General features: G+C 43.7%; 83 protein-coding genes, 1 other RNA gene and 2 pseudogenes (1 of these 86 running past the window's edge). 45 read left to right on the top strand and 41 right to left on the bottom strand.

The genetic code is table 11. The features are described 5' to 3' along the window. From VB073_RS00425 to VB073_RS00410, 4 genes are all read right to left on the bottom strand, one after another. On the bottom strand, positions 1 to 835 hold the 5' portion of the coding sequence (locus VB073_RS00425) for a TolC family protein (protein ID WP_323402158.1). Its footprint begins 575 nt before the window's first position; the window shows 835 of its 1,410 coding nt (coding positions 1-835); it begins with the start codon at positions 833 to 835; its stop codon lies beyond the left edge, outside the window. Continuing rightward, positions 822 to 4,004 carry an efflux RND transporter permease subunit gene (locus tag VB073_RS00420; protein ID WP_323402157.1) on the bottom strand — a complete coding sequence of 1,061 codons (3,183 nt, stop codon included), beginning with the start codon at positions 4,002 to 4,004 and terminating at the stop codon, positions 822 to 824. The genes VB073_RS00425 and VB073_RS00420 overlap by 14 nt, the downstream gene beginning before the upstream one ends. A gap of 1 nt (position 4,005) precedes the next feature. After that, positions 4,006 to 5,154 (bottom strand): efflux RND transporter periplasmic adaptor subunit, encoded by a 1,149-nt coding sequence (locus VB073_RS00415; RefSeq protein ID WP_323402156.1) that lies wholly within the window; start codon positions 5,152 to 5,154, stop codon positions 4,006 to 4,008. Between the two features lie 184 nt (positions 5,155 to 5,338). Beyond that, positions 5,339 to 6,454 carry a DUF6051 family protein gene (locus VB073_RS00410; protein ID WP_323402155.1) on the bottom strand — a complete coding sequence of 372 codons (1,116 nt, stop codon included), beginning with the start codon at positions 6,452 to 6,454 and terminating at the stop codon, positions 5,339 to 5,341. 206 nt (positions 6,455 to 6,660) lie between these two features. Between VB073_RS00410 and VB073_RS00405 the strand changes: the two genes are divergently transcribed. Next, positions 6,661 to 7,515: a LytTR family DNA-binding domain-containing protein gene (locus tag VB073_RS00405; protein WP_323402154.1), complete on the top strand. Its 855-nt coding sequence runs from the start codon at positions 6,661 to 6,663 to the stop codon at positions 7,513 to 7,515. On the opposite strand, the gene VB073_RS00400 is transcribed toward VB073_RS00405, so the two are convergent. Further along, positions 7,503 to 9,707, bottom strand: coding sequence for a GH92 family glycosyl hydrolase (locus VB073_RS00400; RefSeq protein WP_323402153.1), 2,205 nt, complete (start codon positions 9,705 to 9,707; stop codon positions 7,503 to 7,505). The two genes, VB073_RS00405 and VB073_RS00400, sit on opposite strands and share 13 nt — an antisense overlap. A gap of 200 nt (positions 9,708 to 9,907) precedes the next feature. Here VB073_RS00400 and rnpB point away from each other — a divergent pair. The 20 genes from rnpB to VB073_RS00300 all read left to right on the top strand — a co-directional run bounded on the left by rnpB (position 9,908) and on the right by VB073_RS00300 (position 32,904). Next, positions 9,908 to 10,270: RNase P RNA component class A (gene rnpB / locus VB073_RS00395), an RNA gene on the top strand. 15 nt (positions 10,271 to 10,285) lie between these two features. Next, positions 10,286 to 11,845: a YihY/virulence factor BrkB family protein gene (locus VB073_RS00390; protein WP_323402152.1), complete on the top strand. Its 1,560-nt coding sequence runs from the start codon at positions 10,286 to 10,288 to the stop codon at positions 11,843 to 11,845. A gap of 76 nt (positions 11,846 to 11,921) precedes the next feature. After that, on the top strand, positions 11,922 to 12,671 hold the full coding sequence (locus tag VB073_RS00385; protein WP_323402151.1) for an ABC transporter permease: 750 nt from the start codon (positions 11,922 to 11,924) through the stop codon (positions 12,669 to 12,671). A 13-nt stretch (positions 12,672 to 12,684) separates the two neighbouring features. Continuing rightward, a complete protein-coding gene (locus VB073_RS00380) occupies positions 12,685 to 13,449 on the top strand; it encodes an ABC transporter ATP-binding protein (RefSeq protein ID WP_323402150.1) in 765 nt (254 codons plus the stop codon). A 215-nt stretch (positions 13,450 to 13,664) separates the two neighbouring features. After that, complete coding sequence (gene sufC, locus VB073_RS00375; RefSeq protein WP_323402149.1) at positions 13,665 to 14,408, top strand: Fe-S cluster assembly ATPase SufC; 744 nt, start codon at positions 13,665 to 13,667, stop codon at positions 14,406 to 14,408. A 12-nt stretch (positions 14,409 to 14,420) separates the two neighbouring features. Then, a complete protein-coding gene (gene sufD, locus VB073_RS00370; protein WP_323402148.1) occupies positions 14,421 to 15,761 on the top strand; it encodes a Fe-S cluster assembly protein SufD in 1,341 nt (446 codons plus the stop codon). Between the two features lie 203 nt (positions 15,762 to 15,964). Beyond that, positions 15,965 to 17,191, top strand: a complete 1,227-nt coding sequence (locus VB073_RS00365; RefSeq protein ID WP_323402147.1) for a cysteine desulfurase — start codon at positions 15,965 to 15,967, stop codon at positions 17,189 to 17,191. Between the two features lie 90 nt (positions 17,192 to 17,281). Then, positions 17,282 to 17,860, top strand: coding sequence for an RNA polymerase sigma-70 factor (locus tag VB073_RS00360; RefSeq protein WP_323402146.1), 579 nt, complete (start codon positions 17,282 to 17,284; stop codon positions 17,858 to 17,860). Positions 17,861 to 17,999: 139 nt separating this feature from the next. Continuing rightward, the gene (locus VB073_RS00355) at positions 18,000 to 18,983 is read left to right on the top strand and encodes a FecR family protein (protein WP_323402145.1); all 984 of its coding nucleotides are present in this window, start codon (positions 18,000 to 18,002) and stop codon (positions 18,981 to 18,983) included. 572 nt (positions 18,984 to 19,555) lie between these two features. Then, entirely contained in the window at positions 19,556 to 22,084 is a 2,529-nt protein-coding gene (locus tag VB073_RS00350) for an LruC domain-containing protein (protein ID WP_323402144.1), read from the top strand. A 65-nt stretch (positions 22,085 to 22,149) separates the two neighbouring features. Then, the gene (locus tag VB073_RS00345) at positions 22,150 to 22,515 is read left to right on the top strand and encodes a response regulator transcription factor (RefSeq protein WP_323402201.1); all 366 of its coding nucleotides are present in this window, start codon (positions 22,150 to 22,152) and stop codon (positions 22,513 to 22,515) included. Then, complete coding sequence (locus VB073_RS00340) at positions 22,512 to 23,696, top strand: sugar transferase (protein WP_323402143.1); 1,185 nt, start codon at positions 22,512 to 22,514, stop codon at positions 23,694 to 23,696. The genes VB073_RS00345 and VB073_RS00340 overlap by 4 nt, the downstream gene beginning before the upstream one ends. Before the next feature lie 21 nt (positions 23,697 to 23,717). Further along, positions 23,718 to 24,455, top strand: coding sequence for a TolC family protein (locus tag VB073_RS00335; RefSeq protein ID WP_323402142.1), 738 nt, complete (start codon positions 23,718 to 23,720; stop codon positions 24,453 to 24,455). Between the two features lie 5 nt (positions 24,456 to 24,460). Beyond that, positions 24,461 to 26,635, top strand: a complete 2,175-nt coding sequence (locus VB073_RS00330) for a hypothetical protein (RefSeq protein ID WP_323402141.1) — start codon at positions 24,461 to 24,463, stop codon at positions 26,633 to 26,635. A 3-nt stretch (positions 26,636 to 26,638) separates the two neighbouring features. Continuing rightward, complete coding sequence (locus tag VB073_RS00325) at positions 26,639 to 28,078, top strand: O-antigen ligase family protein (RefSeq protein WP_323402140.1); 1,440 nt, start codon at positions 26,639 to 26,641, stop codon at positions 28,076 to 28,078. Next, positions 28,062 to 28,961 carry a glycosyltransferase family 2 protein gene (locus VB073_RS00320; RefSeq protein WP_323402139.1) on the top strand — a complete coding sequence of 300 codons (900 nt, stop codon included), beginning with the start codon at positions 28,062 to 28,064 and terminating at the stop codon, positions 28,959 to 28,961. The genes VB073_RS00325 and VB073_RS00320 overlap by 17 nt, the downstream gene beginning before the upstream one ends. Before the next feature lies 1 nt (position 28,962). Further along, entirely contained in the window at positions 28,963 to 30,123 is a 1,161-nt protein-coding gene (locus VB073_RS00315; RefSeq protein WP_323402138.1) for a glycosyltransferase, read from the top strand. Positions 30,124 to 30,135: 12 nt separating this feature from the next. After that, on the top strand, positions 30,136 to 30,756 hold the full coding sequence (locus VB073_RS00310; RefSeq protein ID WP_323402137.1) for an acyltransferase: 621 nt from the start codon (positions 30,136 to 30,138) through the stop codon (positions 30,754 to 30,756). Beyond that, entirely contained in the window at positions 30,735 to 31,700 is a 966-nt protein-coding gene (locus VB073_RS00305; RefSeq protein WP_323402136.1) for a glycosyltransferase, read from the top strand. Before VB073_RS00310 ends, VB073_RS00305 begins: the two co-directional genes overlap by 22 nt. Positions 31,701 to 31,719: 19 nt before the next feature. Beyond that, positions 31,720 to 32,904 carry a glycosyltransferase family 4 protein gene (locus VB073_RS00300; protein ID WP_323402135.1) on the top strand — a complete coding sequence of 395 codons (1,185 nt, stop codon included), beginning with the start codon at positions 31,720 to 31,722 and terminating at the stop codon, positions 32,902 to 32,904. 2 nt (positions 32,905 to 32,906) lie between these two features. On the opposite strand, the gene VB073_RS00295 is transcribed toward VB073_RS00300, so the two are convergent. Further along, positions 32,907 to 33,746, bottom strand: a complete 840-nt coding sequence (locus tag VB073_RS00295) for an alpha-1,2-fucosyltransferase (RefSeq protein ID WP_323402134.1) — start codon at positions 33,744 to 33,746, stop codon at positions 32,907 to 32,909. 3 nt (positions 33,747 to 33,749) lie between these two features. Next, a complete protein-coding gene (locus VB073_RS00290; protein WP_323402133.1) occupies positions 33,750 to 35,387 on the bottom strand; it encodes a sugar transporter in 1,638 nt (545 codons plus the stop codon). 344 nt (positions 35,388 to 35,731) lie between these two features. Between VB073_RS00290 and VB073_RS17390 the strand changes: the two are divergent. The 8 genes and pseudogenes from VB073_RS17390 to VB073_RS00255 all read left to right on the top strand — a co-directional run. Further along, positions 35,732 to 35,782, top strand: a pseudogene (locus VB073_RS17390) (hypothetical protein); the annotation flags it as partial. 13 nt (positions 35,783 to 35,795) lie between these two features. Then, the gene (locus VB073_RS00285; RefSeq protein ID WP_323402132.1) at positions 35,796 to 36,149 is read left to right on the top strand and encodes a transposase family protein; all 354 of its coding nucleotides are present in this window, start codon (positions 35,796 to 35,798) and stop codon (positions 36,147 to 36,149) included. Positions 36,150 to 36,254: 105 nt separating this feature from the next. Then, positions 36,255 to 37,373 carry a glycosyltransferase family 1 protein gene (locus VB073_RS00280; protein ID WP_323402131.1) on the top strand — a complete coding sequence of 373 codons (1,119 nt, stop codon included), beginning with the start codon at positions 36,255 to 36,257 and terminating at the stop codon, positions 37,371 to 37,373. Positions 37,374 to 37,387: 14 nt separating this feature from the next. Then, positions 37,388 to 38,290: an SP_1767 family glycosyltransferase gene (locus VB073_RS00275; protein ID WP_323402130.1), complete on the top strand. Its 903-nt coding sequence runs from the start codon at positions 37,388 to 37,390 to the stop codon at positions 38,288 to 38,290. Further along, positions 38,287 to 39,441, top strand: a complete 1,155-nt coding sequence (locus VB073_RS00270; protein ID WP_323402129.1) for a glycosyltransferase family 4 protein — start codon at positions 38,287 to 38,289, stop codon at positions 39,439 to 39,441. The genes VB073_RS00275 and VB073_RS00270 overlap by 4 nt, the downstream gene beginning before the upstream one ends. A gap of 137 nt (positions 39,442 to 39,578) precedes the next feature. Continuing rightward, entirely contained in the window at positions 39,579 to 41,030 is a 1,452-nt protein-coding gene (locus VB073_RS00265; protein ID WP_323402128.1) for a hypothetical protein, read from the top strand. Positions 41,031 to 41,044: 14 nt separating this feature from the next. Continuing rightward, a complete protein-coding gene (locus VB073_RS00260; protein WP_323402127.1) occupies positions 41,045 to 41,896 on the top strand; it encodes a glycosyltransferase family 2 protein in 852 nt (283 codons plus the stop codon). A gap of 20 nt (positions 41,897 to 41,916) precedes the next feature. Further along, a complete protein-coding gene (locus VB073_RS00255) occupies positions 41,917 to 43,104 on the top strand; it encodes a glycosyltransferase family 2 protein (RefSeq protein WP_323402126.1) in 1,188 nt (395 codons plus the stop codon). Positions 43,105 to 43,325: 221 nt separating this feature from the next. Here VB073_RS00255 and VB073_RS00250 read toward each other — a convergent pair whose 3' ends face one another. After that, positions 43,326 to 43,712 carry a hypothetical protein gene (locus VB073_RS00250; RefSeq protein WP_323402125.1) on the bottom strand — a complete coding sequence of 129 codons (387 nt, stop codon included), beginning with the start codon at positions 43,710 to 43,712 and terminating at the stop codon, positions 43,326 to 43,328. A 418-nt stretch (positions 43,713 to 44,130) separates the two neighbouring features. Here VB073_RS00250 and VB073_RS00245 point away from each other — a divergent pair, with 418 nt between their 5' ends. Next, positions 44,131 to 46,365: an ATP-binding protein gene (locus tag VB073_RS00245; protein ID WP_323402124.1), complete on the top strand. Its 2,235-nt coding sequence runs from the start codon at positions 44,131 to 44,133 to the stop codon at positions 46,363 to 46,365. An 8-nt stretch (positions 46,366 to 46,373) separates the two neighbouring features. Next, a complete protein-coding gene (locus tag VB073_RS00240) occupies positions 46,374 to 47,468 on the top strand; it encodes an endonuclease/exonuclease/phosphatase family protein (RefSeq protein WP_323402123.1) in 1,095 nt (364 codons plus the stop codon). Here the strand turns inward: VB073_RS00240 and VB073_RS00235 are convergent. Both VB073_RS00235 and VB073_RS00230 read right to left on the bottom strand, forming a co-directional pair. Beyond that, entirely contained in the window at positions 47,437 to 48,564 is a 1,128-nt protein-coding gene (locus VB073_RS00235) for a hybrid sensor histidine kinase/response regulator (protein WP_323402122.1), read from the bottom strand. The genes VB073_RS00240 and VB073_RS00235 overlap by 32 nt on opposite strands. Beyond that, positions 48,545 to 49,528, bottom strand: a complete 984-nt coding sequence (locus VB073_RS00230) for a UDP-glucuronic acid decarboxylase family protein (protein ID WP_323402121.1) — start codon at positions 49,526 to 49,528, stop codon at positions 48,545 to 48,547. The genes VB073_RS00235 and VB073_RS00230 overlap by 20 nt, the downstream gene beginning before the upstream one ends. A gap of 346 nt (positions 49,529 to 49,874) precedes the next feature. On the opposite strand from VB073_RS00230, the gene VB073_RS00225 reads away from it, so the two are divergent. The 8 genes from VB073_RS00225 (at position 49,875) to VB073_RS00190 (ending at position 65,620) form a co-directional block, all read left to right on the top strand. Next, positions 49,875 to 53,300 (top strand): TonB-dependent receptor, encoded by a 3,426-nt coding sequence (locus VB073_RS00225; RefSeq protein ID WP_323402120.1) that lies wholly within the window; start codon positions 49,875 to 49,877, stop codon positions 53,298 to 53,300. A 14-nt stretch (positions 53,301 to 53,314) separates the two neighbouring features. Further along, the gene (locus VB073_RS00220; protein WP_323402119.1) at positions 53,315 to 54,835 is read left to right on the top strand and encodes a RagB/SusD family nutrient uptake outer membrane protein; all 1,521 of its coding nucleotides are present in this window, start codon (positions 53,315 to 53,317) and stop codon (positions 54,833 to 54,835) included. Positions 54,836 to 54,845: 10 nt separating this feature from the next. After that, positions 54,846 to 56,231 (top strand): hypothetical protein, encoded by a 1,386-nt coding sequence (locus VB073_RS00215; RefSeq protein WP_323402118.1) that lies wholly within the window; start codon positions 54,846 to 54,848, stop codon positions 56,229 to 56,231. 110 nt (positions 56,232 to 56,341) lie between these two features. Next, positions 56,342 to 57,853 carry a family 16 glycosylhydrolase gene (locus tag VB073_RS00210; RefSeq protein WP_323402117.1) on the top strand — a complete coding sequence of 504 codons (1,512 nt, stop codon included), beginning with the start codon at positions 56,342 to 56,344 and terminating at the stop codon, positions 57,851 to 57,853. Between the two features lie 81 nt (positions 57,854 to 57,934). Continuing rightward, positions 57,935 to 59,410: a glycoside hydrolase family 30 protein gene (locus VB073_RS00205; RefSeq protein WP_323402200.1), complete on the top strand. Its 1,476-nt coding sequence runs from the start codon at positions 57,935 to 57,937 to the stop codon at positions 59,408 to 59,410. Between the two features lie 18 nt (positions 59,411 to 59,428). Beyond that, a complete protein-coding gene (locus VB073_RS00200) occupies positions 59,429 to 61,774 on the top strand; it encodes a glycoside hydrolase family 3 N-terminal domain-containing protein (protein ID WP_323402116.1) in 2,346 nt (781 codons plus the stop codon). A 273-nt stretch (positions 61,775 to 62,047) separates the two neighbouring features. Next, positions 62,048 to 63,367 (top strand): Gfo/Idh/MocA family protein, encoded by a 1,320-nt coding sequence (locus VB073_RS00195; RefSeq protein ID WP_416349486.1) that lies wholly within the window; start codon positions 62,048 to 62,050, stop codon positions 63,365 to 63,367. 48 nt (positions 63,368 to 63,415) lie between these two features. Continuing rightward, positions 63,416 to 65,620 (top strand): hypothetical protein, encoded by a 2,205-nt coding sequence (locus tag VB073_RS00190; RefSeq protein ID WP_323402114.1) that lies wholly within the window; start codon positions 63,416 to 63,418, stop codon positions 65,618 to 65,620. Here VB073_RS00190 and VB073_RS00185 read toward each other — a convergent pair whose 3' ends face one another. The 20 genes from VB073_RS00185 to VB073_RS00090 form a co-directional block, all read right to left on the bottom strand. Then, the gene (locus tag VB073_RS00185) at positions 65,621 to 67,999 is read right to left on the bottom strand and encodes a GH92 family glycosyl hydrolase (protein WP_323402113.1); all 2,379 of its coding nucleotides are present in this window, start codon (positions 67,997 to 67,999) and stop codon (positions 65,621 to 65,623) included. A 2-nt stretch (positions 68,000 to 68,001) separates the two neighbouring features. Next, on the bottom strand, positions 68,002 to 70,566 hold the full coding sequence (locus VB073_RS00180; RefSeq protein ID WP_323402112.1) for a glycoside hydrolase family 38 C-terminal domain-containing protein: 2,565 nt from the start codon (positions 70,564 to 70,566) through the stop codon (positions 68,002 to 68,004). 29 nt (positions 70,567 to 70,595) lie between these two features. Next, entirely contained in the window at positions 70,596 to 71,981 is a 1,386-nt protein-coding gene (locus VB073_RS00175; RefSeq protein WP_323402111.1) for an SGNH/GDSL hydrolase family protein, read from the bottom strand. A gap of 62 nt (positions 71,982 to 72,043) precedes the next feature. Then, entirely contained in the window at positions 72,044 to 74,689 is a 2,646-nt protein-coding gene (locus tag VB073_RS00170) for a family 78 glycoside hydrolase catalytic domain (RefSeq protein ID WP_416349485.1), read from the bottom strand. Between the two features lie 48 nt (positions 74,690 to 74,737). Further along, a complete protein-coding gene (locus tag VB073_RS00165) occupies positions 74,738 to 79,717 on the bottom strand; it encodes a GH92 family glycosyl hydrolase (RefSeq protein WP_323402110.1) in 4,980 nt (1,659 codons plus the stop codon). After that, positions 79,714 to 82,866, bottom strand: coding sequence for a glycosyl hydrolase family 95 catalytic domain-containing protein (locus tag VB073_RS00160; RefSeq protein WP_323402109.1), 3,153 nt, complete (start codon positions 82,864 to 82,866; stop codon positions 79,714 to 79,716). The genes VB073_RS00165 and VB073_RS00160 overlap by 4 nt, the downstream gene beginning before the upstream one ends. Positions 82,867 to 83,170: 304 nt before the next feature. Beyond that, positions 83,171 to 84,358 carry an acyloxyacyl hydrolase gene (locus tag VB073_RS00155; protein WP_323402198.1) on the bottom strand — a complete coding sequence of 396 codons (1,188 nt, stop codon included), beginning with the start codon at positions 84,356 to 84,358 and terminating at the stop codon, positions 83,171 to 83,173. 104 nt (positions 84,359 to 84,462) lie between these two features. Further along, positions 84,463 to 86,256 carry an arginine--tRNA ligase gene (argS, locus tag VB073_RS00150; protein WP_323402108.1) on the bottom strand — a complete coding sequence of 598 codons (1,794 nt, stop codon included), beginning with the start codon at positions 86,254 to 86,256 and terminating at the stop codon, positions 84,463 to 84,465. Between the two features lie 425 nt (positions 86,257 to 86,681). Next, the gene (gene ccsA, locus VB073_RS00145) at positions 86,682 to 88,652 is read right to left on the bottom strand and encodes a cytochrome c biogenesis protein CcsA (protein ID WP_323402107.1); all 1,971 of its coding nucleotides are present in this window, start codon (positions 88,650 to 88,652) and stop codon (positions 86,682 to 86,684) included. Then, positions 88,639 to 89,757, bottom strand: coding sequence for a Rid family hydrolase (locus tag VB073_RS00140; RefSeq protein ID WP_323402106.1), 1,119 nt, complete (start codon positions 89,755 to 89,757; stop codon positions 88,639 to 88,641). The genes ccsA and VB073_RS00140 overlap by 14 nt, the downstream gene beginning before the upstream one ends. Before the next feature lie 16 nt (positions 89,758 to 89,773). Beyond that, on the bottom strand, positions 89,774 to 90,478 hold the full coding sequence (locus tag VB073_RS00135; RefSeq protein ID WP_323402105.1) for a hypothetical protein: 705 nt from the start codon (positions 90,476 to 90,478) through the stop codon (positions 89,774 to 89,776). A gap of 50 nt (positions 90,479 to 90,528) precedes the next feature. Then, entirely contained in the window at positions 90,529 to 91,737 is a 1,209-nt protein-coding gene (locus VB073_RS00130; RefSeq protein ID WP_323402104.1) for a porin, read from the bottom strand. Positions 91,738 to 91,866: 129 nt separating this feature from the next. Then, positions 91,867 to 93,270, bottom strand: coding sequence for a di-heme oxidoredictase family protein (locus tag VB073_RS00125; RefSeq protein ID WP_416349484.1), 1,404 nt, complete (start codon positions 93,268 to 93,270; stop codon positions 91,867 to 91,869). Between the two features lie 6 nt (positions 93,271 to 93,276). After that, positions 93,277 to 94,398, bottom strand: a complete 1,122-nt coding sequence (locus VB073_RS00120; RefSeq protein ID WP_323402102.1) for an imelysin family protein — start codon at positions 94,396 to 94,398, stop codon at positions 93,277 to 93,279. Between the two features lie 28 nt (positions 94,399 to 94,426). After that, on the bottom strand, positions 94,427 to 95,692 hold the full coding sequence (locus VB073_RS00115; RefSeq protein ID WP_323402101.1) for a hypothetical protein: 1,266 nt from the start codon (positions 95,690 to 95,692) through the stop codon (positions 94,427 to 94,429). Between the two features lie 148 nt (positions 95,693 to 95,840). Next, positions 95,841 to 96,854 carry a HipA domain-containing protein gene (locus tag VB073_RS00110; protein WP_323402100.1) on the bottom strand — a complete coding sequence of 338 codons (1,014 nt, stop codon included), beginning with the start codon at positions 96,852 to 96,854 and terminating at the stop codon, positions 95,841 to 95,843. Continuing rightward, entirely contained in the window at positions 96,851 to 97,180 is a 330-nt protein-coding gene (locus VB073_RS00105) for a HipA N-terminal domain-containing protein (RefSeq protein ID WP_323402099.1), read from the bottom strand. The genes VB073_RS00110 and VB073_RS00105 overlap by 4 nt, the downstream gene beginning before the upstream one ends. An 8-nt stretch (positions 97,181 to 97,188) precedes the next feature. Next, the gene (locus VB073_RS00100) at positions 97,189 to 97,383 is read right to left on the bottom strand and encodes a helix-turn-helix domain-containing protein (protein WP_323402098.1); all 195 of its coding nucleotides are present in this window, start codon (positions 97,381 to 97,383) and stop codon (positions 97,189 to 97,191) included. 580 nt (positions 97,384 to 97,963) lie between these two features. Beyond that, positions 97,964 to 98,728, bottom strand: a complete 765-nt coding sequence (locus VB073_RS00095; protein ID WP_323402097.1) for a tRNA threonylcarbamoyladenosine dehydratase — start codon at positions 98,726 to 98,728, stop codon at positions 97,964 to 97,966. A 12-nt stretch (positions 98,729 to 98,740) separates the two neighbouring features. Further along, positions 98,741 to 98,866 carry a hypothetical protein gene (locus VB073_RS00090; protein ID WP_323402096.1) on the bottom strand — a complete coding sequence of 42 codons (126 nt, stop codon included), beginning with the start codon at positions 98,864 to 98,866 and terminating at the stop codon, positions 98,741 to 98,743. Between the two features lie 258 nt (positions 98,867 to 99,124). Here VB073_RS00090 and VB073_RS00085 point away from each other — a divergent pair, with 258 nt between their 5' ends. The 3 genes from VB073_RS00085 (at position 99,125) to VB073_RS00075 (ending at position 101,422) form a co-directional block, all read left to right on the top strand. After that, on the top strand, positions 99,125 to 99,451 hold the full coding sequence (locus VB073_RS00085) for a hypothetical protein (protein ID WP_323402095.1): 327 nt from the start codon (positions 99,125 to 99,127) through the stop codon (positions 99,449 to 99,451). Continuing rightward, positions 99,448 to 100,908 (top strand): type II toxin-antitoxin system YoeB family toxin, encoded by a 1,461-nt coding sequence (locus VB073_RS00080; protein WP_323402094.1) that lies wholly within the window; start codon positions 99,448 to 99,450, stop codon positions 100,906 to 100,908. Before VB073_RS00085 ends, VB073_RS00080 begins: the two co-directional genes overlap by 4 nt. A gap of 124 nt (positions 100,909 to 101,032) precedes the next feature. Continuing rightward, positions 101,033 to 101,422, top strand: a complete 390-nt coding sequence (locus VB073_RS00075; protein ID WP_323402093.1) for a hypothetical protein — start codon at positions 101,033 to 101,035, stop codon at positions 101,420 to 101,422. 11 nt (positions 101,423 to 101,433) lie between these two features. Here VB073_RS00075 and VB073_RS00070 read toward each other — a convergent pair whose 3' ends face one another. Further along, positions 101,434 to 103,314 carry an ABC-F family ATP-binding cassette domain-containing protein gene (locus VB073_RS00070; RefSeq protein ID WP_323402197.1) on the bottom strand — a complete coding sequence of 627 codons (1,881 nt, stop codon included), beginning with the start codon at positions 103,312 to 103,314 and terminating at the stop codon, positions 101,434 to 101,436. 52 nt (positions 103,315 to 103,366) lie between these two features. After that, positions 103,367 to 105,418 carry a ComEA family DNA-binding protein gene (locus VB073_RS00065; protein WP_323402092.1) on the bottom strand — a complete coding sequence of 684 codons (2,052 nt, stop codon included), beginning with the start codon at positions 105,416 to 105,418 and terminating at the stop codon, positions 103,367 to 103,369. A gap of 646 nt (positions 105,419 to 106,064) precedes the next feature. On the opposite strand from VB073_RS00065, the gene VB073_RS00060 reads away from it, so the two are divergent. The 3 genes from VB073_RS00060 (at position 106,065) to VB073_RS00050 (ending at position 108,646) form a co-directional block, all read left to right on the top strand. Next, positions 106,065 to 106,736, top strand: coding sequence for a TorF family putative porin (locus tag VB073_RS00060; RefSeq protein WP_323402091.1), 672 nt, complete (start codon positions 106,065 to 106,067; stop codon positions 106,734 to 106,736). A 174-nt stretch (positions 106,737 to 106,910) separates the two neighbouring features. Continuing rightward, positions 106,911 to 107,258 carry a P-II family nitrogen regulator gene (locus VB073_RS00055; RefSeq protein ID WP_323402090.1) on the top strand — a complete coding sequence of 116 codons (348 nt, stop codon included), beginning with the start codon at positions 106,911 to 106,913 and terminating at the stop codon, positions 107,256 to 107,258. Positions 107,259 to 107,314: 56 nt separating this feature from the next. Next, positions 107,315 to 108,646, top strand: a complete 1,332-nt coding sequence (locus tag VB073_RS00050) for an ammonium transporter (protein ID WP_323402089.1) — start codon at positions 107,315 to 107,317, stop codon at positions 108,644 to 108,646. 856 nt (positions 108,647 to 109,502) lie between these two features. Here the strand turns inward: VB073_RS00050 and VB073_RS00045 are convergent. From VB073_RS00045 to VB073_RS00005, 9 genes and pseudogenes are all read right to left on the bottom strand, one after another. Further along, complete coding sequence (locus VB073_RS00045; RefSeq protein ID WP_323402088.1) at positions 109,503 to 109,838, bottom strand: hypothetical protein; 336 nt, start codon at positions 109,836 to 109,838, stop codon at positions 109,503 to 109,505. Then, a pseudogene (locus VB073_RS00040) lies at positions 109,835 to 110,092 on the bottom strand (polymorphic toxin type 24 domain-containing protein); the annotation flags it as partial. The gene VB073_RS00045 and the pseudogene VB073_RS00040, both read right to left, overlap by 4 nt. Before the next feature lie 29 nt (positions 110,093 to 110,121). After that, a complete protein-coding gene (locus tag VB073_RS00035) occupies positions 110,122 to 110,841 on the bottom strand; it encodes an RHS repeat-associated core domain-containing protein (protein WP_323402087.1) in 720 nt (239 codons plus the stop codon). After that, positions 110,802 to 110,969: a hypothetical protein gene (locus VB073_RS00030; RefSeq protein WP_323402086.1), complete on the bottom strand. Its 168-nt coding sequence runs from the start codon at positions 110,967 to 110,969 to the stop codon at positions 110,802 to 110,804. Before VB073_RS00030 ends, VB073_RS00035 begins: the two co-directional genes overlap by 40 nt. 101 nt (positions 110,970 to 111,070) lie before the next feature. Then, positions 111,071 to 111,355, bottom strand: a complete 285-nt coding sequence (locus tag VB073_RS00025) for a hypothetical protein (protein ID WP_323402085.1) — start codon at positions 111,353 to 111,355, stop codon at positions 111,071 to 111,073. Between the two features lie 2 nt (positions 111,356 to 111,357). Then, a complete protein-coding gene (locus tag VB073_RS00020; protein WP_323402084.1) occupies positions 111,358 to 111,990 on the bottom strand; it encodes an HNH endonuclease signature motif containing protein in 633 nt (210 codons plus the stop codon). Positions 111,991 to 112,252: 262 nt separating this feature from the next. Continuing rightward, positions 112,253 to 112,348, bottom strand: a complete 96-nt coding sequence (locus VB073_RS00015) for a hypothetical protein (RefSeq protein WP_323402083.1) — start codon at positions 112,346 to 112,348, stop codon at positions 112,253 to 112,255. A gap of 163 nt (positions 112,349 to 112,511) precedes the next feature. Then, positions 112,512 to 113,159 carry a hypothetical protein gene (locus VB073_RS00010; RefSeq protein WP_323402082.1) on the bottom strand — a complete coding sequence of 216 codons (648 nt, stop codon included), beginning with the start codon at positions 113,157 to 113,159 and terminating at the stop codon, positions 112,512 to 112,514. Continuing rightward, a partial coding sequence (locus tag VB073_RS00005) for an RHS repeat-associated core domain-containing protein (protein ID WP_323402081.1) occupies positions 113,144 to 115,343 on the bottom strand: 2,200 nt, incomplete at its 5' end. The genes VB073_RS00005 and VB073_RS00010, both read right to left, overlap by 16 nt.

The following is a 115,343-nucleotide window of genomic DNA, read 5'->3' as shown; positions in this document are numbered from 1 at the left end:
CTGTTTCCAACTTCACGGGGACAGTCTGTGCATTGAATGACGACCGTTCGATGGTCCCCGGTTTGCGTCCAAGCATCACGGAAATTCCGTTTTCCAACTGACGGATGGCACTTTCAAGATCATAAGTGCTCAGTTTTGTCCTTAACATCAAGGCACGGCTTTGTTCTACGGCGGCCTCATTTACATTTTGTATCCACGCTTCCTTTAACGACATCATCGTCTCCACGTTTTTCTCCAGTATCTTGACCGTTTCCGTAGTGATGCGCAGTTGTTCGTCGAGTGCCAGTAAAGAGTAATAAGAAGTGGCGATATTGGCGATGAGAGAACTCTGGATGAGATTCCTGTAAGAATGGCTTTTCAGGAACAGTGCATATTTCGATTTTGATTGCCGGTTGAGTTTTCCCCACAGGTCCAGTTCCCATGATGCGGCAATTCCTAATGTGACGTTGTTTGAGTTATAACCCAATGTTTTATTGGCGTCGCTCCTTGTCGTATTCGTCACCTGTCCTGTGAGTGATACCGTGGGGAAATAGGCTGCACGTGCCATGTTCAGAATTGCTTCAGCCTGACGGATGCCGGTTACCGCCACCTGTAAATCAGCATTGTTCTGTAGACCCTCTTCGATCAATCCAATCAGATATTCGTCCGTAAAATACTCTCTCCAGGGGATATCGGCAATGGTGGTTGTGTCGTCGGAATGACTCTCTCTGTATAGGCCCGACGTATCTATTTCCGGTGTTTGGTATCGGTTCAGCACCTGACAGGAGGATAATCCCAAAAATAGAAAGATGATCCCGGTGAAAATTGGCAGTAATATATTTTTATTTCTGTTCATCGATTGATTTGTTTATAGTGTCATCACTTATGTTCACTATGCCCGATTTTGCGAATTTGTCATGCATTGTCTGGAAGATGATGTAAAGTGAAGGAATAATCAATACCCCCAGTACTGTTCCGATCAACATACCTCCAATAGCGCTGATACCGATGGATCGGTTTCCGATAGAACCGGCTCCGGTAGCGAAAAACAGCGGTGTCAGACCGGCAATGAATGCGAACGAGGTCATCAGGATGGGACGCAAACGGGCGACAGCACCCTTGACGGCAGCCTCCACGATGTTCATACCCTGTTTTCGCCGCTGGATGGCAAATTCCACAATCAGGATGGCGTTTTTAGCCAGCAAACCGATCAGCATGATAAGCGAGATTTGGACGTATATATTGTTTGTAATACCTTGTGTCACGCCGAATAGTTTCAGGAAGATAAATACGCCTGCCAGACCTACCGGGAGCGAGAAGATAACGGCAAGGGGTATGATATAGCTTTCATAAAGGGCACAAAGGAGGAGATAAACGAATATCAAGCATATCAGGAAGATAAGCAATGTCTGGTTACCGCTGCTGACCTCCTCACGGGTCATCCCGGTATATTCGAATCCATATCCTACCGGTAGCTCATCCGTTCCCATCCGGTCGACAAGATTGATCACATCCCCGGTGCTGTATCCTTCACTGAAGTTGGGAATAATAGTTACGTCCATCGAGGTGTACATATTATAGCGGGTATAGGACTGTGGTCCGGAAAAGTCGGTTATTGTCAGATATTCAGTGATAGGTGACATTTCGCCTGACGCCGTCCTTACAAAGAGAGCATTCAGGTTATCCATGTTCTTGCGATATTCCGGTGAAGCCTGTATAATCACACGGTAGGGTTTTCCGTACAACGTGAAGTTGGAGGTGTACATACTACCGATATACATTTGCAAGGTGGATAAGATATCGCTCATTTGTAAGCCCGATTCCTTCACTTTGGCCACATCCACATCGATTTGTTTTTGCGGGAAATTGGGGTTGAACGTAGTATAAGCGGTCAGGATCTGATCCGTAGCCTGTAACTTGCCCAAGAAATCCTGTGTGACATGGAAGAAATCGTAGATATTCCCCCCTGTCCTGTCCTGCATCTTTAACTCTACACCGCTACTCAAGCCAAATCCTCTCAGGGTAGGAGAACTAAAGACCGTAAACGAAGCCCCGATAATAGAACTTGTTTTTTGTGTTAAGACAGTGACGATATCGGACGCGGTTCGCTTGCGTTCTTCCCAGGGCGTCAGCTTGATGATGAGTGTGCCGTAAGGACTGCCCAGACCACTCATAAAGTTGACACCGCTGATACTTGAAATATGTGCCACTTCCGGAATCTCTTTTGCAATTTCATATGCATGATGTACCATCGAGTCGGTCCTCTCCAGCGATGATCCCGGCGGCAGGGTGATCATACAAAGCACCGATCCGCTATCCTCCTGGGGTACAAACCCTGTGGGGGTAGTCTTCATCAATAGGAAAAGCGCCAAACTGAATACCCCGATCATTACTGCGGTTATCCAGCGATGATTTTTCTTCCCCAGGAAATGCAGCGTTTTCTCATACTGATCGGTCAGTTTCTGGAACCACTTGTTGAACCATGCCGTAAAACGCTTGAATATATTTTTCTTTTCTTCTGCCTCTTCCGTGTGGGGTGAGGTAAGCAACAGGGCGCTCAACGAGGGGCTTAATGTAAGTGCGTTGATTGCCGAAATAAAAATGGCGACTGCTAGCGTCAAACCGAATTGTTTGTAAAAGACACCGCTCGTCCCGCCGATAAAGCTGACCGGAATGAATACCGATGCCATCACCAACGTAATGGATATAATGGCCGGGGCTATCTCTTTCAGTGTCAGCAAAGTTGCTTCTTTCGCATTTTTGGCTCCCTTCTCCAATTGCGCATGTACCGCCTCTACCACTACTATGGCGTCGTCCACCACAATACCGATGGCAAGGATAAGGGCGAACAGCGTCAACAGGTTGATGGAAAAGCCCATCATCCATAACACGAAGAAAGTACCTATAATGGCTACCGGGACAGCTATGGCAGGTATCAAAGTAGACCGGAAACTTTGCAGAAAGACAAAGACAACCAGGAATACAAGGATGAAAGCCTCAAAGAAAGTCGAGACGACCTTGGAGATGGAAGCATCCAAAAATTCGCTGGCGTCCGACATATAGACGAACTTAAAGCCCGGAGGGAACGTCTTTGAAGCTTCGTCGAGCGTCGCTTTTATATTATTGATCAGTTCGGTGGCATTGGAGCCAGCGATCTGGCTTACCTGCATCACCACCGAAGGGGTGCCGTCGGTTGCCGACATTACCGCGTAAAACAGGGCACCCAATTCAACATCTGCCACATCACCCAAACGGAGTATGTGCCCGTCCTGGGAGCGGATAATGATATCCTTGAATTCTTCTACCGATTTTAATCTTCCCGTATATTGCAGTGAATATTCAAATGACTGGTCGCTGTTTTGCCCGATTGAACCCGGGGCTGCTTCCACATTCTGGTCGTTTAAGGCTGCCTGCACTTCAGAAGGAGTAAGATTGTAGGAAGCCATAAGGTTAGGATTGAGCCAGATACGCATCGAGTATGTTTTTGCACCCATTACGCTGGCATCTCCCACACCCATCACGCGCTTTACCTGCGGAAGGATATTGATATCGGTATAGTTCTGGATAAACGCCTGGTCGTGATCCGGATTGGTCGACGACAAGGAGATGGTCAACACGTTGCCGCTCTGCTGCTTCGCAACACTCACTCCTGACCGGGTAACTTCCGCCGGAAGAAGGGATGTTGCCTGGCTTACCCTGTTCTGTACCATTACGGCGGCGATATCCTGATTAACCCCCGGCTCAAAATATACGGTGATACTTCCGGAACCACTGTTCGTGGCAGTAGAAGTCATATAGGTCATTCCTTCCACACCGTTGATCTGCTCTTCCAACGGTATGATCACGCTGTTCATCACCACTTCCGCGCTTGCCCCGCTGTAATTGGCCGACACGCGTATGGTGGGAGGGGAAATGTTGGGATATTGTTCTACCGGAAGTGTGACCAGGCCTATTATCCCCAGCACGACTATAAGAATCGAAATGACGGTGGCAAGCACCGGTCTTTCTACAAATATTTTCAGCATATTATTGTTGTTCAATTACTATTTTTCGCGCATTGCCCAATGTGGCTATTCCGTCCACTACAATCCTGTCTCCTCCCGACAAACCTGAGGTTACGGCGTAATGTTTACCATCGGGTAACGGAAGCACCGAGATGATGGTCTGCACGGTGGAATCGTTTTGATTGGCCGCATCTCTGACCACTTTGTAGAGTACCACCTTATCCTGTTGGGAAAAAGTGGCCTTTTGTGGTATGACGAAAACATCATTCAACTCTCTGGGGATAGATATTCTTCCGCTGGCACCGCTTCTCAGCATACCATCCTTATTGGGAAAATTCGCGCGGAGGGTCACCGAACCTGTGCGGGAATTTACAATACCGGAGATGGCTGTTATCTTCCCTTTTTCGGGATAGACGCTGCCATTTGCCAAAAGGAGAGTGGCCTCGGGGATATTGTTTATTTTTTCAGCCTGGGTTTCTCCTTCAAGAGTCTCCAATAATGATGCCAGTGCCTTTTCGTTCAGCGAAAAATAAGCATATGCCGTGTGGGTCTTTGAAATGGTGGTTAATGTGGTTGCATTGGTCACCATATTTCCGCTGCGGTAGGGAATGGAGCCGACTATACCGTCGATCGGGCTGGTAACAGTGGTCCAGCCGGAAGTGGCCCTTGACGCTTTTAACGCTACCTCCGCTTCATTGTGTGCTGCCTCTGCCGCAGTATAGGCATTCTCGTAGGTTTGGAGTTGTACACTGCTGACGATATTCTTTTCGGCAAGAGGACGGATGCGCTCCACATTTAACCGGGCCGTGTTGAGGTTGGCGTTTGCTCTCTCCAACGCTGATTTTGCTGAAGCCAGATCTTGTTCAGACGTAGGGGAATTAATCGAAAACAGTGCCTGCCCCTTTTTTACGACAGTACCCTCTTCGATATAGACCTTGTCGATATATCCATTCACACGGGGTTTAATCTCAGCATCTTCTTCCCCTTTCAATGTAACGGGAAATACCGATTCCAGTACCGCTGTTTGCCGTGTGAGCTCCTGTACGGGATAAACCCGTGCGGGAGGCATGTTACCTTCATTTTTTGATTTGTTTCCACAGGCAGTGGTGAATAGTATTGCCAGAAATGCCGATGAAAGGAGATAGGTGTTTTTTTTAATTTTACAATTCATAAATAAGTAACGATTTCACATCGCATGAAGTGATGAATAACCTAAATTCTAAAAAAGATGAATAGGGGAATAGATCTCCTAATCCCTTTTAGCAGCACAAAAAAAGGTATAATTTTTTGGTTTAGCAAAAAAAATCGACGAATCGCCTATAATATTCGATGAATAATTGGTTTTAATATGTAGGTTACGCCAAAAATTGGGCTGCCTGCGAAAAAACGTTTGTAAATGCGCTGTTCAGAGATCCAATATCCTTTGTATTGTGAGGAAAAGGATTTTCATGTGTATAATCGAACGGGAAATCGAGTAACCGGATAGTCGATTCCGCATTCTTTTCACCCAATGCCTCCAATACGCCGTGATAAGGAATCACCATATCATTGGACAAGGCGATCCCCCTGATCCTTTCTTTGAGACTGCCGAATAGTTTCTCACGTTCGGGCCGGAACCTCTCGGGAGTGATCATCTGAAGGAAAGCATTGAAAGCGTTATCCCGTTCCCATACTGGAGTAGCCTCATATCCAAAATGATGGATGTAATATTGCTGTAGCTTCTCGAAGGCCGGTTTGTCCAGGATGCTTCTGGAAATGCCGAACATCGAACGGAAAATGCTTCCTCCGCAGAACATAAATAGCCTGGAATCCGAATAAAGTCCTTTTTGATTAGCCATTAGTGCGACCTGTGACAGAAAAGCACCGATAGAGTAGGCAAAGATATCAATCTTTGTGGCATCTTTGAAAAGAGGATGGATTCCGTTTTTTATCTCTTCGAACAGTACCGTCAAGTCTGCCCAGGTCTGTCTTCCGGACAGGTAAAACCGTTCTGGGCTTTGGCTGATACGGTCGCTCAGTGCTACGTTGGCGTAACTGATAGTACGATCGTCGGTATATTTTTCTTTGCGGAAATTCAGCAGGTTGACCAGACTGCGGGGATTCGACCATGTCACCGGTGCACGGTTTATATGAAAGGCGATAGGGAAAAGAATGATCGGCTTGCCGGTATGGAGACATAAAAATTCTGCCCAGGGGAGGTATTTATTCCAATTCCGTTCGTTTAACCCATGTAAGAGCAGGATCGCTTCCCCCTGTTTAGATTTACCCGAAGGCGTGAAAACCGGGTATTCAAATGTGAAATTCTCGGATATGTTGCTATCCCTATCTTGTAATGTACCACCCTTCTCATCACCCGAAAGACTGTGGAAACGGAAGAAACGTATGTCAATGTTCGTCTCTTCCAGCCGGCTGTCTATTCCCTGCCTGAAGCTGTTGTTCAGTGCAGTATAGCGTTCGTCGTATTTTGTCATAATGCACTTTTTTCAGCAAAAAAAGAGGCTTTTCATCTTGTTTGCAAATCGAAGGGAAAAGTGCAACGAAAATGGGACGGAATCGCATATATGGGGTGAAATCGTCTATTCAGGGGTGAAAAAAAGAGTGGAAAATCGGATTATTTTGGTTAATCCTCAATAAAAATTTACTTTTGTACCGGATGGAAATTTAAATTCATGGTACGATGGACGAAAAGATTCCTGCATATTTGTATGAAAAGAAAAACAGTATAAAGACGATTGTTTTTACCGCTCTTTTTGCCTTGCTGTTTATCAATCTTTTTCAACCGTTCGGATCCCGTGACTGGTATCCCGATGTATCCGACATCAAGTATTTTGCTTTTTCCAGCCTGATTATCCTGACCGGTATGCTGGTAGTGGTAATCAGCCGGGTGATTCTCACGGCTTACTCTAAAAGGAGAGATATTTTATATTGGCAATATGCTTTGTGGATAGTGTGCGAGATCATAGCGATGGCTATCTTCTACACCCTCTTCGCAAAATTCTTCCCCAAAGACGGGATCGAGAGGGATATCTCCGAAATTTTCCGGCAGAGCCTTATCAATACGGCATTGGTATTGCTTTTACCTTACGCCATCACCTGGCTCTATTTCTCCTGGAAGGAGAAAAGCACGCTTCTGGAGCATATCGAGCAGGAAAAATCTGCCGAAGTCCGTGCCAAAATATTAATCGCCTTCCCCGATGAGAAGGGTGATCTGAAAATATCGGTGATGTTGGAAAATCTGCTCTTTATCGAATCTGCCGATAATTATGCCACCATCTACTACCTGAATAAATCGGGTGTGTCGCAATTCCTTTTACGTAACTCGCTGAAATGGATGGAGGAACATCTTACAAAAGATACTCCTTTAGTCCGTTGTCACCGCTCTTATATCGTCAATATGGACAAGGTGAAGATATTGAAAAAGATAAAAGGGGGTATCGTCCTGGAACTGGATGAGGAGCGTACTCCCGATATCCCTGTCTCCAGGACCTATTACGAATCATTTATGCATAAATTCTCGCATTATTCGATGTGAATGGGGTTTGCAGCCCAATTCTTATTGGGATATTTTCCCATCGTAAACTCAATCAGATCCGCATTGATCAGCTCCTGATGGCCTATCCATGAGTTATTCCATGCTTTACCATCGATTTTCATCGACTGGATGTATTTATTTTCAATGGAATAGTTCCTGCAAGTCAATTTTACTTTCTTATTTCCCAAATCGATGATGGTTGTTTCAAACATCGGACTACCGATAACATATATTGGTGATCCCGGTGTTACAGGGTAGAATCCCATCATGGAAAAGACAACAAAGCCCGACAATCCGCCTCCGTCTTCATCTCCGGGGACACCCATCAAATCGTTCCGGAACCATTGATCGATAAGTGTATGGATCCTTTTCTGCGTTTTCCACGGATGACCGGCATAATTGTACAGGTAGGGAATATGAAGGGATGGCTCGTTGGCCATGGAGAATTGACCGACATTTCCAGTATGATCAGGGATTTGGGAATAAAAATCATACTTCGATTTGCCTAACGAAGTATTATACATATCGTCCAGCGCATTGGAGAAAGCGTCCTCTCCTCCCATCAGTTCGACGAGATCGGGCACATTATGGGGCACATCCCAACGGTAGACCCATCCGTTGTTCTCTGAGTATGCGTTTCTTGCTCCTATCCCTCCGGAATACCTGTAATCGAAAGGGTGTATGAAATTACCACTACTGTCTTTGGGATGGAAGAATTTGGTTTCAGGATTGAATATTTTCCTGTAATTTTTACTACGCGCTAAAAAGTAGTCTGCCTCCTCTTTTTTGTTCAGTGCTTTTGCCAATTGGCCTAGGCACCATTCATCATATACGGTGCCCAAAGTAACCGCTACCGGTTGCCGTCTCTCGAACGAATGTACTTCAGGTACGGTCTCTTCTTCTTCCACACCCAATGCCGGGAAGTATCCTTCCCTTTTATAAAATTGGTCCAATATCCCGGCTTTCTTGGAGGACCAGGGAGCCAGTGTTTTTTCAGTAATTGCTTTCTTGCTTGCGAGATATCCTTTCTCCAAATCGAATCCTTTCAGTCCTTTGACATGGGCGTCAAGAATAGTTGCCACGCCATGGTTGGAATTCATTCTCCTGCTGTCTCCCGTGATTTCGGGGAAGGTAGGCAGCCACATGTTCTCCATCTGCTCCGCCATTCTGATGAAAGAGAGCACCATATCGCTTTCCATCCGGGGTTCTATCAGGATCCGCAATGGGTGAACGGCCCTGTAGGTATCCCATATCCAGTCGTCATTATAAAAGGCACGTCCCTCATCACTATGTACTTTCCCATCGAAAGGGCTAAAATAGTTGCCATCTTCCGATATATTTACCATCCTCTCATAAGTACGGTAGAGCGAGGTGTAGAAGATTACTTTTCTCTCTTCATCACCTGTAACGGACAATTTACTTAACTTTTCATTCCATATATTCCTGCCTGCTTCAGCTATCTGATCCACATTGAACGTTTTTATTTCTCTTCTCAGATTTTTCTCTGCTTGTTCCCGGCTGATCAGGGATATGCCATACCTCACCACCACCTTACTCTTGGCAGGAAACCTGAATGCGATCGTTTTTTCTCTTTCACGTTCAGAGGGTATTACTTCACTTTTCAGTGGCTTGGCATCGGTTTCCAGATAGATATAAATTTTGGTAGGAGAACCCCCCAATTCCTGATAACCGGAGATATTTCCCCCATCTGCGGACAGTTCGCCATTAGAAGAGCTCAGTACCAGATAGAAATCTTTGTCCGCATTGGGTGCTATTTCATAAATTGCCGATTGATGGGAAGGTGCGAAACGCACATGTACATTGGCTTCATCCAGGTCTACCTCGTAATAATAGGGTTTGATGATCTCATTGTCGTAGGTGTAATACTTGTTTGATTTTAAGCTTTCACCTTCGTATTGGATACTTAATCCGAATACCGACCGGCCCCTGTGGCTCGATATCATGACAGGTAACCCCAATATCCTGTTGGAGGTATAGTCGCCTCTTTCGGGATATACCCTTAAGAGACTGTTGGGAAGATGTACCGTCGGATAGGTCGGTACCAGCAGGTGACTGATATTGCCCATATAAGGATTCACATAGTCGACAGGTTGTTTGTGGGTTGACTGGGCAAAAGAGGACAAACCGGCAAGAAGGAGAATGGAAAGCAATAAATATTTTATATTACACATAAAACTTATTTTTATATTGACTAAACCAATAAAAAGGATTCTATCACAAAGGAAAGCAATCTCTTCTGTTTTATCAATAGTATAGAGTGATTTTTTCCGGATACCAGACAAGGAAAATGGAATGATTGTATGATAACCCAGGTGCTAAAAAAACGGCGAATCTATTATTAAATCATTAATTTAGTATTACTTTTGCAGTAGCAGCAGGTCGGTTTGTCGCTACGACATTCTTGTCGTGGAGGAAAGTCCGGGCAACACAGAGCGCCATACTTCCTAACGGGAAGCTGTCTGTGAGGGCAGATAAGCGTAACAGAAAATGACCGCCACGGCCGGAGCCGGGGTAAGGGTGAAAAGGTGAGGTAAGAGCTCACCGGGTGCTGCAGTAATGTGGTGCGCCGTACGCATTATGGGTTGCAAGGCCATGTATATCGGATTTTTAGGGTTGCTCGCCCGATGCCGAGGGGTAGGCCGCTAAAGGTGAGTGGTGACACTTTGCCGTAGATAAATGACAAACATTCCGATTTATCGGAATACAGAACCCGGCTTACAGACCGGCTGCTTTTTTATAAAAAAAGATCATGGCGAGAAAAAGGAAAAGATACGAACCGGAAGAAGAACGGCCCGGGAGGCTTGAGCAGTTAAGGATCAGAATCAAGGATCTGATCCATTTCCTCTCATATGATATCTGGCGCCAAAATCCGGAGACGCTCTCCGGCAAGAAGAATATTCTTTATGATGCCATAAAGACGATCATCCTCACCGTCAGGAATGTGCAGGAACTGGATATTGCGGCTAGCGCCCGTTCACTTACCTATCGAACTCTTCTCTCCATTGTACCGTTAATGGCTATCATCTTTGCCATTGCCCGCGGGTTTGGCATTGAGAATATCATGGAAAGCAGTATCTTCAACTTCATGTTGGGCAACAGGCCCGCCGAAGAGGTTGTGGTTGCCGCTCCGGGTCCCGGATCCGATATTACCCCAACCATCGTTCCGGAAATAAGGAATGTGGATACAATCTACAGGGCGGATGAGACTATAGTAACATCGATGCCTCCTTCTCCTGAAATATCTGCCGAAGAAGTGTCGGCAGAGGGTCGGACACGAGAATTTCTCGACCTTTTATTCGGTATCATCGACAATTCTCTTGAAGAGGCGAAAGGAGGAGGTGTCTTTGCGGGGATAGGTATCCTGCTGTTCCTCTATACTATCCTTGTCCTTTTTAACGATATCGAAGGGAATCTGAATAAGATATGGCAAATCCGCAAAGGAAGAGCTATCGGGCGCAAAATGACCGATTATACGGCCATGGTGCTCTTTATGCCTATATTCTTTATCTTGGTCAATGCGTTGAACATTTTAAGCTATCCGCAAAACGATACGCTTAAGATTATTTATATACTCTATCCCTTTATCCCGCGCTTGCTTGATATTGTACCCTTTGTGGTGATGATACTCCTATTCACGTCGCTTTATAAGTTCCTGCCCAATACAAAAGTGAAGTTCCTGAATGCTTTGATAGCAGGAATTGTTGCAGGAACAGCATTTCAGTTTTTCCAGATGCTCTACCTGAGCGGACAGATGTGGATTACCCGCTATAACGCCATCTATGGTACTTTTGCAGCTATTCCTCTCATGTTATTGTGGATCCAGATGTCATGGTTTATCGTGCTGATCGGCGCAGAGGTCTCCTATGCGGCGCAGAACGTACGAAAGTTCTCATTTGAAAAGGAGACACGAAATATCAGCCGCCGTTACAGGGATTTCTTCACATTGATGATCGCATCGGAAATCGTACAACGTTTTGCAGATGAAAAGCCACCGCTCACAGCAGATCAGGTATCTGTCAGATGTAAGGTGCCCGGACGGCTTACCAATGACATCCTCGATCAGTTGGTTGAATTGAAAATTATTTCGGTGACCCCTTCTGATGTGGATGAGCGTGTACCGGCTTTTCAACCCGCGATTGATATCAACGTGATAACCGTAGGCCGTCTGGTTTCCGAATTGGACAAGCAGGGATCCGAAGACTTCATGATTGATATCGACGGGGATTTCCAGGAGCATTGGGAAGCGTTAATGAATACGCGTGAGGGGTTGCTCAATGGAAACAGCACTCTCCTGCTGAAAGATCTATAAACTGTCTTAACCGGAAGAAAAATAAAATGATTATCTTTGCATGTTATAGCAATATAATACTTTTCCAGTAGACCACATGAGTTTTATCAGTTCCATAGAAAGTGTCGGAGAATATGCACTGTTGTTGAAGAAAGTGCTTACTATCCCGGATAAGATGAGTGAATTCATGAAGGAATTCATGAAAGGTGTCTTCTTCTTAGGTGTGAATTCCATCTGGATCGTGGTAATTATCTCTTTCTTCATAGGAGCCGTTATCGTATTGCAGATCGGGTTGAACATCGATTCGCCGATGTTGCCGCGGTTCACGGTTGGTGCGGTTTCGCGAGAGATCATCCTGCTGGAGTTTTCATCTACCATCATGTGTCTTATCCTGGCCGGTAAGGTTGGCTCTAACATAGCTTCGGAAATAGGTACGATGCGTATTACCGAGCAGATTGACGCGTTGGATATTATGGGTGTCAATTCGGCCAATTATTTGATACTCCCCAAGATTGCATCATTCGTGGCTTTTATGCCGGTATTGGTAGTCTTTAGTATGTTCATGGGCCTGGTAGGCGGTTACATCATCTGTCAGGTGCTGGGAATTCCATCGGTGGATACTTATGTGTATGGTATCCAGGCTTTTTTCAGGGAGTCGCTTATATGGTATTCTATTGTGAAATCGATGATGTTTGGTTTTATTATCGCGTCGGTGGCCGCTTATTTTGGCTATAATGCGAAAGGAGGAGCATTGGAAGTAGGACAGGCCAGCACCAACTCGGTGGTGATCAATAGCGTGTTGATACTGGTATGGGATTTGGTTTTCACACAGTTGGCCCTGGGATAAAAGAAATGCCGTTATGATAGAAGTGAAGAATCTGAGGAAGGAATTTGACGGTGAAGTTGTCCTTGATAATATCAATGCTGCTTTCCAAACCGGGATGGTCAATATGATCATCGGTAAGAGCGGTTCGGGAAAGACTGTCATGTTGAAATGTCTGGTTGGTTTGATCTCACCTACTTCTGGTGAGATACGTTATGACGGGAGAAATTTTATCGGACTAAAATCAAGAGAGTTAAGACGTCTTCGCCGCGATATAGGAATGCTCTTTCAGGGAGCAGCACTCTTTGATTCAAGGACAGTACTTGAGAATGTGATGTTTCCTCTTGATATGTTTTCAAGGAAGAACAAGAGGGAACGTAAAAAACGGGCTGAGTTCTGTCTGGAGAGAGTGGAGTTGTTGGATGCAGCCCACCTTTATCCTTCGGAAATCAGTGGTGGCATGAAGAAGCGTGCGGCCATCGCGAGAGCCATCTCTTTGAATCCGAAATATCTTTTTTGTGACGAGCCTAATTCCGGCCTTGATCCGAAGACCTCGCAACTTATCGATGAGTTGATCTATGACCTGACAAAAGATTTCTCGATGACTACCATCGTGGTCTCACACGATATGAATTCGGTGATCAATATAGGTGATAAAGTGATCTTCATCAATGAAGGAGTCAAGGAGTGGGAGGGGAATAAATCGGAAGTGATGGGCACGGATAATGAAAAACTGAACGATTTTGTCTTTGCTTCCGACCTTTTCAAAAAGATCAAAGAGGCCGAAGAGGAGAAGGGGTAAGAACAATTTCACGGACAACGTTGTTACTGTTCAGTAGTTATTCAGTGGTAATTCGATAGTAATTTGGTAGTTATTGAGTGGTAATTCGGTTGTGATTCAGTTGCATTACGTGCGAAGCACGAATAACAGCGAAGCTGAATAACACGAGTGGAGCGAGTGAATAACAATAGAATAACGTGATCGAAACGAGCAAATAATAATAAACAATATACAATATGTTAAAGATAAAGAACCTGCATGCAGTAGTCGAAGAGCAGGAGATACTGAAAGGGATCGATCTGGAAGTGAATGCCGGAGAAGTACATGCGGTCATGGGACCGAACGGATCCGGGAAGAGCACTCTGGCTTCTGTGTTAGCAGGTAACCCGAAATTTGAAGTTACACGAGGAAGTATTCTCTTTAAAGGGAATGAATTGCTGGAGATGGAACCCGAAGACCGGGCCCGCGAGGGAATATTTTTAAGCTTTCAATATCCGGTGGAGATCCCCGGGGTGAGTATGGTTAATTTCATGCGAGCTGCGGTCAATGAGCAACGAAAATACAGGAATGAGGAACCGATTTCAGCCACTGACTTTTTGAAGTTGATGCGCGATAAACGTGAACTGTTGGGTATAGATAGCCAGTTAGTGAGCCGTTCTGTGAATGAGGGTTTCTCCGGAGGTGAAAAGAAAAAGAACGAGATATTTCAGATGGCGATGCTTAATCCACTGTTATCCATCCTCGATGAAACAGACTCCGGACTGGATATCGATGCACTGAGAGTGGTCGCTGCCGGAGTGAATAAGTTGCAGACCAGAGAGAATGCAACGATCCTTATCACTCACTATCAACGTCTGTTGGAATATATAAGACCCGATTTCGTGCATGTCCTCTATGCCGGTAAAATTATCAAATCGGGTGGACCGGAACTCGCTCTGGAACTCGAAAAGAAAGGATACGACTGGCTGATAAGGCCGTAACCCCTGAATAAAATGATTGAACAACAATATATAGATCTGTTTGAGCAGTATCGCGGTGAACTGGATGTTAATTCCTCGGAAGAAATGAACAGGTACCGTGATGCAGCTTTCGACATATTTAAACAGAAAGGATTTCCTTCTTCCAAGCTGGAAGAATATAAACATTCAAATATCGTACGTGCTTTTGATGCTGACCTGGGGTTGAACCTGCGGAATATTCCCGTTCCGGTCAATCCTTATGATACTTTCAAGTGTGATGTTCCCAACCTTTCTACGCATACCTACTTTCTGATCAATGACAGGTATTACGATAAAGTAGAACAAACGGAGGGATTGCCCGCCGATGTTTTCGTAGGTAGTCTGCAGCAGTTTTCCAAAGAGTATCCTGCTCAGTTCGATGCCAATTACGCCAGGATTGCCGATATGGCTGATAACGGGGTGGTGGCTTATAATACCATGTTCGCCCCGGACGGTTTTGTGGTGTATGTGCCGGAAAATGTGGTGGTAGAAAAACCGTTGCAGTTAATCAATATTTTGCGTGGGGGTGTAGACCTGAACGTAAACAGGCGGATACTGATTATCGCGGAAGAAAATGCGCAGGTGAAGGTGCTGGTCTGTGATCATGCCGTCGACGATGTACATTTTGTAGTGACACAAGTGACCGAAATCTCTGCTGCCGCATCGGCTCAGGTGGATTTCTACGAACTTGAGGAAAATTCGGAGAAGGTGACACGGTTGAGCAACTTCTTCAGTGAGCAAAAGGAGAAATCCAAGGTGATTGCCTGCGGAATCACGCTTCACAACGGATATACACGTAATAACTACCGCTTCCGGCTTTTGGGCGAACATGCCGAGGCCCATGCCGGGGGCTTGGCTATCTGCGATAAAACGCAACATATCGATAACTTTGCTTTTCTCGATCATGCAGTACCCAACTGTACCAGCAATGAGCTCTTTAAGAATGTATTGAAAGATAAGTCAACCGGCGTATTCTGCGGGAAAATATTAGTGGAGAAAGATGCGCAGAAAACCCAGGCATACCAAACCAATCGTAACCTGGTATCGTCGGACAAAGCGCAGATGTTTTCCAAACCGCAGCTTGAAATTTATGCTGATGATGTAAAATGTTCCCATGGTCTTACTACCGGACAACTCGATGAAGATGCCCTGTTCTATATGCGTGCAAGAGGTATCGACAAGGAAGAAGCCCGTCTGTTACTTATGGTGGCATTCACTCGGGACGTGGTGGATATGATTCGTATTCCGGTCTTACAGGATCGGATGGTTTCCCTCATCGACAAGCGTTTCCGTGGACAATTGATGCGTTGTGGAAATTGTGAAGGATGTAAATAATTCGGCTTTGCCGTTATTCAGTGGTTATTCAGCTTCGCTGTTGTTCGCTTCGCGTTATTCAATAGTTATTCATTCACTTCGTTCATGTTATTCGATAGTAACTACCGGACAACAATCGAATAACAACTGAACAACAACCGAATAATTACTGAACAACAATCGAATAACAACCGAATAATTACTGAAATCCAACTGGAACTCAATTGAAAAATCTCGAAATAAGTAAAATACGTGCCGATTTCCCGATACTTTCGCGAGAGGTATACGGGAAACCGTTGGTCTATTTCGATAATGCTGCTACTACACAGAAGCCGCAGTGCGTAATGGATAAGATCAACGAGATGTATACCACTGTGAATGCCAACGTGCACAGGGGAGTACATTTTCTTAGCCAGGCGGCGACCGATGAACATGAAGCTTCACGTAGGAGGGTGCAGGAATTTATCAATGCGGCTTCTCCTAATGAGATCGTTTTTACCCGTGGTGCCACGGAGTCGATCAATTTAGTAGCATCATCGTTCTGTCGGAAATTCTGTAGCGAAGGTGACGAGTTGTTGATCACTGCCATGGAACACCATTCCAATATTGTTCCCTGGCAATTGCAATGCGACTATTGGGGCCTGAAGCTGGTTGTGGTGCCAATCAATATGGAAGGTGAATTGCTCCTGGATGAACTGGAGAAAAAAATTACTTCCCGCACTAAAATGATAGCCGTCGCCCATATCTCGAATGTACTGGGAACGGTCAACCCGATCGATCAAATCGTGGAGATAGCGCATCGACATAATATCCCCGTACTGATCGATGCTGCACAAAGTGTACAACATCGCAAAGTGGATGTGCAAGCAATCGATTGCGATTTTCTGGTTTTCTCCTCGCATAAGGTATATGGCCCGACCGGCGTGGGTGTATTGTATGGTAAGGAAAAATGGCTTGACGCCCTTCCTCCATACCAGGGAGGCGGGGAAATGATCTCTTCGGTCTCATTTCAAAAAACGACTTTCAACAGTCTGCCGTTCAAGTTTGAAGCAGGTACTCCCGATTTTGTGGGAACAGCGGCATTGGCCACTGCAATCGACTATGTCTCTTCTCTCGGATTGGAGAATATCGATCGTTATGAACATGAATTGTTGGTCTATGCTACCGATAAACTGCTCACCGTGCCGGGGTTGCGCATCTTGGGGAATGCAGGAAATAAAAGCAGTGTTATCTCTTTTCTGGTAGACGGTATTCACCCCTACGATATGGGTACCCTGCTCGATAAGATGGGGATCGCCGTACGTACCGGGCACCACTGTGCCGAGCCTCTGATGCGCGAACTGGGTGTGGAGGGTACTGTTCGGGCTTCTTTCGCTTTTTATAATACCGGGGAGGAAATCGATCTCCTGTTGAAAGGTATAAAGCGGATTGTGAAAATGTTTGGGATTTGAGATTTAGGATTTGAGATGTGTGAATGTAACAATTCAACCGTTCAATAATTTGATAAGAAACAGATAATCAAATAATCGTGCATAAATAGTATGCAGAAAGACCTTCGAAGCCAGGAAAGAAACGAAGACCATGCTTTATTTATTCTCTTAAAAAAGAGGGATAAAGAGGCTTTCTCCATGATATACCAGAAATATCATCGGTACCTCTATTCATTGGCACTGAAGTATCTTAAAAGCGTACAAATGGCGGAAGATACCGTACAACATGTATTCGTGAAACTGTGGGAGTCCACCTCGGATATCCAGATAGAGATTAACCTGAAAAATTATCTCTATACGATGACGAAGAACTATATCCTGAATATGATTCGGGATCACAAGGAGGCCGTCTCACTGAACTATGTCAATGCACAAATAGATCTTCCCGCGAATGAGGATATTGTAAGGGAGGTGGAAGAAAAGCAAATGTATGAAATGCTTTATAAATGTATAGAACAACTTCCGCCACAAAAAAAGGAGATCTGTATCCGAAAGCTGAAAACATCTGATAGCAACCAGGAGATAGCCGATAAGATGGGTATATCGGTACATACTGTGAAATCTCACTATCAGGAATCTTTACGGATATTACGATCCTATTTCCAGCAAATAAAAATATTATTATTGTAAAAAGAATGAATTGAACTCATTTCTTTTATCGGGATATGTGTCTATATAGAAAAGTGGGAGAGTGGGAAAGTGATAAAGTGGTAAGGAATGAGTTTTCAAAGTCTTGAATCTTGGTTCTTGACTCTAACGTCTTTATTTAATGCAATTATCGGATAAAAATATTATTCATAGGGTCATTGCCGAATCAGCATCGAAAGAGGAGGCGGCTGAAGTAGTCGATTGGTTCTCTTCTTCGATTGAGGGGCAACAATGCCTGTCTGATCTGCTCGATAAGGATGCTTATCTGATGGAGGGTGAGCCAAATATTGGCAGGTCATTCACTCCATTACAATCCGAAAAACTGTACAGAAAGATCGAGAGGATCATATCCCAAAGTCGGTTTAGGAGGGTTTTACTCAGAGTAGCAACTGTTCTTTTACCGTTACTGCTTATTTCAGGACTGGGCATCTACCTGAACAACCAAACCGATATTTTTTCTGAGACCACCTATTCAGAAGTATATGTTCCTAAAGGTGAAGATGCGCGGCTTTTTTTTCAGGATGGCACCGAAGTATACCTCAATGCCGACACTCGGATCCGTTATCCCAACAGGTTTGGTTTGAAGAAAAGGGAGGTCTATCTCGACGGGGAGGCTTATTTTAATGTGGTCTCCAATTCAAAACGTCCATTTATTGTACATGTACAGCATACCGAAACAGAAGTGGTTGGCACCTCTTTCAATGTGAGGGCCTATGGTAGCAGCAATACTATCGAGATAGTACTGGACAAAGGAAAGACCTTCTTTCATGTGCATCAAAGCAGTTATCCTATGTTGCCCGGACAGAAAATAGAATACGATAAATCAACCGGACGTACAACATTACGCAATCTGATTAACCCCTCTAATGCCTCATTGTGGAAGAAAAATATACTTCATTTCTATGACACTCCCCTTGCTGATGTGATAAAAGAACTGGAAAGAAGATATGATGTGAAATTTCAGGTACAAATGCCGGAAGCGTTGAATTATAGTTATACGCTTACTACAAAACAACCCGGGATTGAATATGTACTCAAGGAACTTCAAAAAATATCTCCGGTAAAATTTAAGATTGAAGGGGATAATATCTTCGTCTTCATTTGATTTTTTGAGATAAATCCTGTTGGCAACTGATTTATTTCGAGCCGTTCTACCCTTTTTATTCTTTGTTTTCATAATGTTTTGAGCCTTATGAGTTTTAATATATAACTTCCTTGTTATTCGGTAGAATTTTTTTATAAAAAAAGGACACCCTATATGTTGATTTATTATATAATTTGTTAATGATAGCGGCTAACTTTTTTTATGTAATCCATATATCTGTTTTATTTTAAGCCTAATTAATGATGATACACTTAGTTAAACGCATGAAATAAATATTGTCTATCTCAAATAAATAAAAAAAAATTGTCGTTTTTTTGACATTTCGAAAACAAATAGTACCTTTGCTGCACTTTTATAAGTAGTTATGGTTTTAAAGAATAGGCCATACTGTTATGTACACGAGTTGATAGATTGCGGTAGTCTTATGGTGAAAGATGTATATCTGTACCTTCGATTATTTGGGGTGGAGTCAGGTGTCGGAAAAATGAAATAAAAGTGCTCTTTTTGTGCAATTGGTATAGAGAGAGAATAGATATTGAATAAAAAATAAACACTAAATTAATGTGATAGCAATGAAAAAAATCCTTTCCTTCTTTTTTATGATGGCATTCATTGGAGGTAGTTTGCTATTGCCGGGGTGTGAAGTAGATTATTATGAACCTTCTGAAGATGATCAGGGAACCGGGTCGTCTCTGTTTGGAGAAGATGTTACTGTACCTTCCGGATTCGACTGGGCTACAACACATACAGTAAATGTAAGTGTGAAGGTAGATGATCAATATAATGGTAACTATTATTACACCGTTGAGTTATTTGACGCCAACCCTCTTTTTGATGAGAACGCCACTTTATTAAGCAAGGGGGTAGCCAAAAAGAACAACGATTTTTCTGTTGCCGTGGCGCTACCTCAAGCGATTGAAACGGTGTATGTGCAACAAACCAGTCCGACAGGAAAACAGGCGGTAAAAGTATTTCAGGTGTCCGACCATACTTCAATAGTTAATTTTGGGGGAATGTCTTCTTCCGCCTTAAAGAGTGCTACGGCCGATAGCCCATCCATGGTTTCTAATAACACACGGGCAACTACTTCTGGTTATGATATCCCTACGAGAGTATATTTAACCCCGGCAAATGCGATAGATATAACAGTCGTAACTGTTAATGAACTATCATCGGGTCAGTCTTACAAAATTCCTGCAGGAAAAACTTATGACAAAAATATTAATTTTGCATGGGGTGATGGAGCCGATCTTTATATTGAAGGTATATGGAATGCACCATCCGGTACAGATCTTAGACATTCCCGGCTGGTCATTCAGGATGGGGGTGAATTTAATCCTGGGGGTAATGTTTCCGGGAATAACTCCAGAATTGTAGTCGCATCTTCAGGTAAGTTTAACAAAGATGGTAAGGTTATTGATATTCTGAATAATAACATTTTTCAGATTGTCAATAATGGATTGTTTAAGGTCCGGGATATAAGTAATATACGGGGCTTTTATAACTACGGCGAAATGAATGTTACTCGTAATCTTTTCACTAACACAACAAATATCGTATTTGTGAATGAAAAAACCTTGACAGTAGGGGGGGATATTACATTAAAAGGTTCCAATAAATTACTCAACTATGATATATTAAATATAACAGGTGATCTGCTTTCTGATTCTGAGAATACGGAGATTCTGAATGAAAAGACCTTGACAGTGGGTGGGAAGGTTACATTAAATAAATACAACAAATTGTACAATCATCAAACAATGAGTGTTGGTAGTTTAGAGGTGAATACGAATAATGTTACTGTTGAAAGTAAAAGGTTAACCGTAGGGACTATTAAAGTGAACGGTTCCAACCATACCATAAACAATTCATGTCAGATTATTGCGAATGATATAATCCTGACAGGTGGTGAAAGCCATATATCAATTAACATAAGCCAGGGTTCTTTATTAAGGGCACAAACGGTTAGTACTGCAAATAGTAAAATTAATCTGGAATCTCATGCTATACTGGAAGTAAATCAGGAGTTGACGTTTACGAATAATGGTAGTTCTATTAACGGGCCTTCTACCGGAAATGAAGCGTTGGCAAGATTGAATAAAGTGACTGTAAGAAATTGGACACGCCCCTCTTATGGAGGATATATGGTGGTGGAATGTGCCAATCATTCTCCAAACGAAGATCCCACTCCTTATACTGTAGGAACAAATGTTACATTTGTGAGAGACGCTGCTAATTCCTCTCTTGACATTCCAGAAACCGATTGTAACGATGGAGGATATAGCACGCCGTCGGGATCTCCCTCCAATCCTGTTTTCCCGGTTTTCTTCGACGGAGTTTCGCTTACTTATCTGTTCGAGGACAATTGGCCTTATCTGGGCGATTATGATATGAACGACATGGTACTGGATGTGAAACCGGCATACAGCCAGAACTCATCCAATAAGGTGACTGAACTCAAATTGGACGTTACCTTACGGGCGGTTGGAGCTTCTAAAAGGTTGGCGGCAGGCGTGCAATTAGAAGGAATCGACCGGGGGATGATAAGCAGCGTTTCGAGAACCGGCAATGCTGGTGTGGATGGTGCTGTTTTCATCCAAAGTGGCGGACTCGAATCAGGGCAGACATACGCAGTAATTCCTTTTTTCGATGATGTGCATGCAGCATTGGGACATTCTTCACCTGTAATGACCAATACGATAAAAGGATCGAAAGATAATGTTCCTTCGACTCAGGTAAAATTTACCATTGTCTTTAATAGTCCCTTAGATCTGGCGAGCATCACTGTGGATAAATTCAATGTGTTTATCATCAATGCTGGCTATAAAGGTAAAAGGCAGGAAGTCCATATGCCCGGATTCCAACCTACCGATAAGGTGGATAAGAGTAAGTTTGGAAAGGCAGACGACAATTCGAACGTAAAACTGTACACTTCAAAAGAAAACATGATATGGGGATTGGCTATACCTGGTCCCGCCAAATATCCTGTGGAGTTTAAGTCCATCCTTCTTGCCTATCCCGACTTAGAGAGTTGGGCAACCAGTGGAGGAACTAATGCAAAAGACTGGTATAAAAATTTCAACGAAAATGTTTACAATTAATGATAGGATATAGAGATACTGTTGCAGAAGTTATAAACGGGAGATATCCCTATGCAAAAGAAGGAATGAAAAAGCAAATTTTAATACTGGACGATAAAATTGCCATTGCTAAAATCATTTCCGTCTATTTATCCAATGATTTTGATATCACCTATTTCGATACGCCGGTTAAAGGTATAGAATGGTTATATGAGGGGAATACGCCTGATTTGATCATCCTGGATATCCGTATGCCGGAGATGAATGGGGATGAATTTCTTTCCTACATCAAGAAAAATGGTTTATTTAAAGATATACCGGTCATCATTCTCTCCGGGGAAGAAAGCAGCGCCACCCGGATACGGATGTTGGAAGAAGGGGCGGACGACTATATTCTGAAACCATTTAATCCGATGGAGCTAAAGATCAGGATCAGAAAAGTACTAAAGTGAACCCTACTGTTATTTATATAGGGAAAAATGAAGAATTGACGGTCTACTTTTCCTGTGAAGTGGAAAAGGTGCTTTCGGAAATTCCTTTTGTCTTTAAAAATTATAAACAGGCAGTACATTGGCTGATCTCCCATCCTAAGGAAAGATCCACGATTATTTTTTTTGAACGGGACAGGTTGGATATGGATATTGAAAATATACGATATTTTCGAAAAAATTTCCCGTATGCATATATTTTGCTGGTAACCGAAGAATTAGATCCGGAAGAACGGTTGCAATATATCCGTAGCGGAGTGATCGATACATGCCCGCCCACGGTTCAATCTGAAGCACTACGCCAGTTCTTTCATTTTATCAGCAAATACCAGCCGGATCTGCAGAGAAAAAAAGAAGGACAAGAAAAAACGCCTGTAGCCTCTTATAAAATACCGGTGACAAAAAGAATTTTTGATGTGGTTGTGTCTTTTTTTGCGCTGATTATCCTTTTGCCATTACTGATTATCATCTCTGCAGCTATCTGGATAGAGAATAAAGGCCCGGTGTTATATAGATCAAAGAGGGTCGGCAGTAATTACCATATCTTTGATTTCTGGAAATTCAGGTCAATGTATACTGATGCTGATAAAAGACTGAAAGAGATGGAAAAGTTTAACCAGTATGGAGTAGAATCACCTGAAACGGAGCAGTCTGGGCACATCTTTGAAATACCGGATAGCAACTTTATAGGACAGTCAGATCAGACCTTTTTAGTTGATGATGATGTTATCATACCGGAGAAAGAGTATATTTCCAAAAACAGGCAGAAAAAGGGGAATGCCTTTATTAAAATTGAGAAGGATCCGAGAATTACCAAAGTCGGCCATTTTATTCGCAAATATAGTTTGGATGAATTACCGCAATTATTGAACGTGCTCAAAGGTGATATGTCCATTGTAGGCAATCGCCCCTTGCCTTTGTATGAAGCTGAATTGTTGACGCAGGACCAAAGCATAGAACGGTTTATCGCTCCGGCAGGATTGACCGGATTGTGGCAGGTAGAGAAAAGGGGTAGTTCGGGAAAACTCTCTGCCGAAGAACGCAAACAACTGGATATTTATTATGCACAACACTATTCGGTATGGTTGGATATTAAGATAATATTCCGTACATTTACAGCGTTTATTCAGAAGGAAGATGTTTAATAACACAAGCAATAACACGCGATGAACAAGCTCTCCGGATATCTCTTTTGGTTGTGGATTTTTCTTCCCGCCTTTTCCGGAATGGCACAGGCAGGGATTGAGTCGTTAAGCCCCAATGACTATTTAAATTTACGGTTACCTTCATTGGAGGTCTTATTTGAAAATGCCAAAAACAGTGCTGCAGTGGATCTGTATAAGGTAAAGATGGAAGAAGAAGCCAGTGCCTTGAAAACCGAAAGAAGAAGCTGGTTGAAGTATTTTAAATTTAATTCTTCTTATCAATGGGGTGTAATGGGCATTAACTCCGCTTTTTCCGATACCGACACACCCCTGTTCTATCAATATTCCGGCGCCAGGCAAAACTGGTACAATATCGGTGCATCACTGAGTATCCCTTTCGATGATTTTTTTGACCGGAAAAACCGGATCACGCGCCAGCAACTGAAGACTAAAGCTACACAGGTAGAGATGGAAAAATGGCATGACGAACAGAAACTCAGGATTATCGAAATGTACACCAAAGCCGTGAAAGAGTTATCCGTGTTAAAGTTAAAAGCGGAATCACTCTCTTTTGCCAATACCCAATTCGAATTGGCGCAACAGGATTTCCTGAACGGAAATATACGGGCCGGAGAATTGAGTCAAATCAAAAGTATCCAAACAGATGCCCTAGAAACGTATGAAAATACGCGGGCAGAATTAAATAAGGCTTTATTACAACTGGAAATTTTGTCTAAAACGAAAATTCTCAACCGATAGGTCCTATGGAATTTTTACACTATATCTTTCGTTTTTTGTACCGGATACGGTGGTGGCTGATCATTGCCCCTTTATTGGTTACATTGGCGGTTATTCTCCGGACACGCGATATGGAACGTTCTTATCCGGTGGATATGACCATTTATACTGGTATCGTATCGGGATATGCCATGGAAACGGGAGAGACCAACGTGCAGAGTTCCACAGTTGTCAATAATACGATCGATAACATTATTAATATTATCCTTTCCAAGGAAACTCTGCGTGAAGTTTGCCTGCATTTATACGCCCGTCACATGATTTATGGGAACCCGGATGAAGACAATGAATATATCCGGGCAGCCAATTACCGGCATTTGCAACGGATCACCCCCCCGGATGTAAAAGAGTTGATAGATACAACATCGGAAGAGAAAACCGTAGAAAATTTAAAGGGATATGAAAAAGCATCTCCTGAAAATTTCGTATATGGCTTATTCAATTGGAATCACCCGCACTATTGCTATGCAGCCTTAAGTAAGATCAAAGTTGTTCGTTTGGGCAACAGCGATATGCTCCAGGTTTTTTATGCGGCCAACGATCCGGGGGTGGCCTATCAGACCCTGCTTTTATTGAATAAACTCTACACAAGAGAATACAAAACCCTGCAATTTGGGTCTACTAGTAATGCCATCCGTTATTTTGAAGAGGAACTGGAACGGGTAGGGAAAGAATTAAGGGAGAATGAAGATTCCCTGACAAATTATAATATCCGGAACCGGATCATTAACTATGATGAACAGACCAAGCAGGTTGCGGCTCTGGATAGGGAATACGATGTACGGTACCAGGATATCCTGCTGAACTATAATAGCGCCAATGCTGCTATTCGTCATCTGGAAACACAATTGGATGAGAATGTACAACATCTTAAAGGGAATGCCGAATTTTTAACAAAATTGAACCGGGTATCCGACCTGAATACTAAAGTGGCGGAGATAGAAGCTTTTTATACCGATTCCACCTCTTCCGTTTATATCCAACAACAGTTGAATAGCTATAAGCAACAACTGGGACAGGCGGAAAAAGAGTTGATAGATTTCTCTCAAAGTTTCAGTAACCGAAAATATACCCGTGAAGGGTACCCGACCTCTAATTTTGTAACCCAATGGTTAGAGGAATTGTTGAAGCTGGAGAAAGCCAAAGCGGAAATCCAAGTGATAGAAACCCATAAACAGGAGTTGGACAAGCAATACTCCCATTTTTCACCCATCGGTTCCACCATCAAGAGGCAGGAAAGAAATATCGATTTTATCGAACGAAATTATTTATCTATTCTAGGTAGTTTAAATGCTGCCCGACTCAGGCTTAAAAGTCTGGAAATGAACTCTGCTTCACTGAAGTTGATCAACCCACCTGTTTTTCCGTTAAACGCGGAACCGTCCAAAAGGAAAAAACTGGTAATGGTCGCTTATGCCGGAAGCCTGATCTTCCTGCTTGGGTTCTTTTTATTGGTCGATCTGTTGGACCGAACCCTTAGGGACCGGATCCGGACGGAATACCTTACAGGGGGAAAAGTACTGGGGGCCTTGCCGGGAAAAGGGAAACTGCGGCAACGAATATATACGAAAACGTATCGGGAAAAAGCCGGTCAATATATGGCCAATGCATTGCAGGACTATTTCAAACCCGGAGTTTTTTGCCCTGTTGTGAATATTGTCAGCACGGAAGCCGGCACGGGTAAAAGTTTCCTGATCGACTTGCTGAATGACTATTGGGGTAGTCAGGGAATTGGGGTTCAATCTATCCGTTACGGAAGGGATTTTGATCCTGCCTCGCCAGATTTTCTGTTTGCCGGAAGTATCAGCAAACTGACCGGACAGGAGTTAGAAGCAGGACGTACTATTATTCTCGTAGAACATGCACCGATAGGCGTTTATTCCATTCCAAAAGCCTTGTTACAGGAAGCGTCCGTTAATCTAATGGTCGTCCGGGCCGATCGGGGATGGAAAGACAATGACAAGCAGTTATTCGCCCGTTTGCAGGAACAATCAGGCACAACACCGGTACTTATCTGCCTCAATCAGGCAGAAAAAGAAGTAGTGGAAAGTTTTACCGGTATGTTGCCCCCTTATACTTATTGGCAACGTCTTTTTTACCGTTATACGCAATTCGGTTTTACGGCATCCGGTAAATCATAGTGTATGGGAGTCCGGCCTGACATATCGGCTTTCTGGGGAAAACCCTTGTTGTATACCCTGATCGGATTTTCTCTTTGGGTATTGTCGGTGCTTGTCCTGAAGACAGGGTTGGTACCGGCAATGGTTTTAGCAATCATTCCTCTGGCTGTTTACTTGCTGATCCGACTGTTGGAACGGCCGATACTTGCTTTTTTCGTCGTAATTGGGATCAATTATTTCATTATGGGTTCAATCCGTTATATCCCCGGACTCTCGGCCGGAATTATAATGGACGGATTGTTACTACTTACGTTTATTTTTTCCCTGTTCCGCGGCCGGGAAAGGGCTATTGACTGGACAGGTGTACGCAATCTATTGACCTTGTTAAGTGGAATATGGCTGATATACTGTATCCTTCTGGTTTTCAACCCAGTCACCACACTGGCCCATTGGGCTGCCGGCGTACGGGGGCTGGCCGTTTATCTCTTTATCTTCCCTTTGTTGACCGCTGTTTTATTAAACCGGTATAAATACCTGAAAACCTTTTTATTTATATGGTCGGTTTTAACGTTATTGGCTGTATTCAAAGCATTGATACAGAAATATATCGGATTTGATCCGGCCGAAAAATACTGGCTGTATGTAACAGGAGGTAGCAGTACCCATATTATCTCTTCTGGTATCCGTTATTTCTCTTTTTTTACCGATGCGGCCAGTTTCGGATGTGGTATGGGGATGTCTATGGTGGTTTTTTCCATTACGGCACTGTATATCCGTTCAAAATCGCTTCGATTTTACTTTATAGCCGTAGCTTTGCTGGCCGGGTACGGCATGATGATTTCCGGTACCCGCGCCGCTATCGCTGTTCCTTTTGTCGGCTATGCTTTTTTTGTTCTACTGTCCAAACAATGGAAAATCATTATTCCCGGTATTGTCGTGATCGCATGTGCTTTTGTATTTTTTAAATATACCTATATTGGCCATGGGAATACCGAGATCCGCCGGATGCGATCGGCTTTTAATGTTACGCAGGACGCTTCTTTTCAGGTACGTCAGGCCAATCAGGCAAAGATGCGTGTCTTTATGAAAGACCAACCTTTCGGTATAGGTATCGGGAAAGCCAAACGGGTCGAGCCGGGCGATTATATGTATCAATTGCCGACCGACACTTCGTTGGTCTATGTCTGGGTAGAAACCGGAATGGTAGGTTTGACGCTTTTTTTACTTATTTTTTTGATTACTTTTGTCAAAGGTATATATGAAGTTTGGTTTCAAATACACAATAAGCAATTAAGGGGAATCCTGTGTGCTTTACTGGCTGGCTTGGCCGGTATGCTGGCTTGTGCTTACGGCAATGAAATGTTGCAACAGTTCCCTAACGGGCCGATTGTGTATATATGTATGGCGTTTATTTTTATGGGGCGGAAACTTGATAAAGCAATCAGTGATGAAGAGATCAGTTGAGGTATCCATTATTACGGTTAATTACAACGGAATCAAAGATACGGCGAAAATGATTGAATCTGTCCAATCCAATCTTTCCATTCCTTATGAGATCATTGTTGTAGATAATGGGTCTGAAAGAGATGAATCCTTATTGCTACAGAAAGAATATCCCTTTATCAAGACGATCCGCTCTGAAAAGAACCTGGGATTTGCAGGAGGGAATAATTTAGGTATCCGGCAAGCCGTCGGAAACTATCTTTTCTTATTGAACAACGATACCATTATAAAAGACAATTCCCTTCATTACCTGATAGAAACCCTCCAAATGGATCCTAAGATTGGCGGTGCCTCACCTAAGATACTCTTTAATGATGCTCACGGCTATATCCAGTTTGCCGGATACACCCCTCTTAGTGAAATTACCATCCGCAACCAAACAATAGGATTTGACGAGCCGGACAACGGACAATACGATACCCTTTCCCGCACCCTTTATTTACACGGAGCGGCTATGCTCGTTAAAAGAGAGGTAATTGAAAAAGTCGGACTAATGCCGGAATGTTATTTTTTGTATTATGAAGAATTGGATTGGAGTACGCAAATCACGAAAGCCGGTTATGAACTGGTTTATGAACCGCGAGCCTGCATCTATCATAATGAAAGCAGCAGTACGGGCAAAGAGAGTCCGCTTAAAATCTATTATCTGACCCGTAACCGGTTATTGTATACCCAAAGAAACAGAACCGGAAAAAATCGTATATTATCTATTGCTTATCAGGTGCTGATTGCATATCCCAAAGATGTACTCAAATTTGTAATTAGATTAAAGATCTCTTTAGCAAAAGCTTGCATAAAAGGGTGTATAGATTTTTTCAGGATACAGAATGTAAAACCGAATTAACATGAAAGAAAGTATTATTATTCTGGACTGGGTTCTATTTACGTATACAGCTTTGTCTGTTGTTTATCTTTGTTTTTTTGCATTCTTGTCTTTACTCAAACGGTCAGAACCCTATCCGCAATCAGATAAAAAAAACCGTATTTTAGTATTATTTCCAGCCTATAAAGAAGATAAAGTGATAGAATCTTCCGTTCAATCAATTCTTACACAAGATTACCCTCAGGAATATTTTCATATAATGGTTATTTCCGATCAGATGCAAGATACTACTATCAGACGGCTTTCGGAACTTCCAATCCAGATATTACCTATCGTCAATGAACGCGAAACCAAAGCCAATGCACTTCAATTAGCAGTACACGATATTGATAATAACGCTTATGAAATTGTCGTTATTTTAGATGCCGACAATACGGTAGAGCCCGATTTCCTATGCCGGATAAACGATACTTATCAATCCGGTATTTATGCGATGCAGGTACAGCGGATTGCCAAAAATCCACAAACAGATACCGCTTTATTAGACGCGGCCAGTGAAGGCATGAATAATTCCTTTTTCCGGAAAGGGCAAACACGGATCGGATTATCGGCGGCGCTCAGCGGTTCCGGCATGGCTTTTGACTTTAGCTGGTTTAAAGGCCATATTCCTGAAGTTTCATCTGCCGGTGAAGATAAAGAATTGGAGGTTTTATTATTGAAAGAAGGAGTGTATATTGAATATTTAGAAGATGTAGTTGTCTATGACGAAAAAATAGTTGATCCTGAGAGTTTTTCCCGTCAACGCCGGCGTTGGCTGGCTGCTCAATACGGTACGTTGAAGCAGGCCATTAAAGAACTACCCGGTGCAATTATTACACGAAACTGGGATTATTGCAATAAACTCTTTCAATGGATGATGCTGCCCCGTGTCTTGTTATTAGGAACTATTAGCTTTTTAGCTTTTGTTTTTACCCTCTTTCGTTGGCAATGGTCTTTGAAATGGTGGGGGCTTTTATTTTGTTTAGTGGTAGCGTTCAGTATGGCGCTTCCTGACGAATTATTTGATAAACGCTTAAAAAAGGCATTGAGGAAAATCCCCTTGTTATTTTTTCTCATGTTTGTAAACCTGTTCAGGTTGAAAGGAGTCAACCGGAAATTTATTCATACCCGCCACGGAGATTAAAGAAAAAATAATATGGCAAAACTTACTGAAAGGATCAGGCAAACACCCCGGTTGAAAAAGTTTGTGTTACATTTAATGATGCATCCGGTAAAGACCCGTCCACGGTGTTGGTTACGTTGTTTACGGTTCCTGTATATGAAAAAAGGAAAAAAATCCGTTATTTACCGGAGCGTCAGAAAAGATATTGTTCCGTTCAATACTTTTGCGATGGGCAACTATTCCGTAATAGAAGATTATGCAATTATCAATAATGCTGTGGGGGATATCGTGATTGGAAGCCATACTCGGATCGGTTTGGGAAATACGGTTATCGGTCCGATAACGATCGGGGATAAAGTCAATCTGGCGCAAAATGTGATTATATCGGGATTAAATCATCACTTTGAGAATATAGATAAAGCAATCTCAGAGCAGGGAGTGAGTACGAAACCGATTGTTATTGAAGACGATGTGTGGATAGGGGCTAACAGTGTTGTATTGGCGGGAATCCGGATCGGAAAGCATGTTGTGATCGGTGCAGGGAGTGTCATTACAAAAGATGTTCCTTCCTATAGTGTTGCATTGGGAAATCCGGCAAGAATTGTAAAGCAATATGATGTTGAGAAAAAACAATGGATCAAAGTAAGCCAATAAACAAACCCAAAGTCAGCGTTATTATTCCGGTTTATAATACGGAAGCTTACGTGGAGGAAGCCATACGGTCTGTTATGAACCAAACGTTAAGGGATATTGAAATCATCATTATCGACGACGGATCGACTGATCACAGTTTATCCGTTATAAAAAAACTGGCGCGTGAAGATGATCGGATACAATATTTCTCACAAATCAACCAAGGCCAATCAGTAGCCCGGAATGCAGGAATAAAGAAAGCCACCGGAGAATACATCTATTTTATGGATAGTGATGATTTTTTAGAAGAAAATGCTTTTGAATCATGTTATAGTAGATGTACTTCTGAAAATTTGGATTTTGTGTTTTTTGATGCTGTGAATTTTGGGGAAATAAATAAGTTAATACTTGAATATAACAGAAAGAATCAGCTTGATACTAAAGTATATACAGGTATTGAAATATTAAATCTTTTATTGGATATTCGGGGTTATCGTGTTCCACCTTGGCTCCATTTTATTAATTTATCTTTTTTGCAGGAAAAAAATATATTCTTTGACCCAAATTTAAAAAAATACGAAGATCAAATTTTCAGTGTTAAACTTTATCTTTCAGCTCATAGGGTGGCATATATTCCCGCCTCACTATTCCATAGAAGATTACGCCACGCCTCCCTTATGACTAATTTATATTCCCTTCATAACGTTAAAACTTATTTTAAGGTCACTGATGAATTAGTAAAGTTAGGCAAAAATAAAAGTAAAAAAGAACTACGAACTATAGACCGAGTAATAAAAGAAATGTTAAATGCATCTATTTATATGGCTAACAAGCTAATTTTTAGAGAAAGATTGATTATTGGAACAAGAGCATTTAAAAATTATCGGCGTTATATTTCTCCAAAAACTTGGATTGTCTTATTTTTTCCTTTATCAATTAAAATCAAATCTTCTCTGACAAAATAAATATTCTTAATTTATCGCAATGAAAATAGCCGTACTTACTTCTGGAATATTACCCATTCCTGCATTTGAAGGAGGAGCAGTGGAAAATTTAATTGATTCCTATTTGGAGTTCAATGAAAAAGAAAAATTACATGAAATAACTGTTTTTAGTGTTATTAACAAAAAAATACCAGAAAGGTTTTTTTTTAAAAAGTATACTTGTACGCATTATCATTATGTTAAAACCGATAATTATTGGTATAGAATAAAGAGGAAAGCATTTGGTTTTTTACACAAAAAAACGTTTTATTATCACTTCCATATAGAATATTTTCTTCATAAAGTTCTTGAGTTAATAAAAAAACAAGAGTATGATATTATCATATTGGAGAATCGACCAGGTTATGCTGAAAAGGTAGCAAAAACTTCTCCAAAGAGCCGAATTGTTTTGCATTTACACAATGATCTTTTAGGCCCGGATACTCCTAATGCCTCCCATATAAAATCATTCATATCTTCTACTATAGCCGTGTCCGATTATATCAAAAACCGAATAGATGCTGTATTCCCCTTCAAACCTTCCTACACGTGCCATAATGGTATTGACTTGGAAATATTTCAATCTGAGATTTCCAAAATAGAGATTCGAAGAAAACTTAAATTAAGAATGGATGATTTTGTGGTTGTATTTTCAGGACGTTTAATTCCAGAAAAAGGTGTGAAAGAATTATTAAAAGCAATGCAATTTCTCAAAGATTCAAGGATCAAATTATTGATAATCGGAGGTAATTTTTTTGGGAATGATACTGTGCAAACAGATTTTATAAAAGAATTGCAAGACCTTGCTAAAGTATATATAGATCGAATAATCTTTACCGGATACAGACCTTATAATGAAATTCCAGATTTGTTAAGATGTGCAGATGTCGGTATAATTCCATCGTTATGGGAGGATCCTTGTCCCTTGAGCTGTATTGAAGCGTTAGCTGCTGGATTACCTTTAATTGTAACTCGTTCAGGAGGAATACCGGAACTTATAAATGACGAATGCGCCATTGTATTAGATAAAACATCAAATCTATCTCAACAATTGGCAAAAGCCATTGATTATTTATTTCATTCCGTTCGAGAAAGAGAATATATGTCATTAAAATCTCTGGAACGATCGAAATCCTATAGTAAAGAAATATTTGCAAGTTCTTTTTTTAAGTTATTGTCTATTTGATTTTACCAATCAGCAATTTCTTTTCCATTTGCAAAATGGAAATAATCGATGATTGGAGAAAAATCCTCAATGGAAAAGGATTGGTCAACAGTTTCTAAAAAGCAAAGAGGCTTTTCGCCTATAAAAGAAGCCCAACGGGAATAAGTACTAAATGGGCCAATTATATAGTCGCACATTGATAGGGTATATAAATCTAATATTTCGGCTGAAGGCTGATTCCTTTCAAATCGATAACACGATAATCCCGGAAATTCATTTATTTCGAACCATTCATTTGAACTTATAAAAAAAGAAACTTTCTGATGAGGAAATAATTTTTCAATTCTTTCCATAAAATCTGCGTATTGATATAATTCATAAAAGAAATGTCCATTGTTCCAAATTTTATAATCTCCTCTTCGAACATGCACACCTACTATTATATCAGCCGTTTCACGTATCTTATCAATAAATTCTGAAGCTTTTTCCGTAATTTCTTTTTTAGGTGTAAAAATATGGATAATCTCTTTTTTTGCGGCTGCAAGATATCTTGTATCTCTTCGGGTATGCCATCCTTTGAAGAAACCCAAAGTATAGTATATTTTGTCCATCAATTCACTGTGAGTGGCTTTCCATGTTAAACCCTTAAATTTATTCCATCCGTTGCCTCTATCCAAATACCATTTCTGATATAGAGGAAAATAGATAAAAGGACAATGTAAAAAATAAGGAAAATCTTCTATTGTATAATCATAGAATAAAATCATCATCTTTTTCTTTTTCACGACACATTCTGCAACGGTCGCTACATAAGACCATAAACGATTACACGTTTGCCCCGGGGCATCACATATTACTTTCATTATTTATCTGTCCGATTTAATATATTTGGAAAAAAATGGTAACCTTACCATAAAATATTTCATACCTGATGTTATTTTATACAACAAGAAAAAGTAAATAATCAGTAACGGGATCATCACTGCAATTGCATAAATCAGCAACTTAAAAAAACTATCAACATAAATGTCTATTATAAAATACTTTACAGGAATGATAAGAAACATGCATCCTCCAAAAATTACATAATATGGGAACATTCCTTTCCAATAACTCGTGAAAGGTTGTTTTATTCCGAATTTAAATAAATAATATGGTTTCCAAAGTAAAGCAATACCTATAACACTTACAATTTTTCCTATAAGAATGCCGGTTATACCATAAAAATACCCGGCAATGAATGTTACCAAAATATTTATAATTACTTCTGTCCATGAAGCCCATACATCCGAATAAAGGCCATATGCATGTATATACATCTGAACAACACCTCTTGAAAGCATAATAAAAATATGAATGAGTAATAAGTATAAAATAGTATCACTCAAAAGAAATTCTTTACCTAACCAACAAGCAATGAAGGGTTGCATAAACAAAAAGAGACTAAATATAACTATTCCTACAATTATGAACCTTAAAGCTGTAAGTTCCCAAAAAACCTTTATTGTATTCGATAATTTATTTTCTGCCACAAGATTTCCTACTCCAGCTCCCATTCCATCAGACATTACATTAACCAAATAGATCAACTTGTTAATGATTATCATATAATTTCCGTAATAAGCAACCATTTTGAGAGAAACAAAAGCAAAGATCAAAATTTCATCATTTTTAATCAGAATAAAATCCTTTATTTTCTGAATGAAAATTTGTTTTGTTTTTATCAACATATCTGGATATTTTTTAAGTAGAATCTTTCCATCTTTTACCTTTGTCAACAACCATGGATAATTTTTTTGTATTCTTTGATTGAGGATAAGGTAACTGAAAAAACTAAATACAAATTCAACTGCAACCCAGATATAAAGATTTTTATAATAATATGCCAATAGTATTTGTAATCCGGTTTTTAAGATATTTGCAGTTTGTAGATAACCTGTTACTATATAATTCTTTTGATCGGCTGTTAATAGAACTTGTCGGTAATTAATAAAATAACCGACGACTGATGATGCAAGAAATGAATAAAATGCAAAATATACAATACCTAAGTACATTTCCGTATGACGGAATATCAATGGGAAAAAAAAGCTAACAGAGATTCCTATAACCAATATGAATGATCCTATTCTTTTATACATGTATCCCAATACTGAAATGATTTCATTGATCTCTTTATGATCATTTCTCTCAATGGGCTTATAAAGAAAAAAACAAACGCAAGAACCTATACCTAATTCGGCTAGATTTAAGAAATTAAGAATACTATTCAATGTTCCTGTTAAACCAATAAAGTCTACTCCTAAATTATCCAGGAATACCTTTCTTGAAAAAAAAGTTAAGATTAAGGATATTATATAGAATAACATCCCTATCTTTACATTCTTAAGACTTTTATAGGCTCTTGAGGGCATTTTTGTTTTTTGACAAAGATAATTCTTAAGCATGATTTCACAATTAAAAATCCAATTTCTATTTTTTGAAATCGGTACATTAGTAAACATTTAAGATAATTATTCGATTTGCAATAATTTCAAACACAGATAAATTAAAAAAGTTTATATTTAATAGTTTATTATAGCGCTCTTTTACATACCTTTGTGATGGATAGAATCAATTATCACAAATGAAATACGACAAAGTCCGAAAAACTCCGAGTCAGTTACTGTCTTTAACCGGGTTTACCTCGGAAGAGTTTGAAGTCTTCGTTCCCCCCTTTGAACATCACTGGAACGAGTACTACAGCCGCTTCACTCTGAAGGGCAATCCCAGGTAGAGGATATCGTACAACCCGAAAAGCAGTCAATAGCCCCTTGTCAGGGATAAGCTGCTGTTCATCCTGTCTTACTTGAAGAATAACCCTCTACAGGAGTATCACGGGGCCACCTACGGGATGACCCAGCCCCAGTGTAATGAATGGGTACACCGTTTGTCCGAGATACTGCTCAAGTCCCTTAAAACCCTACAGGAATTACCCTGTGGCAGGATACGGGTTCCAGGGGTATACCCCTGAAAACGTGACCGTGAAGATGCCTGTGAAGAAACCCAAAGGCAAGGAGTTGACTGACGACCAGAAAGAGGGAAACAGGAAAATATCGAGTTTCCGGATTCTCGTGGAACATGCCATCGGAGGAATAAAGAAATGTCGTATTGTCAAAGATCGATTCAGGTGTCGCAAGTTTGGTTTTGACGATCTGGTCATGCTCATTGCTCGCGGACTCCATAATTTTAGAGTGACTATATCGCTCTGTTTAAATCATATATAATTTTATTCAATATAATGTTTAATTATGGCTATATCTTTTACCAACTTAGAATCAGATTTAATTGACTAATATATATCTTTGTCTCTACAAAATGAAACCTTTGCAATGAAAGTATTATATATATCATTTAATGGATTTTATGAATACAATGGCATTAGTAAGAAAAAATTAGCTCAGATTAAAGGATTAAAAGAATCTGGTTGTAATGTCGTTAATTGTTATTATTCCGTTGATCCGACTGATGGGCAGCGCCTATGGATGATAAATGACAATGTGTTGATAAGTTTAGGGACAGGAATTCGGGCTAAAATAAAAAAAAGAATTAATTATGTTCCCATTCTGGCTTATATAGAAGAGAAACAGATCTCTTTCGTCTATATGAGATCCGAACATAACGCCAATCCGTTCTTAATTCATTTTGTAAGGCAGTTAAGGAATAAAGGTGTAAAAGTAGTGATGGAAATCCCCACCTACCCTTATGATCAAGAATATATCACATTCGAAAGTAAGTGCTCACTGTTTATTGATAAATTATTCAGAAAAAGTTTGGCAAAACAACTGAATGCGATTGTTACGTTTTCGGATCAAGTTGAAATATTCAGACAACGTACCATTCGTATTTCTAACGGAATAGATTTTTCGTCTATTAAATTAAAACAAAATAACCATAAACAATCGGAATTACATTTGATCGGGGTTGCGGAAATACACTATTGGCATGGGTTTGACAGGGTCGTTGCTGGAATGAGGGATTATTACAAAAGCAAAGCAGACGATTATAAAGTATTTTTTCATATTATAGGAGAGTTTAGCGGGGAAAGGGAAAGAATTGAAATACTTCCTTTGATTACGGAAAATCAATTGGAAAATTATGTAATTTTACACGGGCGATTGTTTGGAACAGCCTTAGATGAAATATTCGACCATGCAGATATTGGGATTGGCAGTTTAGCCCGGCATCGCAGTAATATCACTTATATCAAAACGCTCAAAAATAGAGAGTACGCCGCCCGGGGAATACCGTTTATCTATTCTGAAATAGACGAGGATTTTGAAGAAATGCCTTATATAATGAAAGTTCCTGCGGATGAAAGTCCAATTAATATTGAACCCTTAATTGAATTCTACCGGGAGAACAGATGGAATCCGATTGAAATTAGAGAATCCGTTGCACATTTATCATGGAAAAATCAGATGCAAAAAATTTTAGACACAATTATATAAGAAAGAGAAGAAGGATGAAATATTCAATGAAAATAATTGCAGATAAGGTAAGATACAATTTAACAGTAGAATTCTATAATATACTTTACTTACTTTTGAGAAAGAAGCAACAGATTATTCCGATTGTTCTCTCCATAGAAAAAAGTATTGAAAAAATAATTGCAGACCAGTGTTCTGTCAGCCGATTTGGTGATGGAGAGATGCTTTTGATAGGTAAGAAATCCATTCGGTTCCAGCAACAATCGGAATTGCTTTCTTGCCGGTTAATCGAAGTTATACAGAGTCGAAACGATAAACATTTAGTTTGCATTTCAGACTCGTTCCAGGGATTAGAAAGATATACCCGAAGAGCAAGACGATTTTGGAGGACACATTTTTATTTATATGGAAATCTTTGGGATACTTACTTAATTCCGGGGCGTAGTTACTATAATACGTTTATTACCAGACCTTATATGGATTTTAAGTCGAAAGCGTTAAGTCCTCGCTGGTTTAATCTACTAAAAAGAATCTGGGATCAACGTTCAATTATTTTTATTGAAGGGGAAAAAAGTCGTTTAGGGGTTGGAAATGATTTATTCGACAATGCGTCATCTATCCAGCGTATTCTTTGTCCTCCGGTAAATGCATTCGATAAGTATGGTGCTATTTTAGAAAAAGCATTGGAACAGGATAAAAACGTATTATTCCTTATTGCTTTGGGTCCCACGGCTACGGTTTTAGCTTATGATTTATATCGGGCCGGCTATCAGGCCATCGATATTGGGCACGTAGATATTGAATACGAATGGTTAAGGATGGGAGCCATGCACAAAGTAAGTGTTCCCTCTAAATATGTCAATGAGGCCTTGACCGGAAAGGAAATTGCTTTAGCAACGGAAGAGGATTATCATCGCCAAATTATTTGTTCTGTATGAAAATCGTTTATTATTTACCTTCGCTTTATATTTCCGGAGGGTTGGAACGGGTAATTACGGAAAAAGCCAATTATTTTGCCGATATATTGGGCTATGATGTAACCATTTTAACGTCTGAGCAGCAAGGAAAAAACATTTATTATCCGCTATCATCCAAAGTTCGTCATTATGATTTGAATGTTATTTTCGATACAGGAAAATATCATTCATCAATATTAAAATTAATCATTTATCCTTTTAAATATTACTTGTTCAAATCCCGCTTCTCTAACTTCCTAAATAGATCCAGACCGGATATTACAATTTCTACGTTGAGGAGGGAAATTAATTTTATTAACTCGTTACAAGACGGAAGTATCAAAATTGGTGAACTCCATGTAACCCGAAATGCTTATTATTCAATTTCTGGTGAATCGTACAGACGATTTAAGAGAATCAATTCATATCTCCAACATCATTTTTCCAAAAAGTTGAAATTGTTTTCTAAAATAGTTTTATTAACCAAAGAAGAGCAGGAAAAATGGCCCGAATTAAATAATACAATTATTATTCACAATCCTTCCACGTTGATAAGTAAAGAATCCGCACCACTGGAAAATAAAAGAGTAATTGCCGGAGGACGTTATACTTATCATAAGGGTTTTGATCTTTTGGTGGATACGTGGAAAATAGTTTCAGGCAAATATCCCGATTGGTCTTTACATATTTACGGGGAAGGAGATCGGACTGAGTTAGAGAATAGAATTCAAACACTTGGCCTTTCTGATTCCTGTTTCCTGGAAGGAAAGACAACGGATATTAAGCAAAAGTATTTAGAGAGTTCCATTTTTGTATTAAGCTCCCGGTATGAAGGATTCGGGATGGTATTGATTGAAGCGATGACTTGCGGAGTGCCGCCGGTATCTTTTGCCTGCCCGTGTGGTCCCAAAGATATTATTACTGATGGACAGGACGGATTACTCGTTGAGAATGGAAATATTGAAATGCTCGCTGAAAAAATTTGTTACCTGATCAGGAACGAAGATATTCGAAAACAATTGGGCGATAATGCCCGGGAAAATGTCAAAAGATTTAGAATAGAAAAAATCATGTCTGAATGGAAGGATTTATTCGAAGAATTGTCACAAAAGAAAAATTTATTAATTGAATAAACAAAACCAAAAGATCAAAGAATAATTTCTAACCTGATCAGAGAAAAATAAGGTTTGAATAAACGGAAGATAAATGCTTTATAAATAAAATAAACTATTTTTGCATATATTATCTTAGTAATTAAAATATTAAACTCATGTGTTTCACAATTAATCCTTATAAAACTATTCTTGTAGGTTTACTGATTATTTTTACTTCCTGCATAGATAAAGATGTATACCAGGAAAATACCGAGAATAATCAGGGTACGGAATATGTAAGATACCTGTATCCGTATGAAAACGAAGCGCAAAATGTGATGGCGGAAATCATGTTGGAAACGGATAACGGGATCGATACGGATATCATGGAAGCTGAAATCCCGGTTCTTAAATACAACAAATCGTGGTTATTTATGCTCACGCAGGATGATTGTAAACATGCGGCTTACAGTACAACATGGGCCGCGATCAACGGAAAACCGCTTTCTTATAATTATTATTACAGTGCGGAACAATTGGCAGCAGGAGATCTGCCTCCCGATGTTCTTTATTTCAAAAAGACCCTCGGGAGTACCGACGGAACAGGGAAAGAGGTTCGTTTTGCTTTTACGACAACATTGGCCCCTGAATGGGAATGGATGGATGCAAAAACAGATGTGAATAAAGGATTTACAAAAAACTATGCCCGCTTTTATATGAAATCCGGATTAACCTGGAACAATATGTATGAAATGTTGGCGTATGGTACGGGAATTGCATTCCATGATGTAAATACAGAGGCCGTTAATCAGGAAGATTCCATTATTAAACACTACACCTTATCCCAACAGATCATATTAAATAAATTATCGGGAAGAGGGTGTAAAACCCTGGCAGAGCCCAGTGGAAACAAAACCTACGTTACCGCCGCTTTCAATTATGCCCCGATCGTGATCATGACTGCACAAAATACCGCAGCCACCGGCCCACAGGTTGTCCCTTTATACCCTTTCAACGTACAAACAGACCTGCACAAGGGTTTACTGGAAAGGACTTTCTATGACTCTTCATACGACATTGTCAGTAAAATAGAATCCGAATTGAGAAAGTCCAAAGAAGAGAGGCAAGCCGTTCATGTAGGTATACATGGAACAGGTGTTACTTTTGCCGAATTTCTGCTTTGGTTAAACAATACGTACGGGAAAGACGGCGATGATTCCGTCTGGTTTCCGTCACTGGAAGAATACTACGAATATAATTATTACCGGGTACACGGCTCCGTAACCAAAGAGATAAACGGAAACACGATTAAATTAAAAATTTCCCTACCTTCGCAACAGTATTTTTACTATCCCTCCGTCACGGTGAACCTGTCCGGAATAAAAAAGGAACAAATTAAACAGATAACTTCAGATAACAAAGTGACGGGATTATCCTATACAGATTATGAAGACGGGGTGATGCTGAATATCGATTGCCGTAAATATCTGGTGGAACATGCGACTCATTTCGTTGAAAAATATGAATCTGATTTTTCTGTATTCAGTAGAAACGATGCATCCTATTTTGTAGACATGCTAAAAGATTCGGAAATAAAATCAAATCTTCAGGAAAGGCTCAGAAGATAAAGCAATAACGAATTATGCCTTGGTACACCAAATACTTGTCGGTTTTTGAAAAACCCTTTTCTTCTGTCTCTCCGGAAACGATTGAAAAGGTGAGGGAAAAATTGCAACGATTGAACAGTGAACAGCCGTTGGCTTCCGTGGTGGTAGTTGCCCATAATGAAGAGACACGTCTGATGAGTTGCCTGTGGTCGCTGAGTGAAAATATTTGCCGGTATCCAATCGAAATTATTGGAGTGAATAATAATTCTGTTGATCGGACGGGAGACGTTTTCGATGCAACAGGTATTCCTATGTACTTTGAGGAGAAAAAGAGTTGTGGGTATGCCCGTCGCTGCGGATTAAACCATGCCCGTGGGAAATATTATGTCTGTATTGATTCGGATACAATGTACCCACCTCGTTATATTGAAACCATGATCAACGGATTGGAAAAACCGGGAGTGGTAGCAGTATCTTCTTTTTGGAGTTTTATTCCGGACGCTAATCATTCCAAATGGGGGCTGAAGATGTATGAACTCCTGAGAGATCTATACATACGCGCTATTTATCTGAATCGTCCGGAACGGGGAGTGCGGGGAATGGTATTCGCTTATGTAGCAGAATACGGTAGGAAAGTAGGTTACCGTGTAGAACTTATCCGGGGGGAAGATGGTTCGATGGCTTTAGGCCTCAAAAAATATGGAAAAATAAAATTAATAACATCGCGGAAAGCACGCGCTGTAACTGCGAGTAATACGTTGGATGCAGATGGTTCATTGTTCGATAGTTTTAAAGTGAGAATTACACGAGCGTTGAAGAATTTTAATTTCTTTTTTACCAGACAAACTAAACCTCCTAAAGATGAAGAATCGAACTTGATAAAATAGGATTAAAAAATAATTATAAGATGAGCGCGGCTATTTCTTTCCTCTTTTTCTTTTGTTTGTTCCTGGTATTCTATACCTATATCGGGTATGGGATAATCCTTTGGATTGCCGTAAAGGTGAAAGAGAGATTTATGCCCCCTAAAAAGCCGGAATTGCTGGAGATCTTGCCGGAAGTGACGCTTTTTATCTCGGCATATAACGAGGCGAAGGTGATAGATGCAAAAATGGAAAACTGCTTATTAATCGATTATCCTGAAGATAAACTGAAAATATACTGGGTAACGGATGGGTCTTCCGATAAGACCAATGAAGTCCTGGCGGGATACCCGGACGTTACCGTGCTCTTCCAGCCGGAACGAAGAGGGAAAACCGCGGCTATCAACCGGGGGATGAAGTCGGTAACGACGCCTGTTGTTGTCTTTACCGACGCCAATACAATGATCAATAAAGGAGCGGTAAAAGAAATTGTAAGAGCGTTTACCGATCCCCGGACAGGATGTGTAGCCGGAGAAAAACGAATTGCCGTAAAAGAAAAAGATACCGCATCGTCGGGCGGCGAAGGGGCTTATTGGCGTTATGAATCGGCGTTGAAAGAGCTTGATTCCCGTCTCTATTCTGCCGTGGGTGCTGCCGGTGAACTTTTCGCCATTCGTACAGCCCTTTTTGAGGAGATGCCCGAAGATACCCTGCTGGACGACTTTATACTCTCTTTGCGAATAGCCAAGAAGGGTTACCGGATTGCTTACTGTAAAAATGCCTATGCGATGGAATCGGCATCACTCAATATGAAAGAGGAGGAGAAAAGGAAGGTGCGTATCGTCGCCGGGGGGATACAAGCGGTGCGACGGCTCCTCCCGTTACTGAATATCTTTCGTTATGGATGGCTTAGCTTTCAATACATCTCCCACCGGGTATTGCGGTGGACAATCACGCCCGTCGCCTTATTTTTGCTCATACCACTCAATATTGCCTTATTGTTGATGTGCGCAACGCCCATATGGCTGTACCAGCTATTCGTCGCCGGGCAAATTGTTTTCTACCTGTTGGCCTTGCTCGGATGGTATCTGGCGCACCGCAGCATTCAATCGAAACTATTATTTATCCCTTACTATTTCCTGTTCATGAACCTCAACGTGTTCAAAGGTATGGTCTATCTCAAAAATTTTAAAGGAAACGCCGCCTGGGAAAAAGCGGAAAGACAGTATTAATTGTATATGCGTAAGCCCCCGATAAAATATTCGGTTTCATTCGACATGAAATATTCAAATCTTTGCCGGCAAACCATGGAATTATAGTAAAATTATTCTTTAGTGAGTTCCACACCTAATAAGGTATTACTCATTTCATTAATGGAGCTGAAGGCATCCGGTTGACGGGAAATACCTCCTAAAATACCCGGTAATGCCCTTACCTTGGAATACTCGTTTATTTACGCTGTAATACCTGTTCCATTATATGCCCCTAAGAACTTTACAGCGGTAGCTGTCAGTATAGCATGAGATTCGGGTTGACGAGCGATAGCTTCTGCACAGGCTGAGATACAGACTCCTCGGGCATAACCGAATTTCTTGCTTATACTTTCATCAATAGGGGCTAACTCCGAAATATCTCTATATCCGGCAACATTCTCAGCAGTTTGTATCAAATCTACAGCAATTTCAGGTTGACGGGCTATACTTTCAAATAGAGTTTGGATAGACGTGATTTTATCGATCTTATAGATTTGATCGGAAACAAGATTTGGCTCTTTATAACACGATGCTAAAAGTAGAAAAATAGCACAGAAAATATTAAATATTATCTTTGTTTTTATCATGAAAATAATTGGAGTATCACATTCTTACGCCCGGCAAAGGTAATCCAAATTTTTCAAAATGTCTCGTCCTGAAATAAGGTTACACAAAAAGTAAGCTATAAGTATGATGTAACCAGAGAGGAGATTCGCCTTTATATATTACAGAAATTGCTAATGCATATATGAGCGTTATTTCAGTCTTGGTTAACTCTTATCTGGTTCTAATTTAAAAGAGCAAGATACGACCGAGATACGACTAAGGTACGACCTAAACCCCTCCAAAAGCCAGTCTTCTGCTTGTCTTGAACTACCGACAAATCCCCGGTAGTTGAAACGTCATTTAATTCGTCTTCGGCATAGATATTTTTCCTGATTATCGAGCGAATTTTAGCATAAAAAGAGCGATCTTTGCAATGAATTATTTGAAGAAGAATTACACATGGAAACAAAAGGTATTCTACTCGACGACAGCCAGGCTGGCCGTTTATTGAAAATGACTTGCGACACCTTGTTATTTCTAAAAAACGACGGAACATGTATTGATATGATCGTTAAGACGGAGAATAATCCCTATGTAAATGATCAATATACGTTGTTGGGGAAAAATATTTTCGACTATTTCCCGGAAGAAACCGTACGTGAATTGAAACCGGCCATAGAATATGTTATCCGGACAGGAGAAGTCTCCAACGCGAATTATGATCTTCCCGCCCCTGGCCAACTCTACTTCTTCAAATGCATCATCCAGAAATATGATGATGAGCACCTGTTGTGCCAGTATCGGGATATCACCAAACGGAGCCAAATGAAAAAAAGCCTGCAGATGGCGAATGAACGCCTCACGGAAACCGAACGGGCGGCTAAAATAGGCTACTGGAGTTATGATACGTCAACCAGGACTTTCGACTATTGCGGATATACCGGTATTTTGATGAAGGAAAACGAGAGATTTACCTTCACAATGGATGAATACCTGAAAAGCGTATACCCGAAAGACCGGGAAAGACTCGAAAACTTTTTCGCGAATTATGCATTGAACCAGATGCCGATTGAATATCGGATCATGAAAGATAATAAACTCTTTTATCTGAAATTAAAGATTGTCAATATATACAGTACCAAGGACGATGCGGCAATTCTCGAGGGTTATGCCCAAAATATCAACGATATCGTATCGAGATGGGACGAATTGAAAATGGTCACACAGGCTGTGGACAACTCTAACGACAGCTTTTTTGCTACCAAAATGGATGGGACACTCATCTTTGCCAATCCATTTTGCCGTAGACAGAATGGAATCCCCGAAGATGTAGATATTACAAAATATAAGGCCTATGAGGAGATGGGAAATTTTAAGGATAAAGAGATGTGGGATAATTTTATCGAGGCATTGCGGGCAAATGACGACACGCTGAAATATATCTGTAACTATCCTTATCCCAAGACCAATGTGATTAGTTCCAAATGTATCTCTTATATTATACGAAACGAATATGGCGAAGAGATCATCTGGCATATCCGCCGCGACATTTCGGAGCAATTGCGTTATGAAGCACAACTGAAAAAGGCCAAAGAAAAAGCGGAAGAATCAGACCGGCTCAAGTCGGCATTCCTTTCCAATATGAGCCATGAAATAAGGACTCCGTTGAATGCCATTGTCGGCTTTTCGGCTATTATGGCTGATATCGACAATGCAGAGGAACGGAAGAAATTTTGCAATATCATCGAGTCCAGCAATAAACGCTTGTTATCGTTGATCAACGAGGTACTCGACCTCTCTAAAATTGAATCGGGGACACTTGCATTTGATTACACACCTGTGAAAATCAATGATCTCTACCGGGAGATTTTCATGACACATCAGTTATGTGCCAAGCAAGCTTCTTTGGTACTTGAGTTGCCGGACGAAGAGGTTTGCATAAATACGGATAAAAACCGGCTGACACAAGTAATTTCAAACCTTGTCAACAATGCCGTCAAATTTACACCGAAGGGTACCATTACCATAGGTTACAGGCTTATACCCGATTTCGTTGAATTTTATGTGAAGGATACCGGTATCGGGATTTCAAAAGATAAAGTGGACATAATCTTCAACCGTTTCGTGAAAGTTGACAATTTCGCTCCGGGTACGGGTTTGGGACTATCTATCTGTAAGACGATTGTGGAACGTCTGGGAGGGAATATCTCGGTTACCTCCGAAGAGGGGGTGGGATCGCTGTTCTCGTTCAGAATACCGGTGCAACCCGATGGTCCTGAAAATGGAGGAATGCAGGATCAACCGGAGTGGGATCCGCTGCAACCATACAAAAGCAGGGAGAAGGCCACGATCCTGGTGGCTGAGGATATCGACGATAATTTCGAATTGATACGGGTGCTGATAGGTTCACAGTACCGCCTGATCCATGCCAGAAACGGCCGGCAGGCAGTCGAATTATTTGACAAATACCATCCCGACCTGATTTTGATGGATATTAAAATGCCGGAGATGAACGGCCTGGAGGCGATCAAAGCTATCCGGGGCAAGTCGCCTTCATCTCCTCCCATTATTGCTGTCAGCGCCTATGCCTATGAAGAGGATAAAAGAGAATTGCTTGACAGCGGATGCAATGATTTTGTCACCAAGCCGTTAGACAAAGATGTCCTGCTTACTTCCATCCATAAATATTTGTAACAGGGGAGATGGGAATACGGGTCCTGGTTAAGTTGCTTGATGTTGTGGGAGGGATGATCACCATGATCCCTTCCATACTGGCGGTAGGCGGTTTTTTGGCATTTCGCCTTCATCCGGCCCGGCAGATGGAGTTGCAATGGTTGGGTTTATTCCTTCCCCTGATATTGGGAGTAAATATCTTGCTGATATTCTACTGGGTGGCAAGAAAGAAGTGGTGGTTTGTGATTCCTCTTTTTGCCGTGCTGCTCAATATCCCGTACCTCTCCGCTGTTTTCCAATGGCCCTTTAAACAGACTGAGCCGGCCGGCAGGGAACTGAAGGTGGCTAGCTATAACATCCGGCAGGGAGGTATCGGGGAGATATCCGTGGTCAGTCGTGAGTTGAGCGCTTTTATGGTGGATGAGAAGGTCGATATCCTCTGCCTGCAGGAATTCCCCTCTGCCGGCGAAGCACAATCGAAGTGGATTGAGGAGTTATCCGGGTTCCTGCCTTATTATGTGGCAGATTCATCATCTCTTCCGGCGATGCAGGTTGCTCTCTTTAGCCGGTATCCCATCCTACGGTCGCAAAGGATAACTTTCCCGGATAAAAGCAGTAACAGGGCCATGTGGGCGGAGCTGGATATTGACGGACAGGTAGTCAAAGTGTACAATGTCCATCTGCAGACCACCAACCTGAACCAGAACAGGATCAGGCCTTCGGATGATATCGACCGGGCCACCTCGCGAATCATCAGGCTAAAGGATATGATGGATGTAAATGGAGTGATAAGGGCACGGCAGGCGGATATGATCAGGGAGATGATAGATGGAAGCACCAGTCCGGTTATCCTGTGTGGTGATTTTAATGATACCCCCGCCTCCTATGCCTACAGGAGAATCAAAGGCGACATGGAAGACAGTTTCCGTTCCTGTGGAAAAGGGTATGGATATACCTACCGATACCTTAAGAAATTATTCCGGATCGATTATATCTTTTATTCCGGCGAGGTATTCAGGGGAACACGCTATTATTCCCCCGAACTGGAATACAGTGACCATAAACCGGTGATAGTGACGCTGGATGTAGATCTTACCCCTCTTTCTTCGCGAGGGCGAAACTGAAAGTGGACCCTTCTCCCTCTTTCGATTTGAAAAACAGCCGGCCGTTGTTTAGTTTCATAAATTCATTCACCAGTAACAGCCCCAGCCCTGAGCCCGATTCATGCTCCGTGCCGAAAGTGGTGTAATGGATTGCCGCATCCAGCAGTTTGTGCTGGTCCTCCTCTTTTATTCCGCAACCGTGATCAGTGACGCGGAAGAATACTTCAGCTCCTTTAGATTCCACAACCACATCGATTTCACTGCCGTTGTAACTGAATTTGATGGCATTACTAAGCAGGTTCCGGATAGCGGTCTTAATCATATCGATATCCACGCACACTTCCGTATCCTCCACCGGCGAGGATTGAAAGTTGATTTTTATCCGCTTCGTGGAAGCAACCATCGAGAAAATCTCCACGACTCCTTCTGCAAGTTCTCCGAGGTAAATACTTTGATGGACTGCCTCCAATTTACCTATCTGGCTTCGGATCCATTTCAAAAGGTTATCAAGCAGGGAAAATAATTGCTCTGTCGTTTCATTGGCCGTTTGCAGCATCTCCATGATATCCTGTTCACCGATTTGATATTCTTCCATTTTAAGGAGGAGGACGTTAAAGGTTATCTTTAGTGATGACATGGGAAGACGTAAGTCGTGTGCAATCACAGAATATAAAGCGTCTCTCCCCGCGATTGCCTTTTGGAGTTCGACGGTTTGACGCTGGATGGTTCTTTTTGTTTCCAGTAAGGTTAATTGATGACGGATCCGGACGAATAATTCTTCTTTATTGAACGGTTTGGAAATAAAATCATTGCCTCCCGTGTGAAACCCTTTGACTACATCTCCCGGCTCATTCAGGGCAGTTAAGAAAATAATCGGTATCTCCCGGAAATCGAGGTCACTCTTTAGCTGTTCCGCCAATTCAAAACCATTGACACCAGGCATTAAGACATCCAGCAATATCAAGTCGATTGGTTCAGTTTTGAGCCGGGCAAGCGCCTCTTCCGAATTACCTGCGGTGCAGACCTGCAATCCCGATTGCTCTAACATCGATTTCAATAACCAAACATTGGTAGGAATATCATCTACTATCAATATTTTATACAACGAAAAATCCATTAACTTCTTCCTTATTTGAATATGTCGTTATTATTCTTTTTTTGAAATGTGCAATCATTTTAGATAATCCTTCGTCGAGAGTGACGGTAGGATTCCAGTTCAGTATTTCCCGGGCGAGGCTGATATCCGGTCTTCGCTGTTTAGGATCATCTTCAGGCAAGGGCTTATATACCAGCCTGGAGCGGGAATTGGTGAGCCGGACAATACGTTCTGCCAACTCTTTAATGGTGAACTCCGATGGATTCCCAATATTGATAGGTCCTACAAAATCATCTTCCGTATCCATCAGCCTTGTCAGACCATCTATCAGATCGTCGATATACTGAAAGCTGCGGGTCTGGTTGCCGTCACCGTAAATGGTAATGTCTTCATCCTGCAATGCCTGAAGGATGAAATTGGAGATTACTCTCCCGTCATGAGACAGCATCCCCGGCCCGTAGGTATTAAATATCCGTACAATTTTAATCCGTACTTTTTCTTTCCGGTAGTGGTCCATGAAAATCGTTTCCGCACAACGCTTCCCTTCATCGTAACACGAACGTGCTCCGATCGGGTTCACATTTCCCCAATAGGACTCCTGCTGGGGGTGTTCCAAAGGATCCCCGTAAATTTCGCTTGTGGAAGCCAGTAAAATTTTTGCATTGTATTGCCTGGCGAGTTGTAAAATATTAAATGCGCCCATCACCGATATCTTCATGGTCTTGATCGGATCCCGCTGATAATGGACAGGAGACGCCGGACAGGCTAAATTATATATTTCATCCACAGGCACGACCGGACAGGGATACACGATGTCATGTTCCAACAATTGAAAACGGTCATTTTCCATGAGGTGAGCAATATTTTCTTTACATCCTGTAAGAAAGTTGTCAAGACAAATTACGCGATGACCTTGGTTTAGTAAAATTTCACATAAGTGAGAGCCTATAAATCCCGCACCTCCGGTAATCAAGATTCTTTTCATTGAAACATGTAACACGATTGATTGTGTATGCAAATATATATAAAATATCAAACAATTTTAATTTATTTGGTAATATTTCTCAGTATTGAATAATATTAATGTGAATCCTTGTGCCGGAATAAAATGTATATAGCTTATAATAAATCTGTTATATTTTTATTGTGTTAATTTTTTCTTCCAACTCATCCTTTTACAACTCTCCCGTGTCTACTATAAAGAAGCGATAACAAGCTTTCAAAAGTGTTAAATCAGTATCTGTAGAAGTAGGGAGAACGTGAATTTAGTGAGGTTAAATTTTTTATGTTTAATTTTTTAATATGTAAAATGAACCATGGGAAAAATTCCAATGAAAAGGCGATGGATAATTCTAATGTCGCTCTTTGTGCTGAGTACTACAATTGGCATGGCACAAAAAGTGAGCTTGAATTTCAGCCAGACAAATCTGAGAACTGTGTTGGAGAGCATCACCCAACAAACTGATTACACCCTGGCTTTCAGTAAAGAGGCGGTGGATCTTAATGATGCTGTGACTATTCGGGTGACCGATATCGATCTTAAGCAGGTGTTAGAACAACTGCTCACACCCCGTAACATCGGTTACGAGTTGAGGGACAACAAGATTTATATTTTCAGGAAGGCGGAAGCTGCCACTCAAACAGGACAGGCACCCCAACAGCAGATAAGACTGAGTGGAAGGGTGATCGATGAAAATGGTGAACCGGTCATCGGAGCAAATATAGCCATTCCAGGCACCGGTGTCGGCACAATTACCGATACGTCAGGAAATTTCTCCTTATCGGTGCAACGGGGTGCCACATTGCGTGTTTCTTATATTGGTTATTTGGAACAGCAATTCACGATTACCGATCAGACCGTTCTTAATGTGCAACTGCGTGAAGACACAGAAGAACTTGAAGAGTTCGTGGTAATCGGTTATGGTGTACAGCGTAAAAGTGTGGTGACGGCTGCCATCAGCCGTGTCACATCCGACGACCTGGCAATGACCGCGCCCGTCAGGGTTGACAATGCACTGAAGGGTCTTACGGCAGGTGTGACGGTCACTTCCGCTTCCGGCCAGCCCGGTGATGCTGCCAAGGTACGTGTGCGTGGTATCGGAACCATCAATAATTCGAACCCTGTTTATATCGTCGATGGAATGCCAATTGACGGCGGTATCGATTACCTTAACCCGAACGATATCGAATCGATTGAGGTACTGAAAGATGCCGCTTCAGGAGCTATTTACGGTACACGTGCCGCAAATGGTGTTATTCTCGTTACCACCAAAAAAGGGAAAGAAGGAAAGGCAAGCTTTACCTACGATTTCTCATACGGGATGCAAAGCCCGTGGAAAGAAAGGGGTGTGCTGAATGCCACTGAATATGCCATATTGATGAATGAAGGGAGAATGAACGGAGGAAATTCACCGTTATATGCAGATCCCTATTCATATGGAGAGGGAACAAACTGGCAGAAAGAGGTTTTCAATTACAATGCACCGTTAGTACAGCATCAGTTCAGCGCGAGCGGTACCTCACAACGGCTCAATTATTATTTGTCGGCAGGTTACTATATGCAGGATGGTATTGTCGGGGGGAATTTTGACCGTTCCAACTACAAACGTCTCGCCTTGCGTTCCAATAATAGTTACGTGTTGATGGATGCCAAGAATGAACGTAACTGGTTAAGTAATGTCACCTTCGGTGCTAACCTGGCCTATTCGCGTATCCAGTCGCAGGGGATTAGCACCAATTCCGAATATGGCTCACCGCTGGGGAGTGCCCTTGCTTTTTCACCGATACTTGGAATATATGAAGAGGATGAGGATGCTGTATTTGAAAGATATGCCAATACGCCCAATTTTGTGCCTGTACGGGATAAGAAGAACGGACGTATCTATACAGTGGCCGGTTCCGATTATAATGAAATGGTGAATCCTCTGGCTTTCCTGACTCTGCCGGGAGATAGAGGGAATGCTGATAAATTCATTTCCAATTTCTGGGGAGAAGTGGTCATCTGGGATAACCTGAAATTCCGGTCGTCGTTCGGTACGGACATGGCTTTCTGGGGGAATGATGGATGGAGACCGGTCTATTACCTGGGACAATCCAACAAATCCGAAAGATCGGCTGTATGGTCGGAAATGAACCGTGCATTGGTATGGCAGTTGGAAAACACATTGTCGTATGATAAAACTTTTGGTTCACATAATCTTGCCCTATTGTTGGGACAATCTGCCAAGAAAACTGCCGGCCGTAGGGTGGGAGGAAGCAACCACTACATGGTAGAAGAAAATCCCGACAAGGCAAATATCGATTTTACAACCGGTACGGCCGCCAACGGTGATATGAGCGTGTACGGCGGATCGACCAATCCCCATGCATTGGCCTCCTACTTTGCACGCTTAAGCTACAACTACGGCGAGCGTTATATACTTCAGGCAACCATTCGTCGCGATGGCTCTTCCAGATTTGGAACCAATAATCCATGGGCTACATTTCCTTCATTCTCGCTGGGATGGAATATCACCAACGAAGAATTTGCCGAAGACCGCCCCGATTGGCTGAGCAGTACAAAACTTCGGTTTTCATGGGGAAAGAACGGTAACGAAAATATCGATGATTTCCGTTTTAAAGCTTTTACACAGACCGCGAATAACTATTTCTTCGGGATGGGTGATGCCATAAAGCTGTACAATGGAACCAAGCCCAATGGCTTGGCCAATAAGGATCTGCGGTGGGAGCAATCCATACAGACGAATATAGGGATTGATTTTGGATTTTTAGCCAATGCGTTGACTATGAGTGCCGACTATTATAAGAAGATTACCGATGGTATGTTGATGTGGATGCCTATCCCTTCATATGTGGGAGAATCCAAACCTTGGGGTAACGTGGGTGAGATGGAGAACTCCGGTTTCGAATTTGAAACAGCATATCGGTTTGAGGTGTCTGACTTCAATTTCCGGATCGGAGCCAATGCTACCTATCTGAAGAATAAATTGATTAATTTAGGAAACGAAACCGGATTCGAGAATTACGATAATTATCAGAATGTAGGAACCGTTTCCAGAGCCGAAAATGGACAACCGTTCCCGTTCTTCTACGGTTACAAAACCAATGGGATTTTCCAGAATCAGGATGAAATAAACAGCTATACCTATACAGATAAGGAAGGCAATGTGTCGTTGATACAACCCAAAGCGTTGCCGGGTGATGTCCGTTTCGTAGATATAAACGGTGATGGTAAGATTGATGATAACGACAAGACCGGAATCGGGAAAGGTATGCCCGACTGGACATTCGGTTTGAACCTCTCTGCTTCGTGGAAAAACTTTGATTTCTATATGATGTGGCAGGGCACACAGGGCAACGATATCTTTGACGCAACACGCCGTACGGATATTGCTTCCATCAATCTGCCTTCCTATATGCTGGATCGTTGGACCGGTGAAGGAACTTCTAACCGTATTCCTCGCTTCACCTTTTCTGATAATAACAGCAACTGGCTGTCATCCGATTTATACATCAAAGATGGCTCATATCTGCGCTTGAAGAACATACAGTTGGGATACACATTGCCCAAAGAGCTGACAAGAAATCTTCTGATTTCAAGTTTACGCTTTTTTGTGTCGGCTGAAAATTTGTTGACTTTCACCAGATATGAAGGGTTCGATCCGGAAATCTCTTCCGGGGGTACGCAGATCGGTATTGACCGCGGTATATATCCTCAGGCGAGAACCTATACTTTCGGGCTAAATCTAAACTTTTAATTGAACAGAGTCATATGAAAAAATATATTCTAATTTTGATAAGCTGCATCCTCCTGGGTATAACCGGGACTTCATGTACGACTGATTTCCTTAACATGGACCCACCCAGCCAGGTCTCTATTGAAGAATACTACAACTCGGATGCACGCATTTTTGAAGCATTGGTAGCTGCATATGATCCTTTGAAATGGATTGACTATGCATGGGGACAATACACCCACATTGGTTTTGTTTCAGATGTGATGTCGGATGACGTCTATGTAGGTGGAGAGAATGAAAACGACTGTATTTACCTGCACCGTATGTTTAATTATAATGCTTTGCCCACTTCGGTGGTAAGTGATCTCTGGACAACTTTTTACTCGGGAGTAAACCGTGCGAATGTGGTACTGGAGAACATTGAAAATGTAAAAGATATCTCTGACGAAAAAAGAGCCCTTTATAGTGCCGAGGCAAAGGTATTGCGCTCATTCTATTACAACTGGTTATGGAAACTATGGGGGAATATACCCTATTACGAAAAGAACCTTTCATTTCCATATGTCCATGAGCAGAGCAAGGCCGACGATGTGTATACCGGTATAGTAACAGCATTGGAAGATGCTATTGATAATGGCGGATTGGATATTCGTACAAGTGCACAGTGGTATGGACGGGTATCGAAAGCCATGGCTTACATGCTCTATGCCGAGGTGGTGATGTACCAGCAGGACGAGAGCAGATATCCGAAAGCACTTGCTTATATGGAAGAGATTATCGAATCCAGGAAGTATAGTCTGGTAAATGATTTTGCTTCCATCTGGGAAGAAGCCGGGGAATGGAACAGTGAATCGATTTTCGAAATCAATTATGTGTCCGTTGCAGGTAAGCGTGCCTGGGATGCTGCTATTGCCGCCGGTGGTTCCGTTTACCCGAAATTGATCGGTATAGATAATCTTGGTGGCAGTCCTCATTACGAAGGTGGTTGGGGATTCGAACCGGTTCGGGAAGAAGCTTATCAAATGTATGACGCGAGTGATAAGCGTCGTGATGGCAGTATTCTCAATTTTGCAGATTATGCTGCTTCTACCGGGGCTACTTACAAAGGACGTTATCAGGATACAGGGTATTTCCTGAGGAAGTACTTACCCCGTGTGGGAGGAAATACCGGAAATACCGGTGCTGCCGATATGAACTACAATAATAACTTCCGGGTATACCGGTATGCGGAAACATTATTGTACGCATCCGAACTGCTGGCACGTGGAACTTCAGGCAAAGGAACGGCACAGGGTTACCTGAATGAAGTGCGCAGCCGTGCAGGATTGAGCCCTATTGCCCCTACGGTGGATAATATCATTCAGGAGCGCCGGTTGGAGTTTGTGGGTGAAGGAAAACGCTACTGGGACCTGATCCGTAGTGGTAAAGCAGCCACGGTACTCGTTCCCGATGGCAAGTACCGTACAAATTCCTGGACACCTAATAAAAAATACCTGCCTATTCCGCAAAGCGATATCGATGCGGCACAAGGTCTGTTGACACAGAATAACTATTAATACCCGCAATATGAAAAAGATATATATATTATACATGACCATGTTCTCACTTCTTTTGGGAGCATGTACCCCTGAGCAGTATGATGGAGTGGATGCAAAAGGTATTCCTTCCGTCTCCGATATTCCTGATGATGCTATTTCGATCGTTGTCGACCAGGAAACCAATAATGTGACATTCAAGATGACTGGTGTGTCAGGATATATGCCTGTTTGGATTTTTAGCGATGGAAGCTATTCGACCATTAACGGATTCCAGAAAGTATTCAAAGATGCAGGTGATTACACCGTGGAAGTAAAATTATCAAACCGTAACGGGATAAGCGACGGCTCCGTTACCAGGTCATTCCATATCGATAAATCGCTGATGAAAGGTTTTGGTGGTTTTGTCTATGACTCTGAGTTCAATATGTGGAAAAAAGCGGTGATCAATCAACCCACCTTCTGGTACGCTCCCGGATGGTCGCAGATTGCAGATCCTGCCTATACGCTTGAAAAAGGTTCCTATACGGTAACCTTACCTGCAGCCACAACCGATACATGGCAAGCGCAGATGGCCTTGATAACCAATATCGGTACTGTCTCCTCCAAAGCATATGATTTTTCTGTCATTCTTTCTTCTACAAAGGATCATCCTCATGTGATGGTGAAATTGACAGATAGCTCGAATGATGGTGTTTTCTTTTTCGAGGAGACGATTAAACTTAAAGCCAATGAACCTGTTTGTTTCTGGAAAAGTGAAATGAACGGTATTGATATTGCTACACTGAAACTGGTGTTTGATTTTGGCGGTAACAGTGAAAATAGTATCATCACGCTGGATAAAATTGTACTGAAGGATCATGCCGATGATGACGGAACGGTAGTTCCCGAGACGGGTGACTCTGATGAAGGGGATGAACTGAGCGGCAAAGAATATGCCACAGGTATCGTAGGGAAATGGACGTGGGAACCATCCGTAAGAGGACATTTTGGTTGTGGCCCGAGTCCTGATGATCCCACGGGCTGGTGGAGTGCTTCAGCCAATGAGAAAGCCGACTGGGGTTTATATGATGATGTCATGACATTTGGCGCTAACGGTTCCTATCTCTTTGATCCGGGTGAAGGAGGTCAGATATATGTGAATAAGGACTGCACTTTCTTTCCCGAATATAATCTCAATGATGGTGCCGATTATCTGGTTCCGGTAGCACAACAGACAGCCACATATACGGTTACGGAAGAATCGGGGACATACTACCTGAATCTCCCGTCGAAAACCCTGTTTACTTATATGCCTTCGGATGCAGTATATAACAATCCGAAATATAAGATCACAAAGATGACGACCACCATCATGGAACTCGTATCTTTGGGTGAAGGTATTTCGTGGAAGTATCGTTTGAAAAAAATAGATTAATTTTGTAAACTGAAGCCTGGGTAATAGTGATTAGAACTATTACCTGGGTATCTTGTGTGAAACAGTGATAACCCCTTGCATTGTCAGGCAAGCAAAAAATAAATAGAGAGATGAAACGATTAATCGGACTGATTATAATCCCATGGTTGACATTGTTCAATAGTTGTGGAAATAATAATGAACCTCAACCTCCTTCCGTAGAGGTAACTATTGCGCTTTCACCCGGATCATTGACTTTTTCCGCCGAGGTGGAAACCCGGGAGATTAATGTGAATTCGAATGCCGAGTGGGGTGTCTCCTCCGATCAGAGTTGGTGTAAATTGTCGCCTTCGGGGGGAGTTGCGGGGAATAGCGTGCTGAAAGTTACTGTGGAGAGATATTCTTCAGAACAGCCGCGTACAGCTATCCTCACCTTTAAATCGGGTAAGTTCTCAAAGCAATATACTATAACCCAACAAGGCCGTGTAGTATTGGTAGATATACCGGATGCCGCCTTCAAAACCTATTGTATTGCTAATTTTGATACGGATAAGGATGGCCGGGTCAGTGAATCCGAAGTCAGGGCCATTACTACCCTGGATGTGAGTGCAAAGGGTATTTCCTCGTTGCAGGGGATCGAGAAATTCGTATCACTGACTTCTCTGAACTGTCGTAATAATTCACTTCAAACCATTGATATATCCGGACTGAAATCATTGAGAGCACTGAACTGTGCGGGCAACCAACTCAAGGAACTGGATATCCGGACGAATGTAAATCTGGAAAACCTCGATTGTACTTCCAACTCTTCATTGCAAAGAATTCTTGTCTGGACAGGATTTATACCAACCGAGACATTCAAAAAGCCGGATTATGCTACTTATGTATATCCCGAAATACCGACACCTGCCGGTTATAGATTAGTCTGGCAGGAAGAATTCAACGAACCGCGCCTTCAGGATGGAAGAGCATCGCTCTTGAACAGCGGGAAGTGGTGGTATGAAAATCTGGCTAAGGGTGCAGTCAACAATGAATTACAGACTTATGTCGGCGGATTTGCAGGTAGTGATACGGTGGCTTCCATCTACGATGGTACACTTAAGATAGTTGCACGGAAGCAGGGAGACAGGGTCATTTCGGCACGCATCAATACCAGCGAGAGCTGGACCTATGGTTATTTCGAAGCACGCCTGAAAGTGCCCGGTGGAAAAGGAACATGGCCCGCCTTCTGGATGATGCCCAAGAACTTCAAAAATTGGCCGTTCGACGGCGAGATTGATATCATGGAATATGTGGGTTACCGGCCCAATGTAGTTCAGTCTTCGGTACATACGGAGAGTTATAACCACGTGAAGAAAACCGAGAAAACAGCTACAAAGACGATCGGTAATGCAGAAACCGAATTTCACGTGTATGCCCTCGAGTGGACGGCAGACTATATCAGGGCGTTTGTCGACGGTGAGGAATATTTTCGTTTCAATAACGACAAACAGAACAATAAACATACCTGGCCATTCAATGTGCCTTTTTACCTGAAACTTAACCTGGCATGGGGTGGCGATTGGGGCGGGTCGCAGGGTATTGATGAAAGCAAGCTGCCCGCGACGTATGAAATCGATTATGTGAGGGTATTTCAAAAGTGAATGATCGCCTCTTCCTTGGATAGTGAAAGAATGGAATAAAAATAGATGAAAATGTTACTCAGTTTGAAAATGTTTCTGTTGATGCTGGCGTTTTACGGCTCTACCTCATGCCAGGATCCAATAAAAGAAGAAAAGAAAGAGGAAAAGCCGGAGCAGCCCGGAAAAACGGATAGTAATGATGTGACGATTTATATCACGACCAATACCCGGTCACAGAATTTCAGGAAACAGGAAACGGCGTTTAGTCAGAAGGACAATCCATCACCGGGGAGTATAATCAAATTGGAGCCGGAAACGCGTTATCAGACGATGGATGGCTTTGGAGCCGCTATTACGGGTTCCACCTGTTATAACCTGCAACAGATGACGAAAGAGAATCGGGCTAAATTCCTGAAAGAGACATTTTCACATTCAGAGGGGATGGGGCAGAGTTACGTCAGGATATCTATCGGTTGCTCTGATTTCTCATTAAGCGAATATACCTGTTGGGACAATAAAGAAACCGGGTTCGGCCTGACCCCTGAAGAGACCGATTACGTGATTCCTATTCTGAAAGAGATCCTGGCCATTAATCCCGAACTGAAGATAATGGGTTCGCCCTGGACGCCCCCACGATGGATGAAGGTGAATAACCTGACCGATCTTCAGCCTTTCAATTCATGGACGAGCGGCCAACTCAATCCGGCCCACTATGCCGATTATGCCGATTATTTTGTGAAATGGATCGATGCTTTCAAACAACATGGGATCAATATCTACTCCGTAACACCCCAGAATGAACCGTTGAACCGGGGGAATTCCGCTTCCCTTTTCATGGGTTGGGAGGAGCAACTCGAATTTGTAAAAAACCACCTGGTTCCCAAATTCAAGGAAGCGTCACTGACTACGAAGATCTATCTGTTCGATCATAACTATAATTATGATAATATGCCTGACCAGAATGATTATCCGGTAAAGATCTATGATGCCGGTATCGATATCGATCTGGTAGCCGGAGCGGCTTATCATAATTATGGAGGAAATAAGTCGGAGCTTCTCGACATACATGGCAGGTATCCCGACCGGGAGTTAATCTTCACCGAGACGTCTATCGGGACATGGAATGATGGGCGTAACCTTGAAGTACGGCTGATGGATGATATGCGGGATGTGGCACTGGGAACGGTGAATAATTGGTGTAAAGGCGTTATTGTCTGGAATCTGATGCTCGACAGCGACCGTGGCCCCAATCGTGAAGGGGGTTGCCAGACCTGCTATGGTGCGGTGGATATCAACCGTTCGAATTATTCGACTATTACACGCAACTCGCATTACTATATCATCGGACATCTTTCCTCAGTGGTAAAACCAGGGGCGGTTCGTATAGGTACGTCGGGGTTCAACGAGAGTGGTTATTATTTTTCAGCGTTTGAAAATACCGATGGTACTTATGCTGTCGTTTTGTTGAATAACAGTACTTCCGATAAATTCATCACATTGGACGATGGAACCAATCATTTCAGTTATGAGGTACCTGCCAAATCTGTTATTTCGTATCGATGGAAAAAAAGCAAATAAATTTAAACGGTGATGAAAATGATAAAGTACAGTTATATAGTTCTTTTGTTACTCCTGATAACCTCCTGCAATACAGGAGGTGGTAGAGTATCGGTTGTGGGTCTGGATACCAATATTGAGAAAAAGATTGACAGTATCATGGCAAGGATGACCCTCGAAGAGAAAGTGGGCCAGATGGCACAGTTTACGCTCGACGTGATTGGAAAAGGAGGGAATATCTATTATAGTGATGAACCTTTCGAAATCGATCCCGGTATGCTCGATACGGTGATCGGCAAATACAAGGTGGGCTCCATCCTGAATACGGCCAACAACAGGGCCCGTACCACCGAAGTGTGGGAGAAGGCTGTCAGGACGATACAGGAGAGAGCGTTGGCTGAGACCGGCATACCGGTCATCTATGGAATCGATGCCATCCACGGAACTACTTATACTGCCGGATCCACTCTTTTCCCCCAGGGTGTGGGGATGGCTGCCTCCTTTAATACCAACCTGATGAAAGAAGGATCCCGTATTGCGGCTTATGAAACCCGGGCAAGTAATATCGCCTGGACTTTTGCGCCCACAATGGATTTGGGAAGGGATGCCCGTTGGTCACGCCAGTGGGAGAGCTACGGGGAAGATGCTTATCTAAATGCCCAAATGGGATTAGCCTCTACGCTGGGGTTCCAGGGTGATGACCGCAATAATGTCGGTAGCCATCATATTGCTGCTTGCACGAAACATTATATGGGCTATGGTGTCCCTGTTTCAGGAAAGGACCGTACACCTGCCCTTATCTCCGAAAGTGAATTGCGTGAGAAATATTTTGAACCCTTTCGTACTTCTATCGTAGAAGGGGGAGCACTTTCACTGATGGTCAATTCGGGTATTATTAACGCTGTTTCCACTCATGCCGATTACAGGCTGTTGACCGAATGGGTGAAAGAGGATCTCGCGTTCGACGGGGTGATCGTGACCGATTGGGCCGATGTGCAGAACCTGCTTTCACGTGACAGGATCGCCGTCGATTATAAGGGAGCAGTAAAAACAGCTATCAATGCCGGTATCGACTTGGTGATGGAGCCTTATAACCTGGCCTTTTGCCCTGCATTAGTAGAATTGGTGGAAGAAGGTGAGGTGCCCATGAGCCGGATTGATGATGCCGTACGTAGGGTATTGCGGTTGAAATTCCGTTTGGGACTCTTTGAAAATCCTTACTGGTCGCGTTCCGACTATCCTGATTTCGGGAGCAGGGAGAGTGAGGCAGTGGCAAAAGCAGCTGCGGATGAGTCGATCACCCTGTTGAAGAATGAGAATAATATCCTCCCGTTACCGGCCAATGCACGAATCCTGGTTACCGGCCCCAATGCACACTCCATGCGTACCCTCAACGGTGGCTGGAGCTATTCGTGGCAGGGAGAGAAGACCGAAGAGTTTGCACAGGACTACAACACTATTTATGAGGCGTTACAGCATAAGTTCGGCGTTCCTAACGTGAGGTATGAACCGGGTGTAACCTACAAGATGGATGGACAGTATTATGAGGAAAATTCTCCCGAGATCGGGAGAGCAGTTGCTGCCGCGGCTGGAGTCGATTATATCGTGTTGTGTGTAGGAGAGAACTCCTATTGTGAAACACCGGGTAATCTCGATGAGCTGACCCTGTCGGAAAATCAGACAGCCCTTGCACTGGCGCTGCAAAAAACCGGAAAACCGGTCATCCTGGTACTGAATGAAGGACGACCACGCCTGATCCGTAGGATCGAACCGGATTCCAAAGCAATCATCCAACTCTATCTTCCAGGCAATTTCGGAGGCGATGCCCTGGCCGATGTACTCACCGGGGATATAAATCCGAGTGGAAAACTGCCCTATACCTATCCGAAATTTGAGCAAGGGTTGATTACCTATGATCATAAACCCAGTCAGAATATCGACGGTAAGATGGAAGGTGCCTATGATTACGGCGCACAGACATCGATACAGTATCCCTTCGGTTTTGGCTTGAGTTACACCACTTTTGAGTATACCAATTTAGCAGTGAGTGAGCAGGAGTTCGTGTCGGGCGATGTGATGACCGTGACCGTGGATGTGAAGAACAGTGGTGCAGTAGCCGGTAAAGAGTCGGTACTTCTTTTTAGTAGCGATATGGTAGCCTCCCTTTCTCCCGATGTGCGCCGTTTGCGTGCATTTGAAAAGATATCGCTCAAACCGGGTGAAACCAAAACGGTTACATTCCTGTTGAAGGCGGATGATCTGGCTTTTGTGAATGAGCATGGGAAGTGGACACTCGAAGCAGGCGAATTTAAATTACAGGCAGGAAATCAGATTGCCATGATCAATTGTAGCAAGACCCGTATTTGGGATACACCCAATAAGTAGAGTAAAGATCAGAAAACAGATGAACCGGTTACCTGTCCATACAAAATGGCAGGTATACCGGTTTTTTGTAAATATTTTTTTGCATCTTTGTAGAATATCTGTGTTGAAAACGTTCTTTTTACGGTGAAATCAGATTAGCTCCTGAATCAATAATCAATCTCTTTATATACTTAAATATACATTACTATGGCAATTAACAGAAGGCAGTTTTTGAGGACTTCTTTAGCAGGAAGTGCGGTGGCATTTGGTAGTAAACTGGATGCAATGGAGCGTATGGTATCGGATCCGGCGAAACCGGATAGTTTTGATGAACTTACTCCGCCGGCTAAAGGTAAATCAGTATTGGGTCTGCGTTGTAATCCCATCCCTACAGTACGTATAGGGGTCGTGGGACTGGGACGTGGAGGTGGCGCAGTCGACAGGCTTAGTCGGATTGAAGGTACGGAAATCGTGGCTTTGTGCGACCTGAATCCGGAACGTGTCAATAACAGTCAGAAGACTCTCCGGAATAATAAACGGAAAGAGGCGGCAACCTATACCGGGGAAGAAGACTGGAAAAAGATGTGTGAGCGGGATGATATTGATCTGATCTATAATGCTACCCCATGGGTACTCCATGTCCCAATCGCCTTGTATGCCATGGACCATGGTAAACATGTGGCCATTGAAGTGCCGGCCGCACTTACAGTAAAAGATTGCTGGGCATTAGTGGATAAGGCGGAAGAGAAGCAACTGCACTGCATGATGCTCGAAAACTGTTGTTACGATTTCTTTGAGCTGGCCACCCTTAATATGGCCCGTTTGGGACTGTTGGGAGAAATTATACATACCGAAGGAGCTTATATTCATGATTTGCGTGACTCAAAATTTAACGGATACTATAAACATTGGCGCCTGGAATATAGCAAATATCACACGGGAAATCCGTATCCTACTCATGGCTTAGGACCTATTGCCCAGGTAATGGGAATAAACCAGGGTGATCGGATGGAATATCTGTCATCCGTCTCTACCAATCAATTCGGATTGTCTCTCTGGGCAAAAGAGAATTTAAAGGATGATGAACGCATTACCTTGTCGGAACGGTATATGCTGGGAGATATGAATACTACGATCATTCATACAGCTATGGGTAAAAGTATTATGATTCAACATGATACTACTTCTCCGCGGCCCTATTCCCGTATTCACCTGGTACAGGGAACAAAAGGCATGGCGGTGAAATATCCGGATGAGAAGGTGGCCATCCAACCCGAGACACATTCATTCCTGAAAGAAGGAGACCAGAAGGAGATACTATCCCAGTACGAGCATCCATTAAGCAAGTTCATCGGTGAACGGGCAAAACAGATAGGCGGACACGGAGGTATGGACTTCATTATGGACTGGCGACTGATCTATTGTTTGCAAAAAGGTTATCCATTGGACCAGAGTGTATATGATGCGGCAGCATGGTCCTCACTGGTAGAATTGACCGAACGGTCGGTATTGAACAAGAGTTGTTCTGTGGCTATTCCTGATTTTACCCGTGGGGCATGGAGAAACTATCAACCCTGGCCGGTCATTGATATGGAAAAGGTGCTGCATGGTTAATGATTCATGAAAAGGAGTTGTGAAGTATGATACAATAATCTGTACAATATGAAATTCTTTTTTCCGGTATTGATATCGCTGTTCACAATAGTGAATCTGTATGCCCGCAAGCAGGAGCCGGAAGTGAATGGACTACCGGTTTATTCTCCCCAACATCAGCAGATTGATTGGCTTTTGAGGAATAGTACCTACAAAGCCGGAGTTTTCGCATCTGCCGACCGGAGAGAACTGATCCTTTCGAATGGACTTGTGGAGCGTGTTTTCAGAATCATCCCGGATGTAGCTTGTGTCAGCTATAAAAACCTCACTACCGGATTGGAAATGTTGCGCGCCATTCATCCGGAGACAATTGTGACAATTGATATGATAGCATATCCTGTTGGAGGTTTGGAAGGGCAGAAAGAGAGGGGATATCTGAAGCAGGAATGGGTGGATACATTTACTTCTTTCGAAAGGGAATTTCAATTGAGCGATACTCATATTTCCGGTATCACTCCTTATCTCGATTGGAAGCCTGCCCGCTGGGCTTCCAATCCCTCGTTGCCGACAGGAAAAAGGGTCAGCTTCTTGTATGATGCCGTAAATGATCCGAGGCTGAAAGATATCACTATTATAGTCAATTATGAGCTATACGACGGGATACCACTGATAAACAAATGGGTGGAGATCGAAAATAAAGGTAGTCAATCTTTCGTGATCAATAGAGTAGTAAGTGAATCACTGGCGTTGGTAGAGGAGGAATCTGCGGTTGTGGGTTTGCCGGAAGAGATGCTAAAACCCCAATATATCTATGTTGAGACCAATTATGCATTCAATAATGCGATGAATTATCGTGTAAGCGATCAAACCGCCCATTGGAAAAGGGATTACCAATATACTTCCCAAGTCAATTATAATTATGATACCCCCTGTATATTAGAAATATATCCGAAAACCGATCCCAATGAACGGTTAAAAGGAGGAGACCGATTCAGATCACCCCACAGCTTTCAACTCTTATTTGACGGGTATGACAGGGAACGGAACGGGTTGGCCGTACGGAAAATGTACCGCACCGTGACGCCGTGGGTGACTGAGAACCCTATCTTCATGCATCTGGTCAGCCGTACCGACGAGCAGGTTTTTACTGCTATCGACCAATGTGCCGAGACAGGCTATGAAGCAGTGATCCTTAGTTTTGGAAGTCATATAAACATTGAAGATACCTCGGCCGTGAATGTGAAGAGGGTGAAGGTGTTTGCCGATTATGCACATGAGAAAGGGATCCAGATCGGCTGTTACTCTCTCTTCTCAAGCAGGTCGATAGGACCGGAGACCGATGTCATCGACCCCCTTACCGGAAAGCCGGGAGGAGCATTCTTCGGAAAGGCACCTTGTCTCGCCAGTGACTGGGGACTTGCATATATCCGGAAGTTGAAATATATGTTCACCCAAACAGGCTTTGATATTTTCGAGAATGATGGACCATATCCGGGAGATGTCTGTGCTTCTACTTCCCATCCGGGACATGAAGGATTGCACGACTCACAATGGAAACAGATGGAGCTGCAAAAAGAGTTGTACCGTTGGTTCAATGCACGGGGAGTGTATGTGAATGCACCTGACTGGTATTTTCTGGACGGAACCAATAAGATTGCTTTGGGTTACAGGGAAGTGAATTTCTCTCTGCCCCGCGACCGGCAAAAAATTCTAAATCGTCAGAATATTTATGATGGGACATGGTTGAAGACCCCATCCATGGGGTGGGGGTTTGTACCACTGACTGCCTACCATGGCGGTGGAGCCGATGCAGTACTGGAACCGTTGAGTGAGCATTTAAAAGATTACGAGCAACTGATGGTGCAATACTATGGTGCCGGTGTGCAGGCTTGCTACCGTGGGCCGAGGCTGTATGACACAGAAGAGACTAAGCAGGTGGTACAGAATATTATTGACTGGTATAAACGATACCGGGATATCCTTAACTCCGATATTATCCATTTGCGTCGTGCCGATGGGCGTGACTGGGACGGCATTATGCACGTGAACCCTGATCTGAAGGAAAAAGCTTTTATCATGGTGTATAACCCCTTAAATGAGCCGATTGAGAAAGAGATCTCCCTTCCGTTGTATTATTCAGGTCTAACGGAGAGCGCTATTGTAAAAGAAAAAGATGAACCAAAAGGGAAAAGGTATAAGCTTAACCGGGATTATTCCATCACGCTAAAAATTTCTATCCCGGCGGACAGTTACAATTGGTACGTGGTAGAATAACTATTCTAAAACGAATACAGACTGTATCTTGGGTTTCGGTCCCATCTCTATTTCTAAAATTCCTCCCGAAATGATTTCCCCATAATGGAGATAGTATCTATCCAGCGGTTTTCCATTGAATTTTACACTCTGGATATAGATATTCTCTTCAGAATTATGGATAGTTCTGATGGTAAATGAATTTCCGGATGCATATTTATCGTCTAACAGAATGGTTATCTCATCAAAAACGGGACTGGTGATCTCGAAACGCAGGTCGCCGGGACACACCTGATAAAGGCCAATGGAAGCAAGTACATACCATGCCGACATTTGTCCCACATCGTCATTTCCCACCAAACCGTTCACACTGTTGTTGTAAGCCCTGCGGCATATTTCCCGGCTCCATTTCTGGGTAAGCCAGGGATGTCCCAGACGGTTAAAAAGGAAAGGAACGTGATGTACCGGTTCGTTCGCATGGTTATAGTATTCGTTCCACATCATATCCTCAGGCACATTTTCGAAAAACTCAATCAAATCAGCGATCACCTTTTCCTTGCCTCCCATTAACGCTACCATACCTTCCACATCGTGGGGTACAAACCATCCTTGTTGATACGGGTTGCTCTCCACTGTGCCGTATCCATCCTGGAGGCGCCCTCTTTCAGGCCACTCCTTCCAGCTCCCATCTTCATTCTTTGCTCTAAACCAGCCTACTTCAGGATCAAATATATTCTTATAGCTTTTGGATAGGGCGATATATTTCTCATACTCCTCCTTATGGCCCAGTTTTTCAGCCAATTGAGACAGGCACCACTCGGTATAACTCAATTCAAGGGTATTGGAGATAGAAAAATCACCCACGGCATATCCTGCGCTTCCTGAATCGGATGCATCGCTACGGACAGCAAAACCAAGCAGCTCATTGCCGCTTCTTTCACTTGTCTTTATGGCAATCTGATATGCTTTATCGATGTCAAAGTCATCAATTCCCTTAAAGAAAGCGTCTGTTAGCACCGATATGGCCGGGTTTCCAATCATACAGGCGCTATATGCATTCAACAACTCCCATCTTTCAAAATAACCCTTGCCACTCTCATCGGCAAGCGTGACAAGCGATTGCACCATGTCGTTGACAAGTGTCGGATTGATGAGTGTCTGTAAAGGGAACTGCGCCCGGAATACATCCCATCCGCTGAAGATCGTCCTTTTGGTGAAATTGCCCGATTGACGGATTTCCCCGTCTCCTCCCATATAATCGCCGTTTACATCTTCAAAGATCCTCGGGTCTATCATAGTATGATAAAGAGCAGTATAGAATATCTTCTTCTCTTCATCATCCTTACCCTCTACTTTTATTTTTTGCAGTGCGTTATTCCATGCATCATACGCCTCCTGATGAACCCGGTCAAAATCCCAATCAGTGATTTCTCTCTCCAGGTTTTCCCTGGCTCCTTCCAGGTTGACAAATGAAATACCGGTTTTGAGTATAACCTCTTCTCCTTCAGAAGAGGGAAAGTTGGCAAAAAATCCCAGATGCCTACCTTCTGTTTCAGTCAATCCCTTTTCTATCCGGGCATTGGCGACCAATGACTGGTATGCTTCCGAGGTAACATCCTCACGTTTCCGAGGCATACCATCCGGAATGTCGGCACTCCAGAAACCATACTCTTTGAGTGGTTTGCTGAATTGTGCATAGAAGTAAACCGTATAATTGGCTTTACCGTCGCCATTTCCCCATCCCCCTCCTTCGGGCGGACATTCCATTCTGCCCGCGATGGTATGCTCATCAATCACCTTTACCGATTGAAAGGTAGATGTCCCCCCAACCCTTCGGGCAAGATCGATCTGGATACGCGATTGAGGATTTTCAGGGAAAGTGAAGCGATAGATGCCGCAATGTGTGGTGGCAGTGGCTTCTACTTTTATTGCATAGTTATCCAAAACGACGGAATAATAACCCGCCGATGCAATCTCATTCTCTTTTGAATAACGGGAACGATAGCCGTTATCGGGATGAGCCTCGGTCCCGGCGATGGTTTTCATCTCACCGGTTGTGGGCATTATTAGAAAATTACCCAGTTCGCCGTACCAGCCGATACCACTTAACTGGGTCATGGCAAACCCTTCTATCGTCGTATGTTCATAACTGTAACCCGATCCGTTATCACCACCGGTAATCGTGTTGGGGCTACACTGCACCATGCCGTACGGAGTGGTTGCTCCGGGGAAAGTCTTGCCCAGACCGTGATAAACTCCCGCGGCATCCACACTGGTGCTGGCACCGATAAAAGGATTTACATAGGAGGCATAATCATCTTTCCTGTTATTGTCGTTTGTACAGGCATAGTGTATCAGCAGTAACCATAAGAGTATTGCAGGGTAGTATTTATTAGTCATCCTTATTTTTTTAGTTTCATGTCGATTAACCGCAATGTCACGAAGCCGAATTGAGGTATTGTTATTTTTGTTTGTAACTGTCCATTTCCTTTATTGACGGGTAATAGCTCTCGGATAAGATTACCGTTGAGGTCTACCTGTTCTATTTTTCCTACACTGTAGTTCAGGATTATTTCCCGTGCAGTGTCACGGGAGGAAGTATTATAGATACGTATAAGCAGATTTTTATTTTCTACGGTCATAGACGATATTTCCAGATTGTCGCCGACAGTTTCAAGCAACGACATATCCGGCACTCCAGTAGAGTGGGGGGTGAGTTGTGCAACCATTGGCTCATTCCACTGACCGCTTGCTTTTTCTACCGAACCCGTTTCCCAGTTGCCGGAATGAGGCAAGAGCGCATACCGTATTTTGGTGGGTCCATGAGTCCTGTAATTTCTTCCCCATAAAGCCCTGCCGGTATATTGCACGGTTAATCCCAGCGGCAGGCTGTCGGTTTGCAGATAACTCGTAGTGTGGTCTGAAAACAGCGCCACTCCATAATCCTGTTTCTGACCGGTAAGATCCACCCAGTTCAGGATCACGTTATGCTTGATACTATCCCAACTTGAATAGAGCGTATTGTCGAGCCGGCTTTCAGTGACGTCAAAGGGCGCGTTCTTGTATAGCTTCCGACCGACCTCGTTGAGCGGGAACAGTACATGGAGTTTATAGTCGTCATTATAAAAAGCCTTATTCCGCTCTTTGGCTTCATAATGCCTGCCATGATCATAGGCACCGATTCCGGGCTCTCCTTCCCAATCGATATGCAAGGCGAAGTCGATACGGGGATTCTTTTTATAAAAAGTGATCAGTTGCCAATAGTGCTGTCCGGCAATCTGATTCTCGACCTTCACGCGGGTAAATAATTCTCCCTCCCCGATGATCGAGGTGTTGGCGCGATTCTCAGATCCCTGGTGAAATTTTCCCTCTTGATAGAAAAATCCCCTCAGGTCGTTGAGGTATCTCCCGTGCTGAACCAGTTGCCTGTTCCCGTTTTTTTTATCGATCAGGCTGGTGATGGTACCGCCATGCGCAGGATCGATAATTACCGAATAGTAGTCTGTTTCTATCCTGATTTTTTTTGAAGAAGGGTTCACCTTTTTAGGAGAGGGTAGTTTCTTATTACTCTGTTTCAACCTGTAGGTGGCATACCCCATTCCGGGGACAGATGCTTCGAAGAGCAGTTTCACATTACCGTTATCCTCTTCTGAAAGCTGATGGGGAACAGGTTTACCCTTGGCATCCACGACTTCCACCTGGCGGCTTCGAAGATATTCCGGTAAAATCAGTGCTACCTCCTCTTCACGAGCCGCCCCCGAGGTATTATATATCCGGATATATTCAGAGTTATTGCCCCCCTTAAAGAGATTCGATATCTTTCCGGATGCAATTTGATTAGTGGCATCCGTCCAGCGGACTACCTTATCGGCCCAGGTATCTCCCGGTTTACCGTTATATGGCACGATCCAGCAGTCGTGGTGCTGGGCAAGCATCAATGTTCGCCATGCTTCGGCAAAATCCTTCTCCGGCCATCTCTCGCCGTTGAACAGATAATCCATCGCAGCCATCTTTTCTGCTGTGACGAGCAGGTTTTCACTTGCCCGTACCTGTTGCGCAATTTGTTGTATCACCTGGGCACCCCACACCAATCCCGGTTTGATATCTTCCTGGGAGAAACGCCACTCTTCCGGTTTCACCTTCCCTTTTATCATCTCAAAATAGTTGGTCCAGGTGGTATATCGTGTAGGTTTATATTCACTCCCCCATGGGCCTCCGTTCCACCCTGCATCCTGAAAACACATCCCTACCGGATATTGGATGCCGTTGGCAAAGCATTTCTCGATGAAACTACGGGAGTTGGTCCATGACTCGGTTTGCCAGGTCGATTCCGTGGATAACTCCTCTACGGCATATCTCGGTACGGCGGAAATGGTAGTCCCGTCGGGTCCGATCCAGTTGACCAGATCTTTACCGAAAGCACTGGTATATCCTCCCCAACAGGTATTGGGATTTCTCAATACTGCGTATTGAAAACCAAAACCTTGGAGGATCTGGGGTAAACTGCTTGTGAAGCAGGGTTCTTCCACGGCATAAGTGAGGAAAGAGGCATTCGGAAAGTACTCCCTGGTTTTTGCCATACCATAATGAAATTGCCGGATAATACTTTCTCCCGAGATATTATAACAGTATGGTTGCGACCAGGTCGGATTGACAAACTCTATTCGTCCTGTCGGACCTTCTTTCTCAAAATATGACTGAAACGCTTTGAAGTTCTTCGCATCTGTCACACTGATCGTATCCCAGGTCTCAGGTTCGATCTCCAGATTGATTGCCCAGTCGGGATGCTTCTCCAACTGCTCCACCATGAACCGTGCCTGCCATATCGGGTAGTGACCATAGATTCCACCATGATAACCATCCGTAAACCATGCGGTTTGCGACAGGACAGGGATTTTCACCAGCAGGAAACAAAACAGACTAAAGATAAATAACCTGTACTCCCGATTTAAATCTCCAAATGCCATACTATTCCTTTCTCTTACTCGCTTAGACATCAAATCTTTACCAAAGTTATTTTTCTCTTTACAGGTTGATTAATTTCATATATTTTCGAGATGAGCATATCCATTTCTGCCTGTTGGGTCTCCCGAAACGACTGATGCATCATCCGGGCATAGTTATCCCTGTGTATTCTTAACCACAAATTATTAGCTGTCTCCTTATCAACCGCCTCAAGCGATGCCCGGTTATTGGCAAAAAGTAATCCCCTCTCCTGGAAAAAGCCGAATTGTATCCAGGCATAATCCCTGAAATTACGTTCAATCTCCCAACGTATTTCATTCAGATGCATAATGGACAGAGCCTGCTGGTATTGCGGTGTTCTGGTTTCTGCTGCCAGATTCACGCCGTTGCTCAAAGCGTCAGACGACCATGTGCCGATTTCCTCACCATCGATAAACATCTTGTAGCCTCCCTTGGCTAAATCGGTGACTTTAATTTCCTCACGGTTCATCTCTTCCATGAACGGGATATATTCCATTGCGTCAGCCTGTGATTTCTTTACATTCCACCCGCGAGGAATAGTGTCTAACGGATAGGGTAACGAATAAGCGAGGTAATCAAAAGAGAGACTCTCTTTATTACCCCTTATATTCGATATCTCACAATTCTCGGAACGGACCACTGATCTTTTGGATGCATTCACTTCAAAGTCTGCCACTACATTGCCGGTCAATCCCTGTTCCTTGAGGAAAAGATACGCCATCACCATATGGCCATCATTTTCAGGATGAATGCGGTCAAGGCCACAGATAGTAAATCCTGGATCATTCTCCTGATACTTTCGGTTAATAGCTGTCATAGGCTCATTCAAATCCAGAAACTCCCAATTGTTCTCTTCGGCTGATTTCTTCTGAAATGCCACGATACGCTGCATCACCTCGTTTTTACCTTTCAATGCGGTATTGTCTTCGATCTCTGCCGATCCGTCATAAGGAGATCCTCCCATCATTACAATCTTTGTAGCGGAGAGTCCTTTTAGCCGCCCTTCCATCAGTTTGAAATTTTCATAGGTCTCCTGGTATTTTGCCTCTCCGAATTCGGCTCCATTATCTCCGTTATACTCAAAATATCCGGAGTCATTCATTCCAAATGTAACAACCAGTGTAGTGGGATTTTTACTGAAGACATCTCCATCCAGTCGCTTGTACATGTCAAGTACCGTATTGCCGCCAACTCCTGCATTCAGGACATGGATATTCCTGTCAGGGTATCTTGTCATATAATACAGCCAGATGAACGAATGATAATGACCTCCATCCGTGATGCTGTTTCCTAAAAATACAATCCTTTCCCCTTCATTGAATAGATGAAGATTCTGTGAAAAGGTGCTACTCACGATAAAAAACAAACAACAGTGTAGAACTACAAATTTCCTCATATGATTAAATCTCTATGATTGATTGAATAAATGAACTTCATTGAATTAATATGAAGCTGGCTTTAAAATTCAAATTGAACTTCATAGGTTCCTTCCTGTAGCGTTAGGAATTGCTTATCGGCGTCAACGCTCTTACCATCCACAATACACCGGAGGGTACCATTGGGCAAAGATACAGTTGCTTTTACTCCTATTGGGAGTATTATACGCATATTTTGTCGATTCTCCTTCAATTCCCAATTCACCACAATGGTTCCGTAAGGTGATTCCTTTGTAGTATGCGCCCAGGTGACTCCTTTTGGAATTTGAGGTTCAATGAAAGCGTGCTGATAACCGGGATGTTCTTCATCAACCCTGATACCTCCCACTGCCTGGTAGAACCAACTGCCGATGCCGTTATAGCAGTTATGTATGCGGCTACGTTCGCCCTTCCAGTACTCCCATGTGGTAGTCGCATTATTGTCGAGCATGTATAAATACCCGGGATAATCCTTTTTCTTTAACATCGAATACATGAAGTCCACTTCACGGTTTTGTATGGCCCAATCGGTGAGGATAGGCACACCGACCAGACCAACAGCCAGATGTCCATTATGATACTGGTTTGTGCGGGCTACCAATTCTTCTTTTACTTTATCATACAACTCTTCCGGAACAGCCCCTACCAACATAGGATAAGACATATCGAGCTGCGAACCTGTGGCATAGATATTCTTCCCGGGATCATAGAAGGTTTCGTGGATCAATCGATTCAATTGAGTCTTTCTTTGGGCAAACGCTTTCGCTTCCTCCTGCTTATCCAGCAAGGTGGCAATCTTCTGTAATGCACTTAAACACTCACTGATAAAGCAGTTGTTCACCAGGTCAATGGAAGATTGGTTGCCGGTATCCACTCCCTCCGGTGCAAGCCAGTCGCCCAGATACCAATCGCGGTATGGTGTGTCGGGCCAGCGTTTGAGAAGGCCATCTACCGTATATTTATCCACATAACCCATCCATTCTTTCATCGTACTGTAATAACGATCCAGTAAACGGGGATCACCATAATTCACATAAGTTCTCCAGGGAGCCAATACAATGAATCCACACCAGTAGGGACCACCGCCACCGGCACCGGGGTTAGGAGCTACATGCGGCAGGCTTCCCCCTTCACGCATGGCGTCTTTCCAGGCCAGTAACCAGTTCATGTAGGTAGGGGACACATCGTACATTGTTTGTAATGCCTGGGTGGAAGAATTGCCGTCTCCTCCGTATCCGGTGCGTTCTATATGGGGACAATCCACCATATAACCACTGAAAGTCAAGGTGCGCAAGGTATAGTTTACCATATCATGGATAGCGTTCAGCTCATTGTCGGAGCACCTGAAGGTAGCCGCCGGCTGATAATCGCCGTGGATCAGATAAGACTTTATCTGATTTTTCGTGGGTCTTATGGGCAGGTTGGTAATCTTCACATAACGAAAGGCATGATGGTTAAACTTGTTACAGAATAGATCATTGGGTTTACCGGAAGCGATATAGATATCACTCTCTCCTTGTTCCTCGATAGCCCCCTCTTTTGTCATGTAATCACTGTAGACGACCTTGATTTCATCTCCTTCCGGGAGTTGAGGGATCCTCAACTCAAACCATCCGGTCAGGGTTTTGCCCATATCAACCAGCCAGGAATTGTTACCCAATGGTTCTATGCTTTTGGGTATAATTACTTCCTGTATTTTATTGGGTTCACACATTTGAGGGGATACCTTATGATCTGGAACCCGGATGGTTTTCACCGGTACCCACTTTATGTTTTCCAACCCTTTTCCCGAAAGATTACCGGGCAGTAAACGACCGTCTATCCTTTCCCCTCCAAACTGGAGGGCTTGCCATGTGCCGGTATCGGAATAGCCGCTTTCACGCCCGACCCAGGTATCATCGGTAACAACAACCTGCTTCCACTTCCTATTTTGCAGTGTATTCATTTCCGCCTTGACGACCGGCCCATCATGGTCTGCACCAAAGGTGGTCTTTTTATACCATCCCTGCCCCAGCCATAGGATTAATTCATTCTCTCCCTGCCGCAGATAAGGAGTTACATCATACGTAACTACCAGTGAACGTTTGTTTAACTGGGAAACAGCGGGGGACAATACATCATCCCCTACCTTTTCCCCGTTGAGATAAATTTCATGATAGCCTAACGAATTTACATGAAGGAGGGTTATGCCCGATTTGTCCATCGCGAATGATTTTCTTAATATCGGCGACCTGGCATCTCCGGTAGTCAGTCCTATGTATTCCCCTTTAAGGGGATCATTCTCTGAAACGCCAATGCCAAATCGTTGAACCGGACTCCATGCGGAAATATTTCCTTTTTCATCCCACACCCGGACCCTCCAATAGCATAACATACGCGATTGCAAAGGTTTTCCTTTGTAGGGGACCATCACCGAAGCTGACGATCGAACCTTCGTGGAGTTCCATAAATCAGCCCTGTCATTAATGAGTAACAGACTATCGGAAGCCACTTGAATCTCATAATAGTGCTGTACCATTGGGGTATCGCTTTGGATCTTCCAACTAAAGTGTGGGGAGGAGTTATCAATTCCGTTGGGATTGACTAAATTCTCACATCTCAGATCGACCAGTACCGGTGAAGAAATACTTAAGAGATTGCCACACAAGATAATATTCAGGAGTATTGCCAATGCTGTTTTTCTCATCATGATAGTGTTGTTTTTATTGATTATTCATCTTGATAAACCGGTGTTTTTTTACTTTTCAGCTTTCGACAATGAAAACGGAGCAGCATCCTTGGATATACCTCTCTGCCTGTTGGGTTTATCTCCCATCTCAAAACGAAGTACTCCTCCATTGACTATATCATCGTACCTGATATAATTTTTATCCAGACTCTTTCCGTTCAGGCTTGCAGACTGGATGTACACATTTTCTTTGGAATTGTTGCCGGCTTCGATGACGAACCTCTTGCCATCTTCCATGGTAATGGTTACTTTAGGAAACAGGGGGCTTCCGATTACATACTCGTCAGTACCGGGGCAAACGCTGTAAAGGCCCAGGGCGTTCAGGATGTACCACGACGACATGCCTCCCTGATCCTCGTCCCCGGGATATCCTTTCTCTGTGGAGTTGTAGAGCCTGTCCATGATCTGACGTGCCCAATATTGGGTCTTCCAGGGTTGGCCTGCGTAGCTGTAGAGAAAGATCATATGCTGGATAGGCTGATTCCCATGCGCATACTGCCCCATATTGGCCAATTCCATCTCCCTCATCTCATGAATAATACTGCCATAGCTCCCGGGCACAATTTTATTGGATATCGTGAAGACAGAATCCATTTTAGTGGTTAATTTCCCATCACTACCGAACAGGTTGATCAATCCCTGTACGTCGTGGAAAACCGACCAGGTATAATGCCATGCATTGCCTTCACAGTAGGCGCCTCCCCATTCATACGGATCAAATGGTTCTATCCAGTTGCCATTCAGGTCACGCCCTCTCATGAAACCGGTAGAAGCATCGAACATATTCCTATAGTTGTACATCTGTTTGGCAAATACCTGCTCATAGAACTTATTTCCCGTCATCCTGGCAAGGTTATATCCACAGAAATCGTCATACGCATATTCCAATGTTTGCGACGTAGATCCCAACGATTCGGGATGAGTCACGAATCCCAGTTGCCAGTATTCTTTCCATCCTGCACGTCCGTTGGCTCCGCCCCAGGGTCCTTTGTTCATCGACTCTTTGGCATAGGCTTTCAAAGCTCTTTCGGGATCGAAGGTTCTGATACCTTTTACCCAAGCATCTGTCAACAGGGATATGGCATGATTGCCGATCATGCCACCGGTTTCCCCGGGGAACGACCATGATGGGAGCCAGCCACACTGTTCCTGCGCATCGAGAAGCGCATTCATATATCTCCCCTGCATCGTAGGATGCAAAATATTCGTCAATGGGAACTGGGACCTGAAGGTATCCCAGAAGCCGTTGTCGGTGTACATATATCCTTTATAAATATTCCCGTCATAAGGGCTATAATAATAAGGTTCGTTATTCTCATCCCTCTCGTAGAATTTCCTTGAAAAAAGGTTAGCCCTGTACAGGCAGGAGTAAAAAGTCCTTACCTGTTCTTCCGTACCGCCTTCTACCAGAACCCTGCCCAATAATTCATTCCAGGTTTGCGCCCCTCTCTTTTTCGTGGCTTCCAGGCTTTTATCATTCCCCAATTCACGCTCCAGTGTGAGCCGTGCCTGATCATAACTGATATAGGAAGAGGCAGCCTTAGCCTGCACTTTTGCTCCGGATTTGAACTTCACAAATGCTCCATACCCTTTCCCGCTGCCGGAGTCCCTACCCGGAAAAATGGAATCGGTCTGGTTTTCCCATACGCCATACGTTTCAAATGGCTTATCGAAACGGATCACGAAATAGTTGCGGAAGTTCTCGGAATGATTCACAAATCGCTGGTTGTTAACCCATCCTCTGATTTCATTTTTAGACGGATCTATATATATCTCGCTCCTGTCGGTATAACCGTCCAGCACTAGATAGGCGTCACCCTTATTTTTTGGCCAGCTGAACCGCAAATGAACACCCCGTGTGGTAGGTGCCATCTCCGTGACTATCCCGTTATCGAGTTGAACCGAATAATAGTGAGGTCTGGCCACTTCATTCTTGTGGCTGAATTTTGTGGCACGTTCATCCTGATTGACTATTAATTCTCCCATTATCGGCATCAGGGAGTAAACGGCATAATCCGAAACCCATGGACTGCACTGGTGAGCTTGCTGGAATCCCCTTATTTTGTCTACCGCATATTGATACTTCCATCCTTCTCCGTTCTTCCCGGTCTGTGCCGACCAGGTGTGCATGGCAAACGGCATGGCTGTTGTAGCATAGGTATTACCATAACTCAATCCGAAATGGGAATCTGTACCTTGCAGTGTATTCACATATTCAACCAGGTTCTTTTGGGTGATTAATCCCGACTGATAATAATTGTTGGTGAGTTCCATTGATCTGCCGGTTGCACGTAATCGCCCGTAGACGTTATTTCCTGTATTGTCGTCCGGCATTCTTTGTGCGAAGTAGGAGGAATAGACATGTGCTTTTCCTCCTCTGACATCTATACCGGGAGTGCCTGTGCGTTGGAAATTGGCCTGTTGGAAACGTATTGTACCGTTATTGATGATGGCGCCTACCGTCGGACTACCCCAGAAGGCGCTGTTGTATAGGATCAGCTGTGCCTCGGGGTGAACTTTTCCGGTGTTTATCCCGTCTCCCATCAGGAGGTATGACCTGACAGGCTGTGCCTCTATGTGTGTATTGACCAACTCGGAATTGATTGCCACGATTCGGGTCTCCTTGTCTGCATTTTCTATAAACAAGGCATAGGTACATCCGTCTGATCCATGACCGATGATTGTCATTTCTCCGGGATTATTCCCTGTGATTGCGTCTTTCAGAAAATGTATCCCATACACTGATCCGTAGACAAAATTATTGAAGATGGTCTGGTTTTTCACATCGGCAAATTTTAATCCGCTGCAATTTGCCTGTACGAAATGCATCATATTTACACCCGGGTATCCCTGTCCTTCACGCGGATGCCTCATTCCATAATGCGGATTGAGCTGTATATTCCTGATAAACCCGCCCTTGGCGCCTCCGCCTACCCAAATGCCGGCTCTCGCAAGTACTCCGGCAAAATAATCAACATAGTGTCCGTCCGTCTTATGGGATGCCAGGTCTATTCCTTTGTCACCGCCAGAAATCGTGATATTTATAATATGGATATCCTTTCCTTTTCCCTGGATCAGGAAGGGAGTTTTTCTCGGGTTGGAGTTGCTGAACTCATCGGTTGCAATGTTTTGCTGTACAATCTTGAATCCTCTGATACCCGCGTTGGCTTCGAGTTGGATGAGTGAAGGACCTTCTTCTCCTGCCGGACCACCTGCATAGTTTGTGAAAATAGCGGTACCGCCGCTTTGGGTATGATGCTGTACATCCCATGTACCCCTCAGTTCAACGCCTGAAGGAACGGTGACAGGATGGTCTACCAGATATCTCCCTCCGGGGAGGTAAACCGTACCGCCGCCGGCAGCTTTCATGGTGTTCAGCGCGGCTTGTAATTCGTTGGAAATATCTTTTGTAGGGCTGTTATTATTAAAGCCGGTGGCTACCGGTAAATCGATTCTCAGTACTTTCTTCGATGTTGGCCCCGGATGCACGGCAATATCTGTTTTTATGTTTTTCGGAATCGGCTCGAAGAGGTATTTATCATCTACGATTGTTTCAATCTGTGCATCCTTGCTATCGTCCGTAACTTTCAACAGCCGATTATAACCTGAATTCAACGATTTCAGTGCATTTACATTCGTGTTCAGGTGTACGTGGCGGTCCGGCTGTTTAAATTCACATTGTGTAAGCAACAGGTTGCCGCTGTTTATATTGAGGGCATATTTCTTGTGATGGTCGAATGTACAGTCCTCAAAAGAAATAACACCGCCACTCCCGTCGCTGACGATCGCTCCCTGGAAATCTACACCATTGAACTGCACGGATGAACTGAAATAGTCGTAGAAATAGGCGGCAAGTCCATTTCCTTCCGCATGGAAGGATGAATTTGAAAAGAGTAATCCGTATGGATTTACATCCTGGACGTACAGGCCTACCTCACAATTGTCGATATGGACTTCGTAAAACTGCGCATTGGGTGCATCGCTAAAGCCGGGTTCCCTGCCGATCCACATCCCCGTTTTATATCCGGAGATATGTAAGTAAGATACATACTCCCAGTCGGAACGATGCATCCTGAAACCGGTACCGTTGGCTTTGGTATAGGCGGAAACTTCCTCGAGTGAGGGAGATCCCGGGAGTCCTGAATTTGCCCAATACTTCGGGTTGACCTTTACATTCTCGATCCTGCCGATGTCGGTACACACATGCACTTCAACTCCCGTATTGAGGGCTGTGATATAATTGTGCAGGAGGTAATGCAATTCACTGGGAGCCGAATAAAAGCCATTGTAAGCATTTACAAGGGTTACGTTTTCTACCGTAGCGCTGTTTCCCGTAGTCTGGTACAGCGTCCAGGGATAGGGCTTTATATTTTTTATATCTTGTTGAGGATACCAGATCGAGAGATTGGTCACGCCCGTGCCTTCCCTCATGTCGATGAATCTGTCGGCAATACTGGTATAGGTGGTATGGAGCATATTATTGTTCTGTGGATCATTCCACCAACTTTTTACGGTTCCGTTATGGTTGGGTGAATCCCTGCCGGCATATACTTCGAGAATGGTCCCGAGTACTTTTCCGTCATACAATTCGGGATCTGCCCAGTCGCCACGCAGTTGTACGCTCTGGGGAAGTTGCAAGACATACTCGTAGTTGAAATTTTTATTCGTTTCTTGATCTCCCTCCCGTACCCTTACCTGTTGGGTACCTGTTTGGGTACTGTGAAATTCATAGTTTCCCGCGGGAATATACACTACACCGCCACCATTATTGTAAGCCGCATCAATAGCTGCCTGAAAAGCAGTCCTGTTATCAAAACCGGGCTCCGCCCTTGCTCCGAACCGGGGATCGGTAACGATGAAGTCCGATATTACCAGGTCTTTGGTAGGGTAGATAGTAGTGATGGCCTCTCTTATCTCTTCCTGTGCCTCTGCATGATGCACGAAAAAGAAAAGAAACAGAATGCCGGGTAAGTTGAGTTTGTTGTTCATTTTTGTCTGCTTTCTGCCGCCCACTTGATTCCTCGTTTCATAATTTCGAATGCTTCGGTAACTTCAAAATCCCTGGCCGCATGTCCTAATGAAGAGTAGAAGACCCGTCCTTCCCCATACTGTTTTTTCCATACTACTGGAATCACAGCCCCTCCGATCCAATCGTCGTGTTCACCGGAGAAGGTGGTGGTTGCCAATACTTTTACATCCGGATCGACATGCATGTAATATTGTTCCGATCTCATTTCAAAATCCTGTAATCCCCTGGTAATCCCATCTCCCTTGTCGGTTATATCTACCCTGTATGTGATGATATTTCCCGGATGTGCCACCCATTGCCCACCGACCATATATTGGAATTCAGTGTTATTCCTGAAAGAATCACCTATTCCTCCATGCCATCCGGCCAGACCGACTCCCCGTTTGACGGCATTACACAAGCCTCTCTCCTGCGATTCCGTGATGGTTCCCATGGTATAGTGTTGTATCACCAGATCAATACCTGCCATTAATTCAGCGTCCTCGTAACTGCTCAGTTGATCGGATACAATCACTTCCGCCCCCTCCGATTCCAGCCATGGAACAAACAGGTCACGGCACTCCTTGGGTTGATGCCCTTCCCATCCTCCGTAAACGTACAATACTTTCTTGCCCTGTAATGCCTGTGGGTTGATTTCCTCCATCTCAGTTGGAGTGGCAGCAAAGAACTGGCTTAGGTCATAACTTTTTCCGGTAACGGTGGGGAAGGAAATTGTCTTGCCGTCATATTTCACCACACAGTCGTTTCCGGAGCCGGAAGTAATCTTTATTGAGATAATCTTTCCATTGTTCCACTCGGCATCTATCTCGAAATTCCCGCGGGCTTTGATTCCCCTAAAACGTCCGTTCGACCAGGCTTCAGGAAGCGAGGGTAATATTTCAATGTAACCGCCGTGACTTTGTACGAGCATCTCGGTCATTCCCGAAGTGGAGCCGAAGTTCCCATCGATCTGGAAAGGCGGGTGGGTATCGAACAGGTTGGGCACTGTGGACTCTTTCAATATCTCCTGCACCATCTTATGGGCATGGTTGCCGTCATGTAATCGTGCCCAGAAATTGATTTTCCATGCCTTGCTCCATCCTGTGCCGCCATCACCCCGTGTATTCAACGTGGTTTGCATCGCCTTCGCGTACAGGTCATCTTCTGCACTTCTACCGGGGACAATCCTGGTTCCGGGGTGCAGCCAGTGGAGGTGGTTGACATGCCGATGCCCGTTGTCTCCCGTGATATCCATCAATAACTCATCTTTCCATTCCATAAATTGTCCGGCAAGGCCAATCTGCGGGCCTGCCAACTGTTGCTGTGCCTCTTTTATCTCTTCTATTTCCGGCGTGTCATATCCTAACTGTTCACTTGCCTTGATGACCATGTCGAAGAGTTCCCATATAATGGCCTGATCGGCTGCTGCACCGAGGGAGTAGGGGCCATGTTCGGGTGAATAGGAGGGGTTTGCCACCAGCGTCTCGTCGCGTGAATCGCGCCAGAGGTTATCTACCCAGAACAGGGCAGCACCTTCCATCATGCGGTAATAATCTTCCAGGAATTGTTTGTCCTGGTTGAACTGATAATGCTCCCAGATATCCTGACACATCCAGGCTGCGGCGGCAGGGAAGTAAAAGGCTGTATACCAGTCACCGGGAGCGGTATTGCCCCAGATATTATTTTCGTGGTGAATGACCCAACCTCTGACGGGATCTTTGTCTTGTTTGCAATAATAGTGTTGGGCGGTAACTCTTCCCCGTGGTACGAGGCTTCTGGTATATTCAATGACGGGCAAATGGCAATCGGACAGGTTGGTCTGTTCTGCCAGCCAATAGTTCATCTGCAGATTGATGTTGGTATGATAGTCGGCGTTCCACGGCGGTTTTATTCCTCCCGCCCATATTCCCTGGAGATTGGCCGGTAATGATCCTTTCCGGGATGAAGAGATCAACAGATAACGCCCGAACTGATAATATAACTGTTCGAGATAAAGATTTTCCGCGGATGTGTTGGTATTATTCTTATATCCTTTTAATAGTTCATCCGTAGTCTTGTTATTTATATTCGCAGCATCGTCGAGTGAAATAGCCATTCTGTTGTAGAGAGACTTATAGTCCCTTATATGTGAATCCCGCAATTGGGTATAACTCTTCCGTGCCGCTTTTTTTATTCCGCTTTCAACCTTCATAAGGGGAGTGACTTCGGAAAAATAGTTGAAATCGGTATCCATCGACTGTTGGTAATTGGTCGCAGCTGAGGAGATCAGCAGTATTTCATCGGCATTCTCCACCTTGATCCGTTTGCCGTCATTGCTCAGGGTTCCCCCTGTGGGGATAATTATCATTCGCTGTGCGAACTTCAAACCGTTATCGCCATGATCAGCCGGTTTTCCTTCCAGAGTAATCATGTTATTTTCCACGCTCACCCGGATGCTGTCCTGCGGTGAAGTAAAATAAAATTTGTGGGAGAGGGAAGCCCCTTTATCAGCCGTAAGGCGAACGACAATTACATTATCGGGATAGCTGATAAAATATTCACGGGTATAATTCACTCCATTCAGATGATAAGTCGTTTTGGCAACAGCATTGTCGATATCCAATTCACGCTCGTAGTGGGAATAGTGACTGGAAGTATCTAAATCGCAGTCGATATGTATATTGCTTAGCTGTTGGTAGGAGCCGAAATCTGTCCTGTCTCCGGTCAGGCTTTGAATATTGGTTTTCAGTTCTTCATCCTCGGGAGCATAATTATGAGCGACCACATTACCGTTTGCATCCATAGTGGCGGATTGCTTGTCGGTAAAATTTTCCATCTTCTTCTGCAACGTTTTCCTCACCCGATGCAGAGTCCGTTGGATCTCGGCAGGTTTTCCCTTGTGACCGCCATTGTAATCGGAGTTTTTACCCGGCCCGCCGGACCATAGTGTTTTTTCGTTCACAAGGATCATGTCGTTACCGACACCACCGAACACCATTCCGCCGATATACCCGTTACCAATGGGCAATGCATCCTTCTCCCAATTCGTTGCAGGAGATGTGTAACGTGTTTTTAAGGCAGGATTTTGCCCCCAGACCCATGTTGCACTGCCTGCCAGGAGGAGAATCGTAATCAGGTTTTTTAGTTTCATATTATTTTTTTTAGACTATTAGAGCCAAGACTGATAGACTGATAGAACCAAGACAATTAGAGCCAGGACTTATAGACTATTAGAACCAAGACTGATAGACTGATAGACTTATAGAGCCAAGACTGTTAGACTATTAGAGCCAAGACTTATAGACTTATAGAATCAAGACTGATAGAGCCAGGACAATTAGAGCCAGGACTTATAGAGCCAGTACATCATTCCATCGACTTTCCCACCTTCCCACCGTCCCACTTTCCCACCTATCCACTTTCCCCCTTTCCCACCTATCCGCTTTATCTCCCGATCAATATCGTGGTTGCCGGTTATTCAGCCGGAGTCCGAGGCCCAACATCAGATAGTTGGGTGTGTCGAAATTCTGCAGGTTGTAGCCGATATGGATGAACGAGTGGCGTGTGACTTTTATTTTCAGCGCCAGTATCTGGTACAATCCTTTCAGGTCACCACCGCGATGGAGTATATTGGCGCCGATACCGATTCCCACATCGAAATAGGGCATCACGTATTCGGCTCTCGCGGAGACTCCCAGAGCCAATTGTTTATCGATGGTGGGTTTATAAAATGTATGCTCGGGGGTATATGTTCCGGGAACATAGTCATAATTGTCGGTGTAAATATTGGCGCTGCTGTCGTACACACCGTCCAGCGATGCTCCCACCCGTAGTTTATATCCCAGATTGTACATTGGGTTGATATTGAATCCCAGTACTGTATAGTTATCGGGTGACGCCATAGGTTCTCCGTTGACGACGACCCCTTTGCGGCGCCAGGATCCGAAGAAAACCAGGTCGTAACTCACATGGCGTGGAAAATTACGAATCAGGGAGGAGTAACCGGGTAATCCTTGTGAAAGATAGTTCTGTTGCCGGTTGATGTTGTAGGTGATCCCCGCTTTTATCCCCGCCGCATTCAGTCCTGCATTGGGAAATTTGGTGTTTCCGTTGGAGAAATGGGTGAAAGTGACACCATAAATAAGGTCGATGTTACGGGAAAGGAGATACCTGAAATAGAAGTTCATATTCATATAGGCATTGACCTTCGATCCAACCATACCGTTGTAAGGGTTCTTTTCGTAATGGTATGGCTTCCATCCGGTTGATAAGCCGAAATTCCATTCATAATCAAAAGTGAGTTGGGGAGAGATTCCGGCAAGGGTGGCACCCTGGAACAGATAGAATGCTATCGGGTTTCCGATCTCTTCGGGGCTTGCGAAGTTATAACCGGCAAAGCCGATCCCTTGATAAGCGCCGCGGTAGATCTGTCCGGCATGGCTGTCCGGATGGAATTGAAAGGCGTATTTCAGGTGATAGGAAAGGGTTTGGTCGATAGGGCGTGATTGTGCATTCTTTCCTCTCAGAAATTTATTAGTAGGGATGATATAGCCAGGACGACCTTCTATCTCCAACCGGTGAATAAGAGTTTGCCGGCCGGAAGACACCGAATCGGAATGGATTTGTGACCATATACTACTCATCCTTCCAAAGTATAGAAGGAGAAAAACGAGCGTGCTTCTATAGATCATTGTTTTGTTCATGGAGCTACTAAATACGATAAATTCCAAATCCCACATCTAACATCCTACATCCTTTCAGGGACTTCTATACCGAACAGTTTCATCCCTTTCTTGATGGTCAGGGCGATATTTTTGGCCAGTAACAACCGGAAATCGCGTAATGCGCTGTTTTCTTCCCGGAGGATGGAGAAGTCGTGGTAGAATTGATTGAACTCTTTGGCCAGGTCATAGACATAATTGCCGATAAGGGAGACATTGTATTCGGTGCCTGCCTGTTTTACCACCTCTTCAAATTCGGCCAGCAGTTGTATCAGCCCTTCTTCTTTTTCCGAAAGAGGAAGGGTGTTATTTAACTTTTCAGGAAGGGTGATACCTTGATCGGCTGCCTTGCGCAATACCGACTGGATACGGGCATGGGTATACTGGATAAAAGGCCCTGTGTTCCCGTTGAAGTCGATTGACTCTTTCGGGTTGAAGGTCATGTTCTTTTTCGGGTCTACCTTCAGGATAAAGTATTTGAGGGCGCCCATACCAACCATCTCTGCGATCTCGTCGGCTTCTTCGGTGGAGATTCCGTCTAGTTTCCCCAACTCCCTGGATGTCTCACGGGCAGTTTCAACCATTTCGCTCATCAGATCGTCGGCATCTACCACGGTCCCTTCGCGCGATTTCATCTTTCCTTCAGGGAGTTCCACCATGCCGTAGGAGAAGTGCACCAATCCTTTTCCGAATTCAAAACCGAGCCTGTCGAGCAGGATGGAGAGCACCTGGAAGTGGTAGTTTTGTTCATTGCCCACCACGTAGATCATGGTGTCGATGGGATAATCGTCGAACCGTAGCTTGGCTGTTCCGATATCCTGGGTCATATAGACCGATGTACCGTCGGCACGGAGCAACAACTTGTGATCCAGTCCGTCAGGCGTGAGGTCGGCCCATACCGATCCGTCTTCTTTCCGGTAGAAAAGCCCTTCTTTAAGGCCCCGGAGTACCTCCTCTTTTCCGGCGAGGTAGGTTTCCGATTCGTAGTATATCTTGTCGAACGACACTCCCATCCGGCGGTAGGTCTCGTCGAATCCGGCATATACCCACTCGTTCATCCTTTTCCAGAGAGAGACTGTCTCCTGGTCGCCGGCTTCCCATTTACGTAGCATCTCGCGTGCTTCTGCCATCAATTGCGACTGTCCTTCGGCATCCTCTTTCGAAATCCCTTTGTCCTGTAAAGAAGCCAACTCTTCTTTGTATTTCTTGTCGAACAGCACATAGTAGTCGCCGATCAGGTGATCTCCTTTCTTACCGGATGATTCGGGTGTTTCGCCGTTACCCCACTTCTGCCATGCCAGCATCGACTTGCAGATATGGATCCCCCTGTCGTTCACGATATTGGTCTTTACCACCCGCTTGCCGTTGGCTGCCAGCACTTCGCACAGAGAGTGCCCTAACAGGTTGTTACGCACATGTCCCAGGTGGAGCGGCTTATTGGTGTTGGGAGAGGAGTACTCCACCATATAGAGCGGAGCATCGTCGGTGACAGGCGTGAAGCCGAATCCGGATTGGGTATCTATCTTTTCGAGCAACCGGAGCCATGCATCCGTGGCAATTTCGAGGTTCAGAAATCCTTTGATCACGTTGAATCCGGAGATGATAGCTGCATTTGCTGCCAGCCAGGAGCCGATCTCCTGTGCTGTCTCTTCCGGTTTTTTCCGGGAGATTTTCAGTAACGGGAAGGTGACGAGGGTATAGTGGCCCTTGAACTCTTTCTTCGTCTTCTGCAACGTGATTTGTGACGCATCCACATTTGCCTGGTACAATTCCTTTATGGCTCGGATAATGATTTCCTGAAGATTTTTCTCGATCTGCATATCTTGATTGCTGTTTTAGAGACACAAAAGTAGGAAAAATTTCGCAGATTGTAGAAGAATAGGGCGCAACAAAGGGGGAATGGCTACCAGGGATTTGTAATCTACATTTTAAACCTTTGATTATTCTGTTTTATCCCAATTGCTCCTTTGGATTATCATGATAATCCAAAGGAGTAGTTTGGAAAAGTAACAAATATTTTAGAGAAATCGTATGAATAGATTAAACTATTTTATCACACTGTTAATCATATGGCCTAGTTAAAATTAGCAGCCACTTGGATATATTTTCTTCCCTTAAATCAGTTTATTTCTTCCCTAATCCTTATCTATGCCAAACACAAGATACCTGAAAGGGTTATTGTGAATGCAGGTCGCGTTGGAAATAGCGGGAATTGTTTTTAGTTGGTATCCTTTAGATTGCTTCCTTAATAGGAATGCATCCCTCCCAGGAAATAATTGACACCGAAATAAGTCATCAGGACTGTCAGGAAATTCAGCAGGGAGACGATATGGAATGCCACCAGACCTTTGGGAGCGAAAGACTTGTGTAGCAACAGCCCATAGGCCAGGAAGGTAATCAGTGCCCAGGTCTCTTTCGGATCCCAACCCCAATACCTGCCCCACGAGACATTCGCCCAGACGGCCCCGATAAAGATACCTGTGCCGAGGAAAAACACGGCAGGGAAAAGGCAGAGCAGGTTTTGTCTCTTGGCGGTCTCTAAATACTCACCATCCTTTCTCTTTGCCAATACCAATGCCACCATGCTGTTCAACGAGGTGAATGCCAGTAATGTATAGGCTATCATGATACTCGAGACATGGAAACTTAGCAACGGTGACGACAGCACCGGCACAAGGGGTGTCATCCGCGGGTTCATCATCCCCAGATGGGCTACCAGCAAAGCAAAACCCGACACCAAAAAACCGAATGCTTGTATGGGAGAGAATCTCTTTGTCCTTATCCAGTAGACAATCGTTCCCAGCATTGCCCCCCACGCCATCAGCCACATGACCTCGAAACCGTTGGCAAAGAGGGGCAGGCGGCCACCGATATAGGTCCGCAGGGTAATGGAAAGGGTGTGTAACGTGAAACTCGCCAGCAAAATGACGAAAAAGGTGTTTACCAGCCATCTTTTCTTATAGAAAAAGAAAGAGAGCAATGCCAAGATACCGATGGTCAGATTAACCTTAAATAAAAGCGAGGTGATATCATATTTCAGATAGCACAATTCCGTCTTTTGTTTGGTCTCCGACGGTAAAATATCGGAGGCATTCCGGCGTTGGAAATCACGGATTTGTTGGACAATCGCCTCGCATTTCGTTTCATCCTTATCCTGCAACGCCTGGTAATAATCGGTCAGTATGGTGCGGATAAAATGGGCGTTTTCTTCACTTATCTCTTCGGGGAGTTGTTGCGTGGGGGTGAACCATTGTACCTGCCCCTCTATTGTCAGCGGAAACAGTTTCAGCAATTCACCGCTGTGCAGCATGTAGAGCAGTTGGTTCTTGTCGTTCCACTTCTGAATCCCTTTCTTTGTCTGATCGGGCGGGGCAATCTCCCATTTGTCGGGGAAGAAGAGGAAGCCCATCAACACTTGCTCGGCATTGTACTCCCCGACGGAGGTCTTGCCGTTCATTTTCAATGTGAAGTCATGTGCGAAGGTCGATACGGACGCAATCCTCCCATTATAGAGCATATTGAGCGTCCCGAAACCGGCCGCTTCCTTCTTCTCGACATTGGCAGACAGTAAAGTAGGAGAGAGCAGGAGTGCGATAACAAGCAACTGCTTGCGCCATAAGCTTATGCCCAGCCAAAGCATGGAGACCACAAACAGCGCGTAGCCCGTGTAGGTGATGGGAATGCCTGCCACATCACGGTTGACGCTCAGCACGCTCGTCGTCCCGTCCGTGCCAAAAGAGGATTGATAAAAGCGATATCCCTTGTGTGTGAGTATATTGTTCATCGAGATATCCGCTTTTCTTCCCTCCACAGTGACGCTGGAGATATAGTCGGAAGGCGCATCGGTGCCGGCGTAGTAGGCTATGCGGAAAGTATCCAGTTCGAGGGTAAAAGGCAATGTGATGTCCTGGGTGACATTCGGCTTCCCTTTTTCCAGTAAGACCTGTCCCTGTTCCCCCCAGAGCTTGGTACACAATGCGCCCGCCAAAATCACGATAAACGAGAGATGCAGTAAGAATAATGGTATATTGGTATGAATCTTACTTTTAATCATGCCGAAAATCGACCCTGCTACCAGCAACGCCCACAAAATCGTAAACCACCATGCGCCGTAAATATGGGCATAGGCAAATGATGTGCCGTGGTATTTCTCCACGAAAGTGGCGACAATCATGACTGCGATGAGTAACAGCAGCAGATATTTAGAATACTTCATAACTTGAATTTTCAACGGCCTTGATGGCGATACACTCCATCTCCACCAACCAGCCCGGACGGCAGACGGGTGCGCAGACAATCACCTTTGGCGTGTCGGGTAGCTGCTCCGCCAAGTAGGATGACACCACGTTATAATCGGCTGTGTCGCGCAGATAGACGATAAGCTGTGCGATATCGCTTATTTCCGCTCCCCCTTCGTGCAGGAGCACTTCAATATTCTCGAGGGTGCGCTCCACCTGCTTCCCGATATGGAGAGGATGGACGATTTCCCCTTTGTTGTCGATGCTTGCCGTACCACTGACGAAAATATGGCGGCGGTCGCCATAATCGACGGCGGTGGCACGTTCAAAAGTCACACCATACTCATGGGTGGGGTTGAGGTGGCTCGACCCTTTCAGGAAGGTGATTTGTCCGGGTGCGATTCCTGAAACCGCGTAACTGTCCATTAACACAAGTGTTTCAGGATAAATATATTTCGCTTCGATGCCTGTGCTGGCGATGTAGTGCGTCTGTTCCGTCAAACCCTGTTCGCAGAAATACAACTTGCGGGCCTCGACCATATCGGCATAGTGGGTGTCCACGCCCTGCACATAAATCCAGGTGCGGATGCAGTGATCTTTGAGCGTGAGATGGTGGCGGGTCAGTTCGGAGGTATATTTTTTAAAAATATCTTCCGTCTGTGTGAACTCGTTCTTGTGGCGGCTGTGTAACTGTGTATTGAAAAAGTGGCTGTAATGGGTACGTTCCGCGATAACGGCGTTTTCCCCGTTGTTTTTTATCGTGGTATCCTCCACAAAATATGCCCAAAGCGCCCCCTTTGTATTGTTCAGCGGCGGTTGTTGCACGATGGAAACGACGCTGTATTCCGCTTTCGGTAGCAGCGATGCCTGGTTGAACGCATCGCTCACGAAATAGCGTTTGAAAACGAGCGTGGCATTTTCCGGCAACTGGTTTTGTAGCGAAGCAAGGGCATTCCTGATGTTGGCGTATTGCGTTTCGGTGTCCAACATTGGATTTGTGCCCTCGATAATCGCATGATACTCCCCATTGAATGCCGATAATTTTATATTGATGTCGCTGGATTTTATTTCTTTATAGTTCATTTCAAGACTTCGTAATTTATTCTTCCGCTCCCCGTTCTACCCACGCTTTGAGTAGGTTCATATCATCCTGGCTATGCATGATGGTGTGGTGTGGGTGCTTCAATTGCAACGTGTCGGAAGTCAGCACCTCAAAGAGAAAGCTCTTTTCGATGCTAAACGGTTCCACACGCATTTTATCGCTGTTCTTGGAGGATTTATTGACCAGATACTGGTAACTCTTTCCCTCTCCGAGCAACAGTCCCGCTCCACCGGTCTCTGTGCCGTGGCAGGCGGTACAGTTGCGTACAAAAATATCTTGTACCTTCTCATATTTCAATTTCAGCGGAACTTCAGTAAGTGGAATTTCCATACTTTTATCGGTCTGTGAAATATCGTATGAAAAGAAATCGTAGATGGCACGCCGACCGATATTGAGGAGGCAAAGCCGGGTGCTGGTGGCGGTAGGTGGAATATTGTCGAGCGAAACACGCACCGTATCCTTGTCGCCGGATTTCAAGACTCGTGTCCAGACTACCGGTGCGTTGTTATCATCTTCAAACGCCCCGAAGTAGAGCTGGTAATTCTCCGAGTCGGCAGTTCCCGAAAGGACAAATTCTGCCGTGACGGAGATATTGTCGTTTCGCTCCTCTACATGTTCGGGATAAATATCGCCGCTGTCGCACGAGGCAAATAGCAAAGCCATCGCCACCACCCAACTTGTCCTGCCTACATACCGAGCCATTACCCGACGCACTCGTTTGTTGAAACTCATAGTGTATCTAAATTTTTTCCTTAGAATGAAAACTGCAACATCACCTGTGCCGCGTGCTGCGCCAATCCCAAATCGTCGTTATCCCGTGCGAGCTGGTTTTCGTGCCCCCACTTGCCGAGATACTGGTACATCGCCTGCAGCTTGAGGTTGTATCCCGCGATAAAATAATTGACACCGACAGAAGGCAGATTGATAAAGCCATCCTCATTCAACCCGTTGCGGTTCAGTAAATCATACCGGGAGGCCAACTGCATCTTCGGCGTGACGAAATAGCCTGCCTGCACATATCCGCCGATAAAATCATAGGGTTTGGCAATCGCCTGTTTTTTGGTGAATTTCATCTGCATATAATAGGCCTCTGCCGTGAAGTACCAGCGGTGGTAGAGGTATGCCAACTCCAATCCTGCCCGGAAATCGTTGCTCGCTTGCCAGTTGGCCTCCACATTGTAGGAGGTGGAGAAGGCGATCAGACTTTTGTGGTTCTCCAGGTCGAGGATGCTACCCTGGTGCGAGGGCATGGGTCCTTGGGGCATATAGGCGATGCGTCCGGCATAAAGTAGTGAAGGGATGCCCAAATCGTCGCTCAGCGTCTTTTTCGCACCGTTCACGCTGATACCCGTTCCGTTAAAAATACCCACCCGGTAATCCCATTTCTGGCGGAGAATCCCATGCACCTGCATCCCTAAATCGAAGCCGGTGGCAAAATTGGGATTGACGGAATTAAGCGAGTAGGGGATATTCATAGGTGCTGTAAGCGATACCGGCAGCGTAGGGAAGAGTGTTTCGCCGAGGGTCACCAGATAGGCCTGGTTGAACGGTGTCTTGAACTTCCCCACACGAAAACGGAGTTCATCTTTCAGATTGATGTCGAACCACGCTTGCTGCAACAGCGCATCGCCACTCTGGGCGGCGTTGAGCGTGAAGTTGAACGTCAATTTGCCGAATGCTTTTCCCGAAAAGCCAAGCAAAGCATTGCCGATTTCAAATCCGCTGTTGGCAATATTGTCCTGGTCGGCCAGTTCGAGCCCTTCATCGTCGTAATAATTCATCTTCGCCGATGTCTGCACCAACACGAAAGGTTTAAAGACAAAATCGCCTGCGGGGGATTCGAAGCTGAAACCCTTTTTGCCTGCGAGGGGAATCACATCACTCTCGATGTATTTATCGGCATCCTGCGCCATTGCGCCTACCGCGAAAACCAACCCGATAATCAATAATTTTAGTTTCATTTATTATTCTTATTTTACGCCACTTATGCGCTTAATTTAGCTCACGTCTTTTGTCCTATATCTAAAAATCTAATAGTCCAATAGTCTAAAAGTCCAATGGTCTAACAGTCTAATGGTCTGCCAGTCTGCCTATAAACTATTCAAAAAAGTAATCAAATCATCCCGTTCCTGTTTGCTCATCCGGCTGAAGATTTCACGGGACACCGCTCCTTCGCCATCATGCCACATAATCGCCTCGAGGAGGTTGCGTGCCCTGCCGTCGTGCAGGAAGCGGGTATGGCTGTTCACCGTCTGTTGCAATCCGATGCCCCATAACGGTGTGGTGCGCCACTCGTAGCTGTATGCCGACCCTACCCGTACGTGATTGTCGAGTCCCGGTCCCATGTCGTGTAGTAGAAAGTCGCTGTAGGGATGGATAGTCTGGTTGCTGAGCCAGGGCAGCCGTGTGCCGTTCAAAAGGGTAACGGCATCCTGCCGTGTATGCAGGGTGGGTGTGTGGCAAAGCTGGCATTTGGCACGGTAGAAATTTTCTTCGCCCCGTTTTACGGCGGGATCATTGACGTTACGCCGGGCGGGAACACCCAACGTGCTCAAATACAAATCCACATCTTCCATTTCACGGGTGCTGATTTGAATGCCGTAGTGGCTGTAACCGATATTCTGCGATTGGCCGTGGCTCACTTCGAGCGGATAGCGGTCGTTGGTCACGCCCAAATCGCTCGAGAAACCCAATTCGACCGTTAAGTCGGCGTGGTGTGCTTTGTTACCTCCCGTGCCGACGTACTGTTTATTCCGCTCGGTGATAATGCTCAACCTTCCTGAAATACCGTATTCGGGATAATTACTTTGGGCGGCGAGGCGGCGCAGTTCGTCGTGGTCAAGCGCCATAATCTGTCCCATGCCGACGTGCCGCAATGGGATGTGCACATCGATAATCAGGTCTTTCGGGTCGATTTCCTCGGCGTACCAGTCAGTGATTTTGTAGTGTGGCGTTTGCAGGCTGTATTTCTCGCCGTCGGGGAAAGAGAATGTTTTTTCTGTAAATGTTACCTGCAACTTACCTTCCGCCTTTTCCCCCTTGATAACCTGGTCGTGGAGCACACGGCCGTAGTTCCGGAAAAAGCTGCCGTTTTGTTTGGTGATATAGACAAGTTGCGAGGAGAAACCCATCGTCCCGCTTCCGCTATCCGGCCCATACATCGAAGGGAGCGTGCGTCCCGCGTTGCTGTGGCATGAACCACATGATGACCCCGCGTAAAGCGGCCCTTTTCCGCCTTCCGTCCCCCGGTTACTGTCGTAGAGGCGGTCACCCGCATAGAAACGACGCAGCAAGTCGCCCGTAACCCACGGTGCAGGCGTGTCGTAAGCAGAGACGCCGATATTGTAGACCGTGGCGGTGCCGGCGGATGGCAATGAGCCTTCGGTCACGGCATCGTCTTTTACCCATACTTCGTCCTTACTACAAGCGCAAAATGCCGTTGCACATAAAAGTGCAACGACACAATGCCGAGTAACTATATTGTATATACTCATAGAGAATTATTTAACTACACGGGGCTGTCCATTTTTGAACAGCAACAACTCTATAGTGTGGAATCCGCGTACTGATTCTTCCTGTATTTCTGAGCGGATATCATTCACCGATTGTTTACTTCCTTTCAGGATAGTATAAATGTCAGCCTGGTCAAGCGGCCACGAGTCTAATGAAGGGTCAAGTCCCAGCAAATCGGCAGGTCCATAGAGGAACGATTCGCTCTGTTCCCATGGAATACGGGCAGCACGCCATGCATCGGCCGCGGCAGTCAGGTTGTTTTGCGTCGGCGACTTCACGAATTTGTCCACCGCATCACGCATCGCTTTCGATTTATTTTCCAAGTCGGCGTAAGTCGGCAACACGATGTTATCCACATAATTTTCCAGGATGGCACGGTAGGCCGTTTCGTCGGCGTTCTGCTGTACAAAAGGTTTCAATTCACCTTCAAATATCTCTGCCAAGTCGGCACATGCGTCAATCGCCGCTTCTACTTTTGCTCCCGTGAGATTGTTGCGGAAAGGTTTGTCCATCACATCAATCTTGTTGAGCGCGTTCGCAATGGCGGCGGAAAGACGGGTGTCCAAATCGGCATTTTTGCTTTTCACGAAAGCCGAGAGGCTGTTCGTCTTTGCAGCAGTGGCGTTCATGCCGCCGAAATAGGAGTTACGGATACTGATGATATTGTTCCGGTAGTCCTCCAGCGAGTTGAAACTGTACCATGATTCCACTTCGAGTACTGCCTGTGCGGTCTTGCCTTCCTTGGCCAACGAATTCGGACCGCCGATTTTCTGTTCGCCTACTTCTCCGGCAATGTCGATAGAACCTTGTACGATTGTCTGCTCGACAGCAGCACTGAAACTTTTGTTGAACTCTCCTGTTGCACTCTTTACAACCGCTGCGTATTCGTCCGTCCACTCTGAGTGGAGCAGCGTGCAATCGTCGTAGAGTTCTTCGCTGGCAGCCAGCAGGTAGTTGTTCCATTTGGCTGTGAGCGCCAATTCTTCGATTTTCGCATCGAAATCATCCTGTTTTTTATTGTCATCGTCACCTTCTTTTTCACACGATGTCATAACCATTCCCGCTGAGACAATGGCGAGAAAAAACATTGAAAGTCTGTTTTTAGTCATTTCTATTTGTGTTTGAATTAATAACTTTTTATTTACTGAAAAACCATGTTGTATAAGCAACAGCAGCGCTGAAAGTGTGCTCGCTGTTATAATTTCCGTTGTCGATGCGGCGGATGGCGTAATCGGCTTTCATCACCAGATTGGGTAGCAGAAAGTAATTGAGCCCGAATGAAGTCATGTCCCTTTTAAACCGGGGAAATTCCTTTACGCCTTCCTCCACTTTCTGGGCCGTGTTGTAATATTCGTAGCGAATGAAAGGGTATAGCTTTGTCTTCAAATTGAAAAGTGAAGAGATGTCGTAGCCCACTTCCGCGGCATAGGTCATGGCATTCTTGGCTACCGGAGTGCCGCCAAAGGAAGAGCGGAACAGTCGGCGGTTCTCTTCCGAAATAGCCTTGGAGTCACTTAAATCGCCATAGATGAAGTTTGCCCGTGCCAAGAGATGCTTATTGCGGTACTGGGCATCGGCGGAAATGATGGAAACCGTGCCTTTTAAATTGGCATAAGCAGGCTTGGTGGTATTTTTGGTCGTGTTGCCGTAATATCCCGATGCACTCAGCCGCAGGCCTTTTATACCCGAGTATTCCACCCGGGTGGCCACGGCGGGATTGGTGGCGACCACATCTTCAAGCACTCCCTGCTTGCCGCTCCCCACCCAATTTTCGGTGGAAAACCCGTTAGGGCTTAACCCGCTCACCAGCATCACCTCGTATTTGAGAGAAGGGAGATAACCGAGAATGGATATACCCGTTTCGTGCCAGGTGGAGGGCAACAATGCCCGCTCTCCTTCGGGACGGCTCGTGCCGAAAAAGAAAATCGGTTCGTGATGGGCGTTGGTAAGTCCCACCGGCACGATAAAATGACCCACACGCACGTTCATCCAGTTCGTAAACCGTTTGGTGATATGGAACTGCTCGAGTACTACCTCACCCGCCTTTTCCACCTCAAAACCTTCATACTCACCCGCTTCGGTGTATTCGTATTCCATGGCCGCACCCGTACCGCCATGTTCAAATTCTATTTCGGTGGAGAGAATGATATCACCCCGGAATTTATAATCAGCGGCGAAAATCGTCCGTGGAATAGCGAGGTAAGCGCGGTTTTCCCGGGGCGCGCCATCGGTCGCCTTATAGCGGTTGGCGCCATAATTCATGTGCTGGTACAGTATTTCACCATAACTCCCGAATCGGTATTTCCGGTAACCATCCCATTCTGTGGCTATTTTAGTAGTGTCGTTTTGGGCATAACTTGCCACCGATAGCATAAGTGCAAAAAGCACGACAATCTTTCTCATTTTGCTTCATAGATTTTATCGATGCAAAATTAGTGTAATAAATAACGGTGGGTAATTCCCATTAATGAGGATTTTTTAGACAAAAAATGGCATGATGTAGGGATATTATAAGACGAAAAGCTACTATTGATGGTATATGATGAAGAAATCAAGGGCGTATACTCAAAAAACTGTCGATTCGGGACTTGTACATCAAACTATATTGTTTCTTGAGTGCTTCCGACAAAAAGGAATTTTCTATAAGTTTCTCTGTCTGTGAATGTTTTATGGTGAATTTGTTAAGCAGATTATCCACGATACTTTCCGGTAAGCCGATCTTTTCTCCGAATATCTGGAAAGTCTTACCGGTTACTGTCGATTGGATGCCAAAATATTCAGGCTTGGGTGCTGTAAATAATCCCTTATGCAGTGCAAAAATGGTATCATCCACATGGATAAGCGTATTGAGGAGATCGTACGCGGGTGATAACCGGAACTTACCCCGCTTGTCTTCGAGAAGGGAAAAGTTTTTCAAGTGGGCATCTCCGTTACAAAAGACAAAATTGAATAAAAGTAACTCGAAGAACCGTAACTTGTCCACCCGTGGTACAGCGCTATACTTTTCTATAATTTCCGCACAATCTTCATAAGAAAGGTTTGCATATTTGTAATCTGAACCGCCATGCTGTTTTGTCAATCCTCCCAGCGAGGCAAAATCCTCTTTCAGCAGTTTTTTTCCGTCCAGCGTATCGAAGCGACGTATAAAATAGGCGGGAGAACCATCTTCAAAGAAACAAAGTCCGTTGGGTGGCGTAGAGATACCATATACCTGCGAAGCTATTTGCATTGTCAGGTGTTCATTGGCTGGACAGAAGTTCCTGTTCCGAAGGTTATTGGGCACGGGTTTTAAGATAAACGTTCCCTGCTCGTCCGGTTTCGTCATGCGCAGCATGCCGCCATCCACAATGGCCGCATATTTGATCTGTACGCCCGACAGGGAGATTCGTTTGGCATTATCGATAAAAGTATCAATGGTCTCATTCTCGTCGAATCGGGGGTAAGGTAATTTATCAGACACGCCCCGTCCGTCGAAAAGCATCTTCAACGCCTTTTTAGAATATCCCCCAGCACCTTTGCATTCCATCAAAAGAGAAGGACAAATATGGATTATTTTCTCCTTCATCGCTCTACCGGTTTCACAGTGATGGCGCCGATTGTATCGGTATGGGCCGTAGCAGACAAGATGCCGAAATCGTCATTCTCATCGATCCGCAGGTTTCTGGACTGGATCATGCGGTTATCACCCTCCGAAGTCATATTGAAAAATACCGGGAAAAGAAAGGGGCAAGCATATTCCTGCTGGCTCTTGGGCATCGTCAATGAGACAGGAGGGGTATCCGGATCATTATAATAGGTATCATCATAACGGAAAGAATAATGGTTCCGGTCGATTTCCTCCAGGATACCGGCATATTTTCCCTTTATATATACTTTCACCGCTCTACTCATGGCTATCTCTATCTTACAATGATATCAAGTCCCAAAGTGCTTACGATATTGTGTAACACATCAAATCGGGGATTACCCGTACCACGTTCCAGACGTACAAGTGAATTGATACCGACTCCTGCCAAAGCCGACAAGGTAGATTGGTCAATACCGAGTTCCTTACGCCTATCCCGAATCTGTTTTCCGATTTCTGTCAAATTCATAATCAAAACAGTCTGCGTTGAAAATTCACCATTTATAGTGATTTAAGGCAAAAGTAGGATATTATTTTGAAACGAACAAGAAAAAATCACCATATGTAGTGATTTTAGGTTTACCTATGGAAATATTCTCCACTTATGCCTAGTTTTGATAATGTCTTGAACAACCAAACCGGGCAGGGCACAATGTTTCTATCCTTGTATTTATTACATACTTCAGATGTTTTATCTTTAATTTTATTACAAATAATATTGTTTTTATCTTTGTATCTATTACAAAATTGCTATCTTTCAAGCTTATGATAAATTACTTGCCTTATGTTTAATAGGAAAGTTTTATCATCCTTGCGCAGGTAGGCCGATAGTCCATCGCATAAACCCTTAATTCTTATCAAAAGATACTGTTGAATTACCCTCCGGAAAAAGTACACATTGTTCAATGTGCCATACTATTACGCCGAATATTTAGAAAAGATATTAGAATTCTGTTAATTAGAATTGAAGTAGTCAATCTGATTAAATTATCTTCTTTTACAGCCAACAATGGATAATACTTTTTGTCGATTCGTAAAGTAAAATCTTGTCAATTTGTAAAATTCAATTCGTTTTTGACTTTTACTATATCCTGAATAACCAGTCCGGACAGGGTGAAACCGAATACGGCGGTCACTTGTACCATGGTGCCGTTGGTCTGTGCCTTGCGGAAACTGCCATTCTCGTTGGCATCGGACAGAGCCTCTTGTCCGATGTTGGGGAGCCGCTCTTCACTGTAAACGCACAAGATCGGCTTTTGTAGTTTTAGCCCTTTTCGTAGGCGCTCACGTAAGGCTGAGGCCAGTTTGCATCCCCGAACTTTCCAGAATTCGGCGACTTTTATCTGTTGCGGATCTATTTTGAGTGCCGCCCCCATAGAGGAGAAGATGGTGGCATTACTTTGTGCAGCAGTGGTGAGCAGATGTGCTTTATGCCCCAGTGAATCGATAGCATCAATCACATAGTCGTATTGCTCCAAATGAAAGGAAGGGGACGATTCTTCGCTGTAAATCTCCGGGAGAGCGTTGATGGTGGCATGGGGATTGATTTCCTGCAACCGCTTTTTTAGCACTTCCACCTTGAGTTCTCCCACCGTTTGGGTAGTGGCGGGCAGTTGGCGGTTGATATTGGCAGTAGCCACCCTGTCGGAATCGACCATCGTGAGGTGCATGATCCCGCTGCGGATCAACCCTTCGGCACACCAGCTACCGACGCCGCCCACGCCAAAAAGGATCACCTTCTTGGTCGCCAGCGACTGCATCGCTTCCCTGCCGATCAACAGTTCCGTACGGGCAAATAGTTCGTTGTATTCCACTCCCGAGTAAAATTAAAGTTCTATGGTCAAAAATCTTTCATTGGTAGTTGTTTTTCCGGATTTGAATGCTACCCATTCATTCTCCTTGGGCAGGGCATGTAGCTCGTCAACCTCTATTTTTAATTCCGTATTGTCCATATAATAAATGATTGTTTAATAAATTCACAACTCCAATTTCATTTTGCATGGAGTGCAAAATTACTTATATTTTTTGATTTGTAAGGTTATATAGAGTCCCCCAAATTAATGTAAATTTCAGTTATGTATATCAATAAATGTATGTACATTTGTATGTATTATAAAAGTGATATGGAACGAGTATGATAATTGTTCTCACACAATAGCATGACTGAAAGAGAGTTCCACATATCATAAGGGAATAAATAAAACAATCGTATGAAAGTAATCACAACAAGAGAAATAGTCAGGGAGACAAAGACATACTTTGAATTGGCAGAAAAAGAAAGGGTTGTGGTTAAACGAGGTAAGAAATACGTCAATCTTATCGTAACTGATAACCCGGATGACAAGTTTGTCAATGAGGAGTGGATTAACGAATTTATGAACATCCCTGAAGAATATAGGGTGAATCCGTTTGATATAAGCCCGTCCGGGGATTTATTTTTTGCCGACAAGAGAAACCTCGATCGTATAGATAAAGCACGTAAAGGTCAAACAAAACGTCTGTCTGATGATGAAAGGAAAGAACTCTTTAGCTTATGAAAGAAGAAAGAGGATACATTTTAGAATTTACCGAACAGTTCATAGAAGATGTAGAAGTGCATAGGAGAGCGGGAAAGAAATCCATCCTTTCAAAAATCAACACTCTTATAGACGAAATACCATCTCATCCAACAACAGGCATTGGTAAGCCTGAAGCTTTACGTGGTGACAGAAAGGGACAATGGCCGAGACGAATCACATTGTTGCTACTCCTCATCCCCTCATTAAGTGCTTTAGGATGCAGTTGTTCTTTTGCCTGGAATGATTCATTTAGTAGGACTACGAAAAATGCTGAGTTCGTGGCTTTGGTCAAGGTAATTTCATTTGACTCATATCTGGAAGATGAAATTTCAGGTCATGAAGGCAAAATGCCTTATTCAATGACCGTAGAAATAATAAAGAAATACAAGGGCAACGAGAATAGAGATAAGATAAGAATTTACGGAGACAATGGAATATTGTGTCGACCGTACTTGTCTGAGTTTGAAATTGGCGCCTACTACCTTATTGCACCAATTCAATTAAAGGATTCACCCGATAGGGCTTATGAGTTCTTTGTGTGTAGGACTGATTATTTAAAAGTGGACTCTGCTAAAAATAAAGCATTTGGTAATTATTCATTGATTAGGCATGGGATTGCTCTTTCGACATTTGAAAAAAAGCTGAATCGAGGAGATTGGGATTTAGCAATATTAGGGTCAATTATAGTTCTATTAACCATAATCTTGTTAATAGCTCGGAGAAACAAAAAAATGAAATATGTTCTATTTTTCTTTTTTCTAATGTCGTTTCAGGCTTTTGCGACTGAACAGATCCCCGATAAGCTTATCTTTAAAGGGGAAAAATACTATTGGACTGGTCTAAGTCCGGCTTTTATGATATTTAGAGACAAAGGATTTGAAGCTCCCCCTGAAACAGTTTCATCAACAGGTTTGTATAGAAAGTTCATTATGACTTATGTAATAGAAAACGACACATTATACTTATCTGATGTTGAGATATTAGCAAAAAGCAATAAGGTTGACAGTATTCCGATTTCAGCAGGAAAATATGCAACTTATCCGAGAACTGAAATCAAGTCAGTTTTTCACAACTACTTCCCGGGTGAAAAAATGATACCGATGAACATTTACAGTCAAATTCTAATAATACCATATGGGGAGCATTTTTCCTATGTAACTAACGGCTGGTCAAGCATAGCATCTACAAACTATCTAATCTTTGAAATTGAAAATGGGAGGGTAAATAAACAAATTGACTTAACTTTCGAAGAATTAACCGCCTATAAAAAAAGGCAATTCAAAAAATTCCGAAGAAGCACTATGTATAAGCAGGTCAAAAAAGATTTAAAAAATGATTTGGAAGATTTTAATTCCTTTCGGCCGAATGCTGCAAAGTATACAATGGATGAATATCTGCAAGAAATTATTCTTGGATTAATTACTGAATTGAAATAAGAGATTATGCAACTTATTGGAAAGAATAGTTTTTGAAGCAATGACAAAATACATATAGGCATCAATACATTCTCATATTGCTAGAAAAATGTAATGCCTGCCACAAATAACATCACTACAACAAATGGAAAAAGTAAGTAAGATTTTTCAAAGAACTTTCAAAACTTTATTGACAGTTGTTTTTGTTTTGTTGCTTCTGACAAGTTGTAACAACACAATAAATAGAACAGAAAAGACATCAATTCTCAAAGCAGACAGAGAAGCTCCATTGGGTTGGGTTTACTTGATAATTTACCAAGATAGTACGTTTGAATTTACAACGACAGGTATTCGTGCAGACAAAGACGTTTTCAAAGGAAATGTAGAGATTCGTAATGACAGTTTATTTTTTGAATATTCGGACAGTATTCCAAGAGCAGGAAAGACAGCAATTTATAGCGACAGATTTGTCTCATATATTGACGGGGAGTATCCTGAACAGGTAAATATAAGTATGACGAAACTATCCAAATGACAAGAAAAGAGTTACTGCTCTTTCTCACTCAACTCCAGCCAACGCATTGTCTTTTCGTCGATCTGTTCCATTAGTGCAGACAGTCGGTTGGATTTGGTCATCAGCTCCTCTGTGGAGAGGTTGCCGGAGGAGAGTTCATCGGTGATCTGCTCCTTCTCCGCCTCCATCTGTTCGATTTCGTGCTCCAGCGACGCAAATTCCTGCTTCTCCTTGAAGGTGAGTTTTTTATTCTCTTCGTTTTTTTTCCGGTAGGAGGTTGTTTCTTGTGGCGGTGCGGATGCCTTTGCCTCTTCTGCCTCTTTTTTCTCCTTCACCGCTTTCCACTCCCGGTATTGGGTGTAGTTGCCGGGGAAATCCTGGATTTGGGCGTTACCGTGGAAGACCAGCAGGTGATCGACCACCTTGTCCATAAAGTAACGGTCGTGCGAGACGACGATAAGGCATCCCTTGAAGCCGGCAAGATACTCTTCGAGTATGTTCAGGGTGAGGATATCGAGGTCGTTGGTCGGCTCGTCCAGCACCAGAAAATTGGGGTTCTTGATCAGCACGGTGCAGAGGTAGAGCCGCCGTTTCTCTCCCCCGCTGAGCTTATAGACATAATTGTGTTGTTTCTCCGGAGGGAAGAGGAAGTGTTGTAGGAACTGTGAGGCGGTCAGCCGGTGTCCGTCGCCCAGGTCGATCACCTCGGCGATGGCCTGTACCACATCGATCACCTTGGTTTGTTCGTTGAATTGTAGTCCATCCTGACTGTAATAGCCGAAATTGACCGTCTCGCCGATATCGAAGTGACCGCTGTCCGGTTTTTCCACTCCCAGCAACATCTTTACAAAAGTAGATTTCCCGGTACCGTTATTTCCCACGATACCCATTTTTTCGTAGCGGGTGAAGATATAGTTGAATTTTTCGGTGATGCGGATATCGCCAAATCTTTTGCTGACACCCTTGGCTTCGAAGATCTTATTGCCGATATAACTCCCTTTGGCGGCCAGTCGGATATTTTGTTCATCCTTCCTCTGTTGCGCTTTCTCCTCGAGCGAGTAAAATGCGTCGATCCGCGACTTGGCTTTGGTGGCCCTTGCCTGTGGTTGGCGGCGCATCCAGTCCAGTTCCTTCCGCAGCAGGTTACGGGCTTTATCGGTCTCAGCATTCTGCGCCGTCACCCGTTCTTCCCGTTTTTCCAGATAATAGGAGTAGTTGCCTTTATAGGAGAAGATATTCCTTTCATCGATCTCCAGTATCTGGTTGCAAACCCGGTCGAGGAAGTAACGGTCGTGCGTCACCATCAGCAGGCTGATATTGTTGCGGGTGAGATGTTCTTCGAGCCACTCCACCATTTCGAGGTCGAGGTGGTTGGTCGGCTCGTCCATGATTAACAGTTCCGGTTCACTGATCAGTACGTTGGCCAGCGCTACCCGCTTGACTTGTCCCCCCGAAAGCTCGCCTATTTTCTGATGGAAGTCGGTAATTTTTAACTGTGTCAATATCTGCTTGATCCGCTGTTCATAATCCCACGCATGGTGCATATCCATCTGGGCAAGCAGTTCGTCCAGCCCCTCCTGGTTCGAAGCGGCGATCACCTCTTCATAGCGGGCAATTAGCTTCACTATTTCGCTGTCGGTATTGAAACATGTTTCCAGTACGGTCATCTCCGGATTGAAAGTGGGCGACTGGTCCAGATAAGATATCCGGATATCATTGCGGAATACCACCCGTCCACTGTCATAGGGTTCCTTGCCGGAGAGTATATTCAACAGGGTAGTCTTGCCCGATCCGTTTGGGGCGATCAGCCCTATTTTGTCACCTTCCGCGATTCCGAAGGAGATATCATTGAAAAGGAGCAGGTCGCCAAAACTTTTGGTCAGCTTGTCGATTTGAAGAAGTGGAGTGGGCATGCCTTGTCTGATTTTGTACACAAATGTACAAACTATTTCGTTAAGTCGTCCCCTAAAACACCCACCTTAGATAGCTGAAGAAATCGGTGCGGTTGTTTCCATCGATCAGTTCGGTACCACTGCCGATGGTATCGCGGTTGAAATACCGGGTATGCCCCAATTTGACGGAGAAGGAGAGATCCTTCGTGATCGCGTATTTTGTGGAAAAAGCCAACCGGTATCCTTTCCCATAAAACGAGGGCATATAGAAGGTGCTTAAAAGATTCCGTTCGTAGGAATAGAGTCGTGCATCGTAGGTGTCGGCGTTGAACCATGCCAGATAAGCATCTCCCGTTAGCGCTCCTTTCCCCCGGTAACCGATATTTTGGGAGAGCATCCATCCGTTCTCGGCAGGAAAATATTTTTCTTTATAGTATGCCATATCCACAGTAGTACGGAAATTCCACCCGCTCCGGAGATCGTGTGCATATCGGATACGGAATTTGTGGGTGGCATAGGGGAGTACCGATTGGCTTTTGTCGTCCGGCCATGCCATATTCTTCTCCTTCTGCTTGTATTTGTATCTTGCATCCAGGAACGACTGGCGGGATAGGGTGTAGGTCCCTAGGAAATAGAGGTCCACCGCTTTCGATGGAGTATCAATCCCGTATTTCAGCCAAGGAAACCGGGTAAAATCGGCATAGATGGTTGCCAAGAATTTTGGGAGAGGGCGGAATTCCGTACCGATATACAATCCCTGTTCGTTTTGCACGCTGCTTCCTTCCGAGAATGCCTGGGCATAGAGGGCATTATAAGAGATGGGGTAATATCTGTGTAATAGTGAAAACGAGAGGTTTGCTGAAAAACGGTACTGCAGGGTGTTCAAAGTGGCGACCGCTCCGTTTTTAGCGATGGCCGTCTCACCGGCAAAGATCAATCCCGGAAGTTGATAGGAGTAATCAATGCTTACGTTGATATTGGAAGAATCCCGCAGGTAGTAAAGATTATAATCCCTGGGTGTGGGATTGTACATCCTGTTGTATTGGTGGTATAGTCCGCTCACGCCTAATTGCAGACGGTCTTTCCGGAAGTTGATATTGGCACCGGTTACCTGCTCCCGTGTATTTTTTCTCTTCTCCATCTCCAGGGGAGTACGATGGAGTCCGTCCACCTTGAAGGAGGTGATATCACCTTCGTTCGACAGGTTGGTGTCGATCCGTTTATTGGAATAAAAAGCGGTGATGGAGAAGTCACCGATCTCCACCACTGCCGCGGCTCCCCTGAAAAAGCCGTTTTCGGCGGTGGAGAAATGGCGTTTGGGTTGTAGCGTGCGACGGGCAATATTGCCGGTACTCCATGATTTACTGATCATGAAGTCGTTGTTCAGCACCAGTCCCTGCCCAAAAGAAAGGCGATAGTCCCCGAGAGCGATCGTTTTTATTTTTCCTATGTCATTGATGATCAGGTGGACGCCGTAATGATCATATCCTCTTAGCGAATCCGGCCTGAAGAATGGTTCTCCGGCATCTTTTTCGGCTGTGATACCCATCTGTACTTTATTCCTGTAGCGGAATGAATAGCGGAGGGAAGTGTAAAAATCTTCTCCGAGATATTTCCGGTTAGGATAGCGCCGGAGGATACTGTCTGAAAAATGTCCGTAGCCGGCACGCCGTGTGAGTGTCTTGTCGAAACGGAATTGAGTTTCGTGGCGTCCGTACTTCAGTATGTCGGTCGTCTGTACCCGGATTTGGCGCTTTTCGGTTTCTTCTGGCTGAAAAAAGGGCATTATCATTTCAATGGTTTTGATATCGAGTTGTGGTACGTTTCTCAACTCGAAGAGTGTATAAACAGGGCGGTTCTTCTCCAGGAATCTGAAGATAGCATCCGCCTCTTCCATCGAGAGCAACGGAAAATTTTCGAGTTGTTCACGGGTGACGGTGTTCAGGTTCATTGGATTATTCTCTAGTTGCAGCAGTTCTTCATACATATTTTCAATGGCGGCTTCGTTCATTTCTTCCTCTGCCAATTGTTCCACAAACATCCGCCAGTCCTCATACTGCGCCTGAACTGTATGGGTGTGTCCTATGAACATGACAAGGAGAAAGATGGAGAGATAGTTTTTCATACGATTGAGAAATTAGACATTTAGACACAAAACATTTAGACACAAGACATTTAGACACAAGACATTTAGATATAAGACTTTTAGATATAAGACAATTAGATGCAAGACAATTAGATGCAAGACTTTTAGATGCAAGACAATTAGATGCAAGACAATTAGATGCAAGACTTTTAGACACAGGAATCAAGACATAATGGTTGTTATGCTTGTTTCATTTAGTGTAAAGTTATTATGCCGTATTATTTGTTAATTCCCTATTCTGTGGGCCGCTGTAAAGCAACCCACGCCACCCCCTGTTCTGCGCTTCTTTTCATTTGGTTGAACTCCGGCAAACTTGTAAATTGTATCAATTCCTACAAAAATAGCAGTTTTTTCTCTTATTTCCTAAATATTTGATTTTTAATTGATAAGATATCATTTTTGTACGTAGTGACCTTATTTATGCGGCATTTTGCGTCTATTATTTGATATTTTTGATCAAAATGTTTATAATTTGTTTGTTTTATAATCTTTTTGATTATCTTTGCAGCGTATAAACATTAAAAAGATTTTATTTTTATTCTTTTAATTTCAAAAAGATTATTCATTTTGGTTTTAGGTTACAAATAGATTAAAGATTGTAGGTTATTCATTTAAAAAGAGAAGTATGAAAAAAATTAAATTGTTTATTGTTCTTTTTTCTGTATTGAATGTGGTAAGCGGGATCAAAGCCCAGGAAGTGACTGTCTCTGCAGGAGCAGATATTGTAAGTTCATATATCTGGCGTGGCTTGTATTGTGGTCCTGCTTCCGTGCAACCGGGCATTTCATTGTCAGCCGGTAACTTTTCACTCGGAGCATGGGGTTCAACGAGTTTTAACAGTAGCTGGAGAGAATTGGACCTATATGCCGGTTATTCGCTGGGTAATTTTTCAGTGCTGGTGACAGACTATTTCTTTCCCCGTGATCTTCCTGCAGGTGAGGGTAGTAGCTATTTCGATTATTCGGAACACGTTTTCGAAGCTACATTAGGTTACTCGTTTGGAGAATCACTACCGCTCTCGTTGGCATGGAACACCAATTTTGCAGGCGACGACGATCATTCTTCCTATTTTGAAGCGAGTTACTCCATCCCGGTCGGGAGTGTCAATCTGGACCTGATATTGGGAGGGACTCCCTGGGCAGGTGCCTATTCCGACGGATTTGCATTGATCAATGCGTCGGTAAAAGCGAGCAAGGAGATCAGCATTACCGATTCCTATTCACTACCGGTCTTCACCCAGGCAATTTTGAATCCAGATACGAAGGATGTCTTCCTGGTGTTCGGGGTGAGTTTTTAAAGAGAATATTTAATAATTATAACAAACGCTCAAGAGATATTGAATCTGCGCACACATGTACAAAAATATGACTAGACTGTCTTGGCTCTTGTGTCCAATTGTCTTGCATCTAGTTGTCTTATATCTAAGAATCTTGTGTCTTGATTCTTGTGTCTGGGCTCTAATTTCAATCGTATGAAAAAAATCGAAGCTATTATCCGCAAATCAAAGTTCGACGAAGTTCGGGCTGCATTGCATGAAGCTGACATCGATTTCCTCTCATGGTGGGGAGTGAAGGGTCAGGGAACTGCAAAACAAGGTCTTATTTTCAGAGGGATCGCCTACGATGTCAATGCCATCGAACGAGTATTTATCTCTTTCGTAGTCAGGGAGGTGAACGTGCAGAAATCGATCGATGCCATCCTGAAATCCGCTTATACGGGCGAAAGTGGCGACGGCCGGATTTTTGTCTCCTCCATTGAGCAATCGATCCGTATCCGTACAGGCGATCATGGGGACGAATCATTGTATGACAAAAAGTAGAAGGATGCCTGAAATTTCTGAAAGATAGACTTGATTAAATAACAATTAGATAGATTATGAAACATAAAATAATAAAATATGCAATGATGCTTTCTGCATTGTTGGCCATACCAACGATTGCTTTTTCACAGGAGAGTGCGGAGCCGGCCCTGAACAGCGGTGATACGGCCTGGATCATAGTAGCTACTATCCTTGTAATGATGATGACTATTCCCGGATTGGCCCTGTTTTATGGGGGATTGGTGCGCCGGAAGAATGTATTGAGTGTTTTGATGCAGTGCCTTATCCTCACTGCTGTCATTATTATCGAATGGGTGGCGATCGGTTACAGCCTCGCCTTTACCTCTGTAGAAGGAGGATTGAATGCTTTTATTGGTGGTTTCGATAAGATATTCCTGCAAGGTGTAGGGATCAATGACCTGCTCGAAGGTTATGGCATTCCTGAACTTTTGTTTGTCTCTTTTCAGGGTATGTTCGCTGTTATTACTCCGGCTTTGATCGTGGGTGCATTTGCCGAACGTATCAAGTTCAGCGGATTCCTGCTGTTCTCTGTCTTGTGGGCGTTGGTGATCTACAATCCGCTTGCCCATTGGGTATGGGGTGGCGGCTGGATCGGCGAAATGGGAGCCATTGATTTTGCAGGTGGTACTGTGGTGCATATCAATGCCGGGGTGTCGGCATTGGTGATGGCTGTCCTTCTCGGAAAAAGAAAAGGGTGGAATGTGAGAGGGGCTGCCCCTATTACTCCGCACAATGTGCCGTTTGTGGTGATCGGAACTGCTTTGCTGTGGCTGGGATGGTTAGGATTTAACGGCGGAAGCGGTCTGGCGGCGGACGGGTTGTCGGCAAGCGCTTTACTGGTTACGAATATAGCTGCAGCAGCTGCGGCGCTGACATGGACTGCGCTCGACTGGGTTATCAACAAAAAACCGACTGTAGTCGGCTTTTGTACGGGCGTAGTAGCAGGGTTGGTCGCTATTACACCTGCTGCCGGCTCTTCCGGCGTTTTGGGTGCTTTTGTCATCGGACTGGTTGCCGGCTTGGTTTGCTTCTTTATGGTGGCATATGTGAAGCCCAAGTTGGGTTACGATGACTCTCTGGATGCTTTTGGCGTGCATGGCATCGGAGGTATTATCGGTTCTCTCCTGATTGGGATCTTTGCCACACAGGCGATCACCGGCGAAGGGGGTGCACAGGGAGCGCTTTACGGCGATTGGAACCAGTTGTGGATCCAGGTCGTGGCGACCGTAGCCACCATCGCATTCAGCGCAATCATGACATGGATACTGTTCAAGATCGTGGATAGTATGGTCGGCATCAGGGCCACTCCAGAGAGTGAATCGGTCGGACTCGATATCTACGAACATGGTGAAATAGCCTATGAATAGAGCCTTTGAGTTCTAGCTCTCTTTCCGGTATATAAGGCTGTCCTGGTGTGAAGTTCAACTTCACTCCAAGATAGCCTTCTTTGATTTTACAGCCCGCTTTTCAGCAGGGATTTTGCATCTCTGACATTTTGACTATTTTTCGTGTTTCCTGTATCATAATTATATGGCTGTCGTATTTGGCCGAAATGGTAAATTTAGACGGATCATCCAGTTGGTAGACACGCGTGCCCGGTATGGTTGCCTCTCGCGCTTGTGAACTGGGTATCGTAACCCTTTCCGAGAAAGACGAGATGAAGAATAATCATAAAAGCGACCTCATATAAGGTCGCTTCTACGAAATTGGTTATATCTTCTCAAGACTATTTACTCTTTTTACATTCTTGTCTGATGAAAATTAATACTCCCATATACTTTATTCAGTGAGTTTTTTTTGATAGTGTTACTTGTGGTTTCTGTAGTTGTGTTTATAATTACATTCAATACCCAACGCCTATCTGGATCAACTGCATTCACAGGATTATTTACGACATACACATATGGGGAGAAAGGATAATACTTCTCTGCCAGCGAGTCGACCGTAAATCACCTTCCCAGTGCCACATCGTAGTGCCTCGCACCGTAATCATACATGTCCAGCCCGAACTCCCGGTCGAACTCCTTGCCATTGTATCATCTGACGGAACAACAACAAAAATCTCGCCATATCAGCAAACTATATATGCCTTCCCTCGTTTTCCCAAAACTATTCCGCCTCTATTTTCCATCGAGATAGTTTGAGATTTCTGTTTTACTTTGTCTTCTCTCTGATAAATTTTCATACCAATAGATTTAAAATTTATCTCACCATTCATAAGTTCTATTTTCCATCATATTCCCTGGAAAAGTTTGGTAAATAACTAATATTTCGGGGAATGTTTGGGTTAGAACGCTCTATATTGTCTATAATCAATTCTATATTAGTTGATATATCTATATTTAAATCCCATACATTTTCAAAAATAAGTGTGGATGGAAATACAACAAAAGAATAGTAATCATCATTTTCTTCTTTAATCCATTCTTCAATATAATCAATATCAACTAACAGTTCGTTATTCTCTATATTAAACCCAAAACCATATATTTTACAATCATGAAATACAAGGTCTTCAAGAGCAACTTTATTTCCAATAAAAGCATTTTTATTCATCATTTATATCTTTTAGGTAATTCATCTTTTCTAGCTGGCCTGACATCTTTCCCTTTCTCATGGACATGGGGAGTTGGAACCTCTTGACCTGATTTATTTTTGTGACTGGCACCTCTTGCATCAACCCTCTTTACTTCATCAAAACCACTTGGATTTTGAGGATTTCTCTTATATGTAGCGGTATTTGTAATACTGCCATCAGCATCTCTTTTGAATGTAGAGTGGTCACCTTGTACTCCAGAGTCCGGTTTCAACTTATTTTGCCTCTTCCTTCAGAAGAACTTGATTACGAAACCCTTCCTTTCTGATCGTTCAAGTTTTTCGACCCGGATGCGGCCATTATGCTTCCGTGTGCTACCATGGCTGCTCCTTGAACAGTCTGGGCAACTCCTCCTGCTACTACAGTTGTAGAAGTGCCACCTGAAGGACCTTCTGCTGCAAGCCCTACTACAACCACTTGTACTCCTTTTGCAGCGTTTGCCGCTCCTCCCATCATTTCTGCAGAGCCAAAAAGGACACTTGCCATATCTCCAATATCCTGACCTCTGTTGAAATCTGCAGCATTATTAATACCATGAGTAGCAGATGAACGGAAATCAAATCCTGAGGCATTATCTATCACCGCAACAAGAAAACCTTTCACTGCATCTCGCCAGTCGTTTCCATCCGGATCGATAAATCTTACAGGATTGTTGGCAAACATACTGTAAGGACTAAGTCCATAATAGTTTTCAGCGTGAGGGTCTAACGTGGTTGTAATTCCTAAATCCGCCATGTACTGGCGCCAGTGGAAGTCATACATATCAATTCCCATTTCCCGGTCGAGTTCCTTGCCGTTGTACCTGTAGGGCTGGTTCACGGTCTGCATCCCTTCCCCGAACAGTCCTCCGAAGGGATGGTAATGGTTCACTTCCTTTACCGATCCGCTCTGGTCGATCACCACACGGTTGTTGCCCTGGTGGTCCTTCAGGAAATAATGATATGTCCCGGAATCGTCCAACGGCATGTATCCTTCCTCCGTAACAGTTTACTCGGCGTGCCGTTATTGTAAACCTTGTTGCCCACATACTCCCTGCTGGCGGTGGTGGTCGTTCCCGACTTGTAAACTACGCTTAGTTTACCTGTCATAGCCATAGGTGACGGACTTATTGCCCGACATGGTGATGACTTTCGGCAAATTTAATTCATGATACGTTATGGAGGTAAAAACTTGGAGTAAAATTTAATCTTCCAGATTATTGAATTTTATTTATATTCCACACTGAGTTCTTTGATTCTCGTTCTGCATAATACCCCATCCTCATAGAGGTAACTGCTAATACCGTTGGATCTAAATTGATTATTTCCTCTAAAGAAACAACACAGTAATCGTCTTCACTAATATCTTCTATTCCTAAAAATTCCCAAGCACCATCTTCTTTATAATGATACACATATAGTATTGGACAATTATTGTCTAATACATATTTTGTTGTAAAAACAGCAGTATTAAGACTATCTATAAATTCCTTTTTTTGCATCTTTATCTGTTCCCTTTCTTTAAGTTTTCTTCTTTTGAAAGTACTTGCATATTAGAGCTTTCATTAGTTCCTCCTTTTGACCTAGGGTTAATATGATCTACTTCTGCCTGGTTCATATCAGCTTTTCTCCCCTTAGTACTTTTTGAAGGAGGATTTAATAGTCTACCATCTCCATCACTTCTCAACACTCCATTGTTTTGCTCTTTATTTTTTTCCAATATCTTTTGACGCTGAGATGGTGTTGTCTTCTTTCCAGATCCGACATTCTTTGGGTTTGGAATATTATCATATTTCCCAGAAACCCTTCCCTCATTTGTAGTCAAACTTTTTATTGCAGTGGTAACTGTCCCAGCTCCATGCGCTACTTCCAGAATACTAGCAGCCGCCACTGGAACTCCAACAACGGTTGCAGTTCCTCCGCTTCCGACAGTGACAGCTGCCCCTCCTATTGCTCCTACACTTCCGTTAATAATCTCTCCTGATCCAATAGCAATACTAATAATATCACCCGTTGCTCGTCCAGCATTATAGTGATCAGCATTGGAAACTGACACGGAATTTGGAGAAGACGATAATACTCCCAGAGATATATTATGTACAACTGCATCAACGGTTCCTCGAATAAAATCCCACACATCCCTTCCGTCAGGGTCAATATACCTAATAGTATCTCTCTACGCGGATTAAAAGCACGATTATTTAAGGTCAGTTCTTTTTTACCGTAACTAACTTTCAATTCAGTGTCTTTATACTGTCGGTCTAATATGTGGATTTTAACGCAACCCATTCTTTTTTAGGCAACAAGGATGTACAAAGTTACTAAAATAGTTCGGATACGCGCGCACAAAAAAAGGGATTTTTTTCTAATCCCTTTCCCCGCAAGTCGTAAGCCGTTTTCTAACGGTTTGCAATATGGGTGTAAACTTGGGTGCTTACAAGCGAAGAATGCCCCAAAAATCGGGCAATGCTCTCTATGTCCATTCCTTTCTGCAACAGGTGGGTGGCTATGGAGTGCCTTAAAACGTGGAAGTAAAGGCGTTTCTGCCGTATTTCGGGGTTGTCGGTTGCCCGCTGTACCTATTTTTTAGAGGCAGAGTTACTTCCTTTCATCAAACAAATAAAGCCCACTAAATAGCAGGCTTTATTGTTTAGCTAATCAAAATTCAACAGGAATAGTCCTTTCGTGAGGGTCAGGTTTAGTTTCAGACCAACCTGAACCTTGCCATTTCAATATTAATGATGATTTATTAAAATAGATGCTATCAATACAATCCGCTTTAAAAGTTGCTTGACACATATTTGTTTCTTTTACATCCATAATTTGTCCTGTGAGATAATTCTCTACACGTATGAAAATGGTATCATTATCAGTAGGAATATATGCTATAAGATGTTTTTTTAAATCATTTGCTAATACAAAATCATAAACTTTTTCTGTCGCATCCATTTTGAGAGGTAAAAAGACATAGTAAACACATGAAGTCCCACAACTTTGAGATAATAATATGCAATTCTCATCAACTTCTAATAATCCTAAAACTCCACTACCTAAAACTTCAAACTTTTTCTTAGATGTGTTTGTTATAAAATTATTGCCCCATTCAATACTGTAAATAGAGTCTCCTTGTAGATGGTATGCAATAAAAGAATTTCCGACACATTCTTTTATTATTGTATCCCTCAAACCAACATTCCATTGTTGTTGAATGGGTATTGATTCTGTTTGATTATTTTTTTTCATACCATGACATGATAACAGTAGGAAAAAGAAACAAATTCCAATAATATTTATTTTAGTTTCCATAACCCCTTAATTCCTCTATGATTAATGTCTAATGTTATTTTCTGCATTTTAGAATTTTTGTCATAAAATGTAGAACTTGCTGAATTATAAAAAATAACGCCTTTCCCGATATTACTTGTCCCTGAATTAGCTTTTATAGATGCCCCAACACTGCTTCTCCATGCATTTGTCTCTTTATCATTTTTGTAAATATAATCTTGGGGATTACTAAATACATTATTTGAACCATTACCCGATTTTGAAATGTCATAAAATTTTTTGATGATGCCTGAATAAGTTCCATCTGCTTTCTCATACCCACTTTTCATTTGAGACCTATTATAAATTGATTCAGCAACAATCGCTTTTGCATTATCATCTCCACCTCTCATCTCTGCATATACAGCTCGCATCATATACCCAAGTTCGCTATCCATAGATACTTCACTTGAATTAGATTTTAGTTGGTCAACATGATTCTCCGCTAATGTCCCTCCCCAATTTACATTAGTATTCTCTGTTCGGGCTACTTTATCTTCATTAAGTATATATACTTTTCCATCATCAATTCCATCCGTTCCCAAAAAAGTTCCTTGTCTATCATAAAAATCCCCATATTCTCTCCCATCAGGGTCGATGTATCTAACAGGATTATTGGCCACATACACATACGGAGAAATGAAATAGTACTTCTCCGCCAGCGGATCCACCGTGAACCACCTACCAAGGACCGCATCGTAGTGGCGTGCACCATAGTCATACATGTCCAGCCCGAACTCGCGGTCGAGTTCCTTGCCGTTGTACTTGTAGCGCTGGATGGAAGGCTGTACCCCGTCGCCGAACAGGCCGCCGAACGGGTAGTAGTGGTTCACCTCCTGCACCGCACCGCCCTGGCTGATCACCACCCGGTTGTTGCCCTGGTGGTCCTTCAGGTAGTAATAGTACACCGGCGTGCCCGAAACCGTGGCGTAGCCCTCATCCGTCAGCACAATGCCCAACGTGCCGTTATTGTATACCTTGTTGCCCACATAGTCCCTGCTGGTCGTGGTCGTCGTCCCCGACTTGTAAACTGCGCTCAGCTTACGTCCAGCCGCGTCATAACCATAGGTAACCGACTTGTTACCCGACAGGGTGATAACTTTTGGCAAATTTAATTCATTATACGTTATCGAGGTGATATTCCTGTTTAAATCTTTGGTGATATTTCCATTGGTGTCGTAGGTGTACTCGTCGGCTACATTGGCCCCGTCCACGAAGTGGAAGGCACCCTGATAGGTGATCGGCGTTGCGACCGCATCGGTAACCTTGGTCAGCCTGTTCCCGGTGTAGGTATAGGTGAGGTTGTCGATTTCCCCGTACCCGCTGTCGAGCCTGCCCCGCCGCACCAGTGTCCTGATATTTCCCATCCTGTCGTTATATGTCATGGCCTCGTTGTAGTTGTTCAGGTTTGAAGTGATGTTCGCGCCTTCCCCGTAGGTGGCGGCCGTGAGCCGGTCCAGACCGTCGTAGGTGAACTTGTACCCCCGTTCCACGGTTTCACTGCCCGACTTCCATTTCATGGCGCTGATATTGCCGTTGTACCGGGGAGCTGAGGGGCTAAGCCCATTGACTGGGGCATTGTATACCAGCGTCTGGTTGAACTTCGTGGCACTTATCTGGCTTAACCAACTCCGTATGTTGTAGGAATAGGTGGAAGTCTCCGATCCGATTTTTTTGGTTTTTATCCTTCCTATATCGTCGTAGGTGTAGGAGGCCAACATGGCCTGTGCCGTGTTGGGCGATAGCCTGTGCTTCACGTCCTGCAACCTTTCAGCGGGATTTGTTGCCGGATCGCCATAATTGTAGTAATAAGTTTCCACCCGGGTGGTGCTGCTCGTGGCCGAATGCACGAGCATCCGTTGTTTCACTTTGCCGGAAAAGGTGTACGTGAAGTATTCGTTGTCATATCCCCCGAGGTGGTTCGACGAGTGCTGCTGTACGATCCTGCCCCTGTGGTCGTAGTATATGGCCGAGACGGTAAATTTGGCGGGATCATCCAGTTGGTAGACACGCGTGCCTGTCAGATTTCCCCGGGTGCTTGTGAATTGGGCGTCATACCCTTTGCCAAGAAAAATAAGGCTGTCCTTATTCGCGGTCATGGTCATGTTGAGGAAAGCATAGTCGTCGTAGTAGTTGACCGTCATCAACTTTATGGTTCCTGTCAGG

It is taken from the genome of Proteiniphilum sp. (assembly GCF_034927365.1).
Taxonomy (GTDB): Bacteria; Bacteroidota; Bacteroidia; order Bacteroidales; family Dysgonomonadaceae; genus Proteiniphilum.
The sequence above is the reverse complement of the archived record's forward strand: the minus strand, read 5'-3'. Positions and strand labels throughout refer to the sequence as shown.

Coding starts and splice junctions, on each gene's coding strand:
- VB073_RS00420 (WP_323402157.1), bottom strand. CDS start 4,004: ATGCTGAAAATATTTGTAGAAAGACCGGTGCTTGCCACCGTCATTTCG.
- VB073_RS00415 (WP_323402156.1), bottom strand. CDS start 5,154: ATGAATTGTAAAATTAAAAAAAACACCTATCTCCTTTCATCGGCATTT.
- VB073_RS00410 (WP_323402155.1), bottom strand. CDS start 6,454: ATGACAAAATACGACGAACGCTATACTGCACTGAACAACAGCTTCAGG.
- VB073_RS00405 (WP_323402154.1), top strand. CDS start 6,661: ATGGACGAAAAGATTCCTGCATATTTGTATGAAAAGAAAAACAGTATA.
- VB073_RS00400 (WP_323402153.1), bottom strand. CDS start 9,707: ATGTGTAATATAAAATATTTATTGCTTTCCATTCTCCTTCTTGCCGGT.
- VB073_RS00390 (WP_323402152.1), top strand. CDS start 10,286: ATGGCGAGAAAAAGGAAAAGATACGAACCGGAAGAAGAACGGCCCGGG.
- VB073_RS00385 (WP_323402151.1), top strand. CDS start 11,922: ATGAGTTTTATCAGTTCCATAGAAAGTGTCGGAGAATATGCACTGTTG.
- VB073_RS00380 (WP_323402150.1), top strand. CDS start 12,685: ATGATAGAAGTGAAGAATCTGAGGAAGGAATTTGACGGTGAAGTTGTC.
- sufC (WP_323402149.1), top strand. CDS start 13,665: ATGTTAAAGATAAAGAACCTGCATGCAGTAGTCGAAGAGCAGGAGATA.
- sufD (WP_323402148.1), top strand. CDS start 14,421: ATGATTGAACAACAATATATAGATCTGTTTGAGCAGTATCGCGGTGAA.
- VB073_RS00360 (WP_323402146.1), top strand. CDS start 17,282: ATGCAGAAAGACCTTCGAAGCCAGGAAAGAAACGAAGACCATGCTTTA.
- VB073_RS00355 (WP_323402145.1), top strand. CDS start 18,000: ATGCAATTATCGGATAAAAATATTATTCATAGGGTCATTGCCGAATCA.
- VB073_RS00350 (WP_323402144.1), top strand. CDS start 19,556: ATGAAAAAAATCCTTTCCTTCTTTTTTATGATGGCATTCATTGGAGGT.
- VB073_RS00345 (WP_323402201.1), top strand. CDS start 22,150: ATGAAAAAGCAAATTTTAATACTGGACGATAAAATTGCCATTGCTAAA.
- VB073_RS00335 (WP_323402142.1), top strand. CDS start 23,718: ATGAACAAGCTCTCCGGATATCTCTTTTGGTTGTGGATTTTTCTTCCC.
- VB073_RS00330 (WP_323402141.1), top strand. CDS start 24,461: ATGGAATTTTTACACTATATCTTTCGTTTTTTGTACCGGATACGGTGG.
- VB073_RS00325 (WP_323402140.1), top strand. CDS start 26,639: ATGGGAGTCCGGCCTGACATATCGGCTTTCTGGGGAAAACCCTTGTTG.
- VB073_RS00320 (WP_323402139.1), top strand. CDS start 28,062: ATGAAGAGATCAGTTGAGGTATCCATTATTACGGTTAATTACAACGGA.
- VB073_RS00315 (WP_323402138.1), top strand. CDS start 28,963: ATGAAAGAAAGTATTATTATTCTGGACTGGGTTCTATTTACGTATACA.
- VB073_RS00310 (WP_323402137.1), top strand. CDS start 30,136: ATGGCAAAACTTACTGAAAGGATCAGGCAAACACCCCGGTTGAAAAAG.
- VB073_RS00305 (WP_323402136.1), top strand. CDS start 30,735: ATGGATCAAAGTAAGCCAATAAACAAACCCAAAGTCAGCGTTATTATT.
- VB073_RS00300 (WP_323402135.1), top strand. CDS start 31,720: ATGAAAATAGCCGTACTTACTTCTGGAATATTACCCATTCCTGCATTT.
- VB073_RS00295 (WP_323402134.1), bottom strand. CDS start 33,746: ATGAAAGTAATATGTGATGCCCCGGGGCAAACGTGTAATCGTTTATGG.
- VB073_RS00290 (WP_323402133.1), bottom strand. CDS start 35,387: ATGTTTACTAATGTACCGATTTCAAAAAATAGAAATTGGATTTTTAAT.
- VB073_RS00285 (WP_323402132.1), top strand. CDS start 35,796: ATGAATGGGTACACCGTTTGTCCGAGATACTGCTCAAGTCCCTTAAAA.
- VB073_RS00280 (WP_323402131.1), top strand. CDS start 36,255: ATGAAAGTATTATATATATCATTTAATGGATTTTATGAATACAATGGC.
- VB073_RS00275 (WP_323402130.1), top strand. CDS start 37,388: ATGAAATATTCAATGAAAATAATTGCAGATAAGGTAAGATACAATTTA.
- VB073_RS00270 (WP_323402129.1), top strand. CDS start 38,287: ATGAAAATCGTTTATTATTTACCTTCGCTTTATATTTCCGGAGGGTTG.
- VB073_RS00265 (WP_323402128.1), top strand. CDS start 39,579: ATGTGTTTCACAATTAATCCTTATAAAACTATTCTTGTAGGTTTACTG.
- VB073_RS00260 (WP_323402127.1), top strand. CDS start 41,045: ATGCCTTGGTACACCAAATACTTGTCGGTTTTTGAAAAACCCTTTTCT.
- VB073_RS00255 (WP_323402126.1), top strand. CDS start 41,917: ATGAGCGCGGCTATTTCTTTCCTCTTTTTCTTTTGTTTGTTCCTGGTA.
- VB073_RS00250 (WP_323402125.1), bottom strand. CDS start 43,712: ATGATAAAAACAAAGATAATATTTAATATTTTCTGTGCTATTTTTCTA.
- VB073_RS00245 (WP_323402124.1), top strand. CDS start 44,131: ATGGAAACAAAAGGTATTCTACTCGACGACAGCCAGGCTGGCCGTTTA.
- VB073_RS00240 (WP_323402123.1), top strand. CDS start 46,374: ATGGGAATACGGGTCCTGGTTAAGTTGCTTGATGTTGTGGGAGGGATG.
- VB073_RS00235 (WP_323402122.1), bottom strand. CDS start 48,564: ATGGATTTTTCGTTGTATAAAATATTGATAGTAGATGATATTCCTACC.
- VB073_RS00230 (WP_323402121.1), bottom strand. CDS start 49,528: ATGAAAAGAATCTTGATTACCGGAGGTGCGGGATTTATAGGCTCTCAC.
- VB073_RS00225 (WP_323402120.1), top strand. CDS start 49,875: ATGAAAAGGCGATGGATAATTCTAATGTCGCTCTTTGTGCTGAGTACT.
- VB073_RS00220 (WP_323402119.1), top strand. CDS start 53,315: ATGAAAAAATATATTCTAATTTTGATAAGCTGCATCCTCCTGGGTATA.
- VB073_RS00215 (WP_323402118.1), top strand. CDS start 54,846: ATGAAAAAGATATATATATTATACATGACCATGTTCTCACTTCTTTTG.
- VB073_RS00210 (WP_323402117.1), top strand. CDS start 56,342: ATGAAACGATTAATCGGACTGATTATAATCCCATGGTTGACATTGTTC.
- VB073_RS00205 (WP_323402200.1), top strand. CDS start 57,935: ATGCTGGCGTTTTACGGCTCTACCTCATGCCAGGATCCAATAAAAGAA.
- VB073_RS00200 (WP_323402116.1), top strand. CDS start 59,429: ATGATAAAGTACAGTTATATAGTTCTTTTGTTACTCCTGATAACCTCC.
- VB073_RS00195 (WP_416349486.1), top strand. CDS start 62,048: ATGGTATCGGATCCGGCGAAACCGGATAGTTTTGATGAACTTACTCCG.
- VB073_RS00190 (WP_323402114.1), top strand. CDS start 63,416: ATGAAATTCTTTTTTCCGGTATTGATATCGCTGTTCACAATAGTGAAT.
- VB073_RS00185 (WP_323402113.1), bottom strand. CDS start 67,999: ATGACTAATAAATACTACCCTGCAATACTCTTATGGTTACTGCTGATA.
- VB073_RS00180 (WP_323402112.1), bottom strand. CDS start 70,566: ATGGCATTTGGAGATTTAAATCGGGAGTACAGGTTATTTATCTTTAGT.
- VB073_RS00175 (WP_323402111.1), bottom strand. CDS start 71,981: ATGAGGAAATTTGTAGTTCTACACTGTTGTTTGTTTTTTATCGTGAGT.
- VB073_RS00170 (WP_416349485.1), bottom strand. CDS start 74,689: ATGATGAGAAAAACAGCATTGGCAATACTCCTGAATATTATCTTGTGT.
- VB073_RS00165 (WP_323402110.1), bottom strand. CDS start 79,717: ATGAACAACAAACTCAACTTACCCGGCATTCTGTTTCTTTTCTTTTTC.
- VB073_RS00160 (WP_323402109.1), bottom strand. CDS start 82,866: ATGAAACTAAAAAACCTGATTACGATTCTCCTCCTGGCAGGCAGTGCA.
- VB073_RS00155 (WP_323402198.1), bottom strand. CDS start 84,358: ATGAGTAGTATATGGTCACAAATCCATTCCGATTCGGTGTCTTCCGGC.
- argS (WP_323402108.1), bottom strand. CDS start 86,256: ATGCAGATCGAGAAAAATCTTCAGGAAATCATTATCCGAGCCATAAAG.
- ccsA (WP_323402107.1), bottom strand. CDS start 88,652: ATGAAGTATTCTAAATATCTGCTGCTGTTACTCATCGCAGTCATGATT.
- VB073_RS00140 (WP_323402106.1), bottom strand. CDS start 89,757: ATGAACTATAAAGAAATAAAATCCAGCGACATCAATATAAAATTATCG.
- VB073_RS00135 (WP_323402105.1), bottom strand. CDS start 90,478: ATGGCTCGGTATGTAGGCAGGACAAGTTGGGTGGTGGCGATGGCTTTG.
- VB073_RS00130 (WP_323402104.1), bottom strand. CDS start 91,737: ATGAAACTAAAATTATTGATTATCGGGTTGGTTTTCGCGGTAGGCGCA.
- VB073_RS00125 (WP_416349484.1), bottom strand. CDS start 93,270: ATGAGTATATACAATATAGTTACTCGGCATTGTGTCGTTGCACTTTTA.
- VB073_RS00120 (WP_323402102.1), bottom strand. CDS start 94,398: ATGACTAAAAACAGACTTTCAATGTTTTTTCTCGCCATTGTCTCAGCG.
- VB073_RS00115 (WP_323402101.1), bottom strand. CDS start 95,692: ATGAGAAAGATTGTCGTGCTTTTTGCACTTATGCTATCGGTGGCAAGT.
- VB073_RS00110 (WP_323402100.1), bottom strand. CDS start 96,854: ATGAAGGAGAAAATAATCCATATTTGTCCTTCTCTTTTGATGGAATGC.
- VB073_RS00105 (WP_323402099.1), bottom strand. CDS start 97,180: ATGAGTAGAGCGGTGAAAGTATATATAAAGGGAAAATATGCCGGTATC.
- VB073_RS00100 (WP_323402098.1), bottom strand. CDS start 97,383: ATGAATTTGACAGAAATCGGAAAACAGATTCGGGATAGGCGTAAGGAA.
- VB073_RS00090 (WP_323402096.1), bottom strand. CDS start 98,866: ATGGACAATACGGAATTAAAAATAGAGGTTGACGAGCTACATGCCCTG.
- VB073_RS00085 (WP_323402095.1), top strand. CDS start 99,125: ATGAAAGTAATCACAACAAGAGAAATAGTCAGGGAGACAAAGACATAC.
- VB073_RS00080 (WP_323402094.1), top strand. CDS start 99,448: ATGAAAGAAGAAAGAGGATACATTTTAGAATTTACCGAACAGTTCATA.
- VB073_RS00075 (WP_323402093.1), top strand. CDS start 101,033: ATGGAAAAAGTAAGTAAGATTTTTCAAAGAACTTTCAAAACTTTATTG.
- VB073_RS00070 (WP_323402197.1), bottom strand. CDS start 103,314: ATGCCCACTCCACTTCTTCAAATCGACAAGCTGACCAAAAGTTTTGGC.
- VB073_RS00065 (WP_323402092.1), bottom strand. CDS start 105,418: ATGAAAAACTATCTCTCCATCTTTCTCCTTGTCATGTTCATAGGACAC.
- VB073_RS00060 (WP_323402091.1), top strand. CDS start 106,065: ATGAAAAAAATTAAATTGTTTATTGTTCTTTTTTCTGTATTGAATGTG.
- VB073_RS00055 (WP_323402090.1), top strand. CDS start 106,911: ATGAAAAAAATCGAAGCTATTATCCGCAAATCAAAGTTCGACGAAGTT.
- VB073_RS00050 (WP_323402089.1), top strand. CDS start 107,315: ATGAAACATAAAATAATAAAATATGCAATGATGCTTTCTGCATTGTTG.
- VB073_RS00045 (WP_323402088.1), bottom strand. CDS start 109,838: ATGATGAATAAAAATGCTTTTATTGGAAATAAAGTTGCTCTTGAAGAC.
- VB073_RS00035 (WP_323402087.1), bottom strand. CDS start 110,841: ATGCCGTTGGACGATTCCGGGACATATCATTATTTCCTGAAGGACCAC.
- VB073_RS00030 (WP_323402086.1), bottom strand. CDS start 110,969: ATGGCTATGACAGGTAAACTAAGCGTAGTTTACAAGTCGGGAACGACC.
- VB073_RS00025 (WP_323402085.1), bottom strand. CDS start 111,355: ATGCAAAAAAAGGAATTTATAGATAGTCTTAATACTGCTGTTTTTACA.
- VB073_RS00010 (WP_323402082.1), bottom strand. CDS start 113,159: ATGGAAACTAAAATAAATATTATTGGAATTTGTTTCTTTTTCCTACTG.